The sequence below is a fragment of the Litoreibacter ascidiaceicola genome (assembly GCF_900129235.1).
Taxonomy (GTDB): Bacteria; Pseudomonadota; Alphaproteobacteria; order Rhodobacterales; family Rhodobacteraceae; genus Litoreibacter; species Litoreibacter ascidiaceicola.
In genome coordinates this window covers 1-113177 of record NZ_FQUV01000004.1, presented here as the reverse complement: position 1 = coordinate 113177, position 113177 = coordinate 1, and the positions used below count along the sequence as shown (strand labels likewise).

114 protein-coding genes, 1 tRNA gene and 1 riboswitch (1 of these 116 running past the window's edge) are annotated in these 113177 nt (G+C 58.2%); of the genes, 51 read left to right on the top strand and 64 right to left on the bottom strand.

All coding sequences use genetic code 11. The features are described 5' to 3' along the window. From BUB72_RS09455 to BUB72_RS09440, 4 genes are all read right to left on the bottom strand, one after another. Positions 1-756, bottom strand: the 5' portion of a protein-coding gene (locus BUB72_RS09455; RefSeq protein WP_073143733.1) for a HesA/MoeB/ThiF family protein. The gene continues 285 nt to the left of window position 1, outside the view; 756 of the gene's 1041 nt are visible here — the first part of the coding sequence; it begins with the start codon at positions 754-756; its stop codon lies beyond the left edge, outside the window. 1 nt (position 757) lies between these two features. Beyond that, on the bottom strand, positions 758-1225 hold the full coding sequence (gene dut, locus BUB72_RS09450; RefSeq protein WP_073143227.1) for a dUTP diphosphatase: 468 nt from the start codon (positions 1223-1225) through the stop codon (positions 758-760). Then, complete coding sequence (gene coaBC / locus BUB72_RS09445) at positions 1222-2418, bottom strand: bifunctional phosphopantothenoylcysteine decarboxylase/phosphopantothenate--cysteine ligase CoaBC (protein ID WP_073143225.1); 1197 nt, start codon at positions 2416-2418, stop codon at positions 1222-1224. Before coaBC ends, dut begins: the two co-directional genes overlap by 4 nt. Before the next feature lie 99 nt (positions 2419-2517). Then, a complete protein-coding gene (locus tag BUB72_RS09440) occupies positions 2518-3402 on the bottom strand; it encodes an RNA polymerase factor sigma-32 (RefSeq protein ID WP_073143223.1) in 885 nt (294 codons plus the stop codon). A gap of 106 nt (positions 3403-3508) precedes the next feature. Here BUB72_RS09440 and cobU point away from each other — a divergent pair, with 106 nt between their 5' ends. The 4 genes from cobU (at position 3509) to BUB72_RS09420 (ending at position 6943) form a co-directional block, all read left to right on the top strand. Next, positions 3509-4057, top strand: a complete 549-nt coding sequence (gene cobU / locus BUB72_RS09435; RefSeq protein WP_073143220.1) for a bifunctional adenosylcobinamide kinase/adenosylcobinamide-phosphate guanylyltransferase — start codon at positions 3509-3511, stop codon at positions 4055-4057. After that, positions 4054-4635, top strand: a complete 582-nt coding sequence (locus tag BUB72_RS09430; RefSeq protein WP_073143218.1) for a histidine phosphatase family protein — start codon at positions 4054-4056, stop codon at positions 4633-4635. Before cobU ends, BUB72_RS09430 begins: the two co-directional genes overlap by 4 nt. Before the next feature lie 61 nt (positions 4636-4696). Beyond that, on the top strand, positions 4697-5377 hold the full coding sequence (locus BUB72_RS09425; RefSeq protein WP_073143215.1) for a glutathione S-transferase: 681 nt from the start codon (positions 4697-4699) through the stop codon (positions 5375-5377). 63 nt (positions 5378-5440) lie between these two features. Next, positions 5441-6943: a YifB family Mg chelatase-like AAA ATPase gene (locus BUB72_RS09420; protein ID WP_073143212.1), complete on the top strand. Its 1503-nt coding sequence runs from the start codon at positions 5441-5443 to the stop codon at positions 6941-6943. Here the strand turns inward: BUB72_RS09420 and gshB are convergent, their stop codons facing one another. The 3 genes from gshB to rsmI form a co-directional block, all read right to left on the bottom strand. Further along, a complete protein-coding gene (gene gshB, locus BUB72_RS09415) occupies positions 6944-7885 on the bottom strand; it encodes a glutathione synthase (protein WP_073143210.1) in 942 nt (313 codons plus the stop codon). Positions 7886-7999: 114 nt separating this feature from the next. Continuing rightward, positions 8000-8365 carry a YraN family protein gene (locus tag BUB72_RS09410; RefSeq protein ID WP_073143208.1) on the bottom strand — a complete coding sequence of 122 codons (366 nt, stop codon included), beginning with the start codon at positions 8363-8365 and terminating at the stop codon, positions 8000-8002. 2 nt (positions 8366-8367) lie between these two features. Continuing rightward, a complete protein-coding gene (gene rsmI, locus BUB72_RS09405) occupies positions 8368-9234 on the bottom strand; it encodes a 16S rRNA (cytidine(1402)-2'-O)-methyltransferase (RefSeq protein WP_073143206.1) in 867 nt (288 codons plus the stop codon). 112 nt (positions 9235-9346) lie between these two features. On the opposite strand from rsmI, the gene BUB72_RS09400 reads away from it, so the two are divergent. From BUB72_RS09400 to murJ, 3 genes are read left to right on the top strand one after another with little or no spacing between them, the layout of a single operon-like run. Beyond that, positions 9347-10525, top strand: coding sequence for a penicillin-binding protein activator (locus tag BUB72_RS09400; RefSeq protein ID WP_073143203.1), 1179 nt, complete (start codon positions 9347-9349; stop codon positions 10523-10525). After that, the gene (locus BUB72_RS09395) at positions 10485-13304 is read left to right on the top strand and encodes a [protein-PII] uridylyltransferase (RefSeq protein WP_083588624.1); all 2820 of its coding nucleotides are present in this window, start codon (positions 10485-10487) and stop codon (positions 13302-13304) included. Before BUB72_RS09400 ends, BUB72_RS09395 begins: the two co-directional genes overlap by 41 nt. Continuing rightward, positions 13301-14842, top strand: a complete 1542-nt coding sequence (gene murJ / locus BUB72_RS09390; protein ID WP_073143201.1) for a murein biosynthesis integral membrane protein MurJ — start codon at positions 13301-13303, stop codon at positions 14840-14842. The genes BUB72_RS09395 and murJ overlap by 4 nt, the downstream gene beginning before the upstream one ends. Here the strand turns inward: murJ and BUB72_RS09385 are convergent. Further along, entirely contained in the window at positions 14839-15528 is a 690-nt protein-coding gene (locus tag BUB72_RS09385; protein WP_073143199.1) for a rhomboid family intramembrane serine protease, read from the bottom strand. The genes murJ and BUB72_RS09385 overlap by 4 nt on opposite strands. Before the next feature lie 78 nt (positions 15529-15606). On the opposite strand from BUB72_RS09385, the gene trpS reads away from it, so the two are divergent. The 13 genes from trpS to BUB72_RS09320 all read left to right on the top strand — a co-directional run bounded on the left by trpS (position 15607) and on the right by BUB72_RS09320 (position 26742). Next, a complete protein-coding gene (gene trpS / locus BUB72_RS09380) occupies positions 15607-16626 on the top strand; it encodes a tryptophan--tRNA ligase (protein ID WP_073143197.1) in 1020 nt (339 codons plus the stop codon). A gap of 72 nt (positions 16627-16698) precedes the next feature. Then, complete coding sequence (locus tag BUB72_RS09375) at positions 16699-17559, top strand: branched-chain amino acid aminotransferase (RefSeq protein ID WP_073143194.1); 861 nt, start codon at positions 16699-16701, stop codon at positions 17557-17559. Positions 17560-17625: 66 nt separating this feature from the next. Then, entirely contained in the window at positions 17626-18081 is a 456-nt protein-coding gene (locus tag BUB72_RS09370) for a universal stress protein (protein ID WP_073143192.1), read from the top strand. Between the two features lie 92 nt (positions 18082-18173). Then, positions 18174-18737 (top strand): NifU family protein, encoded by a 564-nt coding sequence (locus tag BUB72_RS09365; RefSeq protein ID WP_073143190.1) that lies wholly within the window; start codon positions 18174-18176, stop codon positions 18735-18737. Between the two features lie 9 nt (positions 18738-18746). After that, entirely contained in the window at positions 18747-19409 is a 663-nt protein-coding gene (tsaB, locus tag BUB72_RS09360) for a tRNA (adenosine(37)-N6)-threonylcarbamoyltransferase complex dimerization subunit type 1 TsaB (protein ID WP_073143188.1), read from the top strand. Continuing rightward, positions 19406-19819 carry a ribosomal protein S18-alanine N-acetyltransferase gene (rimI, locus tag BUB72_RS09355; protein ID WP_073143185.1) on the top strand — a complete coding sequence of 138 codons (414 nt, stop codon included), beginning with the start codon at positions 19406-19408 and terminating at the stop codon, positions 19817-19819. Before tsaB ends, rimI begins: the two co-directional genes overlap by 4 nt. A 179-nt stretch (positions 19820-19998) precedes the next feature. Then, complete coding sequence (locus BUB72_RS09350) at positions 19999-20994, top strand: BMP family lipoprotein (protein WP_073143183.1); 996 nt, start codon at positions 19999-20001, stop codon at positions 20992-20994. A gap of 17 nt (positions 20995-21011) precedes the next feature. Further along, on the top strand, positions 21012-21365 hold the full coding sequence (locus tag BUB72_RS09345) for a nuclear transport factor 2 family protein (RefSeq protein ID WP_073143181.1): 354 nt from the start codon (positions 21012-21014) through the stop codon (positions 21363-21365). Continuing rightward, on the top strand, positions 21362-22894 hold the full coding sequence (locus BUB72_RS09340) for an ABC transporter ATP-binding protein (RefSeq protein ID WP_139250648.1): 1533 nt from the start codon (positions 21362-21364) through the stop codon (positions 22892-22894). Before BUB72_RS09345 ends, BUB72_RS09340 begins: the two co-directional genes overlap by 4 nt. A gap of 1 nt (position 22895) precedes the next feature. Continuing rightward, positions 22896-23990, top strand: coding sequence for an ABC transporter permease (locus BUB72_RS09335; RefSeq protein ID WP_073143177.1), 1095 nt, complete (start codon positions 22896-22898; stop codon positions 23988-23990). 3 nt (positions 23991-23993) lie between these two features. Continuing rightward, positions 23994-24959, top strand: a complete 966-nt coding sequence (locus BUB72_RS09330; protein ID WP_073143175.1) for an ABC transporter permease — start codon at positions 23994-23996, stop codon at positions 24957-24959. 113 nt (positions 24960-25072) lie between these two features. Continuing rightward, a complete protein-coding gene (locus tag BUB72_RS09325; RefSeq protein ID WP_073143172.1) occupies positions 25073-25990 on the top strand; it encodes a sulfite exporter TauE/SafE family protein in 918 nt (305 codons plus the stop codon). Further along, complete coding sequence (locus BUB72_RS09320; protein ID WP_073143170.1) at positions 25987-26742, top strand: TIGR02186 family protein; 756 nt, start codon at positions 25987-25989, stop codon at positions 26740-26742. The genes BUB72_RS09325 and BUB72_RS09320 overlap by 4 nt, the downstream gene beginning before the upstream one ends. Before the next feature lie 6 nt (positions 26743-26748). On the opposite strand, the gene BUB72_RS09315 is transcribed toward BUB72_RS09320, so the two are convergent. From BUB72_RS09315 to BUB72_RS09285, 7 genes are all read right to left on the bottom strand, one after another. Next, complete coding sequence (locus BUB72_RS09315; protein ID WP_073143168.1) at positions 26749-28287, bottom strand: ATP-dependent DNA helicase; 1539 nt, start codon at positions 28285-28287, stop codon at positions 26749-26751. A gap of 42 nt (positions 28288-28329) precedes the next feature. Further along, positions 28330-28962 carry an acyl-homoserine-lactone synthase gene (locus BUB72_RS09310; protein WP_073143166.1) on the bottom strand — a complete coding sequence of 211 codons (633 nt, stop codon included), beginning with the start codon at positions 28960-28962 and terminating at the stop codon, positions 28330-28332. 96 nt (positions 28963-29058) lie between these two features. Further along, positions 29059-29769, bottom strand: a complete 711-nt coding sequence (locus BUB72_RS09305) for a helix-turn-helix transcriptional regulator (RefSeq protein WP_073143164.1) — start codon at positions 29767-29769, stop codon at positions 29059-29061. Then, positions 29717-29932: a hypothetical protein gene (locus tag BUB72_RS09300; protein ID WP_245814782.1), complete on the bottom strand. Its 216-nt coding sequence runs from the start codon at positions 29930-29932 to the stop codon at positions 29717-29719. Before BUB72_RS09300 ends, BUB72_RS09305 begins: the two co-directional genes overlap by 53 nt. Positions 29933-30139: 207 nt before the next feature. Further along, on the bottom strand, positions 30140-31432 hold the full coding sequence (gene ccrA / locus BUB72_RS09295) for a crotonyl-CoA carboxylase/reductase (protein WP_073143162.1): 1293 nt from the start codon (positions 31430-31432) through the stop codon (positions 30140-30142). Between the two features lie 120 nt (positions 31433-31552). Further along, complete coding sequence (locus tag BUB72_RS09290) at positions 31553-32935, bottom strand: 1-acyl-sn-glycerol-3-phosphate acyltransferase (RefSeq protein ID WP_073143159.1); 1383 nt, start codon at positions 32933-32935, stop codon at positions 31553-31555. A 10-nt stretch (positions 32936-32945) separates the two neighbouring features. Beyond that, on the bottom strand, positions 32946-33743 hold the full coding sequence (locus BUB72_RS09285; RefSeq protein WP_073143157.1) for a bestrophin-like domain: 798 nt from the start codon (positions 33741-33743) through the stop codon (positions 32946-32948). Positions 33744-33940: 197 nt separating this feature from the next. Here BUB72_RS09285 and BUB72_RS09280 point away from each other — a divergent pair, with 197 nt between their 5' ends. The 5 genes from BUB72_RS09280 (at position 33941) to BUB72_RS09260 (ending at position 39912) form a co-directional block, all read left to right on the top strand. Continuing rightward, positions 33941-35920: a protein meaA gene (locus BUB72_RS09280; RefSeq protein WP_073143730.1), complete on the top strand. Its 1980-nt coding sequence runs from the start codon at positions 33941-33943 to the stop codon at positions 35918-35920. Positions 35921-35990: 70 nt separating this feature from the next. Further along, entirely contained in the window at positions 35991-37037 is a 1047-nt protein-coding gene (locus tag BUB72_RS09275) for a fatty acid desaturase family protein (RefSeq protein WP_073143154.1), read from the top strand. A 43-nt stretch (positions 37038-37080) separates the two neighbouring features. Continuing rightward, the gene (gene deoD / locus BUB72_RS09270) at positions 37081-37785 is read left to right on the top strand and encodes a purine-nucleoside phosphorylase (RefSeq protein ID WP_073143151.1); all 705 of its coding nucleotides are present in this window, start codon (positions 37081-37083) and stop codon (positions 37783-37785) included. Beyond that, entirely contained in the window at positions 37782-38768 is a 987-nt protein-coding gene (locus BUB72_RS09265) for an aldo/keto reductase (RefSeq protein ID WP_073143149.1), read from the top strand. Before deoD ends, BUB72_RS09265 begins: the two co-directional genes overlap by 4 nt. Positions 38769-38832: 64 nt before the next feature. Then, positions 38833-39912 carry an acyltransferase family protein gene (locus BUB72_RS09260; protein ID WP_073143146.1) on the top strand — a complete coding sequence of 360 codons (1080 nt, stop codon included), beginning with the start codon at positions 38833-38835 and terminating at the stop codon, positions 39910-39912. A gap of 2 nt (positions 39913-39914) precedes the next feature. Here the strand turns inward: BUB72_RS09260 and creD are convergent, their stop codons facing one another. The 16 genes from creD to BUB72_RS09180 all read right to left on the bottom strand — a co-directional run bounded on the left by creD (position 39915) and on the right by BUB72_RS09180 (position 51193). Then, the gene (gene creD / locus BUB72_RS09255; protein ID WP_073143144.1) at positions 39915-41345 is read right to left on the bottom strand and encodes a cell envelope integrity protein CreD; all 1431 of its coding nucleotides are present in this window, start codon (positions 41343-41345) and stop codon (positions 39915-39917) included. 35 nt (positions 41346-41380) lie between these two features. Then, positions 41381-42160 carry a succinate dehydrogenase iron-sulfur subunit gene (locus tag BUB72_RS09250; RefSeq protein ID WP_073143142.1) on the bottom strand — a complete coding sequence of 260 codons (780 nt, stop codon included), beginning with the start codon at positions 42158-42160 and terminating at the stop codon, positions 41381-41383. Position 42161: 1 nt separating this feature from the next. Then, positions 42162-42503 carry a hypothetical protein gene (locus BUB72_RS09245; protein ID WP_139250647.1) on the bottom strand — a complete coding sequence of 114 codons (342 nt, stop codon included), beginning with the start codon at positions 42501-42503 and terminating at the stop codon, positions 42162-42164. Positions 42504-42587: 84 nt separating this feature from the next. Continuing rightward, a complete protein-coding gene (locus tag BUB72_RS09240) occupies positions 42588-42920 on the bottom strand; it encodes a hypothetical protein (protein WP_073143137.1) in 333 nt (110 codons plus the stop codon). After that, entirely contained in the window at positions 42917-43645 is a 729-nt protein-coding gene (locus BUB72_RS09235; RefSeq protein WP_073143135.1) for an FkbM family methyltransferase, read from the bottom strand. Before BUB72_RS09235 ends, BUB72_RS09240 begins: the two co-directional genes overlap by 4 nt. Next, complete coding sequence (locus BUB72_RS18810) at positions 43615-43911, bottom strand: hypothetical protein (RefSeq protein ID WP_073143132.1); 297 nt, start codon at positions 43909-43911, stop codon at positions 43615-43617. Before BUB72_RS18810 ends, BUB72_RS09235 begins: the two co-directional genes overlap by 31 nt. Continuing rightward, positions 43908-44201 (bottom strand): hypothetical protein, encoded by a 294-nt coding sequence (locus BUB72_RS09225; RefSeq protein WP_073143130.1) that lies wholly within the window; start codon positions 44199-44201, stop codon positions 43908-43910. Before BUB72_RS09225 ends, BUB72_RS18810 begins: the two co-directional genes overlap by 4 nt. Continuing rightward, complete coding sequence (sdhA, locus tag BUB72_RS09220; protein WP_073143127.1) at positions 44201-46006, bottom strand: succinate dehydrogenase flavoprotein subunit; 1806 nt, start codon at positions 46004-46006, stop codon at positions 44201-44203. The genes BUB72_RS09225 and sdhA overlap by 1 nt, the downstream gene beginning before the upstream one ends. 18 nt (positions 46007-46024) lie before the next feature. Further along, positions 46025-46396, bottom strand: a complete 372-nt coding sequence (gene sdhD / locus BUB72_RS09215) for a succinate dehydrogenase, hydrophobic membrane anchor protein (RefSeq protein ID WP_073143124.1) — start codon at positions 46394-46396, stop codon at positions 46025-46027. A 10-nt stretch (positions 46397-46406) separates the two neighbouring features. Then, on the bottom strand, positions 46407-46790 hold the full coding sequence (gene sdhC / locus BUB72_RS09210) for a succinate dehydrogenase, cytochrome b556 subunit (protein ID WP_073143122.1): 384 nt from the start codon (positions 46788-46790) through the stop codon (positions 46407-46409). A gap of 171 nt (positions 46791-46961) precedes the next feature. After that, on the bottom strand, positions 46962-47606 hold the full coding sequence (locus tag BUB72_RS09205; protein ID WP_245814781.1) for a DUF1194 domain-containing protein: 645 nt from the start codon (positions 47604-47606) through the stop codon (positions 46962-46964). An 82-nt stretch (positions 47607-47688) separates the two neighbouring features. Next, positions 47689-48720, bottom strand: a complete 1032-nt coding sequence (locus BUB72_RS09200; protein ID WP_073143116.1) for a MaoC family dehydratase — start codon at positions 48718-48720, stop codon at positions 47689-47691. Then, entirely contained in the window at positions 48720-48923 is a 204-nt protein-coding gene (locus BUB72_RS09195; protein WP_073143113.1) for a DUF1737 domain-containing protein, read from the bottom strand. The genes BUB72_RS09200 and BUB72_RS09195 overlap by 1 nt, the downstream gene beginning before the upstream one ends. Continuing rightward, complete coding sequence (locus BUB72_RS09190) at positions 48923-49495, bottom strand: NnrU family protein (protein WP_073143111.1); 573 nt, start codon at positions 49493-49495, stop codon at positions 48923-48925. The genes BUB72_RS09195 and BUB72_RS09190 overlap by 1 nt, the downstream gene beginning before the upstream one ends. Continuing rightward, entirely contained in the window at positions 49492-50343 is an 852-nt protein-coding gene (locus BUB72_RS09185) for an HpcH/HpaI aldolase/citrate lyase family protein (protein WP_217653851.1), read from the bottom strand. The genes BUB72_RS09190 and BUB72_RS09185 overlap by 4 nt, the downstream gene beginning before the upstream one ends. A 97-nt stretch (positions 50344-50440) precedes the next feature. Then, the gene (locus tag BUB72_RS09180) at positions 50441-51193 is read right to left on the bottom strand and encodes a sulfite exporter TauE/SafE family protein (RefSeq protein ID WP_073143107.1); all 753 of its coding nucleotides are present in this window, start codon (positions 51191-51193) and stop codon (positions 50441-50443) included. A 165-nt stretch (positions 51194-51358) separates the two neighbouring features. Here BUB72_RS09180 and mdh point away from each other — a divergent pair, with 165 nt between their 5' ends. Together mdh and BUB72_RS09170 are read left to right on the top strand one after the other, a co-directional pair. Beyond that, a complete protein-coding gene (mdh, locus tag BUB72_RS09175) occupies positions 51359-52321 on the top strand; it encodes a malate dehydrogenase (protein ID WP_073143104.1) in 963 nt (320 codons plus the stop codon). Positions 52322-52430: 109 nt separating this feature from the next. Further along, positions 52431-53081 carry a GNAT family N-acetyltransferase gene (locus BUB72_RS09170; protein WP_083588622.1) on the top strand — a complete coding sequence of 217 codons (651 nt, stop codon included), beginning with the start codon at positions 52431-52433 and terminating at the stop codon, positions 53079-53081. Here the strand turns inward: BUB72_RS09170 and BUB72_RS09165 are convergent, their stop codons facing one another. Next, the gene (locus BUB72_RS09165) at positions 53082-54116 is read right to left on the bottom strand and encodes a glycosyltransferase family 2 protein (RefSeq protein WP_175549143.1); all 1035 of its coding nucleotides are present in this window, start codon (positions 54114-54116) and stop codon (positions 53082-53084) included. 225 nt (positions 54117-54341) lie between these two features. Between BUB72_RS09165 and sucC the strand changes: the two genes are divergently transcribed. From sucC to lpdA, 11 genes are all read left to right on the top strand, one after another. Beyond that, positions 54342-55535 (top strand): ADP-forming succinate--CoA ligase subunit beta, encoded by a 1194-nt coding sequence (gene sucC / locus BUB72_RS09160; RefSeq protein WP_073143098.1) that lies wholly within the window; start codon positions 54342-54344, stop codon positions 55533-55535. 5 nt (positions 55536-55540) lie between these two features. After that, positions 55541-55894 (top strand): hypothetical protein, encoded by a 354-nt coding sequence (locus BUB72_RS09155; RefSeq protein ID WP_073143096.1) that lies wholly within the window; start codon positions 55541-55543, stop codon positions 55892-55894. Between the two features lie 13 nt (positions 55895-55907). Then, complete coding sequence (sucD, locus tag BUB72_RS09150; RefSeq protein WP_073143094.1) at positions 55908-56792, top strand: succinate--CoA ligase subunit alpha; 885 nt, start codon at positions 55908-55910, stop codon at positions 56790-56792. 144 nt (positions 56793-56936) lie between these two features. Further along, on the top strand, positions 56937-57458 hold the full coding sequence (locus BUB72_RS09145) for a DUF805 domain-containing protein (RefSeq protein ID WP_217653850.1): 522 nt from the start codon (positions 56937-56939) through the stop codon (positions 57456-57458). Next, positions 57455-58066: a hypothetical protein gene (locus tag BUB72_RS09140; RefSeq protein ID WP_073143089.1), complete on the top strand. Its 612-nt coding sequence runs from the start codon at positions 57455-57457 to the stop codon at positions 58064-58066. Before BUB72_RS09145 ends, BUB72_RS09140 begins: the two co-directional genes overlap by 4 nt. Positions 58067-58072: 6 nt before the next feature. Then, the gene (locus BUB72_RS09135) at positions 58073-61030 is read left to right on the top strand and encodes a 2-oxoglutarate dehydrogenase E1 component (protein WP_073143087.1); all 2958 of its coding nucleotides are present in this window, start codon (positions 58073-58075) and stop codon (positions 61028-61030) included. Next, the gene (gene odhB / locus BUB72_RS09130) at positions 61027-62556 is read left to right on the top strand and encodes a 2-oxoglutarate dehydrogenase complex dihydrolipoyllysine-residue succinyltransferase (RefSeq protein WP_073143084.1); all 1530 of its coding nucleotides are present in this window, start codon (positions 61027-61029) and stop codon (positions 62554-62556) included. The genes BUB72_RS09135 and odhB overlap by 4 nt, the downstream gene beginning before the upstream one ends. Positions 62557-62565: 9 nt before the next feature. Next, positions 62566-63021: a hypothetical protein gene (locus BUB72_RS09125; RefSeq protein ID WP_073143082.1), complete on the top strand. Its 456-nt coding sequence runs from the start codon at positions 62566-62568 to the stop codon at positions 63019-63021. Between the two features lie 33 nt (positions 63022-63054). Continuing rightward, entirely contained in the window at positions 63055-63297 is a 243-nt protein-coding gene (locus tag BUB72_RS09120; protein WP_073143080.1) for a hypothetical protein, read from the top strand. Then, positions 63294-63683 carry an MAPEG family protein gene (locus BUB72_RS09115; protein WP_073143078.1) on the top strand — a complete coding sequence of 130 codons (390 nt, stop codon included), beginning with the start codon at positions 63294-63296 and terminating at the stop codon, positions 63681-63683. The genes BUB72_RS09120 and BUB72_RS09115 overlap by 4 nt, the downstream gene beginning before the upstream one ends. A gap of 83 nt (positions 63684-63766) precedes the next feature. After that, positions 63767-65155: a dihydrolipoyl dehydrogenase gene (gene lpdA, locus BUB72_RS09110; RefSeq protein WP_073143076.1), complete on the top strand. Its 1389-nt coding sequence runs from the start codon at positions 63767-63769 to the stop codon at positions 65153-65155. Between the two features lie 84 nt (positions 65156-65239). Here lpdA and BUB72_RS09105 read toward each other — a convergent pair whose 3' ends face one another. Genes BUB72_RS09105 through BUB72_RS09080 form a run of 6 tightly spaced genes read right to left on the bottom strand, consistent with a single transcriptional unit; the run spans position 65240 to position 70553 of the window. Further along, positions 65240-65905 carry a GntR family transcriptional regulator gene (locus BUB72_RS09105; RefSeq protein WP_073143073.1) on the bottom strand — a complete coding sequence of 222 codons (666 nt, stop codon included), beginning with the start codon at positions 65903-65905 and terminating at the stop codon, positions 65240-65242. A gap of 39 nt (positions 65906-65944) precedes the next feature. After that, positions 65945-66244 (bottom strand): DUF4387 family protein, encoded by a 300-nt coding sequence (locus BUB72_RS09100; RefSeq protein ID WP_073143071.1) that lies wholly within the window; start codon positions 66242-66244, stop codon positions 65945-65947. Next, positions 66241-67590 (bottom strand): acyclic terpene utilization AtuA family protein, encoded by a 1350-nt coding sequence (locus BUB72_RS09095; protein WP_073143069.1) that lies wholly within the window; start codon positions 67588-67590, stop codon positions 66241-66243. Before BUB72_RS09095 ends, BUB72_RS09100 begins: the two co-directional genes overlap by 4 nt. After that, complete coding sequence (locus BUB72_RS09090; protein WP_073143067.1) at positions 67590-69095, bottom strand: tripartite tricarboxylate transporter permease; 1506 nt, start codon at positions 69093-69095, stop codon at positions 67590-67592. Before BUB72_RS09090 ends, BUB72_RS09095 begins: the two co-directional genes overlap by 1 nt. 1 nt (position 69096) lies before the next feature. Beyond that, positions 69097-69585, bottom strand: coding sequence for a tripartite tricarboxylate transporter TctB family protein (locus BUB72_RS09085; protein ID WP_073143064.1), 489 nt, complete (start codon positions 69583-69585; stop codon positions 69097-69099). Next, positions 69585-70553 carry a Bug family tripartite tricarboxylate transporter substrate binding protein gene (locus BUB72_RS09080; protein ID WP_073143062.1) on the bottom strand — a complete coding sequence of 323 codons (969 nt, stop codon included), beginning with the start codon at positions 70551-70553 and terminating at the stop codon, positions 69585-69587. Before BUB72_RS09080 ends, BUB72_RS09085 begins: the two co-directional genes overlap by 1 nt. Positions 70554-70655: 102 nt before the next feature. On the opposite strand from BUB72_RS09080, the gene BUB72_RS09075 reads away from it, so the two are divergent. From BUB72_RS09075 to BUB72_RS09065, 3 genes are read left to right on the top strand one after another with little or no spacing between them, the layout of a single operon-like run. Continuing rightward, the gene (locus tag BUB72_RS09075) at positions 70656-71321 is read left to right on the top strand and encodes a response regulator transcription factor (protein ID WP_073143729.1); all 666 of its coding nucleotides are present in this window, start codon (positions 70656-70658) and stop codon (positions 71319-71321) included. Continuing rightward, the gene (locus BUB72_RS09070; protein ID WP_073143060.1) at positions 71318-72691 is read left to right on the top strand and encodes a sensor histidine kinase; all 1374 of its coding nucleotides are present in this window, start codon (positions 71318-71320) and stop codon (positions 72689-72691) included. Before BUB72_RS09075 ends, BUB72_RS09070 begins: the two co-directional genes overlap by 4 nt. Further along, positions 72661-73707 (top strand): ABC transporter substrate-binding protein, encoded by a 1047-nt coding sequence (locus BUB72_RS09065; protein ID WP_073143058.1) that lies wholly within the window; start codon positions 72661-72663, stop codon positions 73705-73707. The genes BUB72_RS09070 and BUB72_RS09065 overlap by 31 nt, the downstream gene beginning before the upstream one ends. A gap of 51 nt (positions 73708-73758) precedes the next feature. Here BUB72_RS09065 and BUB72_RS09060 read toward each other — a convergent pair. Together BUB72_RS09060 and BUB72_RS09055 are read right to left on the bottom strand one after the other, a co-directional pair. Beyond that, positions 73759-73834: transfer RNA gene (locus BUB72_RS09060), tRNA-Ala, on the bottom strand. An 84-nt stretch (positions 73835-73918) separates the two neighbouring features. After that, positions 73919-74254, bottom strand: coding sequence for a TIGR02300 family protein (locus tag BUB72_RS09055; protein ID WP_073143056.1), 336 nt, complete (start codon positions 74252-74254; stop codon positions 73919-73921). Positions 74255-74430: 176 nt separating this feature from the next. Here BUB72_RS09055 and BUB72_RS09050 point away from each other — a divergent pair, with 176 nt between their 5' ends. Then, positions 74431-75117, top strand: a complete 687-nt coding sequence (locus tag BUB72_RS09050) for a M48 family metallopeptidase (RefSeq protein WP_073143728.1) — start codon at positions 74431-74433, stop codon at positions 75115-75117. A 157-nt stretch (positions 75118-75274) separates the two neighbouring features. Here BUB72_RS09050 and BUB72_RS09045 read toward each other — a convergent pair whose 3' ends face one another. The 3 genes from BUB72_RS09045 to BUB72_RS09035 are packed head-to-tail and all read right to left on the bottom strand — an operon-like array spanning position 75275 to position 80197. After that, positions 75275-77407, bottom strand: coding sequence for a S8/S53 family peptidase (locus tag BUB72_RS09045; protein ID WP_073143053.1), 2133 nt, complete (start codon positions 77405-77407; stop codon positions 75275-75277). Further along, positions 77408-78541, bottom strand: a complete 1134-nt coding sequence (locus BUB72_RS19185) for a phosphatase PAP2 family protein (protein ID WP_073143051.1) — start codon at positions 78539-78541, stop codon at positions 77408-77410. Between the two features lie 15 nt (positions 78542-78556). After that, on the bottom strand, positions 78557-80197 hold the full coding sequence (locus BUB72_RS09035; protein WP_139250646.1) for a hypothetical protein: 1641 nt from the start codon (positions 80195-80197) through the stop codon (positions 78557-78559). A 143-nt stretch (positions 80198-80340) separates the two neighbouring features. Between BUB72_RS09035 and BUB72_RS09030 the strand changes: the two genes are divergently transcribed. The 4 genes from BUB72_RS09030 to comE all read left to right on the top strand — a co-directional run bounded on the left by BUB72_RS09030 (position 80341) and on the right by comE (position 82599). After that, the gene (locus BUB72_RS09030) at positions 80341-80529 is read left to right on the top strand and encodes a hypothetical protein (RefSeq protein ID WP_073143047.1); all 189 of its coding nucleotides are present in this window, start codon (positions 80341-80343) and stop codon (positions 80527-80529) included. Between the two features lie 44 nt (positions 80530-80573). Further along, entirely contained in the window at positions 80574-81464 is an 891-nt protein-coding gene (locus BUB72_RS09025; RefSeq protein WP_073143045.1) for a LysR substrate-binding domain-containing protein, read from the top strand. Positions 81465-81536: 72 nt separating this feature from the next. Continuing rightward, complete coding sequence (locus BUB72_RS09020; protein WP_073143044.1) at positions 81537-82034, top strand: thiamine pyrophosphate-binding protein; 498 nt, start codon at positions 81537-81539, stop codon at positions 82032-82034. Between the two features lies 1 nt (position 82035). Continuing rightward, entirely contained in the window at positions 82036-82599 is a 564-nt protein-coding gene (gene comE / locus BUB72_RS09015; protein WP_073143042.1) for a sulfopyruvate decarboxylase subunit beta, read from the top strand. A gap of 95 nt (positions 82600-82694) precedes the next feature. On the opposite strand, the gene BUB72_RS09010 is transcribed toward comE, so the two are convergent. From BUB72_RS09010 to BUB72_RS09000, 3 genes are read right to left on the bottom strand one after another with little or no spacing between them, the layout of a single operon-like run. Continuing rightward, positions 82695-83009, bottom strand: coding sequence for a carboxymuconolactone decarboxylase family protein (locus BUB72_RS09010; RefSeq protein ID WP_425435160.1), 315 nt, complete (start codon positions 83007-83009; stop codon positions 82695-82697). A 23-nt stretch (positions 83010-83032) separates the two neighbouring features. Next, positions 83033-83791: an amino acid ABC transporter permease gene (locus BUB72_RS09005; RefSeq protein WP_073143037.1), complete on the bottom strand. Its 759-nt coding sequence runs from the start codon at positions 83789-83791 to the stop codon at positions 83033-83035. 1 nt (position 83792) lies between these two features. After that, positions 83793-84533, bottom strand: coding sequence for an amino acid ABC transporter ATP-binding protein (locus BUB72_RS09000; protein ID WP_281250197.1), 741 nt, complete (start codon positions 84531-84533; stop codon positions 83793-83795). Positions 84534-84670: 137 nt separating this feature from the next. Here BUB72_RS09000 and BUB72_RS08995 point away from each other — a divergent pair, with 137 nt between their 5' ends. After that, entirely contained in the window at positions 84671-85441 is a 771-nt protein-coding gene (locus BUB72_RS08995) for a transporter substrate-binding domain-containing protein (protein ID WP_073143726.1), read from the top strand. Between the two features lie 52 nt (positions 85442-85493). Here the strand turns inward: BUB72_RS08995 and BUB72_RS08990 are convergent, their stop codons facing one another. The 6 genes from BUB72_RS08990 to BUB72_RS08965 form a co-directional block, all read right to left on the bottom strand. Next, a complete protein-coding gene (locus BUB72_RS08990) occupies positions 85494-86531 on the bottom strand; it encodes a flavin monoamine oxidase family protein (protein WP_073143034.1) in 1038 nt (345 codons plus the stop codon). Next, on the bottom strand, positions 86521-87165 hold the full coding sequence (gene gph, locus BUB72_RS08985) for a phosphoglycolate phosphatase (RefSeq protein ID WP_073143032.1): 645 nt from the start codon (positions 87163-87165) through the stop codon (positions 86521-86523). The genes BUB72_RS08990 and gph overlap by 11 nt, the downstream gene beginning before the upstream one ends. Then, entirely contained in the window at positions 87162-88193 is a 1032-nt protein-coding gene (locus tag BUB72_RS08980; RefSeq protein WP_073143030.1) for an L-idonate 5-dehydrogenase, read from the bottom strand. Before BUB72_RS08980 ends, gph begins: the two co-directional genes overlap by 4 nt. 65 nt (positions 88194-88258) lie before the next feature. Further along, positions 88259-89653, bottom strand: coding sequence for a TRAP transporter large permease (locus BUB72_RS08975; protein WP_073143027.1), 1395 nt, complete (start codon positions 89651-89653; stop codon positions 88259-88261). Between the two features lie 4 nt (positions 89654-89657). Next, complete coding sequence (locus tag BUB72_RS08970; protein WP_073143025.1) at positions 89658-90338, bottom strand: TRAP transporter small permease; 681 nt, start codon at positions 90336-90338, stop codon at positions 89658-89660. Positions 90339-90428: 90 nt separating this feature from the next. Next, on the bottom strand, positions 90429-91430 hold the full coding sequence (locus BUB72_RS08965; protein ID WP_073143725.1) for a DctP family TRAP transporter solute-binding subunit: 1002 nt from the start codon (positions 91428-91430) through the stop codon (positions 90429-90431). A 244-nt stretch (positions 91431-91674) separates the two neighbouring features. Here BUB72_RS08965 and BUB72_RS08960 point away from each other — a divergent pair, with 244 nt between their 5' ends. From BUB72_RS08960 to BUB72_RS18615, 3 genes are read left to right on the top strand one after another with little or no spacing between them, the layout of a single operon-like run. Continuing rightward, positions 91675-93450: an ATP-binding protein gene (locus BUB72_RS08960; protein WP_073143023.1), complete on the top strand. Its 1776-nt coding sequence runs from the start codon at positions 91675-91677 to the stop codon at positions 93448-93450. After that, the gene (locus BUB72_RS08955; protein ID WP_073143020.1) at positions 93425-94663 is read left to right on the top strand and encodes a sigma-54-dependent transcriptional regulator; all 1239 of its coding nucleotides are present in this window, start codon (positions 93425-93427) and stop codon (positions 94661-94663) included. The genes BUB72_RS08960 and BUB72_RS08955 overlap by 26 nt, the downstream gene beginning before the upstream one ends. 25 nt (positions 94664-94688) lie before the next feature. Beyond that, positions 94689-94892 (top strand): hypothetical protein, encoded by a 204-nt coding sequence (locus tag BUB72_RS18615; RefSeq protein WP_139250645.1) that lies wholly within the window; start codon positions 94689-94691, stop codon positions 94890-94892. A gap of 42 nt (positions 94893-94934) precedes the next feature. Here BUB72_RS18615 and BUB72_RS08950 read toward each other — a convergent pair whose 3' ends face one another. From BUB72_RS08950 to BUB72_RS08935, 4 genes are all read right to left on the bottom strand, one after another. After that, positions 94935-95483, bottom strand: coding sequence for an NADPH-dependent FMN reductase (locus BUB72_RS08950; RefSeq protein WP_073143018.1), 549 nt, complete (start codon positions 95481-95483; stop codon positions 94935-94937). Between the two features lie 151 nt (positions 95484-95634). Then, positions 95635-96066, bottom strand: a complete 432-nt coding sequence (locus tag BUB72_RS08945) for a universal stress protein (protein ID WP_073143016.1) — start codon at positions 96064-96066, stop codon at positions 95635-95637. Beyond that, positions 96063-98672 carry a TRAP transporter permease gene (locus tag BUB72_RS08940; RefSeq protein WP_073143013.1) on the bottom strand — a complete coding sequence of 870 codons (2610 nt, stop codon included), beginning with the start codon at positions 98670-98672 and terminating at the stop codon, positions 96063-96065. Before BUB72_RS08940 ends, BUB72_RS08945 begins: the two co-directional genes overlap by 4 nt. A gap of 97 nt (positions 98673-98769) precedes the next feature. After that, positions 98770-99738, bottom strand: coding sequence for a TAXI family TRAP transporter solute-binding subunit (locus tag BUB72_RS08935; protein WP_073143011.1), 969 nt, complete (start codon positions 99736-99738; stop codon positions 98770-98772). Positions 99739-100149: 411 nt separating this feature from the next. On the opposite strand from BUB72_RS08935, the gene BUB72_RS08930 reads away from it, so the two are divergent. Continuing rightward, on the top strand, positions 100150-101469 hold the full coding sequence (locus BUB72_RS08930) for an aspartate aminotransferase family protein (protein ID WP_073143008.1): 1320 nt from the start codon (positions 100150-100152) through the stop codon (positions 101467-101469). 40 nt (positions 101470-101509) lie between these two features. Here BUB72_RS08930 and BUB72_RS08925 read toward each other — a convergent pair whose 3' ends face one another. The 8 genes from BUB72_RS08925 to gcvT all read right to left on the bottom strand — a co-directional run bounded on the left by BUB72_RS08925 (position 101510) and on the right by gcvT (position 112475). Then, positions 101510-103750 (bottom strand): xanthine dehydrogenase family protein molybdopterin-binding subunit, encoded by a 2241-nt coding sequence (locus tag BUB72_RS08925; RefSeq protein WP_073143006.1) that lies wholly within the window; start codon positions 103748-103750, stop codon positions 101510-101512. A 4-nt stretch (positions 103751-103754) separates the two neighbouring features. Further along, on the bottom strand, positions 103755-104210 hold the full coding sequence (locus tag BUB72_RS08920; RefSeq protein ID WP_073143004.1) for a (2Fe-2S)-binding protein: 456 nt from the start codon (positions 104208-104210) through the stop codon (positions 103755-103757). A 74-nt stretch (positions 104211-104284) separates the two neighbouring features. Then, positions 104285-105016 carry a 2-dehydro-3-deoxy-D-gluconate 5-dehydrogenase KduD gene (kduD, locus tag BUB72_RS08915; protein WP_073143002.1) on the bottom strand — a complete coding sequence of 244 codons (732 nt, stop codon included), beginning with the start codon at positions 105014-105016 and terminating at the stop codon, positions 104285-104287. Next, on the bottom strand, positions 105013-105837 hold the full coding sequence (kduI, locus tag BUB72_RS08910) for a 5-dehydro-4-deoxy-D-glucuronate isomerase (protein ID WP_073143001.1): 825 nt from the start codon (positions 105835-105837) through the stop codon (positions 105013-105015). Before kduI ends, kduD begins: the two co-directional genes overlap by 4 nt. A gap of 149 nt (positions 105838-105986) precedes the next feature. Beyond that, a complete protein-coding gene (locus BUB72_RS08905) occupies positions 105987-108032 on the bottom strand; it encodes an NADH:flavin oxidoreductase (RefSeq protein WP_073142999.1) in 2046 nt (681 codons plus the stop codon). A gap of 91 nt (positions 108033-108123) precedes the next feature. After that, a complete protein-coding gene (gene gcvP / locus BUB72_RS08900; RefSeq protein ID WP_073142996.1) occupies positions 108124-110970 on the bottom strand; it encodes an aminomethyl-transferring glycine dehydrogenase in 2847 nt (948 codons plus the stop codon). A gap of 13 nt (positions 110971-110983) precedes the next feature. Beyond that, positions 110984-111343 carry a glycine cleavage system protein GcvH gene (gcvH, locus tag BUB72_RS08895; protein ID WP_073142994.1) on the bottom strand — a complete coding sequence of 120 codons (360 nt, stop codon included), beginning with the start codon at positions 111341-111343 and terminating at the stop codon, positions 110984-110986. Between the two features lie 16 nt (positions 111344-111359). Then, the gene (gene gcvT, locus BUB72_RS08890; protein WP_073142990.1) at positions 111360-112475 is read right to left on the bottom strand and encodes a glycine cleavage system aminomethyltransferase GcvT; all 1116 of its coding nucleotides are present in this window, start codon (positions 112473-112475) and stop codon (positions 111360-111362) included. 159 nt (positions 112476-112634) lie between these two features. Further along, a riboswitch (glycine riboswitch) is annotated at positions 112635-112721 on the bottom strand. Between the last annotated feature and the right edge of the window lie 456 nt (positions 112722-113177).

The following is a 113177-nucleotide window of genomic DNA, read 5'->3' as shown; positions in this document are numbered from 1 at the left end:
CTGCCCCTCCCATTGCGTAATTGCGCCGGAAATCAAGGGCTTGCCCAGCTCCACCGCAACGCGGTTCACCAGATAGCGCGTTGCGGCATTGTCTGACCCGTCCAAAATCACATCGTAGTCGGCAAACAGCTCGGCAGCCATGTCTGGCTCAAGACGACGATGATAGGGCCGGATGGTGACAAAAGGATTTTGTGCCTGCAACGCCTCTTGGGCCGAGAACACCTTGGGCATCCCGATCCGCGCATCTGTATGGATCACCTGACGTTGCAAGTTGGAGCTGTCGACAACGTCGTCATCAATCACGCCAATGGTCCCGATACCCGCCGCCGCGAGGTACTGCAAAGCCGGAGCCCCCAAGCCACCGGCACCGACGACAAGCACCCGCGCGGTCTTCATTTTCTTCTGCCCGGGCCCGCCAATTTCACGCAAAACGATGTGGCGGGCGTAGCGGTTCAGCTCCGCCTCGGAGAACTTGTCAGGCGCAACCGGCGAGGCTTTTGTCTCGGACGCATCGCGTCTCAAACGCTGCAAGATCGCCCGATATCCCACAACAATGGCAGCCACCCCTGCCAAAATTGCCCAATTCGCAAGCGAACCGGTGGCGTCCTTGATCGGGTTACCAACCGGCAGGGTGACCTGAAAAAACAGCACAAGCGCGAAAAGAACTACCAGAGCCACGATCTGCGTTCGGCTGCTCAGGCCCAATAAACGACCCGCCAGCAAGATCACCGCCGCTATGACAAGGACCAAAAACAACTCAGCCGCGCCCTGTTGACCCGAAGCCGCCTGCGCCACGCGCGGTATCGGACAGTCCTTGAGCCAATTCGAAACGGGCCTGCACCACCGGGGCGATAACCATCTGGGCGATCCGGTCACCATGCACGATGGTGAATGGATCGGATCCAAGGTTGATCAGGATCACCCCCAAAGGCCCGCGGTAATCGCTGTCGATCGTTCCCGGTGAGTTGGGCAGGCTAACCCCGTGTTTGAGCGCCAGTCCGGAGCGTGGTCGGATTTGCATTTCGAACCCGTCGGGGATTTCAACGCGCAGTCCCGTCGGAACCAAAGCGCGTGCCATCGGCGCCAATACCAATCCGGTCGCACGATCTGCTTCACCCAAATTGGCCCGCAAGTCCGCGCCAGCTGCACCTTCGGTTGCATAAGTTGGCAGTCCCAAAGCAGGATCGGCATCCTGCGTCCATGTGAAATGAAGAACCGGTGTCACGTCAAAGCCCCAGCGATTTTTTCAGCAAGCTTGGCGGCGACCTGATCCTTCGACAGTCGCGGCCAGACCTCCGTGCCTTCGTCAGAGATAACAGACACCGCGTTTTCGCTCCCGCCCATGATCCCTGTCTCGGGGCTTACGTCATTGGCCACGATCCAGTCACATCCTTTACGTTTGCGCTTGGCGGTTGCGTTGGCATCGACATCGTCGGTTTCAGCTGCAAACCCGACCACCAGTTTGGGGCGACCCTTTTTCAGCTGGGACACGCCCGCCAGAATGTCGGGGTTCTCAGCAAACTCCAAAGCAGGCGCTTTGCCCGAACCGTCTTTCTTCATTTTGGAGCCGGAGGCATTTTCGACCCGCCAGTCGGCCACAGCAGCAGCAAACACCGCCGCGTCAGCGGGCAGAGCCGTATCCACCGCGTCTTTCATCTCGCGCGCGGTTTGAACTTTCACGACCTTCACACCCGAAGGCGGCGATACGTCAGCGGGGCCGGTAATAAACGTCACATCAGCACCAAGGGCTGCCAAGCTGCGCGCGATCGCTGTACCTTGAGCGCCCGATGAGCGGTTCGCGATGTAGCGAACCGGATCAATCGGCTCATGAGTCGGGCCAGATGTCACAAGCACATGCTTACCCTTCAAGGGTCCATCCGCCAGAGCCGCCTCTACCGCGTCGACAATGGCCAACGGCTCGGACATGCGGCCCGGGCCATGCTCGCCGCACGCCATATCGCCCACGTCAGGACCGACGGTCATGATGCCATCGCCTTGTAACGTGACCAAGTTGCGTTGCGTGGCAGGGTGTTCCCACATACGCACATTCATCGCAGGTGCAATCAAAACGCGTTTGTCAGTCGCCATGAGGAGAGTTGAGGCCAGATCATTCGCCAGTCCAGCCGTCATTTTAGCCATCAGGTCAGCAGTTGCAGGTGCAACGACAACCAAATCGGCGGCGCGGGACAGTTCGATATGGCCCATTTCGGCCTCGTCAGTCAGATCGAACAGGTCACGGTACACTTTCTGTCCCGCCAAAGCCGACGTGCTGAGCGGGGTCACAAACTCCTCTGACGCTTTGGTGAGCACAGGCGTCACGGTCGCGCCACGTTCGCGCAGTCGACGGATCAGGTCCAACGACTTGAAAGCGGCTATTCCGCCACCAACGATGAGAAGTATCCGTTTGCCTGCAAGCATGTTGCACCCCGCTTTCTTCGCCACAAGTGTTAGGACAGCGCGACGCAGGGGGCAATCAGTTGCTTAAACGGGGACCGCGTGAAATCACACTGATGCGTATCAATGCGCCAAGAAATTCCGCACTTCAGACCCTTGCGATTCCAGCGATTTACGCATTTTGGCGAAAGCTGCGGCTTCCAGTTGACGCACACGTTCCTTGGACAAGCCCAATTCGTCGCCCAAACTTTCCAGCGTTCTTGGGCGATCCAGAAGCTTCCGTTCGCGCACAATAAACTGCTCACGCTCGTTCAACGCGGTCATGGCGTCCACAAGCCATCCCCGTAAAGTGTCGTTGTCATGGGACTGTTCCACGGTTTCAGCGGCTTGCGGGCTATCATCCTCAAGCGCGTCGATCCATTCCCGCCCTTCGTCCTCGGTCGATTGCGTCGCGTTCAGTGAGAAGTCAGAGCCAGCCATCCGGCCCTCCATCATTTCCACGTCGTGCAACGGAACGCCCACCTCGGTCGAGATCATCTGCCGGAGCTGGTGCCGATCCAAAGGTTCTCCGCGCGCGGAGGCTTCGCGCTCCAGCCGAGCCTGAACGCGGCGCAGGTTGAAGAACAGTGATTTCTGGGATGAGGTAGACCCCGTCCGCACCATCGACCAGTTGCGCATGACATGGTCTTGGATGGACGCCTTGATCCACCAAACTGCGTAGGTCGAAAAGCGCACGCCGCGGTCAGGATCAAACTTGTCGGCAGCTTTCATCAGGCCGAGTCCGGCCTCTTGAATCAAATCGTTCATCGGCGCGCCGTAGCGGCGAAATTTCGAAGCCATGGAGATCGCTAGCCGCATATAAGCCGTGATCAACCTGTGCAGGGCTGCCTCGTCGCGGTCATCGCGCCACGCATACGCCAGTCGAAGCTCCGTCTCGGCGTCCAAAAGTTCCGCTTTCATTGCCGTCCGCGACAGCACGTTGTCGGATGGTCTTGCATCTAGTGCCATAAGTCTCACCCCCAATTTGTCAGTTTTGGCTTGGCTCTGGTCTGGCCTTTTGTGATGAATACGCGGCACAAGCGCATACGGATCAAAACGAGTTGGAGGAATTAAGATGGCCGGACTACCCTCTCTGACGATAATGCTTGGTGGTGCCGCGTCCGGAAAATCAGCTTTTGCGGAGCGGGCGATCGTCAAAACCTGTTCGGACAAAGCAAAAATCTACATTGCGACGGCTCAGGCCTTCGATGACGAAATGCAGGCCAAGATTTCGGATCACAGGCAAGCACGTGCCGCCGATGGGTGGACCACCGTCGAGGAACCTTTGCGTTTGACCGCAGCGCTGGAACACGCGTCAAAGGATCAGGTGATCCTACTGGATTGCGCTACACTCTGGCTGACCAACCAACTGCTGGCGGGGGCCGATTTGCACGCCGAATCTGAGAAACTGATACGGGCGCTCGCGACCTGCCCTGCGCATGTCATCGTGGTCACCAACGAGGTCGGCCAGGGCATCGTGCCGGAACACGCTATGTCACGTCAGTTTCGTGAGGCACAGGGCAAGCTTAATCAGGGTATCGCCCGTGAGGCGCAGCTTGTCGTGCAGGTCATCGCGGGCCTGCCTTTAGTGTTGAAAGGCGCACTGCCCGAGGGGGTGTCGTGAAAACCACCTGCCTTTGGTGGGTCCGCCACGGCCCGACACATGAAAAAGCCTTTACCGGATGGCGGGACGTTCCCGCCGATTTGTCCGATACGGACAAGATTGCCCGGCTGCATGCCTACCTGCCAAGTAACGCGGCCTTGGTGTCTTCCGATTTGATCCGCGCCCGCTCAACCGCCGATGTGATCGGGCTTGGCCGCACGCGCCTGCCGCATGATCCCGACTTGAGGGAGCTTGATTTCGGCGTCTGGGACGGCCTCCACTTCTCGAAGGTCGCCGATATGCATCCCGAACTGTCCCGCGCTTATTGGGAAACGCCGGGCGACGTGAAGCCACCGGAGGGCGAAAGCTGGAACGATCTGCACGCCCGCCTTACCCCCAAAGTTGATGCCCTCCACGACAGCGAGCATGATGATGTTGTGATCGTGGCTCACATGGGGGTCATCATGTCCCAGATCGAACGCGCCCTTGGGGTCACGCCCTATGCTGCGATGTCGCACCAGATTGAGCCACTCTCGGTGACCCGCATAGATATCGGCCCCAATGGCTGGCGCGCAGATGTGATCAATCATCAACCGTGATGGGCCTGCCCCACAATTCTTTATTTCCGTAGCGCGCCGACCTCAGGCTAACCTGCTGAACATGACTTATGATCTTCTTATCGGCGACCGCTCTTATTCCAGCTGGTCGCTCCGGGGTTGGCTTCTGTTCGCGAAGTTCAATGTCGACGTGACCGTCCATGACACGCGGTTCTATATTCCTCAGTTTCAGGAAGACCTGAAACCGTTCACCCCCGCCCGCACGGTGCCGGTGATGCGACTGCCTGAAGGCGGCGTTGTAATGGATAGCCTTGGGATGGCCGAAACATTGGCCGAGCGGCATCCGGATAAGGGCTACTGGCCCGAGAATACCGAAGCACGCGCCCTGGCACGTGGCATGGTCGCTGAAATGCATAGTGGCTACGGCGCCCTGCGCTCTGCCTGTCCGATGAATTTGCGGCAGAGCTTCCTTGATTTTCCTGTCTCCGAGGAGGTGGCGGCCGATCTTGCCCGCATCGAACAGCTATGGGCAGCCGCGCGCAACCTTGCGACGGATGGGCCTTGGTTGTTCGGGCAATACTCGATCGCGGATGCGTTCTTCGCCCCGGTCGCGGCGCGGATGGCGGGGTATGGGTTGCCGATCAGTGAGGCCTCGAAACCTTATGTCGTGGAAACGATTTCCGACCCGGTCTTTCTAGAGTGGCGCAGGCGCGGGCTTCAAGATGCGCCTCAGTCCAACTACGACCTGCCCTACGCGGCGGGAAAGTGGCCTGGTCCGGACTGAGTAAACCTCGCGTTAACCAAACACCCGCCACTGTGCACCCAAGGGTTTAGCACCGAGGGTTAATTGGTTACGCGCACATACACAGTCGCCTTTGAGGGCATCGAAGCCCGGCTGGTCGAGGTGCAATGCGCCGTGACCGCTGGTTTGCCGTCCTTTTCGATCGTGGGCCTCGCGGACAAAGCCGTCAGCGAGGCCCGTGACAGGGTCCGCGCAGCCCTCACCGCGATGTCGATTGCTATGCCGTCCAAGCGCGTGACGGTCAATTTGTCCCCTGCCGACATGCCAAAAGAAGGGTCGCATTTCGACCTGCCAATTGCGCTTGCCCTGCTGGCCGCGCTGGACATCCTTCCCGCTGAAGACGTGCAAAACACCGTCGCCTTGGGCGAGTTGTCGCTGGATGGGTCTTTGGTCCCCGTCATCGGAACCCTGCCTGCAGCCCTCACAGCGGCGGAACAGGAGTGCAGCTTGCTCTGCCCCGAGCAATGCGGAGCGGAGGCTGCATGGGTTGATGCGGCGCGCGTGTTCGGCGCTGCGTCACTGTTGGAGGTGGTACAGCACTATACCGGCCAGAAGCCCCTTGCCGTCGCAACGCCCGGCGAGGTCACCCGCCCCAAACATAGCAAAGACCTGCGGGACGTGAAGGGGCAGGAACGCGCCAAACGGGCGTTGGAAATCGCTGCTGCGGGTCGCCACCACCTTTTGCTGGTCGGTACTCCGGGGTCGGGCAAATCCATGTTGGCGGCCCGTTTGCCGGGAATACTACCGCCGCTGTCACCCGAAGAGGCGTTGGAGACCTCAATGATCCACTCTCTCGCAGGGCTGTTGGAGGACGGTGGCATTTCGCGTGAACGCCCGTTCAGAACTCCTCATCACACAGCCTCCATGGCCGCAATCGTCGGAGGCGGGCGCGGTGCGAAACCCGGGGAAATCTCGTTGGCGCATAATGGTGTGTTGTTCATGGACGAATTTCCCGAATACCCCCGTGCAGTGCTGGAAACCCTGCGCCAACCCATCGAGACCGGAGACGTGGTCGTCGCCCGGGCAAATGCCCATGTGCGTTACCCCTGCAAATTCATGCTGGTCGCCGCTGCGAACCCGTGCAAATGCGGCTACATGACCGACGCGGCACAGGCCTGCTCCCGCGCGCCGCTATGTGGGGAGGATTATCTGGGCCGCATATCGGGGCCGTTGATGGACCGGTTTGACTTGCGACTGGACGTCCCGCCAGTGGCCTTCACGGATTTGGACCTGCCTGCATCTGGGGATACCTCAGCGCAGGTCGCCGCGCGTGTCGAAGCCGCGCGAGAGGTGCAGCGCACTCGCTTTGACGCTTATCCGGGTGTCAGAGTGAACGCCGACGCAGAAGGCGAATTGTTAAAGGAAATCGCGACACCCGACGCAGAGGGGGCTGCGTTGCTAACACGGGCCGCAGAACATTACCGGCTATCGGCGCGCAGCTACCACCGCGTGCTGCGTGTGGCGCGAACTATCGCGGATTTGGAGGCAAGCGCGGAGGTTGCTTCACGCCATATCGCAGAAGCCGTCAGCTACCGCGTCGCGTCCTGATCAGGCGCGTTTCGCCTCTATGACTTCCCAAATCTTCGCTGTGATGTTCACATCGTCAAACCGTTCCAGTTCCTGAATGCCAGTGGGCGAGGTCACGTTGATCTCGGTCAGCCATCCCCCGATCACGTCGATGCCGACAAACACTTGACCGTGGTTTTTCAGATCGGCCCCGATCCGTGCGCAAATCTCGCGGTCCCGCTCGGTCAGACCAACCTTTTCCGGCCGCCCACCAACATGCATGTTTGAGCGGGTTTCCCCTTTGGCAGGCACGCGGTTGATTGCACCAACGGGCTCGCCATCAATCAGGATGATGCGCTTGTCGCCCTTGGCCACATCGGGCAGGAACTTCTGCATGATCAACGGCTCCCGGTTGATCCCCGCAAACAGTTCGTGCAGCGAGTTCAAGTTGCGATCATCAGGCGTCAGGCGGAACACGCCAGCACCGCCATTTCCATAAAGTGGCTTGAGGATAACATCCCCATGGCGCTCCTTGAATGCCTTCAAGGTCATCAAGTCACGTGCAATTGCAGTCGGTGGGGTCAGGTCAGGATAGTCCAGAACCTTCAGTTTTTCCGGCCAGTTTCGCACCCAAGTCGGATCATTCACCACCAGCGTGTCGGGATGGATACGGTCCAGAATATGCGTCGTGGTAATGTAGCCCATATCGAATGGCGGGTCTTGGCGCAGCCAGACCACGTCCCAATCCGCAAGATTGATCCGTTGCTTCTCACCAAGCTCGAAATGGTCACCTTTGACGCGGCGCACCGTCAATGGCCAGCCGACCGCATAAACCTCGCCCTCCTCATAGGACAGGGCATCAGGCGTGTAATAAAACAGCTCATGCCCGCGTGCTTGCGCTTCTTCAGCGATGCGGAAACTGGAATCCCCGTCGATGTCAATGTTATCAATCGGATCCATTTGAATGGCGACCTTCAGGCCCATGCGCTGTCCTTCCATGGTTTAGGGCCGGTAAAAGCCCGCACCCGTTAAATGCGGCAGGCGGGTCGGGCTTTCAATCCATTATCTGCGAACATCCACCGGCATTCTTGCGCACATTCAGGTTACGAGAGCATTTTCGATGATCTCGACGCGACCAGTCCCGTCGACCAACGCCACGTCAAAACGCATATCCGTATCTTGTCCTGCGGGTTCATTGGCGACGAACTCGCTCGCTGCTTGAAACAGTCGCGTCATCTGCTCGGCCAACAATCTTTCAGCAGCGCGCGAATGGGTGCGGCTTTGTTTGACCTCGATGAAAACAACCTTGTCACCCCAGCGCATTACAAGGTCGATCTCTCCACCACGCGCTCGAAACCTATGTGCGGCGAATTTGTATCCGCGCTTTAAATAATCACGTGCCACGCTCCGCTCGGCTTCGATCCCTGCGTGGTATCCCATTCGGCCACGCGCGGATCGCGACATCGCTATTTTCCTTCTTTTTCCAATCTAAGCGCGGCTTGGTAAACCTGCCGGCGCGGCTGGCCAGTGGTCGTCACGACCTGCGCCACTGCGTCTTTCAAAGACCCCGCGGCCATCGCCTCTTTCAGCAAGATGTCAGTGTCCTTTTCATCGAACGAACTGACCTCGCCACGGGCAACCAAAACAACCACTTCACCTTTTAGCGTCACGCCATCAAGTTCATCCACCAATGCTGCCAAGGTGCCACGCCGGACTTCTTCGAACTTTTTAGTCAACTCACGTGCCACAACAGCATCACGTGTCTCACCGTATACTTCGACCAGATCAGCTAACATTTTATGAACCCGCTTCGGGCTTTCGTAGAAAACAAGCGTTCCGGGCACTTCTGCCAGTGACCTTAGAAAGCTCTGCCGTTGGCCCTTTGAGGTGGGTGCAAATCCGGCAAAAAAGAAGGCGTCGGTCGCAAGGCCGCTGACTGATAGCGCCGCTAATACTGCAGATGGCCCCGGCGCGGCAGTGACCAAGTACCCTTCAGCGGTAACGGCGCGGCCCAATTGATAACCGGGATCAGCAACAAGTGGCGTGCCCGCCTCCGAGGCATAGGCAACCGACTTCCCGTCCGCCAGTGCCCTAAGCAGCTTGGGTCGTGCAGAAGCGCCATTATGGTCGTGATAGGCCACCATCGGACGTCCCTCCAAAGCGATTCCATGAATATCCATCAATCGACGCAAAGTTCGGGTGTCTTCAGCGGCCAGAACGTCCGCCGAGGCCAAAATATCAAGCGCGCGCAGCGTGATATCGCGTGCGGTGCCGATCGGAGTGGCTATGAAATACAGGCCAGACGCCAGATTTACGCGATTTGCAGCCGTCATGAGCCCTACCCTTCGTCTTCACGTTTACTTGACACTCCATACCTCGTATTCAGTTTGCCACAAGTGTGGCTGTGCCGGCGGCCATTTGGTGGGGACTTATGGAGTGATTAACATGTTCAACCTTTTGGGAAGCGCCCGCAAGGGCGCGCGCGCCGTTTTGGCGGTTGTCGCAGCAGCTGCATTGTCAGCCTGTGACGTCGACTTGAGCCAAGTTGGCGGTGGCGCAAGCGGAGCGAAATCCGACGGCAGTGCCGTCAACGTAGCACTTCTGGTGCCATACGGCTCCGCGACACCGGGCGATGACGGCCTGGCCCGCGCTTTGGAAAACGCCGCCCGTATGGCTGCTGCTGATCTGGGCGCAGGCAAGGTGAACATCACCGTCTACAAGACAGCCGGACAAGCAGGCACCGCGGCCTCCGTCGCGTCTCAGGCCGTTGCTGCGGGTGCTGACATCATCCTCGGGCCACTGCGGTCTGACGCAGCAAACGCCGCTGCGGTTGCAGTGGCTGGCTCCAAGGTCAACGTCATCTCGTTTTCCAACAACACCTCTATCGCCGGTGGCAACCTCTTCGTTTTGGGCAACACCTTCGACAGCATCGCATCCCGCCTGATGGGCTACGCCAGTTCGCAAGGGCGCAGCCGAGTGGTTGTGGTCTATCCGCGCACTCCTGTCGGTCAAATCGCGCGATCCGCCATCGTGAAAGCCACCGCTGGCACAAATGTTCAGATTGTCGGCGACGGCTCTTTCGAGTTTAGCGAGCAAGGCATCGTCTCAGCCGTTCCAACGATTGCCAATACCATCAAAGAATCCGGGGCAACGGCGATCATGCTGACATCCGACAGCACGGGTGCCTTGCCCTTGCTGGCTCAATTGCTGCCCGAGAAGGGCATCAGCCCATCGGTGACCAAATATATCGGACTGACCCGTTGGGATGTGCCGCCGCAAACGCTGTCTTTGCCCGGCGTTCAGGGCGGCTGGTTCGCCCTTCCAGATCCGGCCCCTGTCGCGCAGTTTAACAGCCGCTACCGCAGCACGTATGGCGATTCCGCGCATCCGCTGGCCGGTTTGGCTTACGATGGCATCGCGGCGGTTGGTGCCCTTGCCGCCAAAAAGCTTGCCATGACGAAGGGAAACCTGACGCAATCCTCTGGCTTCAAGGGCGTGAACGGGGTATTCCGGTTCAAGGCCGACGGCACGAACCAACGTGCGATGGCGGTTGCCCAAGTGACGAACAATCAGGTCCAGATTATTGATCCCGCACCAAAATCCTTCGGCTTCGGCGGCTTTTAAGCCCGGCCATTCCGAGAAAGCACCTAGTGCGCCGGGCGAGCTTATCTGCCCGGCGTACGAGATTCTGGACCCTGACGCCTTGCACGCACGTCTTGATGCGGCGCTGGCCGATTGCTCCGACGCCAAGGAGATGCGTGCAGCGACAGTCGAGGTGTTATCAGACGCCCAGACTGCCGGCCGCGAAACTATCGCAGAAGCCTTTCGACAAAACCCGATGGCGGCGCGCCGGCAATGTAGGTCTTACAGCCACCTCACCGACGGGCTGGTCCGCGCCACCTTCTACGTTGCCACCAAATACCTGCATCCGATCTCGAACCCTACCGAATCTGAACGATTGGCCGTGCTGGCCGTGGGCGGATATGGGCGCGGGGAAATGGCGCCGTTCTCGGATGTCGACCTGCTGTTTCTGACACCTTACAAAGTCACGCCTTGGGCCGAGAGCGTGATCGAGTCGATGCTCTATATCCTTTGGGATTTGAAGCTGAAAGTCGGCCACGCCTCTCGCACTGTCAAAGATTGCCTGCGGTTGGGCCGCGAGGATTTCACCATCCGGACCGCTTTGCTGGAACACCGGCTCGTCGACGGCTACGCACCCTTGGCGAAGGAATTAGACGCGCAACTTTGGAGCAAGCTGTTCAACAACACGGGCGCAGAGTTCGTAGAAGCCAAGTTGGAAGAACGCGAGGAACGGCTGAAAAAACATGGCGGGCAGCGGTATATTGTCGAGCCGAACGTTAAAGAAGGCAAAGGTGGCTTGCGCGATCTGCAGTCGCTTTACTGGATCGCCAAATACGTCAATCGGGTGAAAACGGTAGACGAGTTGGTGAAGCGCAAGGTTTTCACCCAAGACGAGTTGGACAACTTCCGACAGGCTGATCGCTTTCTTTGGGCCACGCGGTCTCACATGCATCTGATCGCCAATCGCGCCAACGAGCAGTTGACCTTTGATGTGCAAGTCGATGTCGCCCAACGCATGGGCTACAAAGATCAGGGCGGGCGCCGCGCTGTCGAGCATTTCATGCAAGATTACTTCCGCCACGCCACGCGGGTCGGAGAATTGACGCGCATTCTGCTGACCGATCTGGAAGCCCGCCACGTCAAACAAGAACCCGCGATCATCGGCTTCCTGCGCAATGCCCGCCGCAAGCGGTTGAAGCCGGATTACAAGCTTCGTCAAAACCGCATCACCGTCGCAAACAAGCGCAACTTCCTGAAAGACCCGCGCAACTTGCTGCGAGTATTTGAAGAGGCCCTGCGCACCGGCTACCTCATTCATCCGGACCTGATGCGCCTGATTGCAGCCAATCTGGACATGATACGCGGGCTGGAGGGCGACAAAGATGCGTCACGCATCTTCCTCGACACATTGCTCAAACACGGCAACCCGGAGCGCGCGCTCCGGCGTATGAACGAGCTTGGGGTTTTGGGCGCGTTCATTCCCGATTTTCAAACCATCGTCGCGATGATGCAGTTTAATATGTATCATTCCTACACGGTGGACGAACATACGATCCAGACGATCTCCCACCTTGCGCAAATCGAACGTGAAGAGCTGATCGAAGAACTGCCGGTCGCTTCCGGCATTCTGAAACGGGGCCTTAACCGCAAGGTTATGTACGTCGCCCTACTACTGCACGACATCGGCAAAGGACGCGAAGAAGACCATTCTGTCCTTGGCGCTAAAATGGCCCGCTACATCGCGCCACGGCTTGGCCTGAACAAGGATGAATGCGAAACGGTCGAGTGGCTGGTCCGGTATCATCTGCTCATGTCCGATCTGGCACAAAAGCGCGACATTGCCGACCCTAGAACCGTGCGCGACTTCGCCAAGGCCGTGAAAACCGTCAAACGGTTGGACCTGCTTTGCGTGTTAACCGTCTGTGACATTCGCGGTGTCGGTCCCGATGTCTGGAACAACTGGAAAGCCTCCCTGATCCGCGCGTTATACCGCCAAACCAAACGCGGCTTGGAAGACGGCATGGAAGCACTCAACCGCGAAGAGCGCGGCTCCGAGGCGAAAAAGAACCTGCGCGCGGCGCTGCCCGATTGGGACAAGAAAGACCTCACCCGCGAAATCGCGCGGCATTACCCGCCCTACTGGCAAGGTCTACATGTCACCGCACATGTGGATTTTGCCAAGCTTCTGCATGACATTCCGACAGATGAAGTCCGGATTGAACTCACGCCGGACGAGGATCGTGATGCAACGCGCGCGTGCTTTGCCATGGCCGACCATCCGGGCATTTTTGCGCGTATGTGTGGTGCTTTGGCCTTGGTTGGTGCGAACGTCGTTGATGCGCGGACCTACACCAGCAAAGACGGTTTTGCGACCGCTGCGTTCTGGATCCAGGATGGTGACGGGCACCCCTACGACATGGCGCGCTTGCCACGTATGAAGTCGATGATCCACAAAACCCTTATGGGTGAGGTCTTGGCCCGCGAAGCCCTAGCGCCCCGCGACAAGATGAAGAAACGGCACCGGCCTTTCGTGGTCCCGACATCGGTGACCTTTGATAACGAGGGCTCTGAGATTTACACGATCATTGAAGTGGACACCCGCGACCGTCCCGGCCTTCTGTATGACCTTAGCCGCACGCTGTCCGAGGCGAACATCCAGATCGCGTCCGCCGTTATCGCGACCTTCGGCGCACAGGTCGTCGACACATTCTATGTGAAGGACATGTTCGGGCTGAAGTTCCACTCCAAGTCCAAGCAAGCCGCGATTGAGCGTAAATTACGTGAAGCCATCACCCGCGGCTCCGAGCGGGCGCGCGAATGAGCCAGCCAAACCGACTGCTACGCGGCTTTGCGACCGTTGGCATGTGGACGCTGCTGTCGCGCATCCTTGGCTTTGTGCGGGACGTTCTGATCGCGGGCTTTCTGGGTGCAGGGCCGGTAGCCGAGGCGTTTCTGATCGCCTTCTCGCTTCCCAACATGTTCCGCCGCTTCTTCGCGGAAGGCGCGTTCAACATGGCCTTTGTTCCGATGTTCTCCAAAAAACTGGAGTCCGGCGACGACCCTGAAACCTTCGCCCGCGACGCCTTTACGGGTCTGGGGACGCTGCTGATTTTCTTCACCCTGATCGCCCAAGTGTTCATGCCCGCGCTGGTGCTGCTCATGGCGTCTGGCTTCGTGGCGGACGAGCGGTTCGAACTGGCCACGCTCTTTGGCCGCATTGCCTTCCCCTACATCCTGTTCATCTCGCTGGCCGCGTTGCTATCCGGCGTCCTGAACGCCACAGGCCGCTTTGTGGCAGCGGCCGCAGCGCCAGTCTTGCTTAATGTCTTGTTTATCCTGTCGCTGACGTTGGCGTGGGCGCTTGGTGCCGATATCGGCCTTGCCCTCGCATGGACCGTGCCGCTCGCAGGCATCGCGCAACTGGCGTTGGTCTGGATCGCCGCCTCCCGCGCCGGTTTCCGCCTGATCCCCCGCCGTCCGCGCCTGACACCGGAACTCAAGCGCCTCGCCATCATCGCCGCCCCCGCCGCGCTGGCGGGTGGTGTGGTGCAGGTCAACCTGCTGGTGGGCCGCAACGTGGCAAGCTGGACCGAGGGCGCAATCGCATGGGTCAACTATGCCGACCGCCTGTATCAACTGCCGCTGGGCGTCGTCGCCATTGCCATCGGCGTGGTGCTGTTGCCGGAACTGTCACGCCGCTTGCAGGCCGACGACGTGGCAGGCGGCCAAGACGCGCTCAGCCGCGCGGGCGAGGTCGCTTTGGCCCTAACCGTGCCGTGTGCCGTGGCACTCATGGTGATTCCGTCCCCAATGATTTCGGTCCTGTTCGAGCGGGGCCGCTTCACAGCCGAGGATACCGCTGCCACCGCTTTGGCCGTGGCAATCTACGGCATGGGGCTGCCCGCCTTCGTGCTGCAAAAGATCTTCCAGCCGCTATATTTCGCCCGTGAAGATACCAAGCGTCCATTCTATTTCGCCGTGGCCTCCATGGTCATCAACGTGGTTGTCGCCGTGGGCCTGTGGGCGTGGCTTGATTACCTCGCCGCCGCGCTTGCCACCTCGCTGGCGGGATGGGGCATGGCATGGCTGCTGTGGCGCTATTCCCGCGATTTTGGGCAAGCCGCAACCTTTGACGCCCGCTTCCGCACCCGCGCGCCGCGCATCATCGCAGCCTCCGTGCTGATGGGGGCATTCCTTTACGGCGGCAACCTCGTGCTACGCCCCCTCTTCGAGATGGGCGCGTGGCGCTATTTGGCGCTGGCAATCCTGCTGGTGTCGGGCGGGGTCTTCTACGCCTTCGCAGGTCGTCTTCTGGGCGCGTTCACCCCGTCCGACCTGAAGCGCAGCCTAAAACGCTAACGCTTGCGAATTTTTTCCAGCACACGCCCCCAGCCACCGGGGCTGACCACGAAGGACAGCAAGAAACCCGCGACGAAGCCCGCGACATCTGCGACCCAGTCATAGCCACCGCCGAACAGCAGGCCGAATACCAACTGGAACAGCATCAGGAACCCGATCAGCGAAAACGCCCGCATCGAGTTTGCGCCAACAGCGGCAAGATTGACCCACAGCAGAAACGTGAAGGCCCCGATCAGTCCGTAAGCACCGGGATACGCGCCAAACAACGGCTGCGGCGTGTTGGTCACCAACGCATAAACCAGCGCCGCAACGATCGAGCTGACCATGAAGACCGCAATGAACGACACGGCCGAGAACACTTCGCCCACCGCTTTGCCAATCGCCAGCACGATGACGACCGCGAAGGCTGCATGGGTGAAATTTCCGTGGATAAACGGGTAAGTCACAAACCGCTGCATGTGTTCCAGCGGGAAGTAAGTCTTCTCCAGCATCTGATCCCAGATCAGGCCGGAGAAGGCGTAATCCTCTAGCGCCGCCAGCCGCCATCCGACGGCCTGCGACCCGCCAACAAGGCCACTCGCGCCCGCTTGGAAGATTATCTCGATCCCTGCCAAAATGACCGCCAAGGCGATCACCACTGGTGGCAAGGCATTAAACGGGGAAGCGTCTGCGTTTTCGTTATACATGGGACCTGCTCTGGTTGACCTCTTGTTGGCCCATGGGTAAGCGACAAGGACCCATAAATCCAGACGGAGATACAGACCATGGCAGACACCGCCTTCCAACCGCGAGTGTTCTCGGGCATCCAGCCATCCGGCGGCCTGACCCTTGGCAACTACCTCGGGGCATTGAAGCGCTTTGCTGATATGCAAGACGAGGGGAATTTCGAAACGATATACTGCATGGTGGATCTGCACGCGATCACCGTCTGGCAAGACCCCGAAACCCTAAAGCGCAACACACGAGAGCTGTGCGCGGGCTTCATCGCTTCCGGTGTGGACCCTGAAAAGTCGATCCTGTTCAACCAAAGCCAGGTGCCGGAACACGCGCAATTGGCTTGGATTTTCAACACCGTCGCCCGCATGGGCTGGTTGAACCGCATGACCCAGTTCAAGGACAAGGCCGGCAAGAATCGCGAAAACGCCTCCGTAGGCCTATTTGCCTACCCGTCTCTGATGGCGGCTGACATCTTGATCTACCACGCGACCCATGTGCCGGTGGGCGACGACCAGAAACAGCATCTGGAACTGACCCGCGACATTGCCGCCAAGTTCAACCACGACTACGGTGTGGACTTCTTCCCGATTACCGAGCCTGTGATCGAAGGGGCTGCGACCCGCGTGATGTCCTTGCGTGACGGGTCCAAGAAGATGTCGAAGTCGGACCCGTCCGACATGAGCCGGATCAACATGACCGACGATGCGGACACTATCGCAGCCAAGTTGCGCAAGGCCCGCACCGATCCCGATGCGCTGCCGTCCGAGGTCAAAGGTCTCGACGACCGCCCCGAGGCGCGCAACCTGATCAACATCTACGCGGCCTTCGCCGACATGACGCCAGAGCAGGTTCTGGCCGACGTCGGCGGCAAGCAATTCTCCGAGTTCAAACCAATGCTGGCGGAATTGGCCGTGTCCAAACTGTCGCCCATTTCTTCAGAGATGTCGCGGTTGATGCAGGACCAAGACGAGATCGACAAAATCCTGCGTCGCGGTGCCGAGCGGGCGCGGGAGATCACCGCGCCCATCCTCGCCAAGACCTATGACATCGTCGGGATGGTGCGGTAGTGATCCGACAAAAAGGTCTGGACGGCTGACCTAACCCGTCCTAGCCTGCAAATGCTTACTGGGAGGACGATCATGGCAACCGGCATCAACATCCGCACCTTTTTCAACGGCACATGGCACGCGGGCGACGTTCCTGTGATGCGGGCGGCTGATCACGCCATGTGGTTGGGCACGTCTGTCTTCGACGGCGCGCGGTATTTCGAGGGTGTTTCGCCTGACCTCTTTGCCCATTGCGAGCGCGTCAACCGCTCCGCCAAGGCGCTGATGATCACGCCAACGCATACCGCCGAGCAGATGGTCGAGATCGTTCAAGAAGGCCTCGCGGCCTACCCCAAGACGGCTGCCGTTTATATTCGCCCGATGTATTGGGCCATCGCGGGCGACGAGCTGGGCATCGTCCCGAAACCCGACGAGACCGGATTCGCGATCTGCCTCGAGGAAATCCCGATGGCCCCTCAAGGCGCTGCAACGACGCTGACCACAACGCAATTTTGCCGCCCAACCCTGTCGTCGAGCGTGGTTAACGCCAAGGCGGGCTGCCTTTACCCCAACAACGCCCGCATGCTGGCGGAGGCCCGCGCAAAGGGCTTTGGCAACGCTTTGGTAGCCGACGCCTTGGGCAATGTGGCCGAGACCGCGACCGCCAACGTCTTCATGGTGCGCGACGGTGAGATATTCACGCCCGTTCCCAACGGCACGTTCCTGTCGGGGATCACCCGTGCGCGCCATATCTCGAACTTGGCCAAGGACGGCACCAAAGTGCACGAAACGGTGCTCACCTTCCAAGACTTCCGCGAGGCCGACGAGGTTTTCCTGTCCGGCAACATGATGAAGGTCACCCCCGTCAAGGAATTCGACGGCACGCATTACCAATCCGGCCCCGTCACCAAAAAAGTCCGCGAGATGTACTGGGACTGGGCGCTGTCGAAATGACGCCAAACCATGTATTGCGCGATACCTGCGCTTGCAGCATGATCTGTTCCGTGGAGGGCTTTGGCCATGCGTAAGTTTCTTGTTGTGCTCGATGACAGCCGCGAATGCCTGAACGCCATGCGTTTTGCAGCGATGCGCGCCGCGCGCACTGGTGGCGGTGTCGAAATTCTGGCTGTGATCCCGCCGGACGAGTTCAACCACTGGGTTGGCGTCGGCGAGATCATGCGTCAAGAGGCGCGTGACCGCATCGTTGCTCATTTCGAGGTCTTCGCAAAATGGATGCGTGACAAGCAAGGGGTCGACCCGGAACTTGTCATTCGCGAAGGCGAGGCGGTTCCGGAAATTCTGGCGCAAGTGACCGAAGACCCAGATGTCGGCGTTCTGGTGCTGGGCGCAGGCACAGGAAACAAAGGCCCCGGACCCTTGGTAACCGAGCTTACGCGGCGATCAGGCACGTTGCCTATTCCGGTGACCATTGTGCCCGGAGAAATGACCAAAGAGCAGTTGGAAGCTGTAAGCTAAAGTCAGGCTCGTCCAGTTTAGAATAATTCCAATCTATTGACTTCGCGCCCGCAGAGTCTCATATCTGTAGTCTACATCAAAGAGGCCCAGCCATGTTCATCCAGACCGAATCCACACCCAATCCCGCCACGCTGAAATTCCTTCCTGGCCAGACCGTGTTGGAAACAGGGACGGCAGATTTCCCGTCTGCGGACACCGCCGGAAAATCCCCTCTCGCCAGCCGTATCTTCGCGGTCGAGGGTGTCACCGGCGTGTTCCTCGGAAACGATTTTGTGACCGTGACCAAGTCCGACGCGACGGAATGGGACCACGTCAAACCCGCCATCCTTGGCGCGGTGATGGAGCACTTCCAATCCGGCCAACCGGCTCTTGAAGGCGACAGCGACGCCTCCGGCGGCCATGCGGAACATACCGGTGAAGACGGCGCGATTGTGGACCAGATCAAAGAGCTGCTCGACACCCGTGTGCGTCCTGCCGTGGCACAAGATGGTGGTGACATCACGTTTCACGGGTTCGAGCGTGGCGTGGTCTATCTGCATATGCAAGGCGCCTGCGCTGGCTGCCCCTCGTCCACACTGACGCTGAAAATGGGCATTGAAAACCTGCTGCGACACTATATCCCCGAAGTGGTTGAGGTTCGCCCAGTCGCGGCCTAAAGCAGGTTCATGGCTGACCAACTGACATTGGCATTCGACACATCGGCCGCGCATTGCGCGGCCGCTTTGCTGTCGGGCGACACTGTTCTGGTATCCCGCGTCGAGGAGATGCAGAAGGGCCAAGCCGAGCGCCTCATGCCGCTACTGGAAGAGGTCCTGTTAGGGGCAGGCAAAAAATGGTCCGACCTTGACCGCATCGGCGTGGGCATTGGTCCCGGCAACTTCACGGGTATCCGCATTTCGGTTAGTGCCGCACGGGGGCTGGCTCTTTCGCTGGGCATCCCTGCGATTGGTGTCAATGTGCTAGAGGCCATGGCGTTTGGACCTGCGCAGGAAGGTCAGACGCTTGCTATTTTAGATGCGCGCCAAGACAATGTTTACATACAGTTTTTCACCAAAGGCGGAGATGCTCTGGACTCTCCTAACCTCCGCGCCGAGGACGAAATTCAAGCGGGTTCCCCGCGGGGAACCGCGTTCGTTGTCGGATATAACAGTGCCTCAGTTGCCACGCAGCTTGGGGCCGAGGTGGTAAAGACGAGCGCCACAGACCTCATCACCGCCATCGCGCGCATCGCCTCTGCGCGCGTACCGGATGGCGCACGCCCGGCCCCGCTGTATCTTCGGCCCGCAGATGCGGCCCCGCCCCGCGACCCAGCCCCCGTCATCCTATGACCCCCGCCGCATTAGCCGCACTGCACGCTAAATGTTTCACGACCCCACGGCCGTGGTCCGCATCAGAGTTTGCCAGCTTTGAGGACAGCGCCTTTCTGCTAAGCACCCCGCAAGGCTTCTTGCTTGGGCGCGTCGTAGTAAATGAAGCGGAACTGCTGACGCTCGCAGTCGACCCCGCTGCGCGACGGCAAGGCGTGGCGCGCGGTTTGGTGGAGGGGTTCAAAACCCGAGCGACCGAAGACGGGGCAACGCTCGCCTTCCTGGAAGTGGCCGCAGACAATGATGCCGCCATTGCGCTCTATCGCTCAACCGGATTTGAAGATGCAGGCCGCCGTCGGGCATATTACCGGCGTCCGGATGGCTCGACGCTGGACGCTTTGGTGATGCGTTGCGAGCTAGGTGACCGCTAACCTAGCGTAAGCGCCTGAAATCACGCCATTTGCGTGGGAAATTTACAAGAATCGGTTGACCCCTTGGCGACACTGGGGCGTTAATACCCGATGATCTGCGGGCGCTGCTTGCCCGATCACTGCTTTATGCAACCGGGGGGACGGCCCCGGACGTAACAAAAAACATCTGGGAGACCACCATGACAATCATGCAAAAATTCCTCGGCGCGGCCGCGACCATGGCGCTTAGCGCAGGCGCAGCTTTGGCTGATCCGGCGATCATCTTCGATCTTGGCGGCAAATTCGACAAATCCTTCAACGAAGCCGCCTATAACGGCGCAACCCGTTGGGCCGAAGAAACCGGCGGCAAGTTTGCCGAGGTCGAGCTGCAGTCCGACGCGCAGCGCGAGCAGGCCCTGCGCCGCTTTGCCGAAGCAGGCTCCAACCCGATCGTGATGGCCGGCTTTGCGTTCGGCAACGCTCTGGGTGAGGTCGCTGGCGACTATCCCGACACGTCTTTCGTGATCATCGACATGGTCGTCGATGCGCCGAACGTACGCTCGGTGGTTTTCAACGAGCACGAGGGTTCGTATCTGGTCGGCTACATGGCGGCGCAAACCTCCAAGACCAACACTGTTGGCTTCATCGGCGGCATGGACATCCCGCTGATCCGCAAATTCGCCTGTGGCTATGCTCAAGGCGCAAAAGCGGCGAACCCTGACACCAAAGTTCTATCCAACATGACCGGCACCACCGGTGCGGCTTGGAACGATCCGGTAAAAGGCGGCGAACTGACACGTGCGCAAATCAGCCAAGGTGCTGACGTGGTGTATGCGGCGGCTGGCGGCACGGGCTTGGGTGTTCTGCAAACTGCGGCTGACGAAGGCATCTTGTCCATCGGCGTCGACAGCAACCAGAACTACCTGCACCCTGGCAAGGTTTTGACCTCGATGCTCAAGCGCGTCGACAACGCTGTTTACAACGCGATGAAAGACGGCCCCGGTTTGGAAACTGGCTTCAATGTCATGGGCTTGGCCAATGAAGGCGTGGGCTATTCGCTGGACGAAAACAACGCTGATTTGATCTCCGATGACCTGAAAGCAACCGTTGACGCGGTGGCAGCCAAGATCATCTCGGGTGACATCACGGTCCACGACTACATGTCCGACGAGTCCTGCCCATCCCTGACATTCTAAGTTAGGAGCCCCAAGCCATGACTGATTGCATCTATACTTTCTTCTCGGCTTGGGGCGATCCATCGGCCGAGAGCCGCGCGGCGAAAACCGACGCGGCTCTCGCCAACAAATTCTATTACGCAGATCCGAACGCACCGGAACCCATCACGGATCGTGAGGCGTATCTGGCCTATGTGAAGATTTACGGCGACATGATGCCGGACGGATCGGCGAAGGTCGTCCACACCTCGGAACACAATGGCCACGCCCGCGCGACCGTTGCGTTTTGTAAGGGCGGTGTCCCGATGCAGCATGGCCAGTACTTCGCCGATATCGCTGACGGGAAAATCTCGCGATTGATTGGATTTGCCGGCATGGGAGAGCCCGCGTGACCACGGCCCCTGCAATCGAACTTAAGGGCATCTCGAAAGCCTTCGGGCCTGTTCAGGCCAACAAAGACATCTCCATCCGCGTCATGCCCGGAACGATCCACGGCATCATTGGCGAAAATGGTGCGGGGAAGTCCACGCTCATGTCGATCCTTTACGGTTTCTACAAAGCCGATAAGGGCGAGATCTATATATCCGGCGAGAAAGTATCCATTCCTGACAGCCAAGCGGCCATCGCCGCGGGCATCGGCATGGTGTTCCAGCATTTCAAACTGGTCGAAAATTTCACCGTTCTGGAGAATGTCATTCTGGGTGCGGAAGACGGCGCCCTTCTGGCCCCATCGCTGCGCAAGGCGCGCAAAGACTTGGCCGCTTTGGCCGCCGAATACGAGTTGAATGTCGATCCTGATGCCTTGATCCAAGACATCGGTGTGGGGATGCAGCAACGGGTGGAAATCCTAAAGGCGTTGTACCGTCAGGCCGACATCCTCATTCTCGACGAGCCGACGGGCGTATTGACCCCAGCCGAGGCCGACCAGTTATTCCGTATCCTTCATCGCCTGAAGGACGAGGGCAAAACCATCATTCTGATCACCCATAAACTGCGCGAAATCATGGAGGCAACCGACACCGTCTCGGTGATGCGGCGCGGCGAGATGACCGCGACTGTCAAGACGTCTGAGACGTCTCCGCAAGCGTTGGCCGAATTGATGGTTGGACGTAAGGTGTTGCTGCGTGTCGATAAATCACCTGCGCAACCCGGTGAGAAAGTGCTGGAGGTGGAAAACCTAAAGGTTGTCGACAGCAAAGGCGTTGTCCGGATCAAAGGTATCTCCTTCGAAGTGCGCGCCGGAGAAATTCTTGGCATTGCGGGCGTTGCCGGAAACGGCCAGTCCGAGCTTTTGGAAGTGCTGGGCGGCATGCGCAACGGCACCGGCACCATTCGGGTAAATGGACAGGACCTTGACTTAACAGGCAAGTTTTCGGACGCGCGGTCCCGCCGCAAGCGCGGCATTGCCCATGTGCCGGAAGACCGCCAGCGCGAAGGTTTGATCATGGACTTCAAGGCATGGGAGAATACGGCCTTTGGGTATGATGACGATGAAGCCTACCAAACCGGGTTGCTGATGAACAACGCGGCCATCCGCGAGGATGCCGAAGGGAAAATCGAACGCTTTGACGTGCGCCCGGCCAATGCCGATTTGGAGGCCAAGAGCTTCTCCGGTGGCAACCAGCAAAAGCTCGTTCTGGCGCGCGAGATCGAGCGCGACCCCGACCTGCTACTGGTGGGCCAGCCGACCCGTGGGGTGGATATCGGTGCCATCGAATTTATCCACCAACAGATCGTCGCCCTGCGCGACAAGGGCAAAGCAATCCTACTTGTGTCGGTGGAGTTGGAAGAAATCCTGTCGCTGTCAGACCGCATTGCGGTGATCTTCGATGGCCAACTTATGGGTGAACGCCTACCTGCCGAAACTGACGAAAAAGAGCTGGGCCTGATGATGGCCGGCATGACCGGGGAGGACACCTGAGATGGAGCAATTGCCAAAATGGGCTGATCTCATTGTCGTGCCCTTGGTAGGGCTTATCCTTGCCTTCAGCCTGTCCATGCTGATGGTTTTTGCAACCGGACACGACCCGATGGACGCATTATCTTTGATGGTGAAAGGCGCGCTCGGGTCAACCTATGGCTGGGGCTATACGCTGTACTACGCCACCAACTTCATCTTCACCGGACTGGCTGTCGCTGTGGCTTTCCACGCGTCCTTGTTCAACATCGGTGGTGAAGGCCAAGCGGCGATCGGCGGGCTTGGTGTCGCGCTTGTGTGCCTTTTCATTCCATGGCCACACTGGACCATAGCCTTGGTCGCGGCGACCGCGGCGGCGGGCCTTTTCGGCGCGTTGTGGGCGTTGATCCCGGCTTACCTGCAAGCCAAGCGCGGCAGCCACATCGTGATCACCACGATCATGTTCAACTTTATCGCGGCGTCGTTGCTCAACTATGTGCTGGTCAACAAGTTGCGCCCGAAAGGGTCTATGGATCCGGCGACGGCCAAGTTCCCCGAACCTGCGCATTTGCCGTCCTTGGGCGACATGCTGAACGCCGTCGGCATCCCGTTCGCCAAAGGCACGCCGGCCAATGTCACGCTGGTGGTTGCCCTCGTGGCCTGCATTTTTGTCTATTATCTGATCTGGCGCACACGCCTTGGCTATCAGCTTCGGGCTTTTGGCAAATCGCAGCCAGCCGCTGTTTACGCCGGCATCAACCCCGTCAAAATCACCATCATTACGATGATGATCTCCGGCGCATTGGCGGGCTTGATGGCAATCAACAATGTCATGGGCGAGGCCGAGCGCCTCATCCTCGGCTCGGTTGAGGGCGCTGGTTTCATCGGTATTGCCGTGGCGTTGATGGGGCGATCCCACCCTCTGGGCATCCTGTTTGCGGCGCTGTTGTTCGGGGCATTGTATCAAGGCGGGGCGGAGCTTGGGCTTTGGACTTCTATCCCACGCGAGTTGGTGATCGTCATTCAGGCGTTGGTGATTTTGTTCACCGGGGCCTTGGATAACATGGTGCGATCTATGGTGGCCAAGGTGCTTGTGCGACCCAAACGGGCGGAGGCTTAGGAGATGGACTATCTGACGATCCTCCAAATCCTCGACAGTGCGCTGCGCCTTGCAACGCCTTTGTTGTTTGCCTGCCTTGCGGGTCTTTTCTCGGAACGGGCGGGGATTTTTGACATTGGCCTTGAAGGAAAAATGCTGATCGCGGCTTTCTTCTCGGCGGCGACGGCTTATTCGACAGGATCGGTCTGGCTTGGCATGCTGGCAGGGGTTGCAGCGTCGCTGGTACTGTCCGGCATTCACGGGCTGGCATCGATTACTTTCCGCGGCAACCAACTGATTTCCGGTGTGGCTATCAACTTTCTGGCGTCGGGCCTGACGGTCCTCATCGGGTTGAGCTGGTTCAAGCTTGGCGGTCAGACCCCTGCCCTTCAGGGCGATGCACGGTTCCAAGGGATCGACCTGCCTTTCGCGGAAGCCTTGTCAGGGGTTCCCGTATTTGGGCCGCTGTATTCGGAAGTCCTCTCCGGCCACACGTTTCTTGTCTATATCGCGCTGCTTTGCGTGCCGCTGACATGGTATGTGCTGTTCCGAACCCGCTTCGGGCTTCGCCTTCGGGCTGTAGGGGAAAACCCGGCGGCCGTTGACACGGCAGGGATATCCGTCGTCGGGTTGCGCTATGCTGCCGTGGCGATCTGTGGCGTGTTGTGCGGGCTGGCTGGTGCTTATCTTGCGACAGGCTTGGGAGCCAGCTTCGTAAAAGAGATGACAGCAGGACGCGGTTACATCGCGCTCGCTGCGTTGATATTTGCCAAGTGGCGCCCTTGGTACGCGCTTTATGCGACGTTCCTGTTCGGGCTGCTGGAGGCAATTTCCAACCGGTATCCGAGCCTTGATTTGGGGTTCATCACCCTGCCCTCGCAATTCATGCAGGCTTTGCCCTATATACTAACCGTGGTGATCCTTGCAGGTTTCGTTGGGAAAGCTACGCCTCCACGAGCCGGTGGAGAGCCTTACGTCAAAGAGCGATGACGTGAGGCAGTAAGTCCCACTTTTGTCCTTTCGGCGGCAGGGTGGTCAGTTTTAGCAACTGGACTTATCATTTTGATTTGCTCAGTCCAGTTGACGGGGTCTAAGGAACGTCCATGCAAATCTATCTTCCCATTGCCGAGGTTTCGGTCAACGCATTCCTGCTTTTGGGATTGGGTGGGATTGTAGGGATATTGTCTGGCATGTTTGGCGTCGGCGGAGGGTTCCTGATGACGCCCTTGCTGTTCTTCATTGGCATCCCGCCAGCGGTTGCGGTTGCAACGGAAGCCAATCAAATCGTAGCGTCGTCCTTCTCCGGCGTTCTGGCGCATTTCAAGCGGCGGACGGTGGACCTCAAGATGGGTCTAGTCCTGCTGATCGGCGGCCTTATCGGGGCTGCAATCGGTGTTCAAGTCTTCACAATCCTGCGCGAAATGGGTCAAGTCGATCTGTTGGTGAAGCTGTGTTACGTCGTCTTCCTTGGTGTCATCGGCGGACTGATGTTCTTCGAAAGCCTACGCGCCATTCGCCGTTCCAAGAAGCCTAGCGCGGTTCCCGAACGCAAGAAGCACGGGCTTGTTCATGCCCTTCCGTTCAAGATGAAATTCCGGACCTCGGGGCTCTATATCTCGGTTATCCCTCCAATTATTGTTGGCCTATTTGTCGGCGTTTTGGCTGCCATCATGGGGGTTGGCGGCGGCTTTATCATGGTTCCGGCCATGATCTACATCCTAGGCATGCCCACCAAAGTCGTGATTGGTACCTCCCTGTTCCAGATCATTTTCGTGACCGCGTTCACTACGCTTCTTCATGCAACCACCAACTACACCGTCGATATGGCGCTGGCGGTTCTGCTGCTTATTGGTGGAGTAATAGGGGCGCAAATCGGCACGAGGATTGGCGTCAAGTTGAAGGCCGAACAGCTTCGTATTCTGCTCTCGATCATGGTGATCGCCGTCTGTGCCAAACTGGCGCTGGACCTTCTGATCGAGCCGTCCGAATTGTTCTCGCTGGGCAGCGGGGGCCATTCGTGATCCGCGCGCTTGCATTCCTGTTTTGCCTTGTCGTCACACCCTTGGCTGCTGAAGAAGTCGTCGCGGGCCTGTCGCGGGACGAGGTTCGGATCACGGCAAACTTCGACGGTTCCGACATCCTGATTTACGGCGCGGTCAAACGCAATGCACCAGCAGCGACCGAGCCAATGGAAGTGATCATAACCGTTTCCGGTCCGGCACAAACGGTGAATGTGCGCAAGAAAGATTGGCGCTTGGGTATCTGGGTTAATACCAGTGCGGTAGAGGTCGATGAAGCCCCAAGCTTCTATGCGGTTGCCTCCAGCGGCGCACTTAGAGACGTATTGACCCGCACAGAAGATCTACGCCACCGCATCTCGATCCCGCGCGCCATCAGGTCCGTTGGTGCGCCTTCCACCGTCGAAAACGCGGCCGAGTTTACCGATGCCCTAATCCGCATACGCACAGCCAACAACCTGTATCAAAAGCTCGACCATTCGGTGAAGCTCTATGATCAGACCTTGTTTTCAACGACGATTGACTTGCCTGCGAACCTTGTCGAGGGCCCTTATGACACGCGCATTTTTCTTGTGAGGGGCGGTGTGGTTGTGGACGACTATGAAACCGTGATCAACGTAAACAAGGTCGGGCTGGAACGCTGGATTTACGATCTCGCGCATCAACGGCCCTTGATCTACGGTCTATTGTCGCTGTTCATCGCCATCGTCGCGGGTTGGGGCGCGTCTGCGATCTTCCGCTACATCCGTTTCTGAACCTGCTTAGTCCTCGGTCTCCGGCGGCTTCAGTTCCAAACGCGCCGGCCCCTTTGGCAGATCATCCGTGCGCAGGCCGCTTGTCGGGCGTGCCAGCATGCTCCGCGTGATCCACATCAGACGGTGCTCAGCCCGCGTGATTGCAACGTAAGCCAACCGCTTCCACAAGGGTTGTCCCGCCTCTTCGCGCCCTGCCCGTGCCGCGGCGTATAAATCCGGTGCGAACACCTGCACCGTGTCCCATTGCGAGCCTTGGGCTTTGTGGATTGTTACCGCTGCCCCGTGCAAAAACGCAGCACCCATGCGCGCGGCGAAGGGGATAAAAGGTTCTTCCTCACCCGGCGCTTCTATTTTGATGATGGATGCTGCCGAAACCTGTGGGTCTTCCGCGCCAATCACATGCAGCCGCGAAAAACCGGGCTTGTTGCCCGGCCCCATATACACCACCTGCGCGCCTTTGATAAGGCCGCGCGCCTCCAGATCAATGCGCTTCTTACGGTGTTTCAGCGGCAGTTCGATCCCGTCGCAAATCAGCGGTTCCCCCGGCAGCAGGGTGTCGACCGTCGCGCCATAAGCGCCACGAAATGCCTGGATGAGCCTGATGCGTGTCGCGTTGCGCCAGACCAGTACCGGAGAGCGTGCCATCAAGTCCGCCTCCACCCGCTCGGCGTAAACAACGCGATCATCTTTCGCCGCCGCTTCGCGAACCAATTGCTCAAAGTCACTGAAACTCACGGTCGGATCGGCCAGTGCATGCGCCAAATCCAAAATGGGATTGTCTTGCGTTTGCCGGTGAACGCGCGACAACTCCAGCTTGCGCCCGTCTTTCAACTTGTCGAACACCATCTCGCCGGATTGCCCGACTGGCGCCAACTGCGCCGGATCTCCGAATAAAATCAGAGTCGGGAAAATCTCGCGCAGGTCCTCGTATTGCTTTTCGTCCAGCATCGAGGATTCATCAATGAAACCGATATCCAACGGGTCTTCGCGTCGCTTCCATCCTTGGATAAAGTCCGAACCTTTTAACCCTGCGGCGGCCAAAGCACCCGGAATAGATTTGTTCGCCTCGTAGAACAGACGCGCGCGTTCGAGATTGGTTTCGGTCAGACCCTCGATCTCCGGCTTGTCACCTTGTCCGGCCAGCCATTCAGCGATCCGCTCGTATTCGGGATCATACATCGGGGTGTAGAGGATGCGGTGAATGGTCGTCGCAGGCACACCCCTGTTGCGCAAAACACTTGCCGCCTTGTTGGTCGGAGCCAGTACCGCGATGGTGCGACGGTCCTTGCGGGGCTTGCCGTCATAGTCGCCTGAAATCAGATCAACACCCGCTTCCTGCACGGCTTCCACCATCTTGGCCAGCAATAGCGTCTTGCCGGACCCGGCCTTGCCCACGATGGCCATGACCTGACTTGTGGCATCGTTCAGCGGCGTTGTGTGACCTTCCAACATGTCCACACCAGCCTTCGCCATCACTTCCGTAATGGCGTCGTAGGCTTCCGCCTGATCTTCGGAAAACGTGATGGTCGTGGGGGCATTCGACATGCGCCGGACACTACCCTGCGACCTTCAGGTTTGCCAGAGAGTTCAGGCTGCAATCATTGTTCTCTCGAGCCCGAATGCCCGCGCAAACCAATGGGCTGCAACGTCCTTGCTCACGCCCGCCTTTGTGGCCAGTTGGGCAAGCAACTCAGGGCGAAATTCCCACAGCCCCGCGCTGATCTCTTCGCGGCCTTTCCCCTCCGTGCCCAGCACCTCCGGCGGCCAGCCAAGTTGGCGGTAGATACGGATCATTCGCGCGTCAAAGACCCCCACGGCATGGCTTAGGCCCAACCCTACACCAAGCTGCGCCCCTGCAAGCATCAATAGCGCCGCTACGCGGCTTCCATCTGGTGCGTTTGGTGAAATACAAAACCGGGTTGTCTCCCAGATACGGTCATCGGAAACAGGCTGACCGTTCAGATGGCTAAAGAAGTCGTTCAGCATCGTCGCGCCAGCGGTCGGCAGAAACCTCATCGAGCCGCCATGGAGACCCGCCGCCGTTTCCCAAATGACATAGAGGGGATTGAGCAAGTCATATTGGTCTTGCTCATATCCGTTCGCGTCGATCGTCACCTCCCATTTCAGCCTTTGGTGAAACTGAACCGCGCGGTCTTTCAACATACTTTCGCGTAGTTTCGGGAACGCCAAGAGTTGGTCGGCATAAAGGTATCTGATCATAAGGAACTCCATCCGCTTCGGGAGGGTGGAGTTCGCACAAGTGGGTTAAGAACGGATCAGGGCAGCGTACTTAGATAGCTAGAATGCGCAACAGTTTCAGACGACAATCAATCCGTGGGTGAGCGCCATAGCAACGGCATGAGTCGTATTCGCAGCCCCGAGTTTAAAGCGGGCGCTTTCGATATATACTCTCAGCGTACTTTCGGAAATTTTCAGAGTTTCCGCGATGTTGGCGCGGTTCGCCCCGGTGGCCAGCAATGTCAGAGTGTCCTTCTCGCGCGGCGACAGTGAACGTGTGGGGCCACGATGGGGGTTCCCCTCAATTTGCAGTGCCTTTTCATTGAGGTAGTGAGAAATCAGCAGCAGATCAGCCGCGCGTTCCGACGTGAAGCTGGCCCACATCTCGTCGTTGCATTTGTGATTGACCGAGACCAAAGCGAATTGTCCGCTGGGCCCACGGATCGGGACACTAAATCCCTGATTTCCCAGCCCGGCTTCGCCGGCTTCGCCAAGAAACGCACGGCTGGCCTTCGCGGACCAATCCAGAGTTTTCCATTCGATAGGCTGGAACTGCCGATAGCAGCCCTGAACAACGGGATCGATACGGGCGTAGTCCTGCTCGATGTAGCGTTCGACCCAGTCAGGTTTGTATGTCAGCGCCGCGTACTGACCGCCGGTGCTGTTGACCGAATGGTAAACCAGATGTTCGAGGTCATAGACATCCCTCAGGTTCTCGACAAAGGTCTGAAACTCCTCAAGCGTTGTCGCCTGTGAAAGCGCGTCCTGCATGTCGACCAGTCTGTTCATGCTCACCCATCATGTGGCGTCTTGAGCGGACCGGTGACGCGAGTTCGGTTGTGGCAACCAAAATCGTGTCGTCAAGCTGCTCTGCCAGATGGCTAAGTCGGTTTCTGGCAGAGAACGCCTTCAGGTCCATCAATACGTCGATAATCCAGTCGTTCTTCATCATCACTATCCTCCCGAAAGGGTTAATCATCCGTTAACGAAAGCCTAGCAGCGGAAAATTGCCGACCATATTCACCAATTAACCCTCCCCCAAAATAGCGAGGGGTCGGATTGCAACTCCCCGATTTCAGTGAATCCGTGCGGTCCAACATAGAAAAAGCCCGCGAACCAGTGCGATTCGCGGGCTTTCTCAAGAGTTATTTTGCCGCGTTTACGAAGTACGGCTTGCTTCCAGCGTATCCTCGAAAGTCGTCAGCCCTGTACGCGGTGCACAAACCAAAACGGCCATGTTCCCGGGCTTGTGCTCGTTGCGCAGCATCTTGGTGTGCGCCTGAGGGATTTCGTTCCAAGGGAACACCTCCGACATGCACGGGTCCAAACGACGCTCGCACATCAGCTTGTTCGCAGCGGAGGCTTGCTTCAGATGCGCAAAGTGAGAGCCCTGAACGCGCTTTTGGTGCATCCACAGATAGCGGGCGTCCATCGTCAGGTTGTAGCCTGTTGTGCCAGCGCAGATGACGACCATGCCGCCCTTCTTCACCACAAACACCGAAACCGGCATTGTTGCTTCGCCAGGGTGCTCAAACACCATATCGACGTTGTTACCCTTGCCAGTGATGTCCCAAATGGCTTTGCCAAATTTGCGGACCTCACCAAACCACTCTTTGTATTCAGGTGTGTTCACCTTGGGCATCTGGCCCCAGCAGTTGAAGTCTTTGCGGTTCAGAACACCCTTTGCGCCAAGCCCCATCACGAAGTCGCGCTTGTCCTCATCGGAAATCACACCGATGGCATTCGCTCCAGCAGTGTTCGCCAGTTGCACGGCAAAAGAGCCAAGGCCGCCGGACGCACCCCAGATCAGCACATTCTGACCCGGCTTCAACTCATGCGGGTGATGGCCGAACAGCATGCGGTACGCGGTTGCCAGTGTAAGTGTGTAGCACGCACTTTCTTCCCAGCTTAGATGCGCGGGTCGTGGCATCAACTGTTGGGCTTGCACACGGGTGAACTGCGCGAACGAGCCGTCAGGTGTCTCGTAGCCCCAGATACGCTGGCTGGAGGAGAACATCGGATCGCCGCCGTTACACTCTTCGTCGTCGCCGTCGTCTTGGTTGCAATGCACAACAACTTCGTCGCCAACTTTCCAACGCTTTACCTTGTCACCAACGGCCCAGATGATCCCCGCAGCGTCAGAGCCTGCGATGTGGTAGTCGGCTTTGTGCACGTCGAACGGGCTGATCGGAACACCAAGCCCCGCCCAAACGCCGTTGTAGTTCACGCCTGCGGCCATGACCAAGACTAGGACTTCGCGGTCGCCGATTGTTGGCGTCTCGACGACTTCATTTTGAAAACTGTCTTCAGGCTCGCCATGACGCTCCCGGCGAATGGCCCATGCGTACATCTGGGACGGGACGTGGCCCATCGGGGGAATTTCACCCAGCTCATAAAGGTCTTTTTTCTCGGCGCTGTAGTCCATCATGTCGTCCTGCGTATCTAGAGCCATTACCGGCGCTCCTCATCTTAGTCGGTGCCGCGACGCAGAATCAAATGCTGCACCGCCAATAAGGAAGGGATACAAATGCAAAAGCAACAATACAACCCGAAAGTTGTGTTTTTTGTAATTTTATGTCGCGGACAAATGCTTGAGGGATGCTGCATAGTAGCCAATCACCTCCGGTGCCTTATCTGTAACCTCGATGATACCGTCTACAAGCCGGATCACCCCGCGGACTTCCAACATCCTCAGCGCTTCATTCACAGCGCGCTCGCAGCTCCCGTCACCGCCTTCCCGCGGCATACACACCTCTAGACGCGCCGCGCGAAATCGTGCGACGTCCTTGGCGAACAGCGCTTCAAGGGTGGAGCGTTCGATCTTGCCACCTGCCGCATGAATATGGCGACACACCAACGGAACAGGCAAAATTGGAACGACCGCACGCACCCGCTCCATTAACTCCGCGCCCAGTCGCTCTGTTGTTTGCTCGGGGTGGTTGGCTAGGAACTCCGTCAGCGACACAGGCCGACCAAAGGCAACTGCCGCAAACCCCAAACGATGGAACTTGCCTGTCAATCGCTGCCAGAGGTGCCGCCAGACATATTTGGCCACATGGCTGATCCGAAACTTAAACCTTGCGGATTTGTCCCCGGCCGCAGCCACCAACACACGGTCTTCCAGCACGCGATCATAGTTCAGCCCGACCGGTACGAACACTACATCCCGCGCGCTGCCGGGGTTAAAGCCGTCAACGATATAGCTGATCAGTCCCAGCTTGGGCTGCCCCAATGCGCCGCTCCGCGACAATCCGCCTTCGGGGAAGACAGCTTGCGCGACGCCTTCTTTGGTCGAGAGCTGTACGTACCGCGCCAAAACGCGGCGATAGAGGGGGTTCAAAGATTTCCGGCGAATGAAGTAGCCACCCATCATCTTGATCAACGGGCGCAATGGCCAAACCCGCGCCCATTCGCCAACGGCATAAGACAACGCGCTGTCGCGCGCCGCCAGATAGGTCACCAACACATAGTCCATGTTGGAGCGGTGGTTCATAATGTATACCACAGTCGCATCCGGATCGATCGCCGCCATAGCATCACTGCGCGGGTTCACCACCCGTACGCGATAGAGCGACCGTGACACCCATTTCGCCAACCGCGTCCCCAGCCCGAAGTAGACCGTGGCGCTGAAAGATGGCACAATTTCACGCGCATAGCGTTGTGCAGTCTCAAAGGCAACGTTGTCAGGCACACCCATCTCGTCGGCATAGTCATTAACCGCCCGAATGACGTCAGGATCATACAGCACGTTCTGGATCATATCGTGACGTTGGGCGAGCTTGAACGGCTGGATCGGCCGCGCAAGTTTGGAGTTCAGTCGCGCAACAACCCGCTCTGCCCGCCGCCGGAAGAACCATCGCACCGACGGGAACAACAGATGCGACGCAGCGGTTACCGCCGCCAGCAACCCGATCAGAACAAGCGCCCAGATGGGAAGTTCTACAGTGGTGAACATTATTTCACCCTCAATTCACCGCCGCCGCCATGCTTTCAGAGACAAAGCGCAACGGTTCCTGATTGACAGAAATGATACCCCGGCGCGGGCGATCAAGATCAATGATGACAAACACCAGCGCCACGATCAGAACCATCATCGCGTAAATCGGAAAACCCGCCTTTGCCAGTGTCAGTCCCGAACTGTACCCGAGGATGCTCCCAAGCAGCACGAACGTGGCAAACATCAGGAACAACACAGGCTCCGGCACATGGCGTTCGATTGCAGCATCTCGCGATCCGAGGGAATCGATCATGTCATTCAATGAGGCCGCAAAGCTGACCGATGCCGGACCACCCACCGCTTGTGTTTCCAAGCTGGCCAAATCCCAGAGCTTAGCAAATATTTCCTCGGCAGCTTGGACCAACCCATCCCGACGTTCTGTTTCGCTTGCGGGGACGCGTCCCGCTTCAAAACGGGTCAAGCCGTAGCGGCTCATCAGGGCTTTGGCCTCATCCCGACGCGCGTCGCTCAGAAAATCGGTCCGTAGCCAAGCCGTGCCAATCGCGTTCGCCTCGTCGACCACGGCCCGCGACCGGTCGTCGTAACGGTTCAGCGCCAACGAAAAGGTGAAACCGAGCAATAGCGCCAACAAACCCAGAAGCGAGCCCTGCACTGCCCCGACCTGAGACTTGCTTTCGTCATTATGGTGGGAGGAACCGCGCTTCCCGACCACGCGCCCAAGGCGCATAGCTGCCCCCATCGCCAGTAAAAGGACTACTGCGATCAAGATAGAATTGATGTCGTACATAATTTCCGTCTGCCCCATTTTGGCGGCTCCATCCACTCGTCAGGGCCAGTTTGAGCCCTTATGCCACAAACACCATGCCAATAGACAAAAAGCATGGCAACGCAACGGGTATGGCTGTAAATTCTGCGTTGCAGCGAATTGACATTGGTATAAAATTCCACGTATCAATCGCTAAACGCAATAATGTTACCGTCCGCGATTCACACGAGGCCATCATGTCCGACCTACCCAACACGCCGCAAAAAGATCGTCCTTGGTTGTTTCGCACCTATGCGGGTCACTCAACGGCCAAAGCGTCGAACGCCCTGTATCGCGGCAATCTGGCCAAGGGTCAGACCGGCCTCTCCGTGGCTTTCGACCTGCCCACGCAAACCGGCTACGACAGCGATCACGTCCTGTCCAAAGGCGAAGTCGGTAAAGTCGGCGTTCCGGTCGCGCACCTTGGCGATATGCGCAGCTTGTTCAACGATATCCCACTGGACCAGATGAACACGTCCATGACGATCAACGCGACGGCGCCATGGTTGTTGGCTCTCTACATTGCCGCAGCCGAGGAACAGGGCGCGGATATTTCCGCCCTGCAAGGCACCGTGCAAAACGACATTATCAAGGAATACCTGTCGCGCGGCACATACATATGCCCGCCAAAACCCTCGCTACGCATGATCACCGACGTCGCCGCCTATACGCGTCAGCATCTGCCGAAATGGAACCCGATGAATGTCTGCTCCTATCACTTGCAAGAAGCAGGCGCGACGCCGGAGCAGGAACTGGCCTTCGCGCTTGCCACAGCAACTGCAGTGCTCGACGACCTCAAGGGCAAAGTTCCCGCGCAGGACTTCCCGCAAATGGTGGGCCGTATCTCTTTCTTCGTAAACGCCGGCATCCGCTTCGTCACCGAAATGTGCAAAATGCGCGCTTTCGTGGACCTCTGGGATGAAATCACCCGCGACCGCTACGGCGTCGAAGACCCCAAGTTCCGCCGCTTTCGCTATGGGGTGCAGGTGAACTCCCTTGGCCTGACCGAACAGCAACCTGAAAATAACGTCTACCGCATCCTGATCGAGATGCTGGCCGTCACCCTGTCCAAAAACGCCCGCGCACGCGCCGTTCAATTACCAGCCTGGAACGAGGCGCTCGGTCTGCCCCGCCCATGGGATCAACAATGGTCGTTGCGCATGCAACAGATCATGGCATTCGAGACCGACCTTCTGGAATATGACGACCTTTTTGACGGCAACCCTGCCGTGGACCGCAAGGTCGAGGCGTTGAAAGAAGGCGCGCGCGCCGAACTCGCCACCATCGACAGCATGGGCGGCGCCAACGAGGCGATTGAATACATGAAGTCGCGGCTGGTAGAGGCCAATGCCGAACGCCTCGGTGGCATCGAGTCAGGTGACACCATCGTGGTCGGCGTGAATAAATACCAACAGCACGAGGAAAGCCCGCTGACCGCAGGTGACGAGGCGATCATGGTGGCCGACAAGGACGCCGAAGCCGATCAGATCGCGCGCCTCAACGCATGGCGTGCGTCGCGTGACAGCCAAGCGGTCGAAACGGCTCTCGCCAAAGTTCGCGCAGCAGCGAAAGACGGCACCAACATCATGATCCCGACAATCGAGGCCGCCAAAGCAGGCGCGACCACTGGTGAATGGGGCGACGTGATCCGTCAGGCCTTTGGTCAGTATCGTGGCCCGACCGGTGTGTCTCGCAACCCCTCAAATCGCACCGAGGGACTCGATGAAATCCGCGAGCGCGTGGACGCGGTGTCAACCAAATTGGGTCGCCGCCTCAAGTTCCTCGTCGGCAAGCCGGGCCTGGACGGTCACTCCAACGGGGCCGAGCAAATCGCGGCCCGCGCCCGTGACTGCGGCATGGATATCAGCTACGAAGGCATCCGCCTGACACCAGATGAAATCGTAGAGGCCGCCTTGAAAGACGAAGCGCATGTCGTTGGTCTGTCGATCCTGTCCGGCTCCCATATTCCGCTGATCGAAGATCTCATGAGCAAGATGCACGCGGCGGGCATCGGCCATATTCCCGTGGTGGTCGGCGGCATCATCCCCGAGGACGATGCACATCGGTTGCGGGCAATGGGGGTGGCCAAGGTCTACACACCCAAGGACTTCGAGTTGAACCGTATCATGGTTGACCTCGTAGAACTGGTGGACCCAAAAGGCATCGCAGCGGAGTAATACCTTACTTGACACCCGTGCGGACGCGGCCAAAATTCGCGTCCAAAGAATTGTGCCCAAAGGTAATTGAATGAATTCCGCAACACCCCAATCCCGCCGCCCCGCGCGGGAATGGATACCCGTCCTCAAAGCATATCGCGACCCGTCCCTCTCCCGCTCGATTTGGGAGCTTGCGACGACCTTTGTTCCTTATGTCACCTTGTGGGCTATCGCATGGTGGTCGCTGGCGTCAGAGATTTACTGGGTCACCGTTCCTGCCGTTATCCTTACGGGCATGTTGATGATGCGTATGTTCGCCATCCAGCACGATTGCGGCCACGGCGCGATTTTCAAGTCATGGACCGCGAACCGTTGGCTTGGCCGATGCCTTGGCGTGATCTGCATCGCCCCCGCCGCTGTCTGGGCCAAGAAACACGACGTTCACCACGCCACCCACGGCAATCTGGACCGCCGCGAGATGGGAGACCTGCTGACCCTGACCGTCTCGGAATACAACGCCAAAGGCCCGCTCGCCAAAGCCGCCTACCGGCTCTATCGCAATCCGTATTTCCTGCTCGCATTCGGGCCATTCTACTCCTTCTTTCTGGAATACCGCCTGCCCTTCCGTCTGATGGACCGCCGCGAATACTGGATCAGCGCCATGGGCACCAACCTGTCCATCGCGATCGTTCTCGGGACGATCTACTATTTTGGCGGCTGGGGCCCGATCCTGTTTATCTTCGTGCCCTCCACCTTGATCGGGGCGTTTTGTGGCGTCTGGGTGTTCTACATCCAGCACCAGTTCGAGGGCGTCGAATGGGATCACCAAGGCAACTGGTCGGTGCACGATTCCGCGCTCTATGGCTCCAGCTACTACGTGCTGCCGGGCTGGCTGAACTGGTTCAGCTGCAACGTCGGCATCCACCACGTTCACCATCTTTATGCCCGTATCGCCTTCTATCGCTTACCCGAAGTCCTGCGCGATCATCCAGAATTGGCTGGAACCAACCGCGTCACCTTCCGCGACAGCCTCAAATGCATGAAGCTGAAGCTCTGGGACGAAGACACTCGCCGCATGGTCGGTTTCGCAGCGGCAGATGCGAAAGCTGCACAAGGGGTACTCGCACCGGCGGAATAGGGCTGATATATGGGGTTGAAACAGCCCCAAAGGAGCCCGCCCCATGACTGTTCATATCGGAGCCAAACTCGGCGACATCGCTGAAACCGTCTTGCTTCCCGGCGATCCCTATCGCGCCAAATGGGCGGCAGAGACGTTCCTTGAGAACGTCAAATTGGTCAACGAGGTGCGCGGCATGTTGGGCTTCACCGGCATGTGGAAAGGTAATCGCGTAACCATCCACGGCTCTGGCATGGGGATGCCGTCGCTGTCGATCTACGTGAACGAGCTGATCAAGGACTACGATGCGAAAACGCTGATCCGCATTGGATCGTGTGGCGGCATGCAGGACAAAGTCGCCGTGCGCGATGTGATCCTCGCCACCGCGACCACGACCCTGTCCACCCCGTCGCGTGGCATCTTCAAAGAACTGCAATTCGCCCCGACCTGCGACTGGGACCTGCTGCACAACGCCTTCCACGCCGCTGAAGCCAAAGGCGTGCCAACCCATGTGGGCGGTATCTATTCGGCCGACGTGTTCTACGACGAACGCCCTGACCTTAACGAACAAATGACCCGCCACGGTATCCTTGGCGTCGAGATGGAAGCGGCCGAACTCTACACCCTCGCCGCCCGCTATAACCGCCGCGCCTTGGCGGTGCTGACCGTTTCCGACCACCTGCTCACCGGCGAGGCGCTGCCCTCCGAAGATCGTGAACGCAGCTTCGGGGACATGGTCGAAATCGCGCTGGAAGCGGCCTTCACATGAAAACGCGCCAGCTTGGAAAAGGCGGACCGCAGGTCGGTGCGGTCGGGTTAGGGTGCATGAGTTTCGCCGGCTTCTACGGCGAAACCGATCTTGTGACATCCCACGACACGCTCGATGCTGCCCGCGATCTCGGCATAGATTTCCTCGACACCGCAGAGCTTTACGGCCTTGGCCAGTCCGAGGAAATCATGGGCAGCTATTTCAAGGCCAACCCGGGCCACGGCTTCAAGATCGCGACCAAAGGCGGGATCATGGTCAAGCCCACCCGGCATTTCAACAACTCCGAAGCCGCTTTACGAGCCGCCCTCGAAGGCTCCTTCAAGCGGCTCGGCGTCGATTATGTCGACCTCTACTATATCCATCGCCGCGAACAGAACCGCCTCATCGAAGAGGTGGTAGAGACCCTCGCGACCTTCATCAAGGAAGGCAAAATCGGCGGCTTCGGGTTTTCCGAAATCGCACCGGCCTCTTTGCGCCGCGCCCATGAAGTGCACCCTGTCACTGCCGTGCAAAGCGAATACTCCCTTTGGACGCGGCAACCCGAAATGGGCATGCTTCAAACCTGCAAGGAGCTTGGCGTGGCCTTCGTGCCCTTCTCACCCGTGGCGCGCGGCATGTTCGCGGACCAGTTCCCCGACCCCGCTACCTTTGCCGACACTGATTTCCGCAAGTCACAGCCGCGCTTCGCGCCGGAAAACTTCGCGGCCAATTGCGCAATCTTAGAGAAGTTCAAAGCCTTTTGTGCAACTCGGGGCTGGAGCCCCGCGGGCGCGGCAATCGCTTGGACGCTGGATCGGGGCGACCATACTATTCCAATCCCCGGCACTAGAACCCGCGCGCATCTGGAGCAGCTCGCTGCTGGCGACAGCATCGAATTCAGCGATGAGGATCGTGCCGAGATCGACCGGATTCTGCCTGTGGGATGGGCGCATGGCGACCGCTATTCCGATGCCCAGATCGTGGGCGTGGAGCGTTACTGCTAAACAATCGCCCAATTTTCGGCTGATTTGCATGCTCTAAACCCTCTCTGAAAGGGGCAAAAAGACCATGCGGATCACATATCTTGATCATTTGCGCGCCATTTGCATGGTGTTCGTCGTGGTTCTACACGCGTATTATCTGATCGACTATGCCCCCGCTGCGACCTTCGCGGTGTTTATCTATAATTTCTGCATGGGCACGTTCTTCATCATTTCTGGTTACGTGATGGCAGCTACCTTGCCTGATGGCCCCATCTGGCCCCATCTGCGCGACCGTTTGCGCCGTCTTGCGTGGCCGTTGGCGACGGGTCTCTTACTGGTGAACCCGCTGACACTCGCGCTGATCCATGAAGGTTTCACCACCGCTTGGGCGCAGGACGTCCTGACTCGCGCCGTCACAGGGCGGCTTTTCGTTCATCTTTGGTTTCTTTTCAGTCTAATGGGCTTCATCACGGCGGTTCCCTTGATGCTGCGGGCATTACGTTCCTCTGCTTGGGCGCGGGTAACTGATTTCAATATCCCTCCCCCGTATATCGCCACCGTGATCACGTCGGCGGCAATTGTTGTGCAGATGCTAATTGCTGCCACTATCGGGCTGGACTTGCCGGTCCCATTCGACGGCTTTGCCAAATATGCATGGGCCTATGTTGCAGGTCTGGCACTTTATCAGCACCCAAAGGCTTGGGAGGCCATTCACGCGCCTGGCCCGCTGCCCTTCGCCATCGCAGGACTGTTCTGGCTGGCCATGATCGACGGCTGGGCCGAGCAAGGGACAACACTGCACCACATGTTGCACGCCGCCCGCATCGCTTCCAGCACTGCCGCAATCAGCTTCGGGTTGCTTTGGGCCTTCCGCCGCTTTTTCAACACCACCAACGCGATCTGGTCGTTCATCTCTGCCGGAGCGTTGACGACATACATCCTTCAATGGCTGGTGTTGCATGCGCTTCTCACGCCTCTCACCGCAATCGGACTGGAGGGCGGAATGCTGTTCAGCGCACTCATAATATGCACGCTGGCCATCAAACTTCCGACCCACCACCTGATCGTGAAACGAGTGCCGGTACTGGCACTGCTTCTCAACGGCACGCCGCTGTCACCACGCGCTGTCGAGACACCTCGGACTTCGGAACCCGCGCAGGCCTAAGACTAGGGCTTGTCCTTGGCTGTGTCGGTCGCGACGTCCGTCGCAGGCGGGCTTGGTGGTGGCGTTTTGCCATTCAGCCAATCAATCACGCCGTGGCCCGGCTCACCATACCAGTCTTCGTTGCGGGTCAGGTACATCGTGCCTGCCAGCGCCAAGAACGCTAAGGTAGAGCCCGCAAGAAGCGCATAATCCGCACTGCGTAAGATCAAGTAAAGGACCCCGTACAGCAGCACGAGCATCACGCCTAGCACCGCCGACCGCACCCCAAGCTTCATCCCGATATAGCCGAACAGTGTCAGCAAAATGATCGTAGCCCCCGCCGAAACCCCGTAAGCTGCCGCGAAGCCGATTTGCTCGGAATAGGCGACCATCAACAGCACGAACAGTGATTGCGCCAATCCGATGAAGACATATTGCACCGGATGGGTCGGGCGGCCGTTTCGGTCCTCGATCAACAGCACCGTCAGGAAGGTCAGCGCAATAAACAGAATGCCATACCGCGCGGCGCGATAGGCTTTCTGGTAGAAGTCGTTGGGCTGGAAATACTCGACCCCGAACGCGGTCTGGGCGCGGGCAGTCTGGTCCGAATTTTCACGCGAAATCTGCGGCAGGTTACGCGCCAGATGCGGGATCAGCCATTCCGCCTCGAAGCCGCTCTCGCTCACGGTGCGGGTGTTCGGCAGAAAAGCCCCGGAAAAGCTCGGATGCGGCCAGTCACTGTCGAACACCACTTGCGAGGTCCGGCCCACAGGCGTCACCATGAAGCTACCGGCACCGTTGAATCCAAGCTCCATGTCGTATTGCGTAGCCTTTCGGGGGTCACCGATTTCCGCCATGATGCCAGGGGTGGTATCGCGACTGGAGCCAGTTATCGGCTCAAGCTGTACGTTCTTGCCACCCACGGTCAGTTTTGCGGCACCACGCAGCGCTTTGTTCGATAACAGCGAAACACGCAGTTGAGCATCGTTCCACAGCAACGTCTCGTCGCTATTCACCGCAGCCTCCACAGCGCTGAAATCAAAGCGGGATTTGATGTCGGCGGTGGCGACATAGACCGGAACGCGGAACACACCGCGTGCGCGGGTCTGGGTTTGCGAGGCGATGCTGAAATTGTAATCGTCAGGATAAAGATAAATCGAGCGCTTATACTTGATCTCGGTAATCTCGACTTCCTCTGTCGTCGCGATCTCCTTGCCATTCACGATTTTAGTGGCGGCACGCTGCTCCTTGCGGGTCACGGGACCTGTGACAGGGATAATAATCTGCGGGCCGGATAACAGTTGCGGGCCGCCCCACTCGTCACCGACAGAAGACACAGTGTTGCGGCTGTGATTTGCGCGCGCATCAATCACCTCGCCCGCAAGGAAAAGCGGGACGAACATCAAAACGGTCAGAAGTCCGACGATTAAAAAACGAAAGCCAATAGATTTCATGAAAACACTCCGAAGCAATGCCCCGGAGTATTACATTACACCTGACGCTCGACCATCATCTTTTTGATCTCTGCGATTGCCTTGGCAGGGTTCAACCCCTTCGGGCAGGTCTTGGCGCAGTTCATAATGGTGTGGCAGCGATACAGCTTGAACGGGTCTTCAAGTTCGTCCAATCGCTCGCCCGTGGCTTCGTCGCGGCTGTCGATGATCCAGCGGTAGGCGTGCAGCAACGCTGCTGGCCCAAGGTAGCGGTCGCCGTTCCACCAGTAGGACGGGCACGACGTCGAGCAGCACGCGCACATGACGCATTCATACAAGCCATCCAGTTTCGCACGGTCATTCACCGACTGGCGCCATTCCTTCTTCGGGCGGTTGGTCTTGGTTTCCAACCACGGCATAATCGACGCGTGCTGCGCGTAGAAATGCGTCAGGTCGGGGATCAAGTCCTTCACAACCGGCAGGTGTGGCAACGGATAGATTTTCACGTCGCCCGTGATCTCGTCCATGCCGTAGATACAGGCCAGAGTGTTGATCCCGTCGATGTTCATCGCGCAGGACCCGCAAATCCCTTCGCGGCAGGAGCGGCGGAAGGTCAGCGTCGGATCGATCTCGTTCTTGATCTTGATCAGCGCGTCCAGAACCATCGGCCCGCATTTATCCATGTCGACAAAATAGGTGTCGACCGACGGGTTCTTCCCGTCATCAGGGTTCCAGCGGTAAATCTGGAACTTGCGCACGTTGTTCGCGCCCTCGGGCTTCGGCCACGTTTTGCCGCCCATAATTTTCGAATTCTTGGGAAGGGTCAGTTGAACCATGTCATGCCTCCTTCGGCGCAGAAAAGTTTTCAAGCGTGCCGCCCGCGACAAAGTGGTTGAGCAGAAGGGCACGGGTTGTTGGTGGGCTGGAATTTATCGTAGCCACCTCTTGTTTGGTCAGGACGCGGCGCTTGAAGCCGCGCTTGCGCAAGCAGCGGTCCACGCCGCTCGCTTCGCCATGATATCTAATTTGGTCTTCGTTAATTGCGACCCCGATGGGCCCCAACAATATACCACCAAAAACCACACTTGAGACATAGCTGCCGACAACGGCGTTTTGTCCTGCACGTGGGGCATTTGGTAGGCAGGAGTGAAAGGCCTGCCGCGCATCGACAAGGTTCATTCCAGCTTGCGATGGCACCGCGGGTCCAATGTCACCACATGCGCTCAAAAGCAAAAAGGGGAGCAGAAACTTCTTCATATAGTCTTAGGCCTTCTTCAGCAGGAAGGGTGACAGCCCGTCCTTGAGTAAACACTCGATTGTATCCGGTCGGGTGGCAATCTCTACCACCAGCTGTGTTTCTTCGGGACCAAGCCCTGTAACGCCGGCGCGCGCCAATTTCAGGATCTCACCCGCCGAGGCGTTGTCGATCACGCAGTCCGTGGCGGGCTCCAACGGAACGCCGGGGAACCGCTTTGCCAAAACAGGGCGCACGGTGTCCTTGGCCTCCTTGCGGGCCAACTGATCGGCCAAGCCATCGTCGCCACAGGCGCTAAGGGTAAAAAGCGCAGCCAGCGCTGGTATAAGAACTAGCTTCATGCGTCCCACCTTGTGAACAAAACGTCCATATGGCGCGGTTGCGCCTTCTTTCCAGCATGTGCGGCCGTTGCCAATACGTCGCGAAATTCAAGGCCTGCTTTCGCCAGCTCTGCGATCACCGCGGATGGTGGGGCCACGCCTTTAAAACGGTGCGTCACCGACATCTCCAGAATAACGAAATCGCAGCGCTTCAACGTCTCTGCGCCGCCTTTAAGCACTTCGAACTCGAACCCTTCGGTGTCGACTTTCAAGCCCAAACGCCCCGGCAAGTCTGCGGCAAGCATATCGAGCGTGATAACAGGCACCTCGCGCTTGGCCACATCTGAAAAGCTACGCGCAAGTTTATCCGTGCGTTCTTTCAGGCTCGCCATAGCGCCACCTTTGCCTGGCTCGGTCTCAGGCACGGACAGCAGGGCTTTGCCTTGCTCAGCCCCCAATGCGACCGCGCGAAAATCAAAACTCTTGGGGGAAACACCCTCTTTCACTGCCGCTTCACATTCCGCTTGCGGGTCGACCAACACGAAATGCGCATCGGGGAAGCTTCGGTAAAGCCACGGAGTGCCGTCATGCACGCCCACATCAATCACAAAGTCCGGCGTGAACTCATAGGCCTTCAGATAAGGCGGGCGCGTTTTGATCGGGTGTAGGGCGAACCCCTCCTCCCTCGCCGCGCGGCGTATGTCGGCAAAATTGCTCAGAGCGACACCCCGTTTGCCGTCATGCACGCCAACGTGCCGTCCCGCGTCATAATCTCGGAAATCAGGCCCGTGCTTGCCGCGTCCAACGCATCCAGTTCGGACAACAGTTGCAGCTCTTCGGTGGTGGTATTTTGTGCGCCGCAATTCGCGGCAACCGCTTGAGCCTGCGGTGAAAGGCCCGGCGAAACATCGGCAACAAACCGTGCGATGCTTTGCTCTTGCGCTTGGGTGGGTTCATCCAAAACAGGGGCACCACATGCGGCCACAACCATGACCAAAACAAGTTTCTTCATGACGACGCCCCGATCGTGATGCCGTAAGTGGTCGGTTGAGGTTTGCCATTCACCTTGCGGTCGACACATGCGGCAAACGCGTCCTCCGCCGACTGAGGCCGGAACACTTTGTCGGTCACAGTGATCGAGCCTCGGGCCTTGCCGCCCCCCGTGCCGATCCCGACGCCGATATTTCCCTGCACGCCATCGGCCAGCCCCACCTCTTCGCGACACTCCCGCGCCGCCCGTTCCGGCGAAACCGGAACAGGCGCACATGCCGCAATCAGAAGTGGAAGAACCATCCAGCGCATTAGTAAACGCGCGCTTTCGGAGCGATTTTCTTCAGGTCGATGCCACCCTCTTCTTTGGTGGTCAGCGGGTCCAGATGCACGCCACGATAGCTCAACTTCACCTTATTGCCGTCGACATGAGCCAGCGAGTGCTTGCGCCATTTCTTGTCGTCACGGTCCGGGTAGTCCTCATGGGCATGCGCCCCGCGGCTTTCCTTGCGCGCTTCTGCGCCCACGATAGTGGCCAAAGCGTTTGGCATCAGGTTTGCCAGTTCCAGCGTCTCCATCAGATCGGAGTTCCAAACCAGCGAGCGGTCGGTGACGTTCAGATCATCCATCTTCGCTGCAACAGCCGTCATCTTCTTAACGCCTTCTGCCAGCGTTTTGTCGGTACGGAATACTGCGGCGTCTTCCTGCATGGTTTTTTGCATCTCCAGGCGCAACTCGGCGGTCGAAACGCTGCCCTTGGCATTGCGGAAGCTGTCAAACCGGTCCAATGCCGCGTCGATGGACTTCTGTGGCATCTCGGGATTTGGCGCACCCGGTGTGACGATCTCGGCGGCGCGGATCGCTGCCGCGCGGCCAAACACCACCAGATCAATCAGGGAGTTGGACCCAAGGCGGTTTGCCCCGTGAACAGACGCGCAACCCGCCTCGCCCACGGCCATCAGGCCCGGTGCAATCGCTTCGGAGTTGTCTTTTGTCGGGTTCAGCACCTCACCCCAATAGTTCGTCGGGATGCCACCCATGTTGTAGTGCACGGTTGGCAACACAGGGATCGGCTCTTTGTGCAAATCCACGCCCGCAAAGACACGCGCGGATTCCGAGATACCCGGCAAGCGCAGCGCCAAAGTCTCTGGCGGCAGGTGGTTCAAGTGCAGGTGGATGTGATCCTTATGCTCGCCCACGCCACGACCTTCGCGGATTTCCATCGTCATGCAGCGTGACACCACATCGCGCGACGCGAGGTCTTTGTAGGTCGGCGCATAGCGCTCCATGAATCGCTCGCCTTCGGAGTTGGTCAGGTAGCCCCCCTCTCCGCGTGCGCCCTCGGTGATCAAACAGCCCGCGCCGTAAATGCCGGTCGGGTGGAATTGCACGAACTCCATGTCCTGCAAAGGCAAGCCCGCGCGGGCCACCATGCCGCCGCCGTCGCCGGTGCATGTATGCGCAGAGGTGGCCGAGAAGTAAGCGCGGCCATAGCCGCCCGTTGCCAACACAACCATCTTGGCGCTGAACAGGTGCAGCGTGCCGTCGTCCAGCTTCCAGCACATAACGCCGGTGCAGACACCTTCGTCGTTCATGATCAGGTCGGTGGCGAAGTATTCAATGTAGAATTCCGCGTTGTTTTTCAACGACTGGCCATAGAGCGTATGCAAGATCGCGTGGCCGGTCCGGTCAGCCGCAGCACATGTGCGTTGCACAGGAGGGCCTTCACCGAATTCAGTCGTATGTCCGCCGAACGGACGCTGGTAAATCTTGCCCTCTTCAGTGCGCGAGAACGGCACACCATAGTGCTCCAGCTCGTACACCGCCTTCGGGGCCTCCCGCGCCAGATACTCCATCGCATCAGTGTCGCCCAACCAGTCGGAACCTTTGACGGTGTCATACATGTGCCACTGCCAGTTATCCGGCCCCATGTTCGACAGCGACGCGGCGATGCCGCCCTGTGCCGCAACCGTGTGGGAGCGTGTCGGGAAAACCTTGGTCACACAAGCGGTGCGCAGACCTTGTTCAGCCATGCCAAGCGTCGCGCGCAAGCCAGCACCACCGGCACCAACCACAACAACGTCATATTCGTGAGTTTCGTATTCGTAAGCAGCCATGTCAGACGGGCCTTCCGATTAAAGAGCGATGCGGGCGATGGCGAACAGGCCAACCCCGGCGACAGTGTAGCAAAGGCAGATCGACAGAATGATCGCGACCTTGCGTGCCGTCCCTTGGATGTAATCCTCGATCAGCGCTTGCACACCATTTTTGAAGTGAACCATGGACACCAGAATGGTCAGCGCAGCCACGATCGCAGGGAACGGGCGGCTGTAATAGGCCACGACTTCTTCGTATGGGGCACCGAGGATGCGCCCGAACGTGAAAATGAACAACGGCACAAGGCTTACGAGCATCGCGGAGCTAACGATCATACCCCAGTGATGCATCGTGCCGGACTTGGCCGATCCCAAACCAGTGGCGCGCTTGCGGTCTGTCAAAATAGGCATATCTAATCCCTCACAAGATAACGGCGGTGATGATCGTCAGCACGAAGCTGCCAATCACAACGCCGTAGGCTAGCTTCTTGGCCACGTCCAATTCAAAGCCGCGCCCGCTGTCCCAGTACAGATGACGCAAGCCGGCAAGGAAGTGATACCAAACCGCCCAGAGAGAGCCGAACATGATCAAGTCACCAAACCAGCTCGTCACAAAGCCGTTCGCGGTGTTGAAGTAATCTTCGCCGTAGCTGGCGGCGAGGAACCACCAGACGATCAGAACCGAGGCAAGCATCAGCGCGTTGCCGGTGATCCGCGTCAAAATTGACGTCATCGACGTCCATTGCGGGCGGTAGATTGAGATGTGAGGGGAAAGTGGTCGGTTTCCCCGATTGACGTCTGCCATGGCGCGTCCTTCGTTTGCTACGATGTTTGCGTGGTATCATTAGACTATTCGTTGACTGAGTCACGTCCCATCCGCGCGGAAATGCGCGGTGATTTGTAGCAATTTTGTAGAATATTCCGGTTTGTGATCACGCAAATAATGTGTGTGATCACAAATAATCATTCCTGACGACTACTCTGCAGAGGCCACCTGTTTTGTGATCTCACGCAAGAGCTTCTGTCGAATGCGTCGCGGATACTCCTCGAAATTTGTTGCCTCCATGGCGAAGCTCCCCGGCCCCACGATCAGGTTGGCACGGTAGTAGTCCAGCAAACCGGCCTCCGACGCGGCGATGGCCAGCCCGTTGATTGTAACTCCGCGGTGCAGGGCAGCGGCCTTCATCTCTTCGGGCGGGGTGCCCTCGTTGGAAACCCCGTCCCCCGAGACGTCGATCACCCGCCGCTTACACTCCGGCACGGCGTCAAACTGGATCAGCGCGGCTCCTACTGCCTCACCGATCGCGGTTGAGAAACTTCTCCACGCGCGCGGCGCATCACGGATTGAGGCGGCCAGTGCGTTTGCGGCATTGAAATCAGTTACATGGGTCCAAGGAACGGATACTTTCTGGCGAGTGACGCCGGTCCATTGCAGCAACAACACCTTGGCCTGTGCAACGACCAAGGCCTCCGTCACCGCGCCGTCACTCAACGCCGCACCTAGGCCCTCCATCTGCAAGCGGTACTCACCGGGATCGACCGATCCCGACACATCCACCGCCAGCACCAAGGCCAACTCGCAGGCTTGCGCAGAAGCGCAGCCGATCCATGTTGCCGCCATGAAGGAGCATATCCGCATGACTTATACGATGCCCCATATCAGGCCCGCGTCACATCACATTTCCGCGTTCATAGGCGCGGTTCTAGACCGGCATCAGCGCCCAGTAGTCCAGATCAAGCAGCACGCCAGGCAGGTATTTGCCATCGTCACCTTTCAGAGAAAACGGCTCGGCCTCCGCCTTTTGCGCCACCAACCGCAACCGGATCGCACCAATACCCGGCGCATCGGTCTCGGCCACGTCCAGCACTTCCGACCATGCCTTTATCGTATCCCCCGCCCCGCAAGGGTTCGCATGCGCGCCGGAATTCAGCCCGACGATGATCTGCGCATTGGCCAGCCCGTTAAACGAGAGCGCCCGCGCCAGCGAGATCACATGCCCGCCATAGATCAGCCGCCCGCCATCCCGCGCCGTCGCGTCGAAATGCACCTTGGCGGTGTTCTGCCACATACGCGTGGCCAGCATATGCTCGGCCTCCTCGATCGTGACGCCGTCCACGTGGTCGATTTTCTCGCCCACTTTGTAGTCACTCAGGCGATGCGGCTCCCCCGCTTGGGCGAAATTATAACCCTCAAAGCTCAGCCCCTCCGGCACCACCAAATCGCTCGCCGCGACGGAGCCCGCCAAATCCGGCACCACAGTCTCCGGCGCAGGCGCATCAACGTCGCCTTTACGCACCATCACCCAGCGTACATAGCTCAGGACATCCTCGCCCAAATGGTTGCTGCCCGTGGTCCGCACCCAAACAACGCCCGTCTTGCCGTTGGAATTCTGCTTCACCCCGATAACTTCAGAGCGCGAGCTGATCGTGTCGCCCATATGCACAGGCTTCAGGAACCGCCCCTCGGCATAGCCCAGATTGGCCACCGCGTTCAGCGAGATATCCGGCACCGTTTTGCCGAAGACCGTATGAAACGCGATCAGGTCGTCCAAAGGCGCTTCGTGCAGTCCGCAATCGCGGGCAAACTCGTCCGAAGAATAAAACGCATGCCGCGCCGGATAGAGCGCGTGATACATCGCCCGCTCCCCGCCCGACAAGGTGCGCGGCACCGCGTGCTCAATCACTTCGCCAACGGTATAATCCTCGAAAAACCGTCCCGCATTGGTCTTGCTCATTATTGCGCCCCCAGCTTCATGTCGGGGCTGTAGCGGCCCTCGATCTCTTTGGTCACCGCCTGCCCGCAGCGCATCACGCCGTTTGAGGCATCGAACGCATAGGTCGGGTCGCCATACAATTCCCAACCTTTAGACAGGGCTTCGGATACTTTATGGCAAAACGCCGAGGTGTCATCCTCGGTCAGCAAACGATAAATTTTCATCACACGCCTCCGAACGGGTTCACACCCAGCCAGATATGGATGCCAGATACGACGCTGAACAGCACCAGAGTGATCACTACCAGCACGATCTCTTTCTTAACAGGTGCTTGCGCAGGTGGCGTCCACGGCCCTTGGGCACGGTTGATCATGATGACAGAGATCACCGCCCAAGCCAGAAGTCCGCCAAACAGAACAATCGACGCAAGGTCACCATTTGCCAACAAATGCGCGACCGCCCAAATCTTCACAGCCGCAAGTTGCGGGTGGCGTATTTTCGTTCCCAGCCAAACCTTGGCCGGTTTCGCGGCAGAGGCGCCAAAGACATAAAACGCTAACAGCATCAGAAGGTTGTTGATGTGACCAAAGAAGCTAGGCGGATACCAAACAGCGATAAACTCCGCACGCCCGTATCCGACCACCATCAGCACAATCGACAGAACCAAAGCCACGGCGATCACGCCTTTTGACGCCTCACCCATCTTGTCCGTCATGGCCTGCCGCAGATCAGGAGCGAGCCGCTTGATCCAATGTGCAAAACTCCAAAGCAGAACCCCGATTATAAGTAACGTCATGCGCCCTCCAGCAAGTTGATTGCGTCAGCCTTGGCCAAAAGCCGCGTCGCTGTCTCAACATGCAGGTTTTCCACGATTTTACCATCGACAACCGCAACGCCCTGACCGTCGGCCATCGCCTGCTCGAACGCGGCGATCTGTCGGCGCGCAAGGTCCAGCTCCTCCTCGGACGGCCCGAACACCGCGTTTGCCACAGCCACCTGTGCCGGATGGATCAAGGTTTTGCCATCAAAGCCCATGTCGCGCCCCTCGACGCATTCGTCACGTAGCCCGTCTTCATCCTTGAACGCATTGTAGACCCCGTCCACGCAAACCAACCCTTCCGCGCGTGCGGCCAACAGACACAGCTGCAAGCTGGTCAGCATCGCCCCGCGACCGCGAGAGCCAAGATCCTTCGCAAGGTCGTTGGTCCCCATCACGAAGCCCTCCATCTTCGGTGCTGCGGCGATTGCCGCAGCATTCAGAATGCCCCGCGGCGTTTCCATCATCGCCCAGATCGTCGTGTCGCCTTTCAGCAATCCCGACAGGGCGGCGATCGTCGCCGGGTCTTCCACCTTCGGAAGCAAAATTGTATCAGGGGCCACGTCAATGAAGGTCGCCAGATCATCCGCCCCCCACTCGGTGTCGCCACCATTCACCCGCACAATGCGTTTTCGAGGGCCGTAATCCGTTGTCCGCAACGTTTCGGCCAGCAATTCGCGCGCGGCGACCTTCTCATCCGGCGACACCGCATCTTCCAGATCGAAGATGACTGCATCCACAGGCAGACTTTGCGCCTTCTCCAGAGCGCGGGTCTTGGACCCGGGGATGTAGAGCACCGATCGGTAGGGCTGCGCGACGTTTTGCATCGAATCCATCTCCTGTTTTGATATTTTATTACTCACCATACAGCCGGACAGGCTGCAACACCTGATTTGCCGCAGTGCGGCAATAATGCGTAATGCGCTAGGTCAGCCCGTCAAACACCAGCTTGGCACCGGCCCCCAGAAGCAGTGCATAAGTGAGAAGGAAGAAGTACCGTTCCGGCATCGCCCGATGGGCATAGACCCCAAGGGCCACGCCAATCAGTACAAACGGCAGCATAAACAAATCCGCCCGCAGCGTGTCCCAGCTAAAGACGCCCAAGAAGGTATAAGGCACGGCTTTCATAGCATTGATCACCCAGAAAGTGATCACGGTGGTCGCTTGGTAGGTGGTCTTCCCCATGCCTTGGGCGAGCAGGAAAATCGCAGTCGGCGGTCCACCCGCATGGCTGACAAAGCTGGTAAATCCGGAAACGACACCAGCGATCAGCCCGTTTCGCTGGTTGAACCCCGTTTGCTCAACCGACAGCCAGCCCCGCGCGCGCGCAATCTGAAACGCCACGAACCCCAGTGATATCGACCCGATCAGGACGCGCAGCACGTCGGGATTCGTCGCTTTGTATAGAGCTGCCCCCAAAAGCACACCGGGCACCCCGCCAATGATCAACGCCTTGGCGCTTGGCCAATGCCACTTGCCCCAGAACGGTCGCAAGGTCGCAACATCGGCGATCATCAGCAGCGGCAACATAATGCCCAAGGCCGTCGCGGGTGGCAGGAACAACGCAAGAATCGCAGTGGCCACAAACGCCGCCCCGCCGCCAAAGCCGCCCTTGGCCACCCCCGAAATGAAGGCCGCCGGAAGTGCGAGCGCGAAAAAGGTGGCGTCAAAGTCCATATCACGCAGCTAGGGCAAAAAATCCCGTCAGTTCAATACTTAACAGCGCGAACGTGGCACCGATCCCCTTCACAATCGACATTTCTGCACTGCGGCACACTTGCGCGACTCCCCCGCAGGCGCTACCCATCGCCCCCAACATCAACCGCACCAAGGACCATTCACATGGCCAGACCCAAAATAGCCCTGATCGGCGCCGGACAAATCGGCGGCACGCTTGCTCACCTCGTAGCGCTGAAAGAGCTGGGCGACGTCGTCCTGTTCGACATCGCGGACGGCACGCCGCAGGGCAAGGCACTCGACATCGCAGAAGCCGGCCCCGCAGGTCCGTTCGACGCGACCCTGAAAGGCACCACCGACTACGCCGACATCGCTGGCGCAGACGTGTGCATCGTCACCGCCGGTGTTCCCCGCAAGCCGGGCATGAGCCGTGATGATCTCTTGGGCATCAACCTCAAGGTGATGAAATCCGTCGGCGAAGGCATCGCAGCCAACGCACCGAACGCCTTCGTGATCTGCATCACCAACCCGCTGGACGCGATGGTTTGGGCGCTGCGCGAATTCTCCGGCCTGCCCCACGAGAAAGTCTGCGGCATGGCTGGCGTCCTGGATAGCGCCCGTTTCCGCCACTTCCTTGCGACCGAGTTCGAGGTCTCCATGAAGGACGTCACCGCGTTCGTTCTGGGCGGCCACGGCGACACGATGGTGCCGCTGACACGCTACTCCACAGTTGCAGGCATCCCGCTGCCCGATCTGGTGGACATGGGCTGGACCACGCAAGAAAAGATGGACGCAATCGTTCAGCGCACCCGTGACGGCGGCGCAGAAATCGTAGGCCTGCTGGGCAACGGCTCCGCCTTCTACGCGCCTGCGACCTCCGCCATTGAGATGGCCGAAAGCTACCTGAAAGATCAAAAACGGGTGTTGCCATGTGCGGCTTATGTTGAAGGTGCCTACGGTCTCGACGGCTTCTACGTGGGCGTGCCCACCGTGATTGGCAAAGGCGGCATCGAGCGTGTGGTCAACATCAAGCTGTCCAAGGACGAGCAAGCGATGTTCGACAAATCTGTCGACGCCGTGAAAGGCCTCGTTAAAGCCTGCAAAGAAATCGACGGCTCGCTGGCGTAAGCCACCTACCCCGAATATCGTAAAAGGCCCGCCCATCCGGCGGGCCTTTTTTGTGTGCAGCGCTTCTCCTGCCGCCACGTTAGGCGCTCCGACAGCAGCAACTTCTGTGATGAAGCTGGAAATTGCTGCGCTGCAGCGTTATATTAGTCGCAGGGAGGACAACGTAGTCAGTAGCAGCGGATTATCGAGCATGTCCCACCCCCAGTCCAAACCCCAACACGCCCCGCCCGAGATCAGGCGATTATGGAAATCCGACCGGCAGTTGTTGATAGGTCACTTCCTCGGGCTCGACCCGGCCACTCGTCGTCTCAGGTTTGGCGGCTTGGCTAGTGACGAATTCGTTATAAAATATGCCGAAAACGCGCTTTCAATTGGCTCTGTTATCTTCGGTGCCTTCATTGACGACGATCTACACGGCGTTGCCGAGTTGCGCGGCCTTTTGAAAACATGGCCATGGAGCGCTGAGGTCGCCTTGTCCGTCGAGCCGTCATGGCAACACGAAGGCGTCGGCGATGCCCTGCTGAACCGCCTCATCTCGGCCGCGCAAAATCGCGGCGTCAAAAAGCTCCACATGCAGTGTCTTCGCGAAAACCGGCGCATGCAAAACCTTGCCAAAAAGCACGACGCCGTTTTGCATTTTGACACTGGTGATGTCGATGCGACGCTGGCCACCCCGTGGCCCACGCCGATGTCCGTATATGCAGAGCTTTTCGGCAATACGCGCCGCTATCTGAATACCGCTTCTCACATGACCGACTAGTCAGGCCTTCGGGCCGGCATCGTCCACCCCCTCGAAAAACTCAGACTTTTCCGCCCGCAGCCACGCATCGAACCCCGCCGCTGACAAATCCAGCGTCTCATGCGGCAGCAGCGCCTCCAGCCCGCGGGTCACGTCGAACGGTACCTCCAGCAGCAGATCCTCTGCCCGCAAAGCATCGGCCATAACCCCCAGCACCTTGATCCGGTCATGCAAAGCATTCGCCGCAGCCATATCACCACCGCCCGCCGCGATCGCATCAATCTGCGCCTGCATCTGCTCCGTAATCGGCTGACCCACCTGAATGTTGCGAAACAGCGCCTTGCGCAGGCGCTTGTAAACCCAGTGCAGCCGCGTCATCCCGTCGAAATGCAGGATCACCGATGACCGTGATCGCTTCACCCCCGGGAAGGTCCAGGGCCGATCCGTGTCGTGGTGGGGGCGGTGAATGCCCAGCACGTAGTCGTATCCGGTGGGCGAGCACGCCTTGCCCTCGCTATGCCCTGTTAAGCCGAAGCGCGTCAGCCCCTCGCCGTCCAGCACCAGCCGCGAGAAATCCCCTTCCAACCGCTTGGTCGACGCGCGGAAATTCCCGCTGAACATGGCATCTTGCGGCTCCCCCTCTAGCCAGACCCGTTCCAGATTGGGGATGTTCAAGTAGTCGCCGGGCCGCATCCGTTGCAGCCGCGCCAGCTCTTTCTCCAAGGGCTCGACCTGATGGATGAACTCGTCCGCGTCCAGATGCACCAGATAGTCCACATCCGTGGACCGATAGGCCATGGTCGCATTCAGCGTCTGCCGCCGCTGGTGGGTTTTCGGAACCTTGATGTCCAGCTCCGACCGCCAGTAGCCCTCGTCCGCAACCGTCACATGCACGGCCTTTAACGGTGCCAAAAGCGCTCGTGTGCGCGGGTTGTCGCGATCCAGATAGATATGCACCGCCGACGCGCCCGCCCACAAGTGATGCGCCGCGTAGGCCGCCACAAGCTCCGGCGGTTCGTCCATCGTGCCGACGACACCCCATTTAGGCGCAGGCATCAGGGCGCCCTTCATCTGTTCTAAATTTCATGTTTTATAAGTCCCAGCGCGCGCCTGTGCCGTCAATACCTATCGCGATTCGTCACAGCTTGCCGTTTTGTGATCACAGCCTTAAATCGTGTGATCACAAATGTCGCTTTTATGGCCTTAACGCCAAATTCAACGTTTGCGCGGCTGTTTTCCCATGTATCAAAGTCAAGAACCCCCTGACTCAAGGAGAGAGTTTTGAACATCCATGAATACCAAGCGAAGGCGCTCCTTCGCTCCTACGGTGCCCCCGTCTCGGACGGTCGCGTCGTCCTCGCCGCCGAAAACGCAAAATCCGCAGCCGGTGAATTGGACGGCCCGCTCTGGGTTGTCAAAGCTCAAATCCACGCTGGTGGCCGCGGCAAAGGTTCCTTCAAGGAAGCCGATGCGGGCGAAGCTGGCGGTGTGCGTCTGTGCAAATCTGTCGAAGAAGCCGCCAACGAGGCCAAGAAGATGCTGGGCCGCACATTGGTCACGCATCAGTCCGGCCCTGAGGGCAAGCAGGTCAACCGCATCTATATCGAAGACGGTTCCGGCATCGAGACGGAACTCTATCTGGCTTTGCTGGTAGATCGTCAAACCTCCCGCGTCAGCTTCGTCTGCTCGACCGAGGGCGGCATGGACATCGAAGAGGTCGCAGCGTCGACCCCTGAGAAAATCCTTAGCTTCTCCGTCGATCCGGCCACCGGCTACCAAGCTTTCCACGGCCGCCGCATCGCCTTCTCGCTAGGCCTCAAGGGCGGGCAGATCAAGCAATGCGTCCAGCTGATGGGCATCCTCTACAAACTGTTCACCGAAAAAGACATGGAGATGCTGGAAATCAACCCGCTGATCGTGTCCGACAAGGGTGACCTGAAATGCCTCGACGCCAAAATGGGCTTCGACGGCAACGCCATCTACCGCCACCCCGACATCGCGGAATTGCGCGACACCACCGAAGAAGACCCCAAAGAGCTGGCAGCGTCGAAATATGACCTGAACTACATCGCTCTGGACGGTGAAATCGGCTGCATGGTGAACGGCGCGGGCCTTGCCATGGCGACCATGGACATCATCAAGCTTTACGGGGCCGAGCCTGCCAACTTCCTCGACGTAGGCGGCGGTGCCACCAAAGAGAAGGTGACCGAAGCGTTCAAGATCATCACCTCCGACGACAACGTCAAAGGCATCCTGGTCAACATCTTCGGTGGCATCATGCGCTGCGACGTCATCGCCGAGGGCGTCGTCGCCGCCGTGAAAGAAGTCGGCCTTCAAGTGCCGCTGGTCGTCCGCCTCGAAGGGACCAATGTTGAAGAGGGCAAAGCCATCATCAACGGCTCCGACGTAGACATCATCGCCGCCGACGACCTGAAAGACGGTGCCGAGAAGATCGTGAAGGCGGTTAAGGGGTAACTCTAATGGGACTCCCCACCAAAGTATCGTTAATCGCTTGTGCGCTTGGTACCCCAGCGTTTGCGCTGGACGCTTCGGACGGTCCTCTACGCGACGACTTCAGAGCTTGTATCGCCGCAGAAGTTCGAGTGGTTGAGGAAATCGTTCCTAGCGCAATTGAGGCTGCGGAAATACTCCTTGAGTACCAATGCATCCGCGAAGCGACGCTTTGGGCGACTGAAAAGGTTAAAGCGTTTGGCGAACACTCTTCGGGTAGCCCAGCGTTTTTCGACCAAATTGAACAACAAACTCAATTCCTTATGCGCGACGCGGTCTATTACGTCCTGACTGCTCGAAAACTACGCATAGGAAAAATTTAGGAAAGCCTCAAAAATGGCCATTCTCATCGACGAAAACACCAAGGTAATCTGCCAGGGCTTCACCGGCTCGCAAGGCACCTTCCACTCCGAACAAGCCATCGCTTACGGCACCAAAATGGTCGGCGGCGTAACGCCCGGCAAAGGCGGCATGACCCATCTGGACCTGCCTGTCTTCGACAGCTGCCACGAGGCGGTCGAGCGCACCGGCGCGGATGCCACCGTGATCTACGTCCCGCCGCCCTTCGCGGCTGACAGTATCCTAGAGGCCATCGACGCCGAAATCCCGTTCATCTGCTGCATCACCGAAGGCATCCCGGTCCTCGACATGATGAAGGTCAAGCGCGCGCTGGAAGGCTCCAAGTCCCGCCTGATCGGCCCCAACTGCCCCGGCGTGATCACGCCGGATGCGTGCAAGATCGGCATCATGCCCGGCCACATCCACAAGCGCGGCTCCGTCGGTGTGGTCTCCCGCTCCGGCACGCTGACCTATGAGGCGGTGAAGCAGACCACCGATAGCGGCCTCGGCCAGTCCACCGCCGTCGGCATCGGCGGCGACCCGATCAAAGGGACCGAGCATATCGACGTGCTGGAAATGTTCCTCGCCGACCCCGAGACCCAGTCGATCATCATGATCGGCGAGATCGGTGGCTCCGCCGAGGAAGAAGCCGCACAGTTCTTGGCTGACGAGAAGAAGGCCGGTCGCTGGAAACCAACAGCAGGCTTCATCGCTGGTCGCACCGCCCCTCCCGGCCGCCGCATGGGCCACGCGGGCGCAATCGTCGCCGGTGGTAAAGGCGACGCGGAAAGCAAGATCGAAGCGATGAAAGCCGCAGGAATCGTGGTGGCTGAGTCCCCCGCAGGTCTGGGCGAAGCCGTTCTGGCAGCGATCGCAAAATGATCAAAGCGGTCGCCATAGCAGCGTGCGCAAGCACCGCTTTGGCGGCCACTTCACTTATGGCCGGCACACCCTCTTGGGACGAAAAGTCCGGCGCGATCAGTCGCTCCCTCCGGATTGGAGGCCACTGAAATGATTTGGCGCGGAATGAAGGAGGGGTTCAAGAACTATGGTGTAGTGCAGGGGCGAAGTTCTCGCAGCCAGTTCTTGCGCGTGATGGTTGCTTTCTCGCTTCTTTTCGCAGTCGCTTTTTCTCCAGCGCTCTGGCTGTTGTTTTCGGAGCAAGATTCTCCCGGCAGCGTTCCGGCGCTAATTGGGGTAGGCATAATGGTCTTGCAAATTTCAGCGATGTTCGTTCTGTTGCCACCTCCTTGGTGCATTGCGCTCCAAAGAATGAACGATACGCCTCTTAGTTTTCCCGATACATTCGCATTGGACCTGCCATTTTTCAAACGGTTGATCCGATTTGGTATATCGTATTGGGCAGGGCTGGTCGTACCTATTGTGTCAGCCGCTTTCGTCGCACAGTTGGCCGTCGATCAGCAAATCTCGATTGAGAACCCGATCGCGTTTGCCTTATTTTTTGTTCCAACAGCCCTGCTCTTGTTCCTTCCCTCCGAGAAAGGCTCCAACACTTACGGCTCCAACCCAATGGGGGCCGTGACATGATGCGCGTGCTAACACTTTCCTTTCTGGCGGCGTTGCCCGCCAGCGCTCTGACGCTGACCGAGATGTCCGCCTCCATCGAGGCGTGCCACCTGCCCCACTCCAATATCGACGACACCATCGGCGCACTGGCGCATCAAGGCTGGATACAAGCCCCCGAGGGCGATCTTACCCCTGAAATTATCGAGATGTTGATCTGGCCCCAAGTCGCCTTCTACGCGACCGGCGACACGGGCGGCGAGCAGACCCGCGCCATCGTCGACTTGCAGCGCAAAACTGTTGCGGGCTTCGCGAAGAAGAAAGACATCCCCCAAAGCAAAACCCGCATCCTGACCCGCCAAATAGGCGCGGATACCGAGGCCGCTTTGGTGTTCTGGCTACAGCCGGACCCCACACAGACCAACATCATATGCCGCTTCGCGCTGTCGCCCCATTCGCTCATCGGTCACACCGCCAGCGACTTCGCCGCCCCGCAGGTGGTCGAGACCTCACCCACCCAACGCTTCGCCATCACGCCCATGAACGCCGCGAGTCTTTCGGCCAAAATCGGCGCCCCCGTCACAGTCTCCGGCACGCTAGAGACGCAAACCAGTTTCCCGTCTCAGGAGTAGCCCCCAATGACTGAACACTCCCCCAACGACCAGTTCCACGCCTCCAGCTTCATGCAAGGCCACAATGCCGAGTATCTGGAGCAGCTTTATGCGCGTTACGCCAAAGACCCCAACGCGGTCGATCAAGGCTGGCAGGACTTCTTTAAAGCCCTGGGCGACGCCGACACCGATGTGACCGCCGAGGCCGCTGGCCCAAGCTGGGCGCGCACCGACTGGCCGCCGCAGCCCAACGACGACCTGACCCAAGCGCTGGACGGCCAATGGGCGGAGCCGGAAAAAGCCGCCGACAAGATCAAGGCGAAGGCCGCCGAAAAGGGCGTGCCGGTTTCCGATGACCAGATCAAGCAAGCCGTGCTGGATTCCATCCGCGCCATCATGATCATTCGCGCCTACCGCATCCGTGGCCACCTTGCCGCCGATCTGGACCCGCTGGGCATGCGCGAGATCACAGAGCACCCCGAGCTGGACCCGAAGAACTACGGCTTCTCCGAGGCCGACCTTGACCGCCCGATCTTCATCGACAACGTGCTGGGGCTGGAAACCGCCTCCATGCGCGACATCGTGGCTATCCTGAAGCGCACTTATTGCGGCACGTTTGCGCTGCAATACATGCACATTTCCAACCCCGAAGAGGCAGGCTGGTTGAAAGAGCGTATCGAAGGCTGGGGCAAGGAAATCACTTTCAGCCAAGAAGGTCGCAAGGCAATCCTGAACAAGCTGGTCGAGGCCGAAGGCTTCGAAAAGTTCCTGCACGTCAAATACATGGGCACCAAGCGCTTCGGTCTTGATGGCGGCGAAAGCCTCGTGCCTGCGATGGAGCAGATCATCAAACGCGGTGGTAGCCTTGGTGTGAAAGACATCGTCATCGGCATGCCCCACCGTGGCCGCCTGTCGGTCCTCGCCAATGTGATGAGCAAACCCTACAAGGCGATCTTCAACGAATTTCAGGGCGGCAGTTTCAAACCCGAAGATGTCGACGGCTCCGGTGACGTGAAATACCACCTCGGCGCATCGTCAGACCGCGAATTTGACGGCAACACCGTCCACCTGTCGCTGACCGCCAACCCGTCCCACCTTGAGGCGGTGAACCCCGTCGTCTTGGGCAAGGCCCGTGCCAAGCAAGACCAGAACAACGACAAAGACCGGACAAGCTGCATGCCGATCCTGCTGCATGGCGATGCGGCCTTCGCGGGTCAGGGCGTCGTGGCCGAAGGCTTCGGGCTGTCCGGCCTCAAGGGTCACAAGACCGGTGGCACCATGCACATCGTGGTGAACAACCAGATCGGCTTCACCACTGCGCCGCATTTCTCGCGCTCCTCGCCCTACCCGACCGATATCGCTTTGATGGTCGAGGCGCCCATCTTCCACGTGAACGGTGACGATCCGGAAGCTGTGGTCCACGCCGCAAAGGTCGCGACGGAGTTCCGCCAGAAGTTCCACAAGGACGTGGTGATCGACATCATCTGCTACCGCCGGTTTGGCCATAACGAGGGCGACGAGCCCATGTTCACCAACCCGTTGATGTACAAGCAGATCAAGAAGCAAAAGACTACGCTGACCCTCTACACCGAACGCCTTGTGCGTGACGGGCTGATCCCCGAGGGCGAGATCGACGACATGAAGGAAACCTTCCAGAACTACCTTAGCGAGGAGTTCGAGGCGGGCAAGGACTACAAACCCAACAAAGCCGACTGGCTGGACGGCAAGTGGTCCCATCTGGATCGCCGCGACGAGGAAGACTACCAGCGTGGCCAAACCTCTATCTCGAAAGAGACCTTCGACGAGGTGGGTCGTGCATTGGTCAAAGCCCCTGACGGCTTCCCGCTGCACAAAACTGTGGGCCGCCTGCTGGAAACCAAGGCTGAGATGTTCAATTCCGGCGAGGGCTTCGACTGGGCAACGGGCGAGGCGCTGGCCTTTGGCTCGCTGCTCACCGAAGGCTTCCCCGTGCGCCTGTCCGGTCAGGATTGCACACGCGGCACATTCAGCCACCGCCATTCCGGCCTGATCAATCAGGACACCGAGGAGCGGTACTACCCGCTCAACAACATCCGCGACGGCCAGTCCCAGTACGAGGTTATCGACAGCATGTTGTCGGAATACGCGGTGCTGGGTTTCGAATACGGCTACAGTCTCGCCGAACCCAACGCGCTGACCCTGTGGGAAGCCCAGTTCGGCGATTTCGCCAACGGCGCGCAGATCATGTTCGACCAGTTCATCAGCTCTGGTGAATCGAAATGGCTCCGCATGTCCGGCCTCGTCTGCCTGCTGCCTCACGGCTACGAAGGCCAAGGGCCGGAGCACTCCTCCGCGCGCCTTGAACGCTTCCTGACCATGTGCGGCGGTGACAACTGGATCGTGGCAAACTGCACGACGCCCGCCAACTACTTCCACATCCTGCGCCGCCAGATCCACCGGGACTTCCGCAAGCCGTTGATCCTGATGACGCCGAAATCCTTGCTGCGCCACAAAATGGCGGTGTCCAAGGCGGAAGAATTCCAGGACGGCTCCAGCTTCCACCGCGTGTTGTGGGACGACGCCCAGCACGGCAACTCCGACACCAAGCTGGTCGCCGACGATAAGATCAAGCGCGTGGTCATGTGCTCCGGCAAGGTCTATTTCGACCTGCTGGAGGAACGCGACGCCCGTGGCATCGACGACGTCTACCTGATGCGGTTCGAGCAGTTCTACCCCTTCCCCGCCATCTCCGCGGTGGGCGAGCTGGAGCGCTTCAAGAACGCCGAAATGGTTTGGTGTCAGGAAGAGCCGAAGAACCAAGGCGCGTGGTCCTTTATGGAGCCCAACATCGAATGGGTCCTGACCCGCATCAAAGCCAAACATTCGCGTCCGGTCTATGCTGGTCGCGCCGCCGCTGCCTCCCCCGCTACGGGTCTGGCCAGCCAGCACAAAGCACAACAAGCAGCACTCGTAGACGATGCGCTCACAGTTAAAGGAACGAAATAATGTCTGAGATCCGCGTCCCAACCCTTGGCGAAAGCGTCACCGAGGCCACCGTGGCTACATGGTTCAAAAAGCCCGGCGATACCGTTGCCGTCGATGAAATGCTGTGCGAGCTGGAAACCGACAAGGTCACCGTCGAGGTCCCGTCCCCCGTCGCAGGCACCCTGTCCGAGATCGTTGCCCAAGAAGGCGAAACCGTCGGCGTCGACGCCCTGCTGGCGCAGGTCAGCGAAGGTGAGGCAGAAAGGCCGAAGCAGGACGATCCGACCGCCGAGCCGGACAAGGCCATCAATGCAGGCCCGACAGACGTGAAACCCCGCAAAGACGGTGGCGAAGAAGGCGGTGACAGCATCGACGTCATGGTCCCCACCTTGGGCGAGTCGGTCAGCGAAGCGACCGTCTCTACATGGTTCAAAAAGGTCGGTGACACCGTCGCGCAGGACGAAATGCTCTGCGAGCTGGAGACCGACAAGGTCTCCGTCGAGGTCCCGTCGCCCGCCGCCGGCACGATCACCGAAATTCTGGCCGAAGAAGGCACCACCGTCGACGCTTCCGCCAAACTGGCCGTCCTGTCCTCTAGTGGTGGTGCGGCTGCGGCCGCCGCGCCTTCGGCGTCAAAGGACAGCGCCCCTGCGCCCGCATCCAGCGGCGGCAAAGACGTCGAGAACGCCCCCTCCGCCAACAAAATCATGGCCGAGAAAGGCATCGACCCTGCCACCGTCACAGGCTCCGGTCGCGACGGGCGCATCATGAAGGAAGACGTGCAAAACGCCACGGCCTCCGCCCCCGCCGCTCAGGCCCCCCGCGCGCCGGTCTCTGCCGATGACGACAGCCGCGAGGAACGGGTCAAGATGACCCGCCTGCGCCAAACCATCGCGCGCCGCCTGAAGGAAAGCCAGAACACCGCCGCCATGCTGACCACCTATAACGAGGTCGACATGGGCGCGGTCATGGACTTGCGCAACGAATACAAGGACCTGTTCCTGAAGAAGCACGGTGTGAAGCTCGGCTTCATGTCCTTCTTCACCAAGGCCTGCGTCCACGCGCTCAAAGAAGTCCCCGAGGTCAACGCCGAGATCGACGGCACCGATGTGGTCTACAAAAACTACGTCCACATGGGCATCGCCGCGGGCACGCCCACCGGCCTCGTCGTCCCCGTGATCCGCGACGCGGATTCCATGAGCTTTGCCGAGATCGAGAAAGCCATCGCTGAAAAAGGCGCCAAGGCCCGCGACGGCAAGCTGTCCATGGCGGAAATGCAGGGCGGCTCGTTCACCATCTCCAACGGCGGCGTCTACGGCTCGCTCATGTCCTCGCCGATCCTGAACCCGCCGCAATCCGGCATCCTCGGCATGCACAAAATCCAGGACCGCCCCATGGCCATCAACGGAGAGGTCGTCATCCGCCCAATGATGTATCTAGCGCTGAGCTACGACCACCGCATCGTCGACGGCAAAGGCGCCGTGACGTTCTTGGTGCGCGTGAAAGAAGCGCTGGAAGATCCACGCCGCTTGCTGATGGATCTGTAGGTCAAGTGGATGGAGTTCAGAGCCGATAGTGCTGATACGGAGACCCCAGCGGCACGCGATCCGTTCACCAAGAGCGAACGGGTCGCGCGCTGGAGCCTCGGTCTTGCCCTGACCCCCATCGGCTTCGGTGCGTTGATCCTCATGCACGGTATCAACGACCATCTGTTGATTGGGCTCGCGGTTACGTCGGCACCTGTGGCATTGATTTTTCTGGGTTCAAAAATGTTGGAGAAGTCTGACGAAGTGGCCCGTACCATAATCCGCTACGGCTCGATCCTTGCGCTAATAATTCAGATCGCTCTGCTACTTCTCGGGTTTGTTGTTCTTGTCACTCTCCCGACCAGCCTGATCGGATTGGCTTGCTGCATTGGCATATTCCGTGAGCTCAATTCAAAGAACCGTAAAGCCCGTAAGATGGTTAATTCTTCGCTAAACGCGAACGGTTCACCCACGACAAACCCGTAGGCGGGGTTCACACCGCCATCCCAGAAAGACTAAATGGCCTACCTAGACCCCAAAACCCTCACCTGCCCCGAATGCGATTTCACCGATGAAATCCGCATCGTGGTCGGTGTCGGTCCAAGCTCCGAGCCGGGGGATACGCCCTACCGCCGCTTCCAAAGCTCGGGCGGGTTTGTCAAAGGCACCAACGAGGACGGCTCACGCGACGGCACACTCCGCTGCCCCAATGACGGCACCATCGTCTGGACCAACCAAGCCGGAAAGAAAGCCAATACATGACCACCGAACTCACCATCCTCACCCTCGCGGCCCTGCTGCAAGTTGTGCAATTCCTGCTCTACTCGGTCACCGCCCAAATGCAGGTCGGCTCCAAAGCCGCCGCCTCCCCGCGCGACAAGAAGATCGAGCTGACCGGCACCGCTGGCCGCCTGCAACGCGCGATGAACAACCATTTCGAGGGTCTCATCCTGTTCACCATCGCCGCCGTCGTCATCTCGGTCAGCGGCCAGTCCACCCCCGTCACTGCAACCTGCGCCTGGCTCTATCTGGGCGCGCGGGTTCTCTACATTCCCGCCTACGCTTTCGGGTTGACCCCTTGGCGGTCGGTCATATGGGCCGTAGGGTTCTTCGCAACAGTCACCATGCTTGTCGCAGCGGTGCTCTGACACCGTGCCCGACAGAAGTCCGACGCTTTGCCGACGGACTGCAGACACAGAAAAACGCCTATTTAAGGTAAGGAGATACCTCAATGTCCAGCTACGACGTCATCATCATCGGTTCCGGCCCCGGCGGCTACGTTTGCGCCATCCGCTGCGCACAACTCGGGCTGAAAACAGCCATCGTCGAGGGCCGCGAGACGCTTGGCGGCACCTGTCTGAACGTCGGCTGCATCCCGTCCAAAGCAATGCTTCACGCGTCGCACATGCTGCACGAGGCAGAGCACAACTTTGCCAAGATGGGCCTAAAGGGCAAAGCGCCGTCGGTGGATTGGAAACAGATGCTGGCCTATAAGGACGACGTCGTCGCCACCAACACCAAGGGCGTCGAATTCTTGATGAAAAAGAACAAGATAGACTGGATTAAAGGCTGGGCCTCCATCCCCGAAGCAGGCAAGGTCAAAGTCGGTGACGAGGTGCATGAGGCGAAGAATATCGTCATCGCTTCCGGCTCCGAAGTGTCCACTTTGCCAGGCGTGGAGATCGACGAAAAGACCATCGTCTCCTCCACCGGCGCACTGGAATTGTCCAAGGTTCCGAACAAGCTCGTCGTCATCGGCGCAGGCGTGATCGGACTGGAGCTCGGCTCGGTCTACAAGCGTTTGGGTGCAGAGGTGAAGGTGATCGAGTTCCTCGACGCCATCACCCCCGGAATGGACGCGGAAGTGGCCAAAACCTTCCAGAGAACACTTAAAAAACAAGGGCTTGAGTTCCAACTGGGTGCCGCCGTTCAAGGCGTCGAGGTCAAGAACAACAAGGCCAAAGTCACCTATAAGCTACGCAAGGACGACAGCGAACACACCGAAGACGCCGACGTGGTATTGGTTGCCACGGGTCGCAAACCGTTCACCGACGGCCTCGGCCTTGAAGCCCTTGGCGTCGCAATGGAAAAGCGTGGCCAGATCAAGACCGACGCCCATTGGGCCACCTCGGTGAAAGGCATTTACGCCATCGGCGACGCGATCACCGGCCCGATGCTGGCTCACAAAGCCGAGGACGAAGGCATGGGCGTGGCAGAGGTTCTTGCGGGCCAAAAAGGCCATGTAAATTATGACGTTATCCCCGGCGTAATCTACACCCACCCCGAAGTTGCCAGCGTCGGCGCGACCGAGGAACAGCTGAAAGAAGCAGGCCGCAACTACAAGGTTGGCAAGTTTTCCTTCATGGGCAATGGTCGCGCCAAGGCCAATTTCGCGGGCGACGGTTTCGTCAAAATTCTGGCCGACAAAGACACAGACCGCATCCTTGGCGCACATATCATCGGCCCCATGGCAGGCGATCTGATCCACGAAATCTGCGTCGCCATGGAATTCGGTGCCGCCGCCGAAGACCTTGCCCGCACCTGCCACGCGCACCCGACCTATTCAGAGGCCGTGCGCGAGGCCGCTCTGGCTTGTGGCGACGGCCCAATCCACAGCTAACCGCCTATCATTGCTTCATAAATACCTCGGGGTGTGGGGCAGCGCCCCACGAATATCGGGGGTCCGAAAGGACCTCCGAAACTCCTATTGCGCCAGCATCCGGAGCCCTTGGGTCACGTCTGCCCGCACAGCCAGCCGCAGCCCCGGCTCATCCCCTGCCTTGAGTGCCGCGACAATCAGCCGATGGTGTTGCGGCAGCTCCGAACGCCTTAGCTTCTCGTACAAGCTGCGCATTGTCGGTCCCATTTGCAGCCAGACGGTTTCCGCCATGGCCAGCATCGCCGGGGCTTGCGCACGCAGGTAAAGCGTCCGGTGGAACTCCAGATTTGTGCGTATATAGCCCACCGCATCTTGACGTGCGATGGCTTGTCCGATGGTGCCATTGATGGTTTGCAACCGATCAATCAGCGCGAAATGCGCACGCGGCAGCGCACGGGCCGCCAGTTCCGGCTCCAGCAGCGCACGCAGGGCCGCCAGCTCTTCAATGCGGTCGTTTGATAGCTCCGGTGTTGAAATGCGTCCCGACGACGACAATGAAAACGCCCCTTCCGCCACCAACCGCCGCATGGCTTCGCGTGCGGGTGTCATCGATACACCGAATTCCTTGCCAATTCCCCGAAGGGTCTTGGCAGAGCCGGGCAATATCTCCCCGTGCATGATCTGGGACCGAAGGCGTCGGTACACCATGTCATTGGCCGCACCTGTCGCAGCGGTGCCTGTAGGTTCGGGTTTGGGGGCATTCAGCAGCATGGGAAGACTGTGATCACAAACCCCCGCACGGTCAAGGCGTCAGACCTCAAGCTCCGCCACCAGCGCTGCGAAGGACGCACCATGCATGTCACGATCCTGACGCGTTCCTTGCACCGCAGGGCGTGGCAAACTGAATTTCAGCACGTTCAATGAGTCCATCTCATAGCGATTTACAACAGCGATTTCGGCCCCAAATACGCCAGCGATCCGAGCTGACGTGATCGAGGTACGGACCTGCGCGAATACACTTTGTGAGCCACAGAAAATGTCGACGGTTAACCAGAACGGTCCCGCGTTTTTGGACCGCACCTTGACCGCAATATCCCCGAGCCTGCTCATTGGCCCAACTCCTCAAAGGTCAATGTGAAAGCCTCCATCGGATCTTCAAGCTCCAACACATGGTTCAAGCAGAACTCGTAGACCGCGCCCCTTGACACTTCCGGTGGCGAAAACGGGAATGCAAAGGTGGGCATTTCCTCTTCTTCGGTCAAAGGGTGGTGCAAAAGATACGGGTTCAAAACCTTGGCCACCTCGCGTGACAAGCTTTCGGTTGGGGCCGTAACCAGACCCAACACTCCAATTTCGGTTCCTGCTTTGGCCTCTGTGTCCAGCACACCCAAAGTCGCATCCAAACCAATCAGGCGGAGTTCAATCTCGAACCCTTCCCCGACACGCGCACGCGCTTTTTCCGTCGCCTTGATCATGATGTCATCGCACCATGCCCGGATATTGGCGACGTATCGGGGGTCGCGCACAGTGACCAGCGACACCGTCTGAAACCCTGCCAAACGAGCACCTTCCAACTTTACCGTATAGCGGTCAGAGACAACCCACTCGCTTCCGGAGACACGCACCCGCCTGTCGTCAACTGCCTCATATTTTGCAGCTCTTACGTCCAAATGGCCGCCGGGCTCATAAAGGATATCAGGGTTGGAGTTCTCATAAAGCATATGAGCCGAAACGGTGTGTGGCGTCGCGCGGGCATCCGCGCCCATCGGGGAGATCGTGAACCCTTCCGCGTCAAACTCGATCAGGATGGTGCCAGAATTCGGTGCAGTCGTCGCCAGCGCGCCGCACTCCCCGATCTTGGCCCCGTGCCACACCCCGCCAGCGTGGCACCCACGCGACAAGGGCAAAGCTGAAATAATTGCCGTGTCAGTCGTTCGCCCTGCAATCACAATATCCGCACCGGTCTCAAGTGCCGCTTGTATTTGCTCGGCTCCGGCCAACGCCACGATGTTGGAGCAGGATGCTATGACGTCCTCGGACAGCTCCGGTGCCGGCTCAAGGGGCGTGATTTTTCCCTGACCGAATGCATCAATCAAAGCATCCTGCCGCTGCCCGCTTTTGAGAACGGCGAGCTTCACTTTCATCCCGGTTTCGGCAACGATCTCTCGCGTGATGTCCACCAGCCAATCCACGGCACTATCCGCGCCGCAGGTGCCAGCGGTTCCGATGATCAGTGGCACACCCGCCTCGGCGCGGGCCTCCATGAGCTCTCGCCACTCCGCCTTGGTGGAGCCGCGCGCATATTTGGAGGAGCCGGTCCCAAGATAATGAGGCCCACTATCCGTGGACCCGCCGTCAATCGCAATGATGTCTGGCTTCTCGGCTATACCTCGCGCCAAGGCCTTGCGATCATACCCGAGCCCCAAAGCCCCAGATGGAATAAGAACCTTGACCATCAGTCTGTGATCGCTTGTGGCTTTTTCAGAATGTTACGCAAGAACATCGGCGCAACGAACCCTGCTATGGCGGCGACCCATAGCCCGATCGCAATCGGGCTGGAGAACAGGTAAGTTACATCGCCATCCGACAGCGTCATGGCGCGGCGCAGTGCGTCCTCCATGTTCCCACCTAGCAGGATGCCAAGGATCACCGGCACCGTCGGAATGTCGAGCTTGCGCAGGATATATCCGAGTGCACCGAAACCGACCATCATCAACAGATCGAAATAGCTGCCTGACAACGAGTATATGCCAACAAACGAGATCATCGTTACGCCCGGCAGTAATATCCACGCAGGCACCATCAGGATTTTGACGAAGATTTTCACCATCGGCACGTTCATCAGGAGCAGCACAATGTTCGCGATAAGCAGCGAAGCGATCAGACCCCAAACCACTTCGGGCCGGTCGGTGAACAGCGTCGGGCCAGGTGTGATGTTAAGTGTCATCAGAAGCGCCAGCAAAACCGCGGTCGTGCCAGACCCTGGCACGCCCAGTGTCAACATTGGCACAAGCGCACCACCTGCTGCGGCGTTGTTGCCCGCTTCCGGAGCGGCGACGCCTTTCGGGACGCCAGTGCCAAATCCGCCTTTTTCACCGGCAATGGATTTCTCGGTCATATAGGCCATGAAAGACCCCAGCGACGCGCCTGCACCGGGCAAGATGCCCGCGATAAAGCCTACAGCAGAAGAGCGTAGCATCGTCCATTTGGTTTCCCAAATATCGGCCCAAGGAATGCGGACCTTGTCCAGCTTTACGCCAATGGACGACCCCTTGCCGTGGCTTTCGATAAAGAAGAACACCTCGGCGATGGCGAACAAGCCAACGATGGCCACAAGGAAATCAACACCGTCATACAGGTGCAGGTTGCCGCCCGTCAGACGCGGCAGGCCGGAGGACGAGTCCACACCGATCGTCGCGATGCCAAGACCGATACAAGCCGCCAATGCGGCTTTGGCTTGGTTGTTGGAGGCCATACCACCAAGGGTGCAGAACGCCAGCAGGTAGAGGGCAAAATACTCGGCGGGACCAAACAGAAACGCGACCCGCGCCAGCGACGGGGCCAGCAGCATCAGGCCGATTGTGGCCAGAAAAGCCCCCACGAAGGACGCCACGCCGGACAACACCAACGCGTCACCCGCGCGGCCTTGCTTGGCCATCGGGTAGCCGTCGAGGGTGGTCATCAGTGCGGGCTCGTCACCCGGGATGTTCAGCAGGATCGAGGATATCCGCCCGCCATACATCGCGCCGTAATAGACAGATGTCATCAGGACCAAGGCGCTGGTGGCATCAAGGCCAAGGGTGAAGGTGATCGGGATTAGGATCGCCACGCCGTTCGACGGGCCAAGCCCCGGCAGCGCGCCGATTATGGTTCCAAGAAAGCAGCCGCAAACGGCCAGAAACAGGGTGTAGGGTGAAAGGGCGACGCCGAAGCCCAGCGCGAGGTTGGATAGAATGTCCATGTCAGTGCCCCACGAATGGAATGAGAATTGAGATCGCGTCCCACAGTTTTGCAGGCGTCGGGATGCGGTAGGCCACGATGTTGCCCAAACCCAGCGCGAACTTGAACAGCACGAACAATCCCAGCGACAGGCCGATGCCAGCCAGCATCGCGGGCTTGGCGCGCGGGGAAATTTGGTAGCTCAGGATGCCTGCGGCGAAGATGGTCGGCAGGATGAATCCCAGCGGCTTCAGCAGCACGGCGTAGATTGCCAGTACGACGATAGCGACCCCCATGGCGATCCACGAGCCGGAGGCGGGCCAATCAGGCTCCGGGTCCGGTTTAAAAATCATGAACAGTGAACATAGTGCGGCCACTCCACCGATCAGCATCGGGAACAGCTTTGGCAGAAATTCGCCCGAGAAAAGGTTCGTCTGAATCTGAGTGGCGGCCGCGAGATACGCGACCGCCGTGATCAGAGTGACCAGACCAAATATCCGGTCAGAGGCCATTACTGGGTAACTCCCAGCTCTTTGGACATTGCGGCGATGTCCGAGACAAGACCATCGACATATGATTGGAAATCGCCACCAACTTTGGTGAACGGTGCCAAGCCGTTGTCTTTCATTGCCTGCGCCCACTCTGGGCTGTCAGCAACTTGCTGCAGCTTGCCGGCCCATTCGTCGAACTTCTCGTCAGAGATGCCCTTTGGCACGTAGAGACCACGCCAGTTCACCGCAACCACATCATAGCCCTGCTCTTTGGCAGTCGGGATATCGTCAAAGCCCGGCACGCGCTCGTCAGTGAGCACCGCGATGACGCGGATATCACCGTTGGACAAGAACGACACAACTTCGGACATGTCGCCAGTCATGGCTTGGGTGAAGCCACCCACGGTTTGCGTGATCGCATCCGCGCCACCGTCAACACCGATGTATTTAACTTTGGTGATGTCGGTGAAGCCTGCCTTCTGCAAAATCATCAGCGGCTTCATGTGGTCAAACCCACCCACGGCAGAGCCGCCAGCAAATGCAACAGAACCTGGCTCGGCCTTGATGGCATCAACCAGATCGCCCAATGATTTGAACGGGCTGTCAGCTGCCACAACGATAACACCCGGATCGGCACCAATCGCGCCTACAAAGCGCACTTGGTCAGCGGTCATACCAGCGTAGGCGTTTTGTGCCAGTCGCGTGGTGGTGGCGGAAGATGCGGCGACAATCAGGTCGCCATCATCTGCGCGCTCGGAAACCACGTGGTTATACGCAAGACCGCCACCGGCACCCGGCATGTTGGTCACCTGAACAGGTGTATCAACGGCTTTGATGTCATACATGATCTTGCCGATTTGGCGGCAAGTGAAGTCCCAGCCGCCGCCAGGGTTGGCAGGCGCGATACATTCAGCAGCGGAAATTGCGGTGGTGGCCCCAAGGCCCAAAACGGCACTCGTCATGAGCGCCTTAAAAAGACGGTTCGTCATAGATTCCTCCCATTTGACATGGCGGGATTCCCCGCACATGGTCCCAGACAAACGCTGAAACCTGACACGAACCTGTCACGCCGCCCAAAAGGCTTCAACCCCATGCGCTATCTGCTGATCGAGGATAACCAAAAGCTGGCAGGCGCGATTGTGGAGCGGCTACAGCTTGACGGACACGCGGTGGATCATGCTGACCGTCTTGACGCGGCAAGTGCCTGCATGGATGTCGCCAATTACGATTTGATTTTGCTTGATATTATGCTGCCCGATGGTGACGGGCGCGATTTTCTACAACGTCAAAGACGCGCCGAGAAACGCACACCGGTCATTGTTATCACCGCGCGTTCCGCCGTGTCTGATCGTATCTCTTTATTGGATTTGGGGGCGGATGATTATATTACCAAACCGTTCGACTTTGCCGAGCTGGAAGCCCGTTGCCGCGCTGTCCTGCGTCGCCAAGGGGGTGCCGCAGACAACCAGAAGACCTTTGAAGGGACCGTACTGAACCTGACAACCGGTGCATTGCAATTTGGCGACTCCTCGACAAACCTGCGCAATCGGGAGCTACGGCTTCTGGAGGTATTCTTCGCCGCGCCCGGACAGGTATTCTCCAAGTCGCACCTCATTGACCGGATGTTTTCATTCTCCGACGAGGCGTCGGAGAATGCCATCGAGGTCTATGTGGCCCGCCTTCGCAAACGGCTCGAAGGCTCCGGCGCGCGCATCGAAACCGTGCGTGGCCTCGGGTATCGCATGATCCCCGCATGAAGCAGCCAACCTCCATTCGCAAACGCCTGTTTTACCAGCTTGCCGCCGTGGCAGCGGTGTTGTCGCTGGCCTTCGTTTTGGTGGTGCGCGGTGTTGCATCGCAGGCAGCCGAGGGAACGCAGGATGACATCCTCGCGGCCTCAGCCACGGCTATTGCCGACAGTCTCACGTCGGAGGACGGCGAAGTCACTCTGGAGCTTCCCTATTCCGCGCTTTCCATGCTTGGCACGATCAACGAGGACCGCGTGTTCTACCGTGTCATGGTCCAAGGTGAAACGCTGACGGGCTACACAGACTTGCCCGTGACCCGTAGCCCCCGCCGTCTCGACACGCCCACATTTTCAACTGAGATGTACCGCGGCGACGAGGTGCGAGTGGCCTCCGTCCTGCGCCGCGTCGCCAATACTGCGACCGGTTCGGAAGTTGTGGTCAGCGTGGCGCAGACCAGATCCGGCCTTGCGGCAATTTCGCGAAGTATCACGATCACCGCCACGGGTGTGGGTCTGCTGTTCTTCTTGCTGGCCACAACGCTTTCCCTGCTCGCCGCAAACTCGGCGCTGCGCCCTTTGCGGCGAATGACGGGGGCTGTGACGCGGCGTGGCCCGTCCGATCTGCGCCCGGTGACCGCAGAAGCCCCCAAGGAGCTTGTGCCTCTGGTGGACGCCCTTAACTCCTTCATGGGGCGGCTGCGTGCATCCCTATCACGCACGGAAGACTTGATCTCCGAGGCCGCGCATCGCGTCCGCACGCCGCTTGCAACCGTGCGCACACAGGCAGAGGTGACCCACCGCAAGCTCAACAAACCCGAGCATAAGAAAGCTATCCGCGACATGATCCGTGCAATTGATGAAAGCTCTCGCTCTGCCGGTCAAATCCTCGATCACGCCATGGTCACTTTTCGCGCCGACAGTCTGGCGCTGGACCCGTTGGATTTGATCGCGCTGATCAACGAGACCTGTGATCGCCTCGCGCCTACGGCGGATTTGAAGGACATTGCATTGCTGCGCGAGTTGCCGGACAGTTCGGTTCCCTTCAACGGCGACGGCATCATGTTGCAAGCTGCGCTGCACAACATTCTGGACAACGCGATCAAGTATTCCCCCGAGGACAGCGACATTGCAGTTCGCATCGCAAGCGGCGCGGAGTTGCGCGTATCCATCGCAGATCAGGGCCGTGGCTTTGGCGGTATGGACCTCAAAGACCTCACCACGCGGTATTCTCGCGGGACAAATGTGGGGGACGTGGTGGGGTCCGGTCTGGGGTTAACCATCGCGGACGAAGTGGCCCGCGCTCATGGCGGGCGGCTGGAGCTATCCCAAAGCAAGGAAGGACAAGGCGCATGCGTGTCACTGATTTTGCCCTACGTCTGATCGCCGCCGTGACGCTGTGGAGCGGCGCGGGGCATGCCTTCGAGGTCGAAGACCGTCAGGTCTATTCCGCAATGGCTGAGACGTCCGTGCTTCGTGTCATTTCTACCGCTGACAAAGCCGTATTCGAGCCCATCATCACCGCGTTTCAGAAGGCAAACCCAGGCATCTCGATTGATTACACGATCACTGGCACCACAGACCTGATGCAAGCAATCTACGAAGAAGGGGCCGTGTTCGATCTGGCCATATCGTCGGCCATGGACCTGCAAACCAAACTGGCCAATGACGGGTTTGCACAAAGCTATTTGCCGACGAACGCCGCCAGCTTGCCAGATTGGGCCATTTGGCGTGATCAGCTATTTGCCTTCACTCAAGAACCCGCAGTGATGGTGGTATCCAACACCTTCTTTAAACAAGGCGAGGCCCCGCAGACCCGCGACGCGCTTATCGCTTTGCTTCGCGAGAACCCTGACAGGTTTCGCGGGCGTATCGGCACCTACGATGTGCGTCGGTCGGGATTCGGCTACCTCATGGCCACGCAGGACAGCCGCACGTCCGAGACATTCTGGCGATTGATGGAGGTCATGGGCCGCTTGGACGCGCAGCTCTATTGCTGCTCAGGTGACATGATTGCTGATGTGGCGTCAGGAAAGCTGGCCTTGGCGTATAATGTGCTGGGCAGTTACGCGGCCTCCGAGCAGGCTAAGACCGAGGGCTTTCATATCGTCGAGCTAACCGATTTCGTGAATGTCATGCTGCGCACCGTATTGATCCCCGCTAATGCTGAAAACGTCAAGGACGCGCGGGTGATGGTCGATTTCCTCACGGGCCTGCGCGCGCGACCGGACCTTGCCGACAAGACAGGCCTTCCGCCAGTGGATGCAGGTGCGTTGCAAAACAACCCCGCGCTTCGGCCAATCCGCTTCGGGCCGGGCTTGTTGGTGTTTCTTGACCAGTTGAAAGAGAGCAAGTTCCTACGCAGTTGGGAAAACTCCATCTTGCAGGAAACGCCATAGGCAAAGCGGATCGTCGCTTCCAAGTTCACAAATTTTAAAACGGAGGGTGTTTGGTGGAGCCTAGCGGGATCGAACCGCTGACCTCCTGCATGCCATGCAGGCGCTCTCCCAGCTGAGCTAAGGCCCCAAACTGCAACCTTGCGGTTGCGAGGTGGTATCTAGAAGGGCGCGGGGATCAGTTCAAGCGAAAAATCCAACCGCGCCCGACTAATTAGCTGTCGTCGTCGTCGGCGGCCACATCAGCCAGTTCATCAAGGCTGACGGTGTCGTCATCGTCATCGTCTTCAAGAACGTCGTCGCCCAAATCTGCGTCTACTTCGTCCTCATCATCTTCGAGAACGACCTCGTCCGCATCGTCCGCGACGTTGTCCTTGTTTTGCGCGTCAGGCTTGTCAGCCTGCATCGTGCGAGACTTGTTACCAGTCAGGCTTTCCAGCGAAAACTCGTGTTCGCAAGCCGGGCAGGTCAACGGGTCTTTTTGCAGGTCGTAGAACCGAACCTGGCAGCTTGGGCAAACGCGTTTAACGCCCCATTCTTCCTTGGGCATAATCGTCCTCTTTCGTCGGTGCAGCTATGAAGGCGCACATGCAGTTGAATATCTGAATTGCAGCCAGTTGCCACATGGGGAAAGGCGTGTCAAAGGCTTTCCCCCCATTGTTGCTTTCCATGGCCTATTGGCCGCGCTACCTTCTACATAAGCAGCACCATGCAGGCACACAAGAAATGGCAGAAACGATTCAACTGGGTGATCCCCCGATTGACGTGACGTTGAAGCACTCGGCGCGGGCGAAGCGCCTGTCGCTGCGCGTGTCGGGTGTCGACGGGCGTGTGTCCCTTACGCTGCCCCGTCGCGCCTCTCTGCACGAGGCACAGGCGTTCCTTCACACCAAGGAAGACTGGATTCGTGGCCATCTGGACCGCCAGCCAAGCACGACACTTGTCGTCCCCGGTGCGCTGATACCTGTAGAGGGGCGTCCTCGCCTGATCGCCGAAACCCGCACACGCGTCGTGAAGCTGATGGACGAGCACATTCTTGTACCACTTGGTGAAGACAAGGCCGGCGTTCGGGTGCGGGCCTTTCTCAAGACGCTCGCCCGCGACCGCTTGGCGGAAGCCAGCGCACGCTACGCGACGCAACTGGGTCACCCGTTCGGGAAAATCAGCCTGCGCGATACGCGATCCCGCTGGGGATCGTGCACCTCCGAGGGAAACCTGATGTATTCGTGGCGGCTGATACTCGCCCCGGCAAGCGTGCTGGACTATGTCGCGGCGCACGAAGTGGCACATTTGGCCGAGATGAACCACAGCGCGGCGTTTTGGAACGAGGTAGCGGGTTTGATGCCCGAATACGAGACCCCACGCAAATGGCTGCGATCTCACGGCGGCGGATTGCACCGCTTCCAGTTTTGAAAAGGGACGCCCAGAGCCACACAAAAAAGTGCACACAACCTCGCCTAAAGCTGCGGCTCACTGGGTAATTGACGCAGAGCGCCCCTCTCTCACGCGAGCACAAATAGCCCGCATGACTTGTACAATGATCAGGCCTCTCCCGTCGGTCCTGTCACCGTCACTCTCCCGCCCATAGGGGTGGTGATTTGTAAGTCCCCAAGCGCGCTTTCAAGTGCACGTTCTTAATCGGGTTTTCATAGTTGTAGACTTGCGTCGCCATACCGGACATCGGATCCAGCCCATCAGCCAACGCACGCACGATGGAGCGCGCGACCTGTGGTGCAGCACCGCTCGTTCCGATCAGGATCGACCGCGCTCCGGAATAAACGCCTTGCGCGACTGTTCCCGGCAGCACCGGACTTCGGTCAGACACCGCGCAGATATCGACGTGCTGGCCCCAAATTTCAGGGGCTGGGCCGTTAGTGTTCAGCAGGCCACCCGCGGACGAATATGGTGCAGGTTGTCCGGTGCTTTGAATGTAGCCCGCAACACGTGTCACCAATTCAGCGTTCGCGACCCCGTTCATGCTGCCGAACCCTCGCACGAGGCTCAGGGGTTGCTTGTATTCGGGTAAGGCCGGCTTCTGCGTCGGCGCTTTGTCCAATTCCACCAGATAGCTTTGACGTCCGCCGGTCCGCAGTTCTGACGGGTCGTCATCGCGTTGCGCCCAGACGTTGATATAGCCACCTTCCGGCAAGCGATCTGCCGCAGCGGTCCTTTTCAGCGTGAGCGTCCAACGCCCCGAGGCGGCCCATCGCGGAGGGTCATCATTGGGCATCTTGAGCGGCATACTGGGGGCCAAAGCTACCATCGCCCGCCAACGTGTCCCGCGATTTTTATCGACTGACAATTGCCCCACCGCCGCGCCACCCACGCGAAGATTCACGAAATTTCGTGGATCTCCACGGGGGAAGCGCGGAGCACCCCGCAAAGCCAGGGAAGGCGTAGCGTCAAAAGAGACACCACGTGGCGGGGTAACTTCAAATGTGTAGCCGTCGGGATCCAACCCTTCCGGCAGCCACATTTCTACATAGCTGGAGGTGCGGTCGTCAGGCTGCACCTGCCAGCCAATGCTGATTTCGTCGTTTGCGAATTCACTCTCTTGGAAATTCGCGTGCATTTTGTCGAGATAGGTGTTGCCGCTTGGCATGACCAAATAGGTGGGGGCAAGCGCGCGTCTGGATTCAAGAAGTTCCTGTATCGCGGTGTCCATCTCGGACTGCCCGTCATGACGACCTCCGGACCAGCCATAGGAAAAGTTCACAACCAATGGCAGTTCCGCGATCCCATGCGCCTCGGCGATACGCTTGGCCCGCTCGAACACGTAGTGCAGCGCCGAGAGCATATACATTTCTTTGCCGAAGCCCGAAGTGTCCCAAGCAATCGTATTTGGCAGCTGCACGGCGATGATCTCGATATCATCCTGCGAAGGCTCTTGGCTTTTTCCAAGTGTTTTTCCAGCGGCAGTCGACAGGATATGCGCGCCGTGGGTGGTCTCTCGCAGCAGATAGTTGCCCATCTCCGGCAGGTCTGCGTCGATAGCCCCCGCCGCATAATAGATCGCCTTCTCGTCGCGGCCATGCTCCGTCCGCAGAGCGTCGATCTCGCCATTGCTCAACTCGCGCCCGAAAGGAACCGCGCCCGCCCCGGGGCTGCGCGCTGATTGAAGCCAGCAATTGCTGATCCGCGTTTTGCCCGCACTGTTCAGATAGGTGCGGTTGGCAAAAGGTATCCCGTCGTCAATGACCGCAATAATTGCCTTTGGCGGTGTCACTTGCGGGGCAAAATCGCCCACGGGGCCTGCGGGATCATAGTCTTGTGTCCAAGTCGCCGGATTGATCGGGAAGTTGATGCGATAGCGGGGGCGCGCGCGATTGTCGGAACTCGCATCAAAGTTGTCTATGTGTTGATCGAGCAGCTCCAGTAGCATGTCGATCCAGTCTTCGATGCTCGTGGACGCGGGCTCTTCCTCTGCGGCTGGGTCATAAAAGCAGAACGGACGCACGCTAAGCCCCTGCCCATCATTCCAAAGTGGCGGATAGCGGATATCGACCCGCTCAACCGGTACACCCGGTTCGGCGCGGAACTTTACGGTGGAGACATCTGGCAAGGCCGTCGGGCTGTCCATAAGCGCCGCGAAGTAGCGCGAGCTCCAGTTCCGGATTGCCGGAAAGCTGAACGGTCGGCCCAAATTCTTGCCGAAAACCCAGCGCTCGTAAGGTCCGGTATATTGCCTAACACGGCGCGCCATCTAGACCATTGCCCCTTCATCTCCGGTGTGGGCCTCTTTCAGCGCTTTATTCCAAAGCCAGTTAAACAGGTCCGATTGCGAAGATTGCACACCGGCGCCAATCTGGATGCCGTAATCCGTGCTGACAGGGTCACCCGCAACCAGCCGATCAAACTCGTGGCCGAAAAAGTCGGTATTGTTGGGCGTGTAGGTAATAGATTTGGCGTTTTGCGTCGCACCACAGCGCCCCAAAATCGCCCCTCCGACGGCTTGGCCCAGCGATGCGCCCGCCCAGCTATCCATCGGGTAATGCACACCCGCCACCGTGCGGTTGACTGCAATGCGGTTGGCAAGCTGCTGAAGCAATGCGCGGCGGTCGGTGCTGTCCGCATAGCTTTGCCAGGCGTCCATAAGGCCCAACATGACAGTCGCAACGCCGTAAGCTTCCGTCGCATGGGCTGACGGAAAACTACCATGCCCGGGTGTCGCGATCATCGGCATGATCCGCGTGTCCACCTGATCCGGACGTCGGATTGCCAACGCGTATTTGGCCATCATGGCCATGTGCGCGCACATCAATTGCGTGACCGTTATCAATTCCAGAGTGTAGCGATTATGGGCCGGATGCAGCGCCAAGATCATCGCGAAATACTCGGTTGGGAAGCCAAGCTGGCTGGTGATTTCCGCCGCGCGGTCCGCTCTCAAATCCGCATAATCGCGTACGAATTGGGCCTGTTGCGACATCAATTCGGCAGAAGGGCGGTTGATCGCAACCAAATTCGTCCCCTCGAAACTGAGCGACACTTGGTCTCCGGCGACAGTGCTACCAACATCTTTGATAAAGTCTGTAAGGTAGAGTGACCCGCGCACCCAATCCGCCGAACGGGCGAGGTTTGCAGTTGAGTTTTCCGGCAATTGCGTCGGTATCGGAGCCGGTCCGTCACCTGCAACATGTTCAATACCTTCTGCAGCGGTTTGCAACCCAACGGTGAGAGCAGGATCGTAGGGACCCACCGCTCCGGCGCCTAAAAAATCACCAAGCCCGGTGCCGCCTACGCCGCCAACTCCTCCAACACCGCCTACTCCACCGACGCCGCCAACGCCACCTACACCGCCGACACCACCAACACCGCCTACGCCACCATATCGCGCCATTCTGTTACACCTTCCCTATGAAATTCCCGCAGCTTCCAGCGCTGCAATGACTTTTTGACCCAAAGCCGCTTTCGCAACCGGATGGGCATTCTTGTACGCATCAAGGCTAAAGGCCGGCGCCCTACGCAAAAGCTCCCCTGCCGCTGTCCGCGCGTCCTCGCCACGGCCCAAAAAATGCAGCGCGGTAATTTTGGCGCGCAAAGTTGACAGGTGCCGGTCGTTGAATGCCAGCGAGCGATCTGCAAGCTCCAAGGCGCGGCTATAGTTCTCTGCCGCCAAATACGCCGTGCTGGACAGGCTATCGTAGTAATATCCGAATGGATCAATTGGCGACAGATTGCGCGCCTGCTCGGCAGCAGCAATCGCGGCGGGCCCCTCGTCCTGAAATGCCAGCAGCGCACCGCGCAAGAGCCAAGACAAGCTTTCATTCGGATTGATGTCGATCGCCGTGTCGTAGCGCTGGCTGGCCACGTCCATCCGCTGCATCAAGTTGTTATGCGCGAAACCGTCGATCACCAGAGAGAACGAACTGTCCGGGTTGATATCCAAAGCCCGTGACGACGCATCCAGCGCCTTCTGGGTGTCACCGCTTCTGTCGGTGGTCCATCCATTAAAGACGCTCAGCACATACCATTTGGCAAGCCAAGCGTGGGTCTCCGCCACCATTGGCGCGCGTATCACAGCCTCTTCCAGCAAGGTTCGAGACTTGGCAAAATCCCGGAATGTAGGGCGGTGCATCAATGACACGCCGCCGATGACAAGGTGGTGGTCTTCAAGTTCTGGCACTGGCCTGTCGTTTACATAAGCAATAGCCTCGTCGGCGATGGTCCGGCCAATCGCACGCACGACCCCATCCAGCCCGGTCGTAATCTCATCCCAAAACTTCGATTGCGGCCCCGCAATCTGGCGGGTCCACATGATGTTGCCGTCACGCGCGTCCACGAAATCCATGTCCACAACGATACGCCCGCCCATGTCGCGGATGGAGCCAGTGACGAAATAGTCGACATCCAATTCCCGACGAACATCAAGCGTGTCGGTGGTGCGCGTCGCCAAGGCGCGACTTGATAGATGCGAGATAACGGAAAGCAGGTTGGAGCGCGATAAAGACCGGCAAACCTCCTCGGCCAACCAATCACCAAGCACATTCAGATCTTCGCCGCCCATAATCCGCTGAAAGGGCAGCGCTGTGATACGTGGCAGCGGGCGACCCAACTCGGTACGTGGCGTCGTGCGATAGAGCGCCGCGATCTGGTTTACATCAGCACGCATGGACGCGACCCACTCCTCAAAGCCGCGGTCGCGAATGCCGATACCTTCCATAAACGCCCCTGTGCCGGGCGCGCCAAGGAAGTTGACCAATGACAAGTCCAATTCAACATCGCTGTTAGTGCATTTGATAAAATGGTCGAAATCCACCCCCAAAAGGCTGCGCAAATCGGACAGGGCGCGGCGTAAGTTCTGACGCCCCCCGTCATAGCAGGACGAGCCCCACAAAGTACGCTGTAGGTAGGACCGCGTGCGGCGCCCAAGAGGTGCCGTCGCCAAAAGCGCGAACAGCGCCCTGTGCTTGGCACCCTTCACTTCGACACCATCCGCGCCGTCCACACGCACAACGCATGAACCGAACAACGATATGTTAAGCTTTTTGGCCACGATGTACTCACTGCCTTCCCTAGGGGTAAGCTTAACAAGTTAACGCAAGCGGCACCAAGACCTTCACACTTTTTTCACATGTGGCAACCTCTCTGCGTTGATAGCTTGTTATCAATTAATTAGTTTGTTCACCGGAGCTACAAATGATGCCGCTTAAGAAGGGGCCTGAACCAATCACTGATTTGCTCGACTTTTATGACCGTTGGCCCTCACTACGTGGCTCTATGCACGCGTTGAGCGAGGACAGCGCCCTAAGCGAGGACGCGCGAGAAACGCTTTCATGGTTGATCTTGCTGGCAGATCGCGTGGGACCCGCAGACCTCAGCGACTGACCTCCCCCCTTGTTGGGTATCCCGGCGCGGGCTAAGTCTCGTTCATGTCGATTACACTACTTCGCACCCTCATCGCAGTGGCAGATACTGGCAGCTTTGTTGCAGCCTCGGATCAGGTCCACGTGTCGCAAGCAGCTGTGGGACAACAAATGCGGCGCTTGGAAGACGTGCTAGGCACAGCCCTATTTGACCGTCAGGCCAAGCCACCCACCCTGACAGCGCTAGCCTTGTCCTTTATTCCCAAGGCGCGCGCGGTCGTGGCAGCCTATGACACATTGCTCGCCGATGCCGGAAGCGAAAGCACCCTCGCAGGAACACTTACCCTCGGTGCTGTGCCGTCAAGCTTGCACGGGTTGGTTCCGATGGCCCTCAAAAGACTGATGCAAAGCACGCCGCAACTTCAGGTCCGGGTCGTCCCCGGCCTGTCGAGCGATCTGGTCGAAATGGTCGATCGCGGCGCGGTAGATGCAGTGATCACGTCGGCCTTGGACGTCCCGATGTCTAGCCTGCGCACCTACCATATCGCGCAAGAGCCGTTGGTGCTCATCATTGCGCCAGACGGCCCAAAGGGTACTCCGGAAGAATTGCTGCGTAGCTTGCCCTATATCCGCCATGCGCGCCGCTCAGCAGCGGGAAAAATTTCTGAGGACTGGCTCGTTCGCAACCGCATCAATGTGCAAAGCAGCATGGAGTTGGAATCGCTTGAAACCGTGGCCAGTGTGGTTGCCCACGGGCTTGGAGTGTCAGTTGTTCCACATATTTGCGTGCCTGATCCTGTTTTCGCAGGGCTACGGCGCATCCCGCTTAAAGCCGCGGGCCGAAACCTTTGTCTTCTGACGCGCGCCGATTGCCCGAAAGCTCCGTTGATAGAACGGCTTGTACAGGAAATTCTCGAGGCCGTTCGTGTATATAAAGTTTCTCTTAACCAAAACTAAAAAGCTTATGATTTGACCACCGCAAACCTTTAGGTCAAATCCAGATACAACAAGATCAAAGGGAGCCGACTCATGTCAGTCGATAACGTCATCATCGACGGTTTTGTGAATAACAAAGTCGAGTTCATTACCACCGTGCCATGCAAACAACTGGGCGGCGTCATTGACGCGGCCGAAAAGCATCCGGACATCTACCACATACCGTCCAACAAAGAGGACGAAGGCATGGGGCTCTGCGCTGGAGCCTTCATGGGCGGCAAACGCTCCGCGATCATCATGCAAAACACCGCCATCGGGGTGACAATCAATACGCTGGTCACGCTAACCCAATATTACCGCATGCCGCTGCCGATGCTGATATCCTACCGCGGCGAGCTGGGTGAACCGGTTGCCTGCCAAGCCGAAATGGCCGTCCACACCAAAGCGCTGCTGGCGCAACTCAACATCCCGACCTACCATTTCCACAAGCAATCGGATGCGGACGAGTTCGACAAGATCCTGAAATATACTTTCATGTGCAACAAGCCGGTCGCCATCCTGACGGATGCGTCCTTCTGGGGAGGCTACTAAAATGATCCGTTCCGACATCATCAAAGAACTGGCCTCGACCATCAAAGACACGCTGACCGTGTGCAACATCGGCTTACCAAGCCAGGAAATGCACATGATCGACGACCAACCGTCCAACTTCTACATGCTGGGCACTATGGGCTTGGCTTCCTCCATCGGTCTTGGCCTCGCATTGGCACAGAAATCCAAGGTTCTGGTCATCGACGGCGACGGCTCCGTGCTGACCAACATGGGCACCCTGCCAACAATTGCGAACAACGTGGCCGACAACTACGTTTTGCTGATCATCGACAACGGGTCTTACGGCTCTACCGGCGACCAGCCGACCTATGCGGGCAAGCTGACGTCATTAACGAAAGTCGCCGAAGCCTGCGGGTGCAAGAACGTGATCGAGTGCAAAGCCGAAGACACCGTTCAGGTGGTCAAGGATGCGCTGGCGGGCGACGAAATGACCGTGATCGTGTCAAAATGCGAAAGCGGTAACATCAAGGTTCCGGTGATCACCATGGACCCCGTTGTAATCCGTGACCGCTTTATGAAAACGGTCGCAGCGCAGAACGCATAACCGCTCCATCATTGCTTCAAAAATACCTCGGAGGGGTCTCGGGAGGCAGCGCCTCCCCGGCGTGGCGACGCGGCAAAGCCGCGGCGCAAACTCTCTCAGGAAAAGTCCTCAAACGCTTTCAGCGCCTTCGCCGAATACGCATATGACGGCCCTCCGCCCATATAAGTGGCCATCGCCAATGCCTCGACCAGCTCGTCACGCGTAATCCCCAGCCGGATCAGCGACTTTACATGAAACCCGATACAGCTGTCACAGCGCGTTGCAATGGCAATACCAAGCGCCATAAGCTCCTTGGTTTTCTCGTCCAGAGCGCCAGACTTTTTGGCAAAAGTCCCCATCGTGTTGAAGGCTTTCGCGGTCTCCGGCATCTCTTTGGCCAAGACGCCGATATTGTCGACAGTCTCATCCATAAACTTCGTCCATTCCATCTCACTCATCCTCTTTCATCCGATCCCATTTTACGCTCCAACCACCGCACACCAGCGCTGATGATCAGCACCAGCACAAGGTATTCGACAATCAGCAACGAGTAGATTTCCAAGGGCCTGTATTCCGTCACCACCAGCTCATTCGCACGGCGCGTGAGTTCCTGCATCCCTATGACCGAGGCGAATGCCGACATCTTCACGATGTAGATAAACTGGTTCGCCAAAGGCGGCAGAATGCGCCGTATTGCTTGCGGCAAAACGACATAGCGCATGGTCTGAAAATAGTTGAGGCCCACAGTCTTCGCGGCTTCCGCCTGCCCTTTGGCGATGCTTTGTATCCCCGCGCGGTATATCTCTGCCGTGAACGCACTGTCTGACAGGGCCAGCGTGATGATCGCCCCCCAGAACGGGTCGATCTGGATGCTCAACCCCATGGATTTGAAGACAATTGGCAGGCCGTAGAAGACCCAAAACAACATCGGCAGCAGCGGGATTGCGCGGACAATTTCGACATAGAAGCGATTAATCGCTCGGATGCCACGCCGCTCTGACAAGCCGGGCAAGGCCACGAGCAACCCCAAGACAATGGAAATTGACGCCGCGATCACCGACAGCAGGATCGTTGCCCCCATGCCGTTCACCAAAAACTTGATGTTGGTCCAGCCCGAAGCCGTCATCGGGTTGACGACATACCACCCCCAAATGTCGGACGATCCGCAGCCGGATAGAGCCAAGAGCGCGGCAAGCGATAAAACTATCCGCATCTCAGTGCTGCAAAATCTGTTTGAGGAACGCTTGAGTGCGCTCCGACTTCGGGGCGTTGAAGAAGTCCTCCGGCGTGCCGGTTTCCACGATCTCGCCTTTATCCATGAAGACCATCTGATCCGCAACTTTGCGCGCGAACCCCATCTCGTGAGTGACCACGACCATGGTCATGCCTTCCTCGGCCAGCTCGACGATCACGTCGAGGACTTCGGAAATCATTTCGGGGTCCAACGCCGAGGTCGGCTCGTCGAACAGCATCACCTTCGGCTCCATGCACAGACTGCGGGCAATCGCCACGCGCTGTTGCTGACCACCCGAAAGCTGGCTTGGGCGCTTGAGGGCCTGTTCAGGAATGCGCACACGCTCAAGGTACTTCATCGCGCGCACTTCAGCGTCTTTGCGGGTCATGCCACGAGCCTTCATCGGACCCAGCACAAGGTTTTCCATGACACTCAGATGCGGGAACAAATTGAACTGTTGGAACACCATCCCCACCTCGGACCGGATCGCCTCTAGTGCCGCCGCACTGCCGTCTTGCACCACGCCACCGATCTTGATCACGCCTTTTTGATGCGCCTCCAACCGATTGATGCAGCGCACAACCGTGGATTTGCCCGAGCCAGACGGCCCGCATATCACCACCCGGTCACCGGGTTTCACGTTAAGATTAATGCCTTTGAGAACCTGAAAGTCGCCAAACCACTTGTCCACATCGATCATTTCGATCGCGTCTTGTGTCACACTCGCGCCCTTCCGGCCTTGTCATCTATCACCTTGAGGTTATGTGGCAAGTGACCGAAACTTCAAGTCACGATCAACCGTGGCCTTGCAAACGTAACGACGAGGTCACCTATCCAACACCGGAGAACTTCCCTGATATGAAACAATTTGCAAACGCCCTCGCGGCGCTGGCCTTTGGCGCTGTGATGAGCACCGCTGCCGTGGCCCAGTCTGCCCTGAACGAAATCCTTGACGGCGGCGTCATGAAAGTCGGCACAACCGGCGACTGGAACCCGATGTCCGTGCGCGACCCCGCGACAAACAGCTACAAAGGTTACGATATCGACATTATGACCGAGCTCGCCAAAGACCTTGGCGTCGAGGTTGAGTTCGTCCCCACAGACTGGAAGACACTGGTGAACGGCGTGACCGCTGGCAGCTACCACATGACCGGCTCCGCCTCCATCTCGCCGGCACGCATGAAGGTTGCGGGCTTTTCGGAAAGCTACATCGCGGTTGAAATATTTCCGTTCACACTGAAGGAAAACGCAGACAAGTTTGACGGCTACGAGAGCATCAACAAACCCGAAGTGACCGTGGCCACCACCCTTGGCACCACATTCGAGAGCCTCGCCAAAGAATGGTTCCCGAACGCCACGATCAAGGTCGTAGAAGCGCCGGCGCGTGGGTATCAAGAAGTTATCGCGGGCCGTGCGGACGTGTTCATCACATCCAATATCGAAGGCTCCACCTTGGACGACAAGTTCCCCGTGGTACGTGTGCCGGGCACAGAGCCGCGTGCGCCATCGCCCATCGCGATGCTGCTGCCACAGGCAGACCAAGTCTGGATCAACTATGTCAACAACTGGGTGAAAGTGAAAAAGGCTGGTGGGTTCTTCGACGCCACGGCCAAGAAGTGGGGGCTGTAAAGCCCTTTCCACTGAGAAAGCAGATCAGGCCGCGCGGCATGCGCGGCCTGTTTCATTTGATGAGCATTGCGGCGACTTCTTCCGCGCGCTCCAACGCGCCTTCCAGAAAGCCGCCCTGCGTGGCAGCAAATTCTGTCGAGCCGAAGGTCAACGTCCCATCCCAAAGACTGCGCAACGCCGGTGGGCACCCATAGCTTGGATGCGGACCGTTGAAATCCCAGTCAGGACGGGTTGCGGTAAACGGCTCTTGCGCCCAATCCTTCAGAATCAAAGCCTCGGGCTTTGCGGCTTTCGGACCAAACATGCGTTCCAGTTGAACCAACCCCGCCGAGCGAATGGCCTCAGCTTGCCCGTTGCGATGGGGCGCGGGCACGCCGATGAAGCCAAAGATCGCGCCCTTCCCGCTGACAGGGTCCGACGCATCGTGCATCTCGACCATAGGGCCAATCTGACTGATGGCATCGCCCGACAACCCTTCCTCACGCCAAAACGGCATAGGGTAGGTTGCCACCAATTTGGCCTGTCCCGCCATCCAGCCGGGAATATCACCCAGCGGCTGTCGTGCGGGCACGGGCAGTGATGGCGAAAACGCCAGTTCAGCTGCAACACGCGGGGGCAAAGCCAACACAACATGGTGGGCCGCGTGATCCTTACCATCGCTAGTCGTCACAATCACGCTGTCTTCGCGAGTGATCGTCTGCACCTTGGTGCTAAGGTGAAGGCATGACGCATCCAGTTTCGCCACCAACGCCTTAACCAATGCAGGCATTCCACCAGAAATCCGGTAGGTGCCAGCCATGGAGGCGAAACCATGCCCGCGCTGGATCGCTGAATGATCTTCGTAGAGCGCATCGCCAGTGCTCCATTGCTCGAATACTTCAACGCCCAGCTTTTTTGCCAAGACCGCCATACGCGAGTGACCGGGCCAGAACCATGAGGGGCCGAGGTCCACGCCATCTACACCGTCAATGCGTCCACCGAAACGGTCACGTGCTTCGAAAAGGCGATAAGACAACCCACGCGATTGGGCGATGCGTGCGAGGGTCAGTCCGGACAGACCACCGCCCACGATAATAAGGTCAAGCGCCATGAAACCGCGACAAATCGAGGGTGTGCCAACTGTCGAAACACTCCTCGGACCTCAACCCTTCTACGGGCGTCGGCTGATAGCCTCCGGTGAAGTAAGCGAACGCCATCTCGGCTGCGCGGGCTGTTCGGAAATCAGTCACGCTGTCGCCGACATAAAGGCATTCCTCAACCGTGAGGCCCAAAGCAACAGCGGTATGGACCAACGGTAGCGGATCTGGTTTTTTAGCCTGCGTGCTATCGCCGCCAGTGATCACCGTGAAATAGCGCGTTAGATCCAGCTGATCACACAAGTCACGCGCCGGAATTTCCGGCTTGTTGGTGCACAGAGCCATGGGGAGGTCGATTGCGTCCAATGCCTCGCGCACCCCGTCGAACAAGCGTGTCAGCGTGGTCAGGTCTTTGGCATAAGCGCGGTTCATCTCGGCATAGTGCGGCGTCAGATCATCCGGCACGCCACCCGTCGCGCGCAGGCAGCGCTCCACCAGCTTTTCGATGCCATTGCCGATGAACCCAATCACCTGATCTAGCGTAACCGGATCCCGCCCGGCATGGGCCAGCATCACGTTTGCTGCCGCGTGGATGTCTGGGGCAGAATGAACCAGTGTTCCGTCGAGATCAAAGATGATGGCCTTCATGCGAATTCGATCTGCGTTTTCATGGCACGGGTGCGGTCAGATGCGAGCTCGAACGCCTCGATCGCGTCTTTCATGGGCAAGGTCTGGGTGATGAATGGCTTCACGTCGATCAACCCCTTTTGCATGAGGGAAACGCCAGTGAAAAACTCCTCATGGAAGCGGAAGGAGCCTTTGAGGCTCAACTCTTTCGCAGTGATTGCCATCATCGGCACAGACATGTCCCCGCTCAGGCCAAGCTGCACAATCGTGCCACCCGGACGCATGGCGTGGATGCCTGCGGTCAAAGCAGTGACTGCGCCGGAGCATTCAAACAGCACATCGACCTGCCCCTTGTCGGACATGTAAGGCTGCAAGGGTTTGTCGACCTTGGTGACGTTGAAAGTGACATCTGCACCAGCCTCGCGGGCTTTCTCAAGCGTGAAATCGGACATGTCGGTCGCGACGACATGATCCGCGCCAGCCCGCCGTGCGGCGAGGATGCAAAGAACTCCGATTGGACCGCAACCAGTGACAAGGACCGTTTTACCAAGCAGCGGGCCCGCTTGGCGCACCGCGTGCAGACACACAGCTAGCGGCTCGGCCATTGCGGCCTCGCCGGCCGTCAGCCCGTCGGCCACAGCGCATTGGGCGGCTTTTGCGTTCAACACCTGACTGAATGCCCCTTGGATATGAGGGAATGGCATGGCTGAACCATAAAAGCGCATATTCAGGCATTGGTTCGGCTGACCTGACAGGCAGAACTCGCACTCCGCACAGGGCCGCGACGGGGAGACTGCCACCAGCTGGCCGACTTTCAATGTCGTGACACCTTCACCCAAAGCGGCGATATGACCCGACACCTCGTGACCCAATATCATCGGTTCGCGCAGCTTGACCGCGCCAAACCCACCATTTTGGTAATAGTGAAGATCCGAGCCACAAATGCCGCCCGCGGCCATAGTGATTTGCACTTCACCCGCTGCAGGGGGCGTTACGGGATGATCCTCTATGCGAAGATCGCGCGGGGCGTGGATGACGAGGGATTTCATAGCTTGCGCCTTTCCGGTGGGGAAATGTTAGCGCAAGCTATGCCTGTTTATGGAAGGCTTCTAGCCTAATTCGTGATGATCTCCGGCCCCATCATCAGTGTCGGGAGCCATGTCGAGATGAACGGCACGTATGTGACGATGATCAGGAACACGAACAACACGGCGAGGAATGGCAATGCCGCGCGGACAACCGCCATCATCGGCATACCCGCCACCCCCGAGGTCACGAACAAGTTGAGACCTACCGGTGGCGTGATCATCCCGATCTCCATGTTCACCACCATGATGATGCCCAGATGAATTGGGTCGATGCCAAGCTCGATCGCAATCGGAAACACCAGCGGGGCCACAATCACGATCAGCCCCGAAGGCTCCATGAACTGCCCGCCGATGAGCAGGATGATGTTGACCATCACCAAGAACATCACCGGCCCCAGACCTGCCGCCAACATCGCATCCGCAATGTGCTGCGGGATCTGTTCATCCGTCAGCACGTGTTTGAGGATCAGCGCGTTGGCGATGATGAACATGAGCATCACCGTCAGCTTGCCCGCGTCGAACAGCGTCGCGAAGGTATCGCGGTGGAAGAACGCTGTGACGATAGACAACGGACGCTGAAACACGGTCAGGTTGCGCTGACCGTCCGGGGTATGAAGTGGCCCCATGTCGCGATAGATGAACGTCGCCACAAAGAACGCGTAAACGGACGCAACGGCCGCTGCCTCGGTAGGGGTAAAGATCGCGCCGGTTACGCCCGGAATGCCGTAGATGCCGACCATGATGATCGCGATCAACATTAGTCCCCAGAAAGCGTCACGGAAGCTTTCGAAAATCTCGCCCCAACCTTGCCATTCGCCTTTGGGCAGGTTCTTGATCCGCGCCATAACGTAGATGGTGATCATCAGCATGGTGCCCGCCAGAAGGCCCGGGATCACGCCCGCAAGAAACATCCGGCCAACCGACACGTCAGTCGCGGAGGCGTAAACCACCATAACGATGGAAGGCGGGATCAGAATACCCAGCGTGCCTGCGTTACAGATTACACCTGCCGCGAAGTCTTTGGTGTAGCCCACCTTGACCATCGCCGCGATGACGATGGAGCCGATGGCAACCACAGTCGCAGGAGACGAGCCTGACAGCGCCGCGAAAATCATACAGGCGAGCACGCCTGCGATAGCCAAACCGCCGCGCAGGTGGCCCACGCAGGCGATGGAGAAACGGATGATCCGAGCCGCCACCCCGCCCGTGGACATGAAGCTGGAGGCAAGAATGAAGAACGGGATGGCCAGCAGGGTGTAGTGCCCGGCCATCGCCTGAAACAGCGATGCCGCGATAGAGGCCAGCGACGTGTCGCTGAACATCAACAAGAACAGCATTGACGAAAGACCCAACGAGACCGCGATCGGCACCCCGATCATCAGCATGCCGATGATCAGTGCAAAGAGTAGAATAACATCCATTGGCCTACGCCCCTTTGCTTTGAGCGGCGAGGTCCTCGATGGCCTCCTCCGCTTCGTGGCTGACAATCATCGTGTGCTGCGTGCCGCGCAAAACTCTTACAAAAGCTTGCACAAACCGCAGGAGGATCAGTGCGCATGCGATTGGCAGCATGGTGTAGGGAACAAAGTCGGGCAGCTTGGAGTAGCTATCTCCGTCGTTGATTAGGTCACCCAGAAAATTCAGGAAAAACGGCATCGGCACCTGATCGGTTTCCATGAATGCGCGGCTCCGTGTTTCGGTGAAGCCTGTCGGGAACCAGCGCCCCGACGTCACATCCAGCCCTGCGAACGGCGCCCAGTAATCATAAGCCCCTTTCATCAGCAAGATGGCGTAGATCACACAGATCAACGAAGCAAAGATCAGCGCAATTTTCCTAGGACCAGTCGGTAATATGTTGGTCAGAGCATCGACACCGAGATGGGTGTTCTTTTTGATGCCGTAGCTGATGCCCAGCAGGATCATCCATGCAAATAACATCAGTACAAGCTCGAGACTCCAAATGAGGGAGGCATTGAACACGTAACGTCGGATCACGTTGACGAAGGTCAAGATCACCATGATGCCAAGCATCAGCGCGAGCGCATTCTCTTCTAGCCGGTCTATAAAACGGCCAATGCCGCTGGACGCTTTTTGATCGTGTTGCACGTGAGTCCCTCCCCGAAACTGATGTCGTCTGTAGTCAGACAGGCCCGACTCGAATGGGCCGCGCCTGTCCGTATCATGTCACGTCAAAGCTCAATGTTTGGCATTGATTTCTTGTGCAGCTGCGATGTTTTCAGCCCCAACATCTGCTTCGAACTGCGACCAAACCGGCTTCATCGCTTCAACCCATGCTGTCCGCTGTTCTGCTGTCAGTTCGCGCACCGATCCGCCGGCAGCAAGGATTGCCTGCTTGGCTTCCTCGTTCACCTTTGCGGATTCAGAGTTACGGGTCACAGTGACCTCCTCGAGGATCGTCAGGAACTGATCACGCACGTCTGCGTCGAGGCTATCAAGCCAGTCGACAGAAGCCACAACCATGTAGTCGATGATGCCGTGGTTGGTTTCGGTGATACCGTCCTGAACTTCAAAGAACTTCTGGCCATAGATGTTGGACCAGGTGTTTTCCTGACCATCCACAACGCCGGTTTGTAGCGCGCCGTATACCTCGGCGAATGCCATCGGTTGCGGCGATGCGTCAAGCGCCTCCATCTGGGCGACCAAGACATCAGATGGCTGAACGCGGAACTTCAGGCCAGCAGCATCAGAAGGCATTTCCAGCGGTTTGTTCGCAGAGATTTGCTTCATCCCGTTGTGCCAGAATTGCAAACCTTGCAAGCCGCGCTTCGCCATAACACTTTTCATGGCTTCGCCGGCTTCCGACGTTTGGAACTCGTCTACTGCGTTAATGTTCTTGAACATGAATGGCAGGTCGAACAGGCGATATTGCTTGGTAAAGCTTTCGAACAGGGACAGCGATGGCGCGCCCAGTTGAACGTCGCCTTGCAGGATGGCTTCGAGCACTTGCTCGTCTTTATAGAGCGTGGAGTTCGGGAAAACTTCCATGCAGGCCTTGCCTTGCATTTCGTCATTCACACGCTGCTCCAGCAGAGATGCAGCAACACCTTTGGGGTGCTTGTCGGTGTTGGTTACGTGGCTGAACTTGATAACCAGTTCGCCTTCGTCACACGCTGCGGCTGCAACGGATGGAACAAGGGCTACTGCAGCGACGCAAGCCGCTTTCAAAAGAGTTGTCATGGTTTCCTCCCAATGGAATTTCAATCGGACGGGCTCCCCCGCCGGATGCTTGGAGCATTGCAAGAAGCCCCCAAGCGGTGCAAGCTGATCATTCAAATCTGATTTTATCACTTTATTACATATGGTTATCTATACAGCTTCAGATCCGAACGCCTTAAAAATGCGGAATTTCGCACGTTTTTTGCTGCCGCGCCTGTAAAACTTGCGATATTTCGCACAATCAACTGTGGCGAATCGAGGGAATATGGGCAGAGCTCCGCGCGTCAAGAAGCTGCATATCTTCGCCGCCACCTACGTGGTCTTGTCACTTGCCTTGGTCGCAACGGTCTATCAACTCAGTCTGAAATCGGGGCTTGATCAACTTTCACGCTCTGGAGCCGTAATCGTAGAGCAGTCAGCCGACCGCTTGATAGCCCAGTTGGAAAGCTATCGAGAGCTTACAGACTTGATGGCGCGCCATCCGCAAATATCAGCACTTCTTGAAGGACGTTCCACCACAGAGCGCACGTCGGAATTCATGCTGCGGACGGCTCTCATCACCGGCACGAAAGAAATTCATGCGCTTGATGCAAACGGCAAGGTTCAGGCGTCGTCAATCCTAGAAGATCAACCCCAGATCATTGGTACCGACTGGTCGGGTCGCGCGGATGTCGTCGCCGCACGTACCCGCCGGATGGGTGTCTACCATTCTGCCGACGAAAACGGTCAGCGCAGCTACTATTTCGCCCGAAGTGTCCTGCGCGACGACAGCAGCCCTCAAGGTTATGTCGTGGTCAAAGTGAACATGGACGAACTTGAGGCGGAGTGGCGAATTGACGAAACGGTGGTGACGTTCTTCGACCCTGCCGGCGTTGGATTTGTGTCTAATCGCTTGGGTCTCGCCCTTCGGCGAGATGAAACGCTCGAACGCGTGCCGCCTGCGACCTTCGACTACCCAGCAGGGCTAATTCAGCAACTGCCCAGCTACACGCCTTCTGCGGTTGGCGGAGTGACCCTGTTGAACTTTCCCAAAGATAGTGAAATGCCGAGCCGTGCGCTGGCGGTTTCGCAAGATGTCCCTCTTATTGATATGACAGCCCGTGCGTTCATGGATGCGCAGCCTGCCATCAGTCAGGCCCGATTGCTTGCCTCGTTGTCTGCTGCTCTGCTGTCGTTGTTCGGCTTGGGTTTTGCCATTTTCGTGCAAAGCCGAGCCCGCCTTGCGGATCAACTGCGTCTGGAAGCTGAGGCAAACACCAAGCTGGAAGCGCGCGTTGCCAAGCGAAATGCACAGCTACAAAAGGCACAAGACGATCTTGTTCAAGCGAGCAAACTAACCGCCCTTGGTCAGATGTCGGCAGGCATCAGCCATGAGCTGAACCAACCAATATCAGCTATTCAAAACTATGCTGCGAATGCCAAAAAATTGATCGAACGCGGCCGCGAACCCGAGGCGAGCGAGAACCTGACGCTGATATCAGAACAGACCCAGCGTATGGGTCGTATCATTCACAATCTACGCGGCTTTGCGCGGAAGGAAACAGAACCTTTGGAAAAGGTGAACGTCGCTGAAGTGCTAAGCGCGTCGCTGGAGTTCGCCTCGCAACGGATTAAATCTGAAGGAGTTACGTTAAACGCGACGACGGCACCCGAAGCGTGGGTTGATGCCGGACAAGTTCGTCTGCAACAGGTAATCGTGAATCTGCTGTCAAACGCGGTAGATGCGTTAACCGATTGTGCGCGTAAAGAAATCACGGTTTCACTGAGTAAGCGACGTGATCAGGTGCAACTGGTGATCTCGGACACCGGTCCCGGATTGGCAGATATCGAACGCGCGTTTGAGCCATTCTACACCACCAAAGAAATCGGCGCATCCAAAGGACTGGGCCTTGGCCTGTCCATCTCCTATGGAATTATCGGCAGCTTCGGAGGATTGCTAAGTGTCGAAAACCTGGCAGCAGGCGGAGCGGCATTCACCATAACCCTCCCTGCACTCTCAACACCGGAGGCGAAAAATGACCCCGACATTGCTTCTCATTGAAGACGACTCTGCTTTACGTAAATCGCTGGCTCAAAGCTTTGAGCTGGAAGACATCGCGGTGATCGCGGCCTCTAGCTTTGTGATGGCCAAGTCTCATATCGTGCGCGACTTCGAGGGTGTAATCCTTTCCGACATCCGGATGCCGGGAAAGGACGGGTTCGACGTTCTCAGCTATGCGCGCAAGATTGATCCAGACCTGCCCGTGGTTCTGCTAACCGGTGAAGCGGATGTGCCGATGGCCGTTCGTGCCATGGCGGAAGGCGCCTACGACTTTCGTCAAAAGCCTTGCCCACCGGAACAATTGGTCGAAGTCGTAAACCGCGCGATGGAACATCGCCATCTCGTCCTGCGGTCGCGCAACATGGAGCGAAAGTTGCAGGCCGGTGACGCCGCAGCGGCAAACTTCCCAGGAACGTCATCGCCGGTTGAACGACTGCGCGCGGCCTTGCGTCAGGCGGCAAGTCTGCCGGTTCATATCTACCTCCACGGCCCCGCCGGAGCAGGTAAAAGACTAGCGGCCCACACTATCCATGCGCTTGCGCCCGATAAGCAGCGGTTCATCTCGCTGTCACTTCGGGACACTGGCGCGGACGCTCTAAAGGCGCTCGACCTGACGTCGCAACCCACGGACCTGTCTGTCAAATCGCTTGATGTAGCCAACTCCGTCCAACAGACCGCCTTGTTGGACCTTATGGAGCAGTTCCCGGATTTGCGCGTTATCGCGTCTTCGCCACATTCCCTTGAGAAACTGCGCGACGCGGGCCTCCGCGACGATCTGTTCTATGCGCTCGACATGCTTCAGATCGAAGTTCCCTCGCTCGCGCAAAGACGAAAAGACCTTGCAGTTATTTTCGAAGCACTGGTCCGACAGACCGTGCGCAGTATGAATGGCGATATGCCCAAGATTCCAGAGAGCCTATATGCGCAGGTAATCGCACGCGACTGGCCTGATAATCTTCCGGAACTCCGCAACTTCGCCCGCAGTTTTGCTCTGGGTTTGAATGTAAAAACTGAAGCCAACAGCTGTGCCGAGCTTGGTTTGGCCGAGCAAATGAACGCTTTCGAGAAGCTCGTTCTAACCGACACGTTGCGCCGTTTTGGTGGCAAATCTGCTGCCGTTGCGGATGCGTTGGAGCTTCCGCGGAAGACCCTCTACGACAAACTCGCAAAACACGACCTACGCGCGAAAGATTTCCGTAGCCCACAATCCTGAGCCGAAACGACATTCCGAAGGTCCGTTGGCAAATTCCAGTCCAGAAGGTGCATTTGGGCAGCGTTGCATCTACATTCCGGCGAGTTCCAATTTCCTCCCCGATGTCAAAGAAGATGCGATGCACCAATTGGAAGGCCGGCTGGCAAGTGACACCGCAAAAGCCTTGATCAATTCCAGCGTAGTCGACGGCGAGGCGTTTTTCACCTTTAACGCCCAGCAGTTGAGATGAGAGGCGGCGCGACGGGTAAACTCAACCACCGCGCGACACTTTCTAAATCGACGCGTCCAAGTCACTCAGAGACTGTAAAAGTGCGCGGTTCAGCGCCGGGTCGGTCAAGCGACCTGCCTCGGCATCAAATTTCTCAGCAAAGGGACCGACGGAAAAGCTGCCTTTGATCTCTGCACCAAAAAAGCCAGCCGACTCTTTTGCCGCAGCCATTACGTTCGCACCACCGCCGCCACCAGCGGATGCAGACATTATGACCGCGGGTTTGTCTTGAAAAACTTTCTTGTCGATCCGGGACATCCAGTCGAACAGGTTTTTCCAAACCGCCGTATAGTGGCCGTTGTGTTCAGCGTATGAAATCAGAAGGGCATCTGCCGCCCCGATCTTTGCATGAAACTGTTTTGCCAACTCTGGGACGCCGCCCTCTGCTTCGCGGTCGGCGCTATAGATCGGTATCTCGAAGTCATTGAGGTCGAGGATTTCGATCTCCGCATGGGGGGCCACATCGCTCTGGAATACTTCAGTGGCATGGGTCACGAGACGTTTGTTGATTGAGGACCGGCTGTTGGAAGCCGCGAATGCTAGTATCTTCATTTTGAGGTCCGTTCGTTGAGAAATTCTTGTCTCCAACCTGCACCTCCACAAATATTCACACAACACTGACCTGCGCGCAGCTTCTGTGCGTCAACGCAAAAGCCCGACCAAATGGCCGGGCTTTTCTTGATTTTACATCTAAGTCTTTACGCTACCGCACGACATACACCGAGCAATTGGCGTGCCTGACAATGCGTGCCGCATTTGGCCCAAGCAAGTAGTCTGCAAAGTCTGCTTTGCTGGCACCAACGACGATGAGAGACGGCTGTGCTTTTTTCGCAAGCTTTAGGACTTCCTCATAGGCGCGCCCCGTGGCCACGACATGACGGACTTTCGCATTCTGATCCGGATCGAGAGCTGCGCTGACCAACTCATTAAGATGCAGTTTGGCCTCGGCCACCATTTTGTCATGATGGTCCTTGTTGAAGAAGCTGCCGACCGTACTCATTCCGAAATCCGGAACGACCGCAATCACGTCAAGCTGTGCCTCATCCAGCGCCGCCATTCGGGCAGCCGTTTGGATCGTCTTGAGGTCGTCTTGACCGTTACTGATATCTACCGCGCATAAGACAGGGTTTGTCATGCTGGAATTCCTTCCCGAGAGATGCGGGCGCGCTGCATAAGCGCTACCAAAGCCAAAAGGATCAAGGCGGGAATGAAAACCCACTCCTTCGCCATTTGATCAGACGGTGCCTGAACCGTCGCGATTTGAACGGGGGTATCCGCGTAAAAATCAAAACTGCTCATCGTGTCGGAGAACGGAGTGCCAAACAGCGGCTCTTCCATTTTCACCACGCCGTCCTCATCCAATAGCATCACGCCAAACTCGTTCAAACGATCTTCACCGGTGCCATCACCTTTGATCGGCATGACGAGGGTCGTCTCCTTTGCCTCGCCAGTATCAAAGTCCGGACCAGACACAACGATACGCAACTCTTGCCCGTCACTTGCGTTGCCCACCGCTGATGCAAAGCCTGAAGGCTCGACAATCTGGAATGGCGGCTGGATGCGGTCCATCACGAAGTCCGGTCGGAAAAGCGCGAACGCGATGGCGACCAAAGCGACACTTTCATAAATTCGGCTTTTGGTCAGGAACCAGCCCATAGTGCCCGCCGTGAACACGAGGATCGCAATCGAGGCCGTCATGAAGACCAGTATCCCCTGCATCCATGTCACATCAATCAACAACAGGTCAGTGTTGAAAATGAACACGAACGGCAATGCCACGGTGCGCAAGCTGTAGAAGAACGCCACGAAGCCGGTCTTGATCGCGTCCCCACCCGAAACGGCGGCAGCGGCAAAACTTGCCAAGCCAACGGGCGGCGTCACATCGGCCATGATGCCGAAGTAGAACACGAACAGGTGCACGGCGATCAACGGTACGATCAGACCCGACTGCGCCCCCAACTCCACCACAACGCCCGCCATGAGCGAAGACACCACGATGTAGTTGGCTGTCGTCGGAAGGCCCATGCCAAGGATCAACGACAAAAGCCCGACCATCACCAGCATCAAGATAAGATTGCCGCCGGACAGGAACTCGACCAGATCAGCCATCACCTGCCCCACGCCCGTTAGGGTCACAGTGCCGACGATCACACCAGCGGTTGCGGTCGCAAGACCGATACCAATCATGTTGCGTGCGCCGTCGATCAGCCCTTGGATCAGGTCGGCTACCCCCGCCTTGATGGCGTTGGCAGTGTCGCTTTCTCCACGGAAGATTGCCTTCAAGGGACGCTGTGTCAGCAAGATCACGAAAAGCAGCATAGTCGCCCAGAAGGCCGACAGGCCGGGGGATTTTTGTTCGATCATCAGGAAGTAGACCAACACAATGATCGGCAGAAGGTAGTAGAGGCCGGATTTGTAGATTTCACCCACGACAGGCAGTTCAACTTCCTCAGCGTTGGGGTCGTCCGGCTCCAGATCAGGAACGCTCGACGCAAGCCACAACAGGCCGGCATAGGCTGCGAAGATCAGCAGCGACATGACTGTCGCAGAGGCATTCGGCACCGCCGAGACGATCCAGCCTACCGGGTATTGAACCCCGTAACACAGCCCCGCAAAGCCAAGGAAAAACGCCATCATGCCCCCGATAGTTTTCCCCATCGAGACCACGCGGTTGCCAAGAACCGGCATGTTGCTCTTCACCGCTTCAAGATGAACAATATAGACCAGCGCGATGTAGGAAATCGTCGCGGGCAGGAAGGCGTGCGTGATCACTTCGACATAGGATATGCCCACATATTCCACCATCAAGAAGGCCGCAGCCCCCATGACCGGCGGCATGATCTGCCCATTGACGGAACTTGCCACTTCAACGGCGCCAGCCTTCTCGGACGAGAAGCCCACACGTTTCATCAGCGGAATGGTAAACGTGCCTGTGGTCACGACGTTAGCGATGGAAGAGCCTGAGATCAGGCCTGTTGCAGCGGAGCCGACAACAGCGGCCTTTGCAGGCCCGCCTTTCAGGTGGCCCAACGCGCCGAACGCCATTTTGATGAAATAGTTGCCAGCACCTGCCTTATCTAGCAACGCACCGAACAGCACGAAGAGGAAAACGAACTTGGTGGATACCCCCAAGGCGATGCCGAACACACCTTCTGACGTGATCCACATATGGCTCATGGCTTTCTTTAACGACGCCCCTTTCCAGCGGATCACATCCGGCACCAGATCAGAGGACCCGAAGAACACGTAAGCCAAGAAAATCGTGGCGATGATTGCCATCGCGGGGCCAAGCGCGCGGCGGGCACCCTCGAACAGGATCAGCAGACCGGCGAGCGCGAACCACTTGTCCATGTCGTCGGCCAGACCACCTGCGTCGACGATCTTCTGGTAGAAGAAAAACCCGTACATCGCGATGAACGCGCCGACCAAGCCAAGTACCCAATCCGCGATTGGAATGTAGTGGCGCGGGCTGGATTTGAAGGCAGGATACGCCATGAAGGCAAGGAACACGGCAAAGGCCAGATGCACCTGTCGGGAATTATTGATGATGTCGCCCGGCAAAATATAGTTCGCCAAAGGTGAAGCCAGCAGAACCTGAAATAGGGACCATACCACGGCAACAACCGCGAGCAGCGTACCAACGCCCCCCGCCGGGTCGCGCGCGCCGGCGTCGGATGAGGCTACGAGATCTTGTAGCTCTTCCTCGCTCAAGGCGCGGTTTTCTGATTGATTATCTGTCATAAATCCCCCGGTCGGAAAGCCTGAATTTTATCAGTGTTTTTTGTCTGGTGAGGTGGTGTGGGAGGGGCGTTTCCGCCCACTCCCGAAAGCTATGATCTTACTCGATCAAACCTTTTTCTTTGTAGTATTTCGCAGCACCAGGATGCAGCGGAGCCGACAGACCAGCGGTCGCCATCTCTTTAGGGTCGAGATTTGCGAAAGCAGGGTGCAGCTTTTTGAAGTCTTCGAAGTTTTCGAACACAGCGCTGACGACGGCATAGACCGCATCGTCAGACACCGCAGTCGAGGTCACAAAGGTAGCCCCCACACCGAACGTGCCAACGTCGCTGTCATTGCCGCGATACATTCCACCAGGAACGGTAGCTGTCCGGTAGAACGAGTTCTCGCTGATCAATTTGTCGACGGCTTCGCCATCCACAGTCACAAGCACGGAGTCACATGCTGTGGTTGCCTCCTGGATCGTGCCAGACGGGTGACCAACGGTGAATACCATCGCGTCGATCTGATTGTCACACAGCGCTGCGGATTGCTCGGCAGGCTTCAGCTCGGACGCCAGTGTAAAGTCATCCGTGGTCCAACCTTTGGCTGCCATCAGAACTTCCATCGTGCCACGTGCACCTGATCCCGGGTTACCGATATTGACGCGCTTGCCCTTCAGGTCATCGAAGTTTGTGATGCCTGAATCGGCACGGGCGACGACGGTGAACGGCTCCGGGTGCACGGAAAACACGGCGCGCAGACCTTCAAACGCCCCAGCGTCTTCGAATTTCGACGTCCCGTTATAGGCGTGGTACTGCCAGTCGGACTGCGCCACACCGAACTCCAATTCACCTTCGCGAATGGTGTTGATGTTGTAAACCGAACCACCAGTGGATTCGACCGAGCAACGAATGCCGTGCTCTTTGCGGCCTTTGTTCACCAGACGGCAAATCGCGCCACCGGTCGGATAGTAAACGCCAGTTACGCCACCGGTGCCGATGGTGATAAACTCTTCGGCGAAGGCAGCTGGTGCCATCATGGCCCCAACAGCGAAGCCTGCGACGGACAGTTTCAGGTTAATTGACATCAATAGTCTCCTCTTTTTGATGTTTCGTCTCGGGTCGGGTACCTTGAAGGCCCCATACCTCGGTTTGTGTTCAGTTTCGGCCTTCGGCTTCCACGTTTCTAGCGTGCGCAGGCATCCCCCACGGCTGGCCAACATCCCGATCATGGTCTCTACGAAGACGAGAGTCGACGCATAAGATAAAAAGAAATGCCAGCTTTATGATCGCACGATGGGGCTTGCCATCGCGGAAATCAAGGCAGTGCACAGGTGGGTTCTGAGAGTATCGGACAAAACCGCAAATAACTCAGCAGGCTCATTTACCAATTTTTAAAGGGCCAATTCGGCACGATGATTACCGCATTCGATCCTGATACTATTCAACCGGCTGCTCTCATGTATCATTGTCGACAACCAACAATTCAGGATCGAAACGTGTCACACATTTTTCCGCGCCATACCAAATCCAACCTTCCCGTTGTTGCGCGTGGAGAGGGCGTTTACCTCTACGATCAAAGCGGTAAGGCATATTTTGATGGCTCAGGGGGGGCTGCAGTATCTTGTTTGGGACATGGCGACACGGACGTGACGGTGGCCATCAAAACACAGCTCGATTCTATTGCTTTCGCACACACAAGCTTCTTCACCTCCGATCCCGCCGAGCAGTTAGCTGACAAACTGATCGCACATGCCCCGGAAGGGATAGACCGCGTCTACCTTGTCTCGGGTGGGTCCGAGGCAATGGAAGCCGCGTTGAAGCTAGCGCGGCAGTACTTCGTCGAAATTGACCAGCCGCAGCGTCGGCACATCATTGCGCGCAAGCAAAGCTATCACGGCAATACACTTGGCGCGCTTGCGACTGGAGGCAATGAATGGCGGCGCGCGCCGTTTGCTCCGATGCTGGTAGAAACGACGCATATTTCGCCCTGTTTCGAGTATCGCGGGAAACGCGCTGAGGAGACGACCTTGGACTACGGGCTTCGTGTCGCGAACGAACTGGAGGCCGAAATTCAACGGCTTGGTGAAGACAGCGTAATCGCCTTCGTCGCCGAACCAGTTGTGGGTGCTACAGCGGGAGCGGTCCCTGCGGTGCAAGGCTACTTCAAGCGCATCCGCGAGATTTGTGACCGATACGGCGTCCTGTTGATCCTGGACGAAGTGATGTGCGGGATGGGCAGAACAGGAACGCTGTTCGCAAGCGAACAAGACGACGTCGTCCCGGACATTGTCGCAATCGCCAAAGGCCTCGGCGCTGGCTATCAACCGATTGGGGCGATGCTCTGTTCCGCGGCGATTTACAAAGCCATCGAGAATGGCAGCGGATTTTTCCAACACGGGCACACATATATCGGCCATCCGGTCGCGAGCGCAGCGGCCTTGGCCGTGCTGACGAAGTTGACAGATGGCGGCCTCGTCAAGCGTTGCGCGATGGTGGGTGAAAAACTAAACGACGCGCTGCAAAATGCCTTCGGGCAACATCCAAACATTGGCGACATTCGTGGGCGCGGGCTGTTCAGAGCGTTGGAGTTCGTCGAAGACCGCAGTTCCAAAACGCCGTTCGCACCGGAGCGGGCGGTTCATAAAGCGTTAAAGAAGGAATGCTTCGAGGCGGGCCTAATCTGCTACCCGATGGGAGGGACGATCGACGGCAGAAATGGCGATCACATCCTGCTCGCCCCGCCATTCATCATGGAAGAGGCGCACATTGACGAGATCGTCAGCAAACTTCAGATAGCGATAGACCGCGTTCTGTGATGGCAGGTTTTAGGCTTCTGAATGAAACCGGGCCCTGACGTTACACGAAATCAATGTGCTTGTTGAACGGCATCTCCCGAATGCGTTGCCCCGTCGCGGCAAAAATCGCGTTCGCCAAAGCTGGCGCCGCAGGAGGTACCGGCGGTTCCCCGATCCCTTTGACAGCACTTCCGTTCTCCAGCCCTTTCACAAAGATTTCAGGGCATTGATTCAGGCGCATCCCCTCGTGGGTGTAGAAATTTGACTGCTCCGCCATGCCGTCCGAATACGTAATCTCGCTGTTTATCGCGTGTCCGAGGCCCCAGATCACGCCCCCCTTCATCAGGTTGTCAAAGTTGATCGGGTCTACCACGCGGCCCACATCGGCGGCGACCCAGACCTTGTCGATCTTGATCCCGCTATCCGAATTCGTCACTTCAACGACCTCCGCGACCGGCACACCAAAAGATAATACAAACGCGACACCACGCCCGCGATTGGGGCCGAGGGCACCGCCCCAGTTGGACATCTCCCCCACGGTTTCCAAGACTTTCCGCGACACGTCGTGGTTCATCAAGCGAAGCCGTTCTTCAAGCGGGTCGGCGCCCGCAGCGTGGATCAACTCGTCCAGCGCGCAGTCCGAGAAGAACCCGCCACTCGAAGCTCCAACCGAACGCCAAGACGAGGTCGGAGCGAGTTCCGGCACTGCATAAGCCCGCACCCTGAAGTTCGGGATCGCATAGGGCTGCTCCCATGCGCCTGCAACGATCTGGCTATCAGGACCGGGCAATGATTGCCCAAGTCGCCCCATCTGGGAACGTGACGATGACACTGTCGCAATCTGCAAATCATGTGCGATCACCTTGCCGTCCTTCACGGCCCCTTTGGAGCGGCTCATGCCGATCTGGCGGGTGAAATCCTGCGCAAAATCTTCTTCGCGGCTAAAGATGATCTTGATCGGCGTTCCGCGCATCTGATTGGCAGCTTCCACCGTCGCAGTGATGTTTTCAAACTCCAGACGGTGCCCGAAGCTGCCGCCACCATATTGGTTGTGAAAATAAATCTGCGCAGGATTGTGACCTGTAATCGCCGCGATCTTGTCGACAGCAAAGCGCGGCATCTGGTGCGTTGCCCAAACATCCACACGATCGTCGGTAACCTGTGCGACTGCGCTGATCGGTTCCATGGGCTGGTGCGCGACATAGGGCGCGCGATATTCCATCTCAAGCGTTTCCGCACCTTCTAACGCGACATCGACGTGCCCATCGTTGCGCCACTCGGAGTCGAGCCGGTCGTCAACAAATGACGCCGCAATCTCGTCCCAATGCGCATCCTGTTCCGCTGGATAGGCCGCAGGTGCCCAGTCGTAGTCGATTGCGTCTGCGGCTTGAAAGGCCGTCCATGTATTGTCAGCCAACACCGCAACGCCATTGGTGATCGGCAGCACTTTGCGAACCCCCTTCATAGCTTCAGCAGCAGTTGCATCATAGCCGTTCAGCGGAGCGCCTTTGCGCGGGTTCATCCGCACCGTGCCGTTGAGCATCCCGTCGAGATACATGTCGATGCCGTAGTCCATTGTGCCAGTCGACTTGGCAACAACGTCCAATCGCTTCATGTCTTGGCCAACCAATCGCCACCTGCTTGGATCGCGCAAAGGTACGTCCGTGACGGGCTCAAGTTTTGCGGCATCCGCCGCGAGGGTTGTGTATGTCAGCTCGCTTCCGTCGGGAAGCTGGACCGCGCCGTTGCTCGTGTTCAGTTCCGAGACCGGAACGCCAGATTTTTGCGAAGCGGCCAGTTTCAGCGTCTCACGTGCGGACGCACCCGCCGCGCGCAGCTTGTCGAAGCTGTCAGGTGTTGAGCTGGAGCCACCAGTTACCTGCGCGCCAAGCACCTTGATGGCAGCGCCCATGACCGAACGCATCGTCTCCGCTGCGAAACTCTTGTCAGTCGACATGAACGGCACGGCTTCACTCGCCATCGCCGTGTTGTAGTAAGCCGCGCTTGGTTGGCCAAAACTGATCTGGAATTGACCAAACTCGATATCCAGCTCCTCCGCGATGAGGGCCGCCTGCATGGACGCCACCCCCTGCCCAGTATCTGCGTGCGGCACGATCAGGGTAACTGCTTCGCTGCTGACCAAAACCCACGGGTTAAACGTCGCTTCACCATTCGCAAGCTGATCAGCCAACGGATTATCGTGCGGCTTGCGCACCACATAGGTGCCGAAAGCGACACCACCTGCCAGCGCGACAGAGCCTACCAGAAATGAACGCCGTGCGATTGTACGTGCTTTACCCATGACCCTATCCCTCCAGTTTCGCGGCGGCGCTTTTGATCGCGGCGCGGATGCGTGGATAGGTGCCGCAACGGCACAAATTGCCGGACATGGCGCCATCAATGTCCTCATCGCTTGGCGTGGGATTATCTGACAGCAAAGAGGCCGCTTGCATCATCTGGCCGGATTGGCAGTAACCGCATTGTGCCACCTGATGCTCGATCCAGGCTTCTTGAACCATGTGCAGCGCGTCGGGCGTGCCCAACCCTTCGATGGTTGTGACGTCGCCTTCCAAATCACCGATAGCTATTTGACAGGACCGCACCGCCTCACCGTCGACATGCACGGTGCAGGCTCCGCATTGTGCGATGCCGCAGCCGTATTTGACGCCCGTGATTTGCAATTCGTCACGCAGCACCCAAAGCAAAGGCATTTCTGCGGGCACGTCTACGTCGTGGGATCGTCCGTTGACAGTGATTTTCATGCGGCTCTCCATGCGTTGCTTTGGCCTACAAATTGAGACCAAGCCGTGCTTTGTCAAGCTAACGCAGGGTTAACTCAGCGCGCCAACCAACCACCATCGACGTTAAGCACCGCACCGTGGATATAGTCCGCTGCGGGTGAGGCCAGAAACACGGCCGCTCCGCCGATGTCCGACGCTTCGCCCCATGATCCCGCAGGTATGCGGTCCAGAATGGCTTTGTTGCGCTCCGGATCGGCGCGCAGCGCGTCGGTATTGTTGGTAGCGATATATCCCGGAGCCAACGCATTGACGTTAATACCCTTGGCCGCCCATTCGTTCGCCAGCAGCTTGGTTAACCCGGCAACACCGTGCTTCGATGCGGTGTAGGACGGCACTCTAATCCCGCCCTGAAAAGACAAGAGTGAGGCGATGTTGACGATACGTCCGCGACCTTGTCGCGCCAGCACGGCACGGGCAAACGCCTGACATGTGAAAAACACGGCCTTCAGGTTCACATCCATCACGTCGTCCCAATCGGCCTCGGTGAAATCGGTGCTATCCTCACGACGAATGATGCCTGCGTTGTTCACGACGATATCAATGTGCTGGTCCGTGAACACGTCCCGCGCGGCCATTGGGTCTGAAAAATCAAGTTCAAGCGCGGTCCCGTTCGGAACCTTCGTCAATGTCTCTTCCATGGAGGAACGTCCGGCACAGACGACTTCCGCCCCCGCGTTGCCAAGAGACACCGCAATTGCTTGTCCGATCCCGGTGTTGGCTCCGGTGACCAGAGCGCGCTGACCATCCAGCCGGAACGGGTCGTTCATCGCAGATTTCCCATTGGCACCATATCCATGTCGGTAAAATCAATATTGTCACCCGCCATCGCCCAACAGAATGTATAGGCGGCGGTACCAACACCGCTGTGAATAGACCAAGGCGGGGAGATCACGGCCTCTTCATTCGCCATAACGATATGACGCGTCTGCGATGGCTCCCCCATCAAGTGGATGACGCGTTGGTCTTCGGGCAGGTCGAAATAGAGGTATGCCTCCATGCGACGATCGTGAACATGCGCAGGCATGGTGTTCCAAATCGAGCCGGGAATAAACTGGGTGTAGCCCATCACCAGCTGGCAGGTTTCCACCACGTCCGGATGTAAGAACTGGTAGATCACCCGCTCGTTTGCCTGCTCCTTGGAGCCCAGCGGAACTTTCTTCGCCTCGTCAAGGCGAACGAGCTTCGTTGGGCAAGCTCGATGCGCAGGGGCCGACAGAATGTAAAAGCGTCCAGCCCCCGAAAACTCAACGTCACCGTTGCCCATCCCGATATAGAGAATTTCGCCGCGGTTGAGCGTGTGTGCTGCCCCCCCGACGGTAACCTGACCCGGGTCACCGATATTCAGCACACCAAGTTCACGGCGTTCCAGAAAGCTTGCGGTGCCAGTCTCTGGAACTTTGTCGAGCGTCAGCGTCCCATTACCGGGAACAGCACCACCAATGACCAGCCTGTCGTAGTGGCTGTAGACCAACTTAATTTCACCCTCGACGAATAACCCACCAATGTGGAAATGGCTGCGAAGCTGCTCGGTATCCAGGGTCTTGGTCGTGGCGGGATCGATAGCGTAACGTGTTTCAGCTTTAGGCATGGCTTAGTCTCCTTGGAAATATTCCTGTGGTGGTTCTTGAACCCAACAAATCAAAGGGATCGTAGATTGCATACGCTAACTGGTATTCTAATATTCCAGTTAGGTAAGGAGGTCAATTATCTGGATACACCCAAGGAAAGTCGAAACGCCTAGATTGCCCGCGTCAGGCGCAACGCATCATAGATCGCCGCATGTGTATTGCGTGCAGATACGGCATCACCAATGCGGAACAGTTGGAACGTTCCTTTAGCGTTGCGCACAACTGCTTGAGGCTCGCAGGATATAAACGCGTCCTGATCCAACGCCCCACCATTCGAGCTGTGAGGCCTAAGTTCATGGTAAAGGTCGTCCATCGGCAGAGTTCCGTAGTTGACCACCACCTGATCATAGTCGGCTTGATGCGTATGATCGCTGTAGTCCGTGCCAATCGTGGCAGTGAGCTTGTTGCCAGACTTTTCCACCCCCAAAAGGCGGCGCGTCACGGTGAATGTGACGTCCTTGTCTTGCAGAGACCGCATGTAGGGCACGAGGTTCATTGCCATGATGTCCGGCGCAAAGACGCGATCCGGTGTCATGACCTCGACCTTCGATCCGGCATTGGCGGCAACTTCGGCGGCTTGAAGACCCGGGTGATCACCACTTTCGTCATAGATCAACACATTGTCGGCAGGCTTTACATCACCGGAGATGATATCCCAAGCGGTGACAACATGATCCGCTTCGCGACCTGTCTCGAAGAGTTCGGTATTGGGCATGCCACCGGTCGCAATGATTACCACGTCAGGGTCCAGCGCCATGACATCGCCAGCCTCGGCCCACGTGTTGAACTGAAAACTGACATCGCGCGCCGCGCATTGTGCCATGCGCCAGTCGATGATCGAGATCATCTCTTTTCGGCGCGGACTTTGAGCGGTTAGCCTAATTTGGCCGCCGGGGTCAGGTTGAGCCTCGAACACCATGACGTCGTGGCCCCGTTCGGCGGCAACCCGTGCGGCTTCCAGACCAGCGGGACCAGCGCCGACGATCACGACCTTGCGCCGCGTCTTAGCGGGCTCGATCTTATGCGGCATCGTCAGCTCGCGCCCGGTGGAGGGGTTATGGATGCACAGCGCCTCCCCCGCCTGATAGATGCGGTCAAGACAGTAGGTGGCACCGACGCAGGGGCGAATATCCTCCTCCCGCCCTTCCATTATTTTCTGGACGATATGCGGGTCCGCCATGTGGGCGCGGGTCATGCCAACCATGTCCAGCAACCCCGATGCGATCGCGTGGCGCGCCGTTGCCACGTCAGGAATGCGCGCAGCGTGGAAGGTGGGCATACCGGTCGCCTTGCGCACCTCGCCCGCGAAATCCAGATGAGGGGCGCTCTTCATACCTTGCACGGGGATCACGTCGGTCATAGCTGGATCAGTTTGGATGCGCCCGCGAATGACGTTCAGGAAATCCAACTGGCCGGAGGCGGCCAGCTTCTTGGATATCTCGATTCCCTCCTCCGCCGTGATGCCACCTTTCTGCGCCTCGTCGGCGGTGTAGCGGAAGCCTACGATAAAGTCGTCGCCCACACGCTTGCGCATGGCGGCCAGAACGTCCATCGGAAACCGCATGCGGTTTTCCAGCGTGTCAGCCCCGTATGGCCCCACCAGATCGTTGGTCAGCGGCGACCAGAACTGGTCCAGCAGGTGGCCGTAAACCTGCAACTCGATCCCGTCCATGCCACCTGCCTTCATCCGCTCAGCGGCGTCGGCGAAGTCGGTTATGATCCGCTCGATATCCCAATCCTCGATCAGCTTCGGGAATGCGCGGTGTGCAGGTTCGCGGTGTTTGGAGGACGACACAGACGGCAGCCAATCGCCCTTGTTCCATGTGGTGCGCCGCCCCAGATGTGTCAGTTGGATCATCATCGCACAGCCGTGCTCGTGGCAGCTGTCGGTCAGTTCCCTGATCCAAGGAACGACCTCGTCTTTGTAAACCAACACGTTGTTGAACACCGGTGGGCTGTCTTTCGAGACCGCGGCAGACCCCGCCGTCATCGCCATAGCGACCCCCGCTTTAGCGCGCTCCTCGTGATAGGCGCGGTAGCGTTCCTTCGGCATCCCGTCTTCGGGATAGGCCGGCTCGTGACTGGTGGTCATGATCCGGTTTTTCAACGTCAGATGCTTGAGTTGATAGGGCTGCAACAGCGGGTCGGTGGACATGGCGTCATCCTTTGCACGAGGTGGCTTGTGCTGACGCTGGCCAAAAACAAACCCGCTGTCAATTTTTGCAATGACAGCGGGTTAGATTGGTTTACTCCGCCGCGTCGGCGTAGCTTTCCATAGGTGGACACGTGCAAGTCAGGTTCCGGTCGCCCCACACGTTGTCGACCCGATTCACAGGGGGCCAGTATTTGTCCACGCGGAACGCACCTGGAGGGAAGCAGCCTGTCTCACGCGAGTATGGACGATCCCAGTCCTTCACCAGATCTTCCATTGTGTGTGGTGCGTTCTTGAGCGCGTTATTCTCCGCATCCATTTCACCGTTTTCAATGGCAGTGATCTCGGCACGGATGGCGAGCATCGCGTCGCAGAAGCGGTCAAGCTCGGCTTTGGTTTCGGACTCCGTCGGCTCGATCATCAGCGTGCCGGCCACGGGCCAGCTCATCGTTGGCGCGTGGAAGCCGCAGTCGATCAGGCGTTTGGCAATGTCGTCCACAGTGACATGGGCGCTGTCCGCAAACGGGCGCGTGTCGATGATGCACTCATGCGCCACACGACCAGACGGGCCTTTGTAGAGGACGTCGAATGCGCCTTCCAACCGCTTGGCGATGTAGTTGGCGTTGAGAATTGCAACACGCGTCGCTTGGGTCAGCCCTTCACCGCCCATCATCAGGCAGTAGGCCCACGAGATCGGCAGCAACGACGGAGATCCGAAGGCGGCAGCGGAGACCGCACCGCACTCGCCCGTAGCAGGATCAGATGGCAGGTGCTTGATCAGATGTGCCTTAACCCCGATCGGCCCCATGCCCGGCCCACCGCCGCCATGCGGGATGCAGAACGTCTTGTGCAGGTTCAGGTGGCTCACGTCGCCGCCAAGATCACCCGGGCGGGACAGCCCGACCATCGCGTTCATGTTGGCACCGTCGATATAAACCTGACCGCCATTGTCATGGGTGATCTTGCAGATATCAATCACGGTCTCCTCGAACACGCCATGCGTCGATGGATAGGTGATCATGCAGCCTGCGAGGTTATCAGCGTGCTGAGCAACTTTGGCGCGAAAATCTTCAAGGTCGATATCACCGTTCGCAGCCGACTTCACCGGCACGACCTTCCAACCAACCATCTGCGCGGAGGCCGGATTGGTGCCATGTGCCGACATCGGGATCAGGCAGATATTGCGATGGCCCTGCCCGTTGGCGCGATGATAGGCGGCAATCGTTAGCAGCCCCGCCAGTTCACCCTGCGCGCCGGAATTCGGCTGCATGGTCAGACCATCATAGCCGGTAATTTCGCACAATTTCGCTGACAGATCGTCGATCATCTCGCGGTACCCTGCGGCCTGATCTTCTGGCACATACGGGTGCAACAGCGAGAACTCGTCCCACGTTACAGGCATCATTTCCGCGGCCGAGTTCAGCTTCATGGTGCAGGACCCGAGCGGGATCATCGCGCGGTCCAGTGCAAGATCACGGTCTGCGAGCCTGCGCATATAGCGCATCATTTCCGTCTCGGCGCGATTCATGTGGAAGACTGGGTGCGTCAAATAATCAGATGTGCGCAGCAACTCATCAGGGATGCGATACTCGGCGTCCAGATCAACGTCACGATCAGCAATGCCAAAGGCGCGCCAAACGGCGCGGATGGTGGCCGGGCGCGTACGCTCGTCCAGCGTGATACCCACTCGGGTCTCCCCCACGCGGCGCAAGTTGATCCCTTCGTCCACGGCTGATTTCATAACCGCTTCTTGCAAAGGGCCAACCTCAACAGTGATCGTGTCGAAGAAGGATTTTGGCTCTACTTTGAAGCCCTGCTCTTCCAGCCCGCGGGCCAAGCGCACAGTTTTGCGGTGAATCCGTTGCGCAATCGCCTTGAGCCCCTCAGGACCGTGGAAAACCGCATAAAAGCCTGCCATCACAGCCAACAAAGCTTGTGCGGTACACACGTTAGAGGTCGCCTTTTCACGACGGATATGCTGCTCACGGGTTTGCAGGGATAGGCGGTAGGCGCGGTTGCCGTGGCTGTCGATGGACACGCCGATAATGCGACCTGGCATGGCACGTACATGCACTTGTTTGGTCGCCATGTAGGCCGCGTGCGGGCCGCCATAGCCAACGGGCACACCGAAACGCTGAGTGCTGCCGACGGCGATGTCGGCCCCCATGGCACCGGGCTCTTTCAACAAAGTCAGCGCCATTGGGTCTGCTGAGATAATGCCAATGGAAGATTGCTCATGCAGCTTTGCAATCTCGTCCGTAAAATCGCGCAACGTGCCGTGCGTGCCGGGATACTGGAAAATCGCACCGAAAACGGAGCTTGGGTCTAGATCGTCAGGGTTGCCAACGATGATCTCTATGCCCAGCGGAGCAGCGCGGGTTTTCATCACCGCGATATTCTGCGGGTGGCAGTTCTCGTCGATAAAGAAGCCTGTCGCTTTCGACTTGGCGACCCGTTGCGCCATTGTCATGGCTTCGGCGCAAGCCGTGGCTTCATCGAGCAAGGAGCCGTTGGCAATTTCCAGCCCCGTCAAGTCCGACACCATGGTTTGGAAGTTCAACAACGCCTCCAAACGCCCTTGGCTGATTTCCGGCTGGTAGGGCGTGTAAGCCGTATACCATGCCGGATTCTCCAGAATGTTGCGCTGGATGGCGGGCGGAGTGACCGTGCCGTGGTAGCCCTGCCCGATCAATGACGTAAGCACCTTGTTCTTGCCGGCAACTTCTTTCATGTGGTGCAGCAACTCACGCTCAGACTTGGGTTTTCCGAAATCCAAAGGCTGTTTCTGCCGGATTTCGGCCGGAAGCGTGTCGTCAATCAACGCTTCGAGGTCTTTCGCCCCCACGACCTGCAGCATCTGTTCCATTTCGGCCGGTGAAGGGCCAATATGGCGGCGATTTGCGAAGTCGTAAGGCAGGTAGTCGGTGGGGGTGAAAGTCATGATTGCGCTCCGCTTATTCGATCATTGCTTTGTAGGCAGCTTCGTCCATGTAGGTGTCCATCTGAGAGGGATCAGATGGCTTGATTTTGAAGAACCAACCCTCGCCCGTCGCGTCGTCGTTTGCCAAACTGGGCGTATCGGCGAGCGCGTCGTTCACGGCAACAATCTCGCCGTCCAACGGGGCCGAAATGTCGGATGCGGCTTTGACGGATTCGATCACAACGACCTCCTCGTCCTTGCTCACTTCAGCGCCGACTTCCGGCAGCTCAACGAAAACGATGTCGCCAAGCTGCGTGGTTGCGTGCTCAGTGATGCCGACGACAACAACGTCGCCTTCAGTGCGAAGCCATTCGTGTTCTTCAGTATATTTCATTGAGTCTCTCCGTTGTTTATCGTTTGAAATTGGCCGGTGTGAACGGCATCTTGGTGACGGTTAATGGCATCCGCTTACCGCGCAACTCGCCATAGACGGTGGTTCCTGCAGTTGAGAGTTCTGTCGGGATATACCCCATCGCGACCGGTCCTTCGACCGTCGGACCGAAGCCACCCGATGTGATGGTACCGATTTGAACGCCCCCCTCGGGTGCGTCAAATAATGGAACACCTTCGCGCATCGGCGCTCGCCCCTCGGGGACAAGGCCCACACGTTTACGCGCCGCTCCGGATGCTAATTCAGCAAGGATGCCCTCTGCTCCGGGGAAGCCACCCTCTCGTTCCCCGCCAGCGCGGCGCACCTTCTGAATGGCCCATATCAGACCGGCTTGTACCGGTGTCGTTTCGGTATCGATGTCATGTCCGTAGAGGCACAGGCCCGCTTCCAAGCGCAGTGAGTCTCGCGCTCCCAGCCCGATAGGTTCAACGTCATCGTGATCTAGCAGCACCTGCGTAAGTGCTACCGCATCAGCGTTGGGCACAGAAATTTCATACCCGTCTTCGCCTGTATAGCCAGAACGCGATACCCAGCATTCTGCCCCGTTGAGAGACAATGTCGCCACGTCCATGAAGTTCATGTCCGCTGCGGCCGGATTAAGCGCGCTCAACACGTTTTCCGCGGCTGGTCCTTGCAGGGCAAGCAGCACGCGGTCAGAGATTGGAGTAATCTGCGTCAAGGGTTCTAGTTTTGCCTTCATATGGGCAATATCGGCATCTTTACAGGCGGCATTCACAACCACGAAAATGTGATCTCCGCGGTTGGCCAACATCAGGTCGTCAGAAATTCCGCCGGTATCGGTCGTGAAAAACCCATACCGTTGACGGTTCTCTGCCAAACCTGCGATATCTACGGGGATCAAACCCTCTAGGGCGGAAGCCGCATTGTCACCGGTCACGATGACCTGCCCCATATGGCTGACATCGAACAGTCCTGCCTTTGCGCGGGTGTGAATGTGCTCTTTCATAACACCCAACCCGTACTGCACTGGCATGGCGTAACCTGCAAAGGGGACCATTTTCGCCCCGAGGCTTACATGCAAATCATGAAGTGGCGTGTGCAGAAGGTCTGACATTTTCCGGCCCTTTATACGTAACGGGCCGATGGATCTGTCTGATCAGCATGCGGCACCAAATAACGCGTGGTTGTCCACACGCAAGATGCCCGCTCTGTCCTTTTGCCTGAGATCGCTATCCCTTCGGCGGGTGACCAAACACCTCTCTCCAGATCTTTGCCAGTTGCGTCGGTCCATTTGGCCTGAGAGTTTCCGGGGCGGTTGCTCCTTCGGCACCAGCTTGGCTGGTTCTCCCGACGTGACTGCACTTGGGAAGAGCCATACTGCTGCACTCCAAGCTCTGTCAGATGAACTTCGAAACGGTGTAGAGTCAAGCTAAAGAAGACTCCTATTCAAGTGAATGATTGATGGGGAGGCTGCGGTTATTCGTCCTTGGTTTGTAAAAGGGTTCAGGCGTCTTGAAGCGCGTAGAAGGTTTCCCCACTTTATACTCGCTATAGGGCCCAAAGCTGCGCGTAGTGGGTGGTCGAAGGGAATAACCGGGTCATGGCGCCACCCGATTGGCGCGCCAGCACAACTAAGTGTGACAGTACACGTAACCTCCTGCATCCACAGAGTTTCCACGGCTGTTTTCTTTCGAACGCAGAAAGCCACCCGAGGGCGGATCGTAAACTATGGTATTTCTGGGGTATTAGTTTTGGTTGCGGGAGTAGGATTTGAACCTACGACCTTCAGGTTATGAGCCTGACGAGCTACCGGGCT

What these genes read in the sequence shown, in the direction of transcription:
- coaBC (WP_073143225.1), bottom strand. Translation starts at nt 2,418, where the DNA reads ATGCTTGCAGGCAAACGGATACTTCTCATCGTTGGTGGCGGAATAGCC.
- BUB72_RS09440 (WP_073143223.1), bottom strand. Translation starts at nt 3,402, where the DNA reads ATGGCACTAGATGCAAGACCATCCGACAACGTGCTGTCGCGGACGGCA.
- cobU (WP_073143220.1), top strand. Translation starts at nt 3,509, where the DNA reads ATGGCCGGACTACCCTCTCTGACGATAATGCTTGGTGGTGCCGCGTCC.
- BUB72_RS09425 (WP_073143215.1), top strand. Translation starts at nt 4,697, where the DNA reads ATGACTTATGATCTTCTTATCGGCGACCGCTCTTATTCCAGCTGGTCG.
- gshB (WP_073143210.1), bottom strand. Translation starts at nt 7,885, where the DNA reads ATGGGCCTGAAGGTCGCCATTCAAATGGATCCGATTGATAACATTGAC.
- BUB72_RS09410 (WP_073143208.1), bottom strand. Translation starts at nt 8,365, where the DNA reads ATGTCGCGATCCGCGCGTGGCCGAATGGGATACCACGCAGGGATCGAA.
- rsmI (WP_073143206.1), bottom strand. Translation starts at nt 9,234, where the DNA reads ATGACGGCTGCAAATCGCGTAAATCTGGCGTCTGGCCTGTATTTCATA.
- BUB72_RS09400 (WP_073143203.1), top strand. Translation starts at nt 9,347, where the DNA reads ATGTTCAACCTTTTGGGAAGCGCCCGCAAGGGCGCGCGCGCCGTTTTG.
- murJ (WP_073143201.1), top strand. Translation starts at nt 13,301, where the DNA reads ATGAGCCAGCCAAACCGACTGCTACGCGGCTTTGCGACCGTTGGCATG.
- BUB72_RS09385 (WP_073143199.1), bottom strand. Translation starts at nt 15,528, where the DNA reads ATGTATAACGAAAACGCAGACGCTTCCCCGTTTAATGCCTTGCCACCA.
- trpS (WP_073143197.1), top strand. Translation starts at nt 15,607, where the DNA reads ATGGCAGACACCGCCTTCCAACCGCGAGTGTTCTCGGGCATCCAGCCA.
- BUB72_RS09375 (WP_073143194.1), top strand. Translation starts at nt 16,699, where the DNA reads ATGGCAACCGGCATCAACATCCGCACCTTTTTCAACGGCACATGGCAC.
- BUB72_RS09370 (WP_073143192.1), top strand. Translation starts at nt 17,626, where the DNA reads ATGCGTAAGTTTCTTGTTGTGCTCGATGACAGCCGCGAATGCCTGAAC.
- BUB72_RS09365 (WP_073143190.1), top strand. Translation starts at nt 18,174, where the DNA reads ATGTTCATCCAGACCGAATCCACACCCAATCCCGCCACGCTGAAATTC.
- tsaB (WP_073143188.1), top strand. Translation starts at nt 18,747, where the DNA reads ATGGCTGACCAACTGACATTGGCATTCGACACATCGGCCGCGCATTGC.
- rimI (WP_073143185.1), top strand. Translation starts at nt 19,406, where the DNA reads ATGACCCCCGCCGCATTAGCCGCACTGCACGCTAAATGTTTCACGACC.
- BUB72_RS09350 (WP_073143183.1), top strand. Translation starts at nt 19,999, where the DNA reads ATGACAATCATGCAAAAATTCCTCGGCGCGGCCGCGACCATGGCGCTT.
- BUB72_RS09345 (WP_073143181.1), top strand. Translation starts at nt 21,012, where the DNA reads ATGACTGATTGCATCTATACTTTCTTCTCGGCTTGGGGCGATCCATCG.
- BUB72_RS09335 (WP_073143177.1), top strand. Translation starts at nt 22,896, where the DNA reads ATGGAGCAATTGCCAAAATGGGCTGATCTCATTGTCGTGCCCTTGGTA.
- BUB72_RS09330 (WP_073143175.1), top strand. Translation starts at nt 23,994, where the DNA reads ATGGACTATCTGACGATCCTCCAAATCCTCGACAGTGCGCTGCGCCTT.
- BUB72_RS09325 (WP_073143172.1), top strand. Translation starts at nt 25,073, where the DNA reads ATGCAAATCTATCTTCCCATTGCCGAGGTTTCGGTCAACGCATTCCTG.
- BUB72_RS09315 (WP_073143168.1), bottom strand. Translation starts at nt 28,287, where the DNA reads ATGTCGAATGCCCCCACGACCATCACGTTTTCCGAAGATCAGGCGGAA.
- BUB72_RS09310 (WP_073143166.1), bottom strand. Translation starts at nt 28,962, where the DNA reads ATGATCAGATACCTTTATGCCGACCAACTCTTGGCGTTCCCGAAACTA.
- BUB72_RS09305 (WP_073143164.1), bottom strand. Translation starts at nt 29,769, where the DNA reads ATGAACAGACTGGTCGACATGCAGGACGCGCTTTCACAGGCGACAACG.
- BUB72_RS09300 (WP_245814782.1), bottom strand. Translation starts at nt 29,932, where the DNA reads ATGATGAAGAACGACTGGATTATCGACGTATTGATGGACCTGAAGGCG.
- ccrA (WP_073143162.1), bottom strand. Translation starts at nt 31,432, where the DNA reads ATGGCTCTAGATACGCAGGACGACATGATGGACTACAGCGCCGAGAAA.
- BUB72_RS09290 (WP_073143159.1), bottom strand. Translation starts at nt 32,935, where the DNA reads ATGTTCACCACTGTAGAACTTCCCATCTGGGCGCTTGTTCTGATCGGG.
- BUB72_RS09285 (WP_073143157.1), bottom strand. Translation starts at nt 33,743, where the DNA reads ATGGGGCAGACGGAAATTATGTACGACATCAATTCTATCTTGATCGCA.
- BUB72_RS09280 (WP_073143730.1), top strand. Translation starts at nt 33,941, where the DNA reads ATGTCCGACCTACCCAACACGCCGCAAAAAGATCGTCCTTGGTTGTTT.
- BUB72_RS09275 (WP_073143154.1), top strand. Translation starts at nt 35,991, where the DNA reads ATGAATTCCGCAACACCCCAATCCCGCCGCCCCGCGCGGGAATGGATA.
- deoD (WP_073143151.1), top strand. Translation starts at nt 37,081, where the DNA reads ATGACTGTTCATATCGGAGCCAAACTCGGCGACATCGCTGAAACCGTC.
- BUB72_RS09265 (WP_073143149.1), top strand. Translation starts at nt 37,782, where the DNA reads ATGAAAACGCGCCAGCTTGGAAAAGGCGGACCGCAGGTCGGTGCGGTC.
- BUB72_RS09260 (WP_073143146.1), top strand. Translation starts at nt 38,833, where the DNA reads ATGCGGATCACATATCTTGATCATTTGCGCGCCATTTGCATGGTGTTC.
- creD (WP_073143144.1), bottom strand. Translation starts at nt 41,345, where the DNA reads ATGAAATCTATTGGCTTTCGTTTTTTAATCGTCGGACTTCTGACCGTT.
- BUB72_RS09250 (WP_073143142.1), bottom strand. Translation starts at nt 42,160, where the DNA reads ATGGTTCAACTGACCCTTCCCAAGAATTCGAAAATTATGGGCGGCAAA.
- BUB72_RS09245 (WP_139250647.1), bottom strand. Translation starts at nt 42,503, where the DNA reads ATGAACCTTGTCGATGCGCGGCAGGCCTTTCACTCCTGCCTACCAAAT.
- BUB72_RS09240 (WP_073143137.1), bottom strand. Translation starts at nt 42,920, where the DNA reads ATGAAGCTAGTTCTTATACCAGCGCTGGCTGCGCTTTTTACCCTTAGC.
- BUB72_RS18810 (WP_073143132.1), bottom strand. Translation starts at nt 43,911, where the DNA reads ATGAAGAAACTTGTTTTGGTCATGGTTGTGGCCGCATGTGGTGCCCCT.
- BUB72_RS09225 (WP_073143130.1), bottom strand. Translation starts at nt 44,201, where the DNA reads ATGCGCTGGATGGTTCTTCCACTTCTGATTGCGGCATGTGCGCCTGTT.
- sdhA (WP_073143127.1), bottom strand. Translation starts at nt 46,006, where the DNA reads ATGGCTGCTTACGAATACGAAACTCACGAATATGACGTTGTTGTGGTT.
- sdhD (WP_073143124.1), bottom strand. Translation starts at nt 46,396, where the DNA reads ATGCCTATTTTGACAGACCGCAAGCGCGCCACTGGTTTGGGATCGGCC.
- sdhC (WP_073143122.1), bottom strand. Translation starts at nt 46,790, where the DNA reads ATGGCAGACGTCAATCGGGGAAACCGACCACTTTCCCCTCACATCTCA.
- BUB72_RS09205 (WP_245814781.1), bottom strand. Translation starts at nt 47,606, where the DNA reads ATGGCGGCAACATGGATCGGCTGCGCTTCTGCGCAAGCCTGCGAGTTG.
- BUB72_RS09200 (WP_073143116.1), bottom strand. Translation starts at nt 48,720, where the DNA reads ATGAGCAAGACCAATGCGGGACGGTTTTTCGAGGATTATACCGTTGGC.
- BUB72_RS09195 (WP_073143113.1), bottom strand. Translation starts at nt 48,923, where the DNA reads ATGAAAATTTATCGTTTGCTGACCGAGGATGACACCTCGGCGTTTTGC.
- BUB72_RS09190 (WP_073143111.1), bottom strand. Translation starts at nt 49,495, where the DNA reads ATGACGTTACTTATAATCGGGGTTCTGCTTTGGAGTTTTGCACATTGG.
- BUB72_RS09185 (WP_217653851.1), bottom strand. Translation starts at nt 50,343, where the DNA reads ATGCAAAACGTCGCGCAGCCCTACCGATCGGTGCTCTACATCCCCGGG.
- BUB72_RS09180 (WP_073143107.1), bottom strand. Translation starts at nt 51,193, where the DNA reads ATGGACTTTGACGCCACCTTTTTCGCGCTCGCACTTCCGGCGGCCTTC.
- mdh (WP_073143104.1), top strand. Translation starts at nt 51,359, where the DNA reads ATGGCCAGACCCAAAATAGCCCTGATCGGCGCCGGACAAATCGGCGGC.
- BUB72_RS09170 (WP_083588622.1), top strand. Translation starts at nt 52,431, where the DNA reads ATGAAGCTGGAAATTGCTGCGCTGCAGCGTTATATTAGTCGCAGGGAG.
- BUB72_RS09165 (WP_175549143.1), bottom strand. Translation starts at nt 54,116, where the DNA reads ATGCCTGCGCCTAAATGGGGTGTCGTCGGCACGATGGACGAACCGCCG.
- BUB72_RS09155 (WP_073143096.1), top strand. Translation starts at nt 55,541, where the DNA reads ATGGGACTCCCCACCAAAGTATCGTTAATCGCTTGTGCGCTTGGTACC.
- sucD (WP_073143094.1), top strand. Translation starts at nt 55,908, where the DNA reads ATGGCCATTCTCATCGACGAAAACACCAAGGTAATCTGCCAGGGCTTC.
- BUB72_RS09145 (WP_217653850.1), top strand. Translation starts at nt 56,937, where the DNA reads ATGAAGGAGGGGTTCAAGAACTATGGTGTAGTGCAGGGGCGAAGTTCT.
- BUB72_RS09140 (WP_073143089.1), top strand. Translation starts at nt 57,455, where the DNA reads ATGATGCGCGTGCTAACACTTTCCTTTCTGGCGGCGTTGCCCGCCAGC.
- BUB72_RS09135 (WP_073143087.1), top strand. Translation starts at nt 58,073, where the DNA reads ATGACTGAACACTCCCCCAACGACCAGTTCCACGCCTCCAGCTTCATG.
- BUB72_RS09125 (WP_073143082.1), top strand. Translation starts at nt 62,566, where the DNA reads ATGGAGTTCAGAGCCGATAGTGCTGATACGGAGACCCCAGCGGCACGC.
- BUB72_RS09120 (WP_073143080.1), top strand. Translation starts at nt 63,055, where the DNA reads ATGGCCTACCTAGACCCCAAAACCCTCACCTGCCCCGAATGCGATTTC.
- BUB72_RS09115 (WP_073143078.1), top strand. Translation starts at nt 63,294, where the DNA reads ATGACCACCGAACTCACCATCCTCACCCTCGCGGCCCTGCTGCAAGTT.
- lpdA (WP_073143076.1), top strand. Translation starts at nt 63,767, where the DNA reads ATGTCCAGCTACGACGTCATCATCATCGGTTCCGGCCCCGGCGGCTAC.
- BUB72_RS09105 (WP_073143073.1), bottom strand. Translation starts at nt 65,905, where the DNA reads ATGCTGCTGAATGCCCCCAAACCCGAACCTACAGGCACCGCTGCGACA.
- BUB72_RS09100 (WP_073143071.1), bottom strand. Translation starts at nt 66,244, where the DNA reads ATGAGCAGGCTCGGGGATATTGCGGTCAAGGTGCGGTCCAAAAACGCG.
- BUB72_RS09095 (WP_073143069.1), bottom strand. Translation starts at nt 67,590, where the DNA reads ATGGTCAAGGTTCTTATTCCATCTGGGGCTTTGGGGCTCGGGTATGAT.
- BUB72_RS09090 (WP_073143067.1), bottom strand. Translation starts at nt 69,095, where the DNA reads ATGGACATTCTATCCAACCTCGCGCTGGGCTTCGGCGTCGCCCTTTCA.
- BUB72_RS09085 (WP_073143064.1), bottom strand. Translation starts at nt 69,585, where the DNA reads ATGGCCTCTGACCGGATATTTGGTCTGGTCACTCTGATCACGGCGGTC.
- BUB72_RS09080 (WP_073143062.1), bottom strand. Translation starts at nt 70,553, where the DNA reads ATGACGAACCGTCTTTTTAAGGCGCTCATGACGAGTGCCGTTTTGGGC.
- BUB72_RS09075 (WP_073143729.1), top strand. Translation starts at nt 70,656, where the DNA reads ATGCGCTATCTGCTGATCGAGGATAACCAAAAGCTGGCAGGCGCGATT.
- BUB72_RS09070 (WP_073143060.1), top strand. Translation starts at nt 71,318, where the DNA reads ATGAAGCAGCCAACCTCCATTCGCAAACGCCTGTTTTACCAGCTTGCC.
- BUB72_RS09065 (WP_073143058.1), top strand. Translation starts at nt 72,661, where the DNA reads ATGCGTGTCACTGATTTTGCCCTACGTCTGATCGCCGCCGTGACGCTG.
- BUB72_RS09055 (WP_073143056.1), bottom strand. Translation starts at nt 74,254, where the DNA reads ATGCCCAAGGAAGAATGGGGCGTTAAACGCGTTTGCCCAAGCTGCCAG.
- BUB72_RS09050 (WP_073143728.1), top strand. Translation starts at nt 74,431, where the DNA reads ATGGCAGAAACGATTCAACTGGGTGATCCCCCGATTGACGTGACGTTG.
- BUB72_RS09045 (WP_073143053.1), bottom strand. Translation starts at nt 77,407, where the DNA reads ATGGCGCGCCGTGTTAGGCAATATACCGGACCTTACGAGCGCTGGGTT.
- BUB72_RS19185 (WP_073143051.1), bottom strand. Translation starts at nt 78,541, where the DNA reads ATGGCGCGATATGGTGGCGTAGGCGGTGTTGGTGGTGTCGGCGGTGTA.
- BUB72_RS09030 (WP_073143047.1), top strand. Translation starts at nt 80,341, where the DNA reads ATGATGCCGCTTAAGAAGGGGCCTGAACCAATCACTGATTTGCTCGAC.
- BUB72_RS09025 (WP_073143045.1), top strand. Translation starts at nt 80,574, where the DNA reads ATGTCGATTACACTACTTCGCACCCTCATCGCAGTGGCAGATACTGGC.
- BUB72_RS09020 (WP_073143044.1), top strand. Translation starts at nt 81,537, where the DNA reads ATGTCAGTCGATAACGTCATCATCGACGGTTTTGTGAATAACAAAGTC.
- comE (WP_073143042.1), top strand. Translation starts at nt 82,036, where the DNA reads ATGATCCGTTCCGACATCATCAAAGAACTGGCCTCGACCATCAAAGAC.
- BUB72_RS09010 (WP_425435160.1), bottom strand. Translation starts at nt 83,009, where the DNA reads ATGGATGAGACTGTCGACAATATCGGCGTCTTGGCCAAAGAGATGCCG.
- BUB72_RS09005 (WP_073143037.1), bottom strand. Translation starts at nt 83,791, where the DNA reads ATGCGGATAGTTTTATCGCTTGCCGCGCTCTTGGCTCTATCCGGCTGC.
- BUB72_RS08995 (WP_073143726.1), top strand. Translation starts at nt 84,671, where the DNA reads ATGAAACAATTTGCAAACGCCCTCGCGGCGCTGGCCTTTGGCGCTGTG.
- BUB72_RS08990 (WP_073143034.1), bottom strand. Translation starts at nt 86,531, where the DNA reads ATGGCGCTTGACCTTATTATCGTGGGCGGTGGTCTGTCCGGACTGACC.
- gph (WP_073143032.1), bottom strand. Translation starts at nt 87,165, where the DNA reads ATGAAGGCCATCATCTTTGATCTCGACGGAACACTGGTTCATTCTGCC.
- BUB72_RS08980 (WP_073143030.1), bottom strand. Translation starts at nt 88,193, where the DNA reads ATGAAATCCCTCGTCATCCACGCCCCGCGCGATCTTCGCATAGAGGAT.
- BUB72_RS08975 (WP_073143027.1), bottom strand. Translation starts at nt 89,653, where the DNA reads ATGGATGTTATTCTACTCTTTGCACTGATCATCGGCATGCTGATGATC.
- BUB72_RS08965 (WP_073143725.1), bottom strand. Translation starts at nt 91,430, where the DNA reads ATGACAACTCTTTTGAAAGCGGCTTGCGTCGCTGCAGTAGCCCTTGTT.
- BUB72_RS08960 (WP_073143023.1), top strand. Translation starts at nt 91,675, where the DNA reads ATGGGCAGAGCTCCGCGCGTCAAGAAGCTGCATATCTTCGCCGCCACC.
- BUB72_RS08955 (WP_073143020.1), top strand. Translation starts at nt 93,425, where the DNA reads ATGACCCCGACATTGCTTCTCATTGAAGACGACTCTGCTTTACGTAAA.
- BUB72_RS08950 (WP_073143018.1), bottom strand. Translation starts at nt 95,483, where the DNA reads ATGAAGATACTAGCATTCGCGGCTTCCAACAGCCGGTCCTCAATCAAC.
- BUB72_RS08945 (WP_073143016.1), bottom strand. Translation starts at nt 96,066, where the DNA reads ATGACAAACCCTGTCTTATGCGCGGTAGATATCAGTAACGGTCAAGAC.
- BUB72_RS08940 (WP_073143013.1), bottom strand. Translation starts at nt 98,672, where the DNA reads ATGACAGATAATCAATCAGAAAACCGCGCCTTGAGCGAGGAAGAGCTA.
- BUB72_RS08935 (WP_073143011.1), bottom strand. Translation starts at nt 99,738, where the DNA reads ATGTCAATTAACCTGAAACTGTCCGTCGCAGGCTTCGCTGTTGGGGCC.
- BUB72_RS08925 (WP_073143006.1), bottom strand. Translation starts at nt 103,750, where the DNA reads ATGGGTAAAGCACGTACAATCGCACGGCGTTCATTTCTGGTAGGCTCT.
- BUB72_RS08920 (WP_073143004.1), bottom strand. Translation starts at nt 104,210, where the DNA reads ATGAAAATCACTGTCAACGGACGATCCCACGACGTAGACGTGCCCGCA.
- kduD (WP_073143002.1), bottom strand. Translation starts at nt 105,016, where the DNA reads ATGAACGACCCGTTCCGGCTGGATGGTCAGCGCGCTCTGGTCACCGGA.
- kduI (WP_073143001.1), bottom strand. Translation starts at nt 105,837, where the DNA reads ATGCCTAAAGCTGAAACACGTTACGCTATCGATCCCGCCACGACCAAG.
- BUB72_RS08905 (WP_073142999.1), bottom strand. Translation starts at nt 108,032, where the DNA reads ATGTCCACCGACCCGCTGTTGCAGCCCTATCAACTCAAGCATCTGACG.
- gcvP (WP_073142996.1), bottom strand. Translation starts at nt 110,970, where the DNA reads ATGACTTTCACCCCCACCGACTACCTGCCTTACGACTTCGCAAATCGC.
- gcvH (WP_073142994.1), bottom strand. Translation starts at nt 111,343, where the DNA reads ATGAAATATACTGAAGAACACGAATGGCTTCGCACTGAAGGCGACGTT.
- gcvT (WP_073142990.1), bottom strand. Translation starts at nt 112,475, where the DNA reads ATGTCAGACCTTCTGCACACGCCACTTCATGATTTGCATGTAAGCCTC.